This window comes from Streptomyces sp. NPDC000594 (assembly GCF_040299965.1).
In the GTDB taxonomy this organism is placed as follows: Bacteria; Actinomycetota; Actinomycetes; order Streptomycetales; family Streptomycetaceae; genus Streptomyces.
Genome location: NZ_JBEPCY010000003.1, coordinates 113,238 through 228,580 on the forward strand (window position 1 = coordinate 113,238; position 115,343 = coordinate 228,580).

The window sequence follows — 115,343 nt, forward strand, 5'->3', positions numbered from 1 at the left end:
CCCGTCAACCCCGCCGGAACTGCCCCCGGGCGCTGGGGAAGGGCCGGGCGCCGCCCGGACACCGCCCCGGTGACCACCACCCGCCGTATCCGCAAGCCCAAGGCCAGCTAACCCCCTGACAGGAGACCGGTATGGAGTCCCTGCCCGAACCCGTCCCCGCCACTGTGGTGCGGTTGCCGGACGGCACCTACGCCTACGCCGACCAGCTGCCCGCCCTTCACCAGCCCGCACCCCAGATGCCGCAGGTGGTCCACATCCACCAGGCGCCGCCCGACCGCACCGTGCAGCGGGTCGCGCTCGGCACCGGGATGGGCGCCGGCGCCGTCGTCGCCGGGGTCTACTTCGGCCCGCTGCTGGTCGCCGCGATGACCAGCATGGCCATCTCCCTCGCCGTCGCCGCCCTGGTCGTGGTCGCCATCACCTGGGGTCTCCACACCACGGTGAAGGCGATCGGCGGCCCGGACGGCACCGCCGCAGCGAAGAACATCGCCAAGGTCCGCAAGGGCTGACGCTCGGCCGGACGTGCGACCTCGGTACACCCACATCAAAGACGGGATCGATCATGACGACCACGGCACAGACCGCACAGACCGTTACCGCCGTCGAGACGACGGTGTCCTACCACTTCATCATCACCATCCAGTCCGGTAACGGCGGCATGGCCACCACCGACGGCACCGTTTCGATCACCCCCGGCGCCCACAGCCGGATGCAGGCCTACACCACCCTCCGTGAGCAGGCGCTCGCCCAGTACGGCATGCCCTCCGCCGTCGTCGTCTTCTTCGCCCTGGAACCCAACCGGCTCTGACGGCTGCCCGATCCGCCCACCCCCTCGACGCGGGGTGGGCGGTGAGGGGAGCTGGGACAGACCCGGCACGGACCAAAGGGGAGACACCGCATGGGCAAGGTCACGACCACGTGGCGGATCACGCTGCGGGTGGAGAAGGACGGCCTGTTCTCCGAGTACAACGACACGGCCGACATCACGGCCCCGGCCGTCCCGTCGCAGAAGGACGTCCTGATGATGACGTACGGCTGGATCACCGAGGCCGACCCGCGTCTGAGGGGCGGGCGCCCCGTCCACGGCACCGCGACCCGGCTGCGCTGAGGAGGCGACGACATGTTCCGTCCCGAGAACGAACCCCAGCTCACCGTCGGCGAGAAGACGCGCATCGGGTGGCTGATCGCCCGGATGGCCAAGCGCGGGATCGCCGCCCACAACAGCCCGACCGGCGACGTGTACCAGGCGGACCTTCAGAAGAAGCTCGACAAGGTCCTGGACGGTGCCCGCAAACGCGAGGAAGAGGCCACCCGGTCCGGGCGGGCCCGCCGCAGGTAGATACGCCCCGGGGACGGCCCTCATGCCGGCAAGCGATCCGGCCGTCCCCGGGCCCAGCACAACTCAACAGAGAGCAGAACTGGAGGCTCCAGCATGACGGAGAACGTTGTTCCCCTGTTCAGGGATCCGCCGATGGTGCCGGAAACAGCCGGTGCCGTGGCCGGGGACGATTGTCCGGCCACGGAACCGGTTCGGGTGCCGGTTCGGGTGCGGTGGGGCCGCGCGGTGGCCGGGGCGGTCCGGCACGACCGGACCCGTACGGCGGGCCGGGCGGTGGTCCGGCACACGGCCTATGTGGTGGGCGGGGGCCGGATCGTGGTCCGGCGGGCGTGGGACGGCCGTACCGGGGCCCGCTATGAGCGGATGCTCCGCGCGGCCGAGGTGACCGGGAATCCGGAGGTCGCCGCCGAGTGGGAGGAGCGGTTGCACCGGTTCCGTGCGGAGCGGCACCGTCGCCGGATGGATCTGCTGCGGTCCCCCGTGGACGCGGCCAAGGGCGCTGCCGTGGGCACGGGGATGGGGATCGGGACGCTGGTCGCCCTGGGGGTGGTCCTCGCCATCGCCAACGAGAACGTGGGCGACGTGGTCACCCCGCTGATGGCCGTCATCGAGTTCATCCGCCTGCTGATCACGATCGTTCAGGTGGTGTGGGGCCCGCTGTTGTCGGTGGCGCCGCTGCTGGCCCTGCTGGCGCTGTGGGCGGTCGGCGGCAAGCAGCAGGCGGCCCCCGCCTGGACCCTCCCCGCCGCCTCCCGCAGCGACGCCGGGGCCCCCATCACCCCCTCCATCGTCGTCACCGCCCTGCGGGATCTGGGGATCGCGCCGCTGCGGGCCGCGATCAAGGAGATGGGCGACGCGGGCGCCGGCATGCTGGGCCCCATCCGCATCGCCGGGTGCGGGGTGGAAGTCGATGCCACCCTCCCCTCCGGAGTCTCCACCGCAGAGATCCAGGGGCGGCGCCGCAAGCTCGCCGAAAACCTCTCCCGGCATGAGCACGAGGTGTTCATCACCATCCCCCAGGCGGCCCGCACGGTGCGGCTGTGGATCGCCGACTCCGGGGCGCTGGACGAGCCGATCGGCCCCTCCCCCCTGGTCACCGACGGCACACTGACGGCCGACTACAAGCGCGGCAAGGCCCCGTGGGGCCAGGACCTGCGCGGCGACGCGGCCGAGCTGGGCCTGTTCCAGCGGATGCTGTTGATCACCGGCATGTCGAACCAGGGCAAGACCGCCGCCCTGCGGGCACTGGCGCTGTGGCTCGCCCTCGACCCGAAGGTGGAGTTCCGGATCGCCGACCTGAAAGGGGTGGGGGACTGGGGCATGTTCGACGGGATCGCCACCACGCTGATCCAGGGCCCGACCGATGACCACGTCATCGACGCCACCGAGATGATCGAAGGCGGTGTCCAGGAGATGAACCGCCGGATCCAGGCCCCGCCCGGAACCGACTTCCCGCCCCTGGTGCTGCTGGTCGATGAGGCGCAGGTGGCATTCATGTGCCCCGCGCAGGACGACAAGAAGAACCCCTACGGCGGATCCAAGGCCACCAGCAGGTACTTCATGGCCTGCCGGAAGATCCACAACCAGGGCCGCGCGGTGAACGTCGTGCTGTGGCAGGGAACCCAGGACCCCACCAACGAGAACCTTCCCAAGCTGGTCCGTGAGGGCGCGCATACCCGGGCGTCGCTGGCGCTGGGGACGGAGTCCCAGGCCCGGATGGCCCTCGGGGACAAGGCCGTCGACGGCGGCGCCGCCCCCAACCTCCTGCGGCCCGGCCTGGACAAGGGAACCCTCGTGGTCGCCTCGGACGGGATCACCATCCCCGCCGGACAGGCATCGATCACCGTCCGCACCCACTACATCTCCACCGACCAGGCCGCCGAGATCGCCGACCGGATCCGCGCCCGCCGGGACGGCGTCACCACCCTCCACGTCATCGACCAGACTGAGGACCGCGACCCGCTCGCCGACATCGCCACCGTCATCGGCGACACCCCCCGGACCCTCACCCAGGAAGTCCTCAAGCGGCTCACCGCCCTGTCGGAGTCCGCGTACGGGAAGTGGTCGTTCACCGACCTCACGCAGGCCCTCGACGGCACCGGCGCGGAGCCCTACAAGTCCGACGGCCGCATGGTCATCAGCCGCGACCGGATCACCCGCGCCCTCACCAACCGCGACGACGACACCGGTTCCGCTTCCGCCACCGGATAGCCAGGGACCCCCACCCCACCCGCTCAGGGAGACAGGGAGAACTCCCTCACCCCCTCCCTGGACCACCTCCCTCCACCTGACCTGCGAAAACGATCAGCCAGGGAGTCAGGGAGGCACCCGCCGGACACCCACCCGGACCCCCTCCACACGGCACCCGGAGCGGGGCCCGCCCGTCTCCCTGAGCCACGGCCGGACACGGCCCTGATCAGATTCCGGATCCACCAGCGAAAGGCACCCGTGGACGACTGCGAACGGTGCGAGCCCACCGACGACACCGAGCCCTACCCCCACCCCCACTGCTGCGGCTGCGGAGCCGACGGCAGCGGCGAGTTCCCCGACTGCACCTGCGACTAGGAGAGAGATGACGTTCGACATCCGGATCATCTGCGACCACCACGACACCGAACGGGTCACCGCCGCACTCGCCGACGCGTTCACCACCGGCACACCGCGCACCTACCCGACCCGGGACGGGATGCGCACCCGCCTCTACCTCACCGCCGACCACAAGCCGACCCCGACCGGAGAAGAGCCCGCATGACTCACCGTGTGATCACCGCCGTCGCCACCCGCATGGGCACGGACGCGAACAACGCGGACGCGGTCGCCGTCTTCAGGAGCGAGACCGGGACGACGGCCGCGTGCGTGGTCGACATGGTCGGCCACGCGCCGACCGCACCGGCCGTCGGCAGGCTGTGCGCCGAGACCGCCGCACGGGTCGGGGCCCAGCGCGGGGCCCTCGCCGGTCTCGTCGCCGCCGGGGCCTTGGTCGCCGACCCCGGCGCGGGGGAGGAACCGGAGCCCACCGGGGTGGCCGTTCTCGCTCTCGCGTCTCCCGGTGAGGAGACCCGGCTGGCGTGGGTCGGGGACTGTGCCGCCTACGGCTGGGACGGGACCACGCTGCACCCGAGGACCACGCCCCAGTCCATGGGTGAGTTCCTTCGCTGGAACCAGGATCTGGACCTCGCGCCGGAGCACGACAACTGGGTGCGGGTGGACCTCGCCACCGTCGTCCCCACCAATGTCGCGGTCTCCTCCGTCCCCGCGTCGGAGCGGCTGGTGCTGCTGGTCTCGGACGGTGTGACCGACCAAGTGCCGCACCACCTCATGGAAGACCTCGTCCGCCAGCACGCGACCGACCCCCGGGCACTCGCCCAGGCGCTGGTCGATGCCGCCCGCGCCGAGCCGTCCGGCCGCCGTGACGACGCCACCGTCATCGTTCTGGACGTGCCCACCGCCTGACCCGCCCCCGCACACGCGCCGGGGCGCCCGCCCCGTCTCAGCAAAGATGTGCGGTCGCCCCGGCCTCCCCTGCACAACATGAGGAGGTCTTCAGCATGACCCATGACCATCGCTCCCTGCTACAGGTCGCCCTCGACCTGGCGCGGCGGGGTGTGCCGGTGCTGCCGCTGCGGGCGAAGCGCCCGCCGGCCAACTGCTCCGACTGCCAGCAAGGGGCCTGCGGGGGCCGTCCGAACATGAAGGTCCCCGGGCCGTGCGGGTGCCCGATGCCGTGCCACGGCTGGGCCGCCGCCACCACCGACCCCGGAGTTCTCACCTCACCGCAGTGGGCTGCCGACTGGCTTCACGCGACCGCCGTCGCCTACCACCCCGGCGGGGCCGGGGTGACCGTGGTGGACCTGGACGACCCCGCCGCCGTCACATGGGCCCGCGAGACCCTCCCGGCGACCCGAACGGTGGTCACCACCCGGGGCGAACACTGGATCTACCAGGGCCCGATGCGGTCCGCGAACGCGGTCCGCCCCGGCATCGACATCAAGAGCCTGATGGCCTACGCCCGCTGGCTCGGCCCCGGAACCGGCACCATGACCGCCCTCCCGGATACCGTCCGCGCCCTGGTGGAGCGGGAAGAGACCACCCCCGCCCGGCAGAGGAGTGGTCTCTTCACCACCACGACGCGAGGGTGGGAGCACGCTCCGGCTACCGGGTGCCGTCACACCGCCGGGTACGTCCGCACGGGCATCGACCGTGGCCTTGACCGGATCCGGGCCCATACCGACCACGGGGCCGGGTCCGCCGCGTACGGGGTCGCTTCGTTCATCGCAGCCCGCCACACCGGCTGCCCCGGGCCCTGCGGACTCAGCGCCATCGGCGACGAGATCGTGGCCGCAGCCGTGTCCGTGGGCGTCCCCGAGCCCTACGCCCGCCGCGCGGTCACCCGTGGACTCACCGCCGAGAGCGGATCATGACCACCCCGCCGCCTCCCCCCTTGAAAAGCCACACCCCCGCCATCACCGGCCCCCGGCCCGCCGAACCGGCCCCGACCCGTGCCGGTGGTGGCGCGCCGAAGGTCGCCGCCCGTCAGGGCGTCCCCTCTGCTGTTCGCCCTGACCCGCGCCCGGCCGACGGGCGCTGGATCGTCGCGACCCTCCACATCGTCGCCCCCGGACGCGGCACCATCCCCACCGCGACCTCCCGGTGCGCGTGCGGCCGGGATCGCTCCGCCGTCGGACAGCGCCGCGTCCTCGAACTGATCGCCGACCACACCACCCACCGCACCGCCTGCCCCCTGCGGGCCGATGACAGGAGTGCCGCCGCATGACCACCACCCGTACGCCCATCGACGGGGCGGCCCTGCTCAGCGAGGTGGAAGCGTTCCACCGGCGCTTCAACGTCTTCCCCCGGGAAGCGGCCTACGCGGCCGTCGTCCTGTGGGACGCGCACGCCCATCTGATCGACTGCTTCGAAACCACGCCCCGGATCGCGTTCCTCTCCCCGGAGCCGGGCTCCGGCAAGTCCCGGGCACTGGAGATCATCGAACTACTCACTCCCCGCCCGGTCGCCACGGTGTCCGCGTCCGCGAACGCTCTCTACCGGCTGGTCGGGAGCGGCGAGGGACTGCCCACAGTGCTGTTCGATGAGATCGACACGGTCTTCGGGCCGAAAGCCACCGCCGATGAGCAGCTTCGCGGGTTCCTGAACGCCGGGTGGCGCCACATCGGCGGCGCACTGCGCTGTGTCGGAGAGGGGTCCAACCAGAACGCGGCGGTCTTCGACTCGTTCTGCGCTGTCGCGCTGGCCGGACTCGGGCACCTCCCCGACACCATCCTGACCCGGTCGGTCATCGTGCGGATGCGGCGCAGGGCCCGGAACGAGAAGGTCGAGCCCTACCGTCAGCGTCTCCACATGCGGGAGGGCCACGCTCTGCGCGATCGACTCGCCGAGTGGGCCGACACCGTCCGCGACCAGGTCGCCGAAGCATGGCCCGAGATGCCCGAGGGCATCAGCGACCGGCCGGCGGACGTGTGGGAACCCCTGCTCGCCGTCGCGGACGCGGCCGGGGGAGAGTGGCCCGACCGTGCCCGCGCGGCGTGCGTCGAGCTGGTCGCCGCCTCCCAGGGAGATGACAAGGGCAGCATCGGGATCAGGCTCCTGACCGACCTGCGTGACCACGTCATGGTCGGTCTCGACCGTCTGCCGACCGTTGCCATCATCGACCGTCTCAACGCCCTGGACGACGCCCCCTGGGCGGACATGGGCGGGCGCCCCCTCGACTCCCGCAGCCTCTCCAAGATGCTCCGGGAGTACATGACTGCCGACAACACACCGGTCGCCGCCCGCAACATCCGCACCTCCGGCGGAGTCCTCAAGGGCTTCTACAGCGCAGACCTCGCCGACGCCTGGACCCGGTACTGCCCGCCCCCCGCCCCCCGGTAGGCGCTACATCCGCTACATCCGCTACATCCCAGCTCACACGGGGTGCGGATGTAGCGGAAGCACACCGATGTAGCGGCTACGGCCCGGCGCCCCCGCCCTGGGCCGTAGCCGCTACACACCCACCCATCCGCTACACAAAAACACCCGCTGACCTGCGATGTAGCGGATGTAGCGGATGTAGCGGACACCCCAGGAGGGGGCCAGAGAGGCCCCAGCACCCCGCCGAGGAGGCGCCCGCAGTGACGACCGCCCCTACGCCCATCCTGTTCACCGTCAAGGCCGCCGCCGAGTATCTGTCCCTCGGCCGCTCGACCCTCTACGAGCTGATGGCAGCCAACGAACTGCCCTACGTCAAGGTCGGCCGTGCGCGCCGACTCCGCCGGACCGAACTCGACGACTTCGCGTCCCGGTTGGAGACCCAGACCATCTGATCCGCGAACAGCCCGAGGCGGCCCCGTGCTTCACCGGGGCCGCCTCACCCGCGAAAGGCGAAGATGAGCCGCAAGCCGAATATGGAATCGTCCATCTACCTGGGGAGTGACGGGTGGTGGCACGGTCGCGTCACCATGGGAGTGAAGCCTGACGGGAGCCCCGACCGTCGGCATCGCCGTGCACGGACCGAACCGGAAGTCACCCGCAAGGTCCGGGCCCTGGAGAAGCTGCGCGACGAGAAGCGGGCACCTAAGGCCGGTCGTGTGCCTACCGTTGCCCAGTGGATGAACACCTACCTGACGACGATCGCGAGTCTGAAGCTCAAGCCGCGATCACTGGATGACTACTGGTCCAAGACGCGCAACGACATCGTTCCGGGCGTCGGCCAGCACCGGTTGAACAAGCTGGAGCCAGAGCATCTGGAGACGATGTACGCGGCCATGCTGAGCAAGGGCCACGCGCCCTCCCACGTGCTCAAGGTCCACCGCATCCTGTCGCGGGCGCTGAAGATCGCGCACCGCCGACGGATGATCGTGGAGAACGTGGCGGTGCTGGTCGACCCGCCGACCGTGGACGAGACCGAGACGAACCCCTTCACCCAGGAAGAGGCCCGCGCCTTCCTGGAAGCAGCGGTCAAACGGCCGACGTTCGTGCGCTGGCTGGTCGGCGTCGGCATGGGGTTCCGGCAGGGCGAGACACTCGGCATGCGGTGGAAGTACGTCGACCTGGAAGCAGGACTCTTCCACCCGCGCTGGCAGCTCCAGCGGCTCACGTGGAAGCACGGATGTGCCGACCCGCACGCCTGCGGCGAGCGGCTGCACCGGTTCGAACCGTGCCCTGCGGACTGCACCACGCACAAGGGCTACAAGCGCGGGTGCCCGAAGCCCTGCGGGAAGGAATGCACCAGGCATGCGAGCGTGTGCCCCGACCGGAAGGGCGGCGGTCTCGCGTTCACCCGGCCCAAGACGAAGAAGAGCTGGCAGCCGGTGCCCATCCCGCCGCCGTTCATCCCGCCGCTCCGGGATCTCCGTGAACTCCAGGAACAGCAGCGAGCGGCGGCGCCCGAGCTGTGGCAGAACTTCGATGTCGTGTTCGCCCGCCCGGACGGTCGGCCGCTCGACCCGCGCCAGGACTGGGAGGAGTTCAAGGAACTGCTGGAGGAGGCCGGGATCGATGACCGGCGTCTCTACGACGGAAGCCGCCACACCGCCGGCACCATCCTGAACGAGCTGGGCGTCCCGCTGGTGACCATCATGGAGATCCTGCGGCACACCCAGGTCACCCAGACCCGCCGGTACGTGAAGGGGCGGTCCGAGCAGTCACGGGACGCCATGCGCCGCATGGGCGACGCGTTCCTCCCCCAGGTGCCGTCGCAGACCGAGGCGCCCGCCCCGGCCCCGGTTGAGACCAGAACTGAGACCACGGGCACCAGGGCGGCCCGCGACAGGCGCCGCCGCCGCATCCGGTAAACGAAAAACCCCAGGTCACGGCGAGTGAGTCCTGGGGTAATTCAGAGCCGCCTTCGGGATTCGAACCCGAGACCTACGCATTACGAGTGCGTTGCTCTGGCCAGCTGAGCTAAGGCGGCATGCTGCGGATATACCCGTACGACCGATACCGCGTTCGGATCAGCAGCGGCGCTAAGTCTACAGGGTCGCGCCGGGTGCCCTGGACCATTACCGGGGCGGGGACGGGGGGCCGGGCGGGGGTCGGGCGGAAGGTGAGGCGGGGGCCGGGCAGAGGTCGGGGCGGGGGTTCGAGTTGCGGGGCGGAGAGTGAGGGAGGGGATACTGAGCGGCAGGATAAATCGGAGTATCAGGGCAATCCGACCCCTGAAGGGACGACGCTGTGGGCGGAGCCGGGAGTCGGGGGGCCGGGCGGTGGGCCATGCTCTCGGTGCTCTGCGCCAGCCTGTTGCTGGTGGCGATGGACGCCACCATCCTCAATGTGGCGCTGCCCTCGCTCATCGACGATCTGGAGCCCGGGGCGATCTCCCAGCTGTGGATCATCGATGTGTACGGGCTGGTCCTCGGGGGACTGCTGGTCACCACCGGGGCGGTCGGGGACCGGTACGGGCGGAAGCTGCTCTTCATCATCGGGATCGTCATCTTCGGTCTGGCGTCCGTCGTCGCGGCGACCTCCGCCACCACCTGGCAGCTGATCGCCGGGCGGGTGCTGCTGGGCATCGGCGGGGCCATGGTGATGCCGTCCACGCTGTCGCTGATCCGGAACATCTTCACCGACGCCCGGGAGCGGGCGCTGGCCATCGGGATCTGGGCCGCCGTGGCCGGGGCCGGGGCCGCCATCGGGCCGCTGGTGGGCGGGGTGCTCGTGGAGCAGTACGGCTGGTCGGCGGCGTTCTGGGTCAATGTGCCGATCGTCGTGGTCACCGTGCTCGCCGGGCTCTGGCTGCTGCCCGAGGTGAAGGACCTGGGCCATGACCCGCTCGACTACTTCGGCGCGGTGCTCTCCGTCATCGGAGTGATCGCGCTGGCCTGGGGCATCAAGCATGTCGCCAAGGGCAGCCCGGCCCCCGCGGACCTCCTGGTGCTGATCGGCGGGGTGCTGGCGCTGGTCCTCTTCACCCGCCGTCAGCTGCGGCTGAGGGACCCACTGCTGGATGTACGGCTCTTCCTGAACCGCGCCTTCACCGCCGCCGCGCTCGCGATCCTGATGGCGATGCTCGCGATCGGCGCGGCCCTCTTCCTGCTCTCGCTCTGGCTCCAGTACGTCCACGGCTACACGCCCTCCCAGGCCGGGCTGCGCACCCTGCCCGCCGCGCTCGCCATGCTGGCCGGGGCGTTGCTGGCGCCCCTGCTGATGGAGCGGATCACCGTCCGGACGATCATGGCGCTGGGCCTCGGCGGGGTGGTCACGGGCTTTCTGGTGCTGGCGCTGTCGCCGGAGCCGACCACCTACAGCTATGTCGCGGTCGTCCTGGTCACGCTGGGCCTCGGCGACGGTGTGGCGATCACCACCGCCTCCTCCGTCCTGGTCTCGGCGGTCCCCGCGGAGCGGGCCGGGCAGGCCGGGGCGGTCTCCGAGACCAGCTATGAACTGGGCGTCGGGCTCGGGGTCGCACTGCTCGGTTCGATCCATGGCGCGGTGTACGCGAGCCATATGACCGGGCGGCCCGAGCAGGCGCGCGAGTCGATCGGCGGCGCCTGGGAGCTGGCGGAGGGGATCGGCGGCAATACGGGCAGCGCACTGCTCCGGGCCGGCCGGGCCGCGTTCGACAGTGCGCTGACCACCACCGCGTTCGTCTCGGTCGGCATCGTGGCCGTGGTGACCCTGCTGGTCGTCGCCCTCGTACCGGCCGGCTTCCGGGCCACCGGCGGCCAGCACTGAGCACCGCGCCCGGGGGCGAACGGAGGGCTCAGCGGCAACGCGTCCCCTCGCGCGGAACCGTGCCCTCCAGGAGATAGCGGTTGATCGCCGTATCGACACAGTCGCTCCCCCGCCCGTACGCCGTATGCCCATCGCCCTCGTAGGTGAGCAGCCGCCCCGACGCCAGCTGGCCGGCCAGCGCGCGGGCCCAGCGGTACGGGGTCGCCGGGTCCCGGGTGGTGCCCACGACCAGGATCGGACGGGCGCCCTCGGCGGTGATCCGGTGCGGGGTGCCGGTGGCGGGGGCGGGCCAGTACGCGCAGTTCATCGCCGCCCAGGCGAAGCCGCGGCCGAAGACCGGGGAGACCTTCTCGAAGTCGGCGGACGCCCGTTCCACCTCGGCGGGGCCGGTGAAGGCGGGCGGCAGGTCCAGGCAGTTCACCGCCGCGTTGGCGAACATCAGATTGGAGTACGAGCCGTCGCCGGAACGCTCGTAGTAGCTGTCGGCGAGGGCGAGGAGCGGGGCCCCGTCCCCGCTCAGCGCCGCGTCGAGCGCCTCGCGCAGCTGCGGCCAGGCCCCTTCGTCGTACATCGCGGCCAGGACCCCGGTGGTCGCCAGCGCCTCACCCAGCCGCCGGGGCTCCCCCGTGGGCAGCGGCCGGGCGTCGAGCCGGGTGAACAGCCCCCGCAGCCGGGTGGCGGCCTCCGTTGTGGAACCGGTGCCGAGCGGGCAGTCCCGCCGGGTCACACAGTCGGCGGCGAAGGAGCGGAAGGCCGTCTCAAAACCGGCCGTCTGGTCCTGGTTGACCCGCCGGGCGGAGAGGGAGGGGTCCAGCGCGCCGTCCAGCACCAGCCGCCCGGCCCGGCGCGGGAAGAGTTCGGCGTAGGTCGCGCCGAGGAAGGTGCCGTAGGACGCCCCGACATAGGCCAGCCGCTCGTCGCCGAGGACCGCGCGCAGCACATCCATGTCCCGGGCCGTGTCCACGGTGGAGACATACGGCAGCAGCGCGGCGGACCGCTTGGCGCAGCCCTCGGCGAAGGACCGGTGGGCGGTGGCGAGCCGGCGCTCCTCCGCCGGGTCGTCGGGGGTCTGGTCGACCTGGGTGTACGTGTCCATCTCCGGCCCGCTCAGACAGGTGACGGGCTCGCTCCCGGCCACGCCCCGGGGGTCGACGGCGACCATGTCATAGCGGGCGCGGACCGGGGCGGGGTAGCCGGTGCCCGCGAACATCTGGAGGTACTCGACGGCGGAACCGCCCGGTCCACCCGGGTTGACCAGCAGCGAACCGAGCTTCTCGCCCGGTCCCGTGGCCCGGGTGCGCGCGACCGCCAGGGTGATCCGCCGGCCACCGGGGCGGGCGTGGTCGAGCGGCACGGTCAGCCGTGTGCACTGGAAACCGGGGCTCTCCGGACACTCCCGCCAGGCGGGACGCTGGGTGTAGTACGGCCGCAGGGCGGCGGAGTCCGGAGCGGGTACGGCGCCCGCCCGCGCCGGGTCCCGTGCCGTTCCGCCCGGTCCGGGGCCCGTGTCCGTACAGCCGGCGGCCAGCAGGACGGCGACCACCGACGACGCGAGAAGGAAACTGCGGAGCGAGCGCCTCGGATCCATTCCCGGAGCGTAGGGGAACGCGCCCGAAAGATTCCCCTACAGTCACGAAAGGGTGAATCGTCGCATCGGCGTGCACGTCAGAGGTCTCATGACCCGGCACCCGGCCGACCTCATGACCGACCCCATGAGCGGGTGCCGACCCATGACCGACCCCATGAGCGGGTATGGGGGTCAGCCCGCCCGCAGCGCCATCGTCATCGCCTCCACCGCCAGCAGCGGCGCCACATTCGCGTCCAGCGCCTCCCGGCAGGCGAGCACCGCCTCGATACGCCGCAGCGTGCGCTCCGGGGTCGAGGCGCGGGCGACCCGGTCCAGGGCGTCCCATACCTCACCATTGGCCAGGGCCAGACCGGAACCCAGCTGAAGAGCGAGGACATCCCGATAGAAACCGGTCAGCTCGCTGAGGGCCAGATCCAGGCTGTCCCGCTGGGTACGGGTACGCCGGCGCTTCTGGCGGTCCTCCAGATCCTTCATCACCCCGGCCGTGCCCCGGGGCATCCGGCCGCCCTGGACCGCGCCGAGCGCGGCCTTCAGCTCCTCGGTCTCCTTGGTGTCGATCTCCTCGGCGACCTGCTTGGCGTCCTCGGCCGCGGCGTCGACCAGCTCCTGCGCCGCCTTGAGCGCGGTACCGATGTCGTCCACCCGCAGCGGGAGCTTCAGCACGGCGGCGCGGCGCTCCCGCGCCCCCGGGTCGGTGGCGAGACGACGGGCGCGCTCCACATGGCCCTGGGTGGCACGGGCGGCGGCCTCGGCGGCCTGCGGCTCGATCCCGTCACGGCGGACGAGGAAGTCGGCGACGGCCGCGACCGGCGGGGTGCGCAGCGTCAGATGGCGGCACCGGGAGCGGATCGTCGGCAGGACGTCCTCCAGGGAGGGCGCGCAGAGCATCCAGACCGTGCGCGGCGCGGGCTCCTCGACCGCCTTCAGCACGGCGTTGGCCGACTTCTCGTTCAGCCGCTCGGCGTCCTCGACCAGGATGACCTGCCAGCGGCCGTTCGCGGGCGAGGTGAACGACTTGCGGACGGTGTCCCGCATGTCGTCGGCGAGGATCTGGGCGCCGATCGCGGCGACCGAGGTGATGTCCGCGTGGGTGCCGCCCAGCGCGGTGTGGCAGCCGTCGCAGAAGCCGCAGCCGGGCACCCCGCCCAGCGCCCGGTCGGGGCTGACGCACTGGAGGGCGGCGGCGAAGGCGTGCGCGGTGGTGACCCGCCCGGCCCCGGGCGGGCCGGTGAACAGCCAGGCGTGGGTCATCCGCGACGCCTCGGGCGGGGCCTCGCCCCGGCCGACGGCGGTGACAAAGGCGTCGGCGTCCCGGGCGGCCTCGATGAGCCGCTCCGCCACCCGTTCCTGGCCGACGAGATCGTCCCATACGGCCATCTGCCGTCACCTGTTCCTCTGGCTCGGTCGGCCCGGTCGAGCGAGCCCTTGTGCCTGGTCCCTGTCCACCGCCGCGCGCCCTGGCGGACCCGGCGGCTCCCTGCTCCCCACCGCCTCCGTCGCGACTCCCTCCATTGTGACGGAGGGGTACGACAGCCTGCGGCGGAGACGTACGACAGCCCGGCCCCTGGGCCAGGCGACAGCCCGGCTCCTGGGCCACGGCGCCGCACCCCGCCCCCGGACGGGCCGCACCCGCACGGGAACGGACCCCGCACGGGAACGGATCCGGGCCGCACGGGCCCGCGGGCCCACGGTGTCAGCGGCGCCGGCCCCCGTCGTCACCGGAACGGGAACCGGAGCCGGAGCCTGAACCGGAACCGGAGCCCCCGCGGCCGGACGCGTGCCCGGTGGGGTCGTCATAGCCCCCGAGCAGCTCGTCGGCGAGGGAGGGCAGATCGTCCAGCGGGGTCTCCTCCGCCCACGCCGGACGGCGGCGCGGACGCCCCGTCTCGGCGTCGACCTGCGGCAGCTCCTTCGTCCGGTCATCGGAACCGGCACCCCTGCCGCGCCCCTCCGCCGCCCCGGACGACCGGGACGCCCCGGACGGCCCGGACTCATCGCGGAAGTACCCCGGCGGAACCCGGTCCGCCGGGCCCTCGTCCCGTACCGGAGGGAGTACCGCCGTCTCGTCCGCGTCCCGTACGGGAGGCAGCACCGCGGTCTCCTCGACATCCCGCACCGGGGGCAGTACGGCCGTCTCGTCCATCGCCGAGGACCGGCCGCCCGGCGGGGTCGTCGGCACCTCCTGGGTCTCGTCGTCCGGCCGTACCACCGGCGTGACCACGGTGATCTCATCATCGGGACCGGTGGACCCGCCCGTCGGCAGCGGGGTCTCCACGGTCCGCTCCTGCGCCGCGATCTCGGCCTCACGAGCCGCCCTGAGCTCCGCCTCACGGGCCGCCACAGCCGCCACGGCCGCCGCCGCACGCCGCTCCTCCGCAGCGCGCCGCTCATCGGCGGCCCGCTGCTCCTCGGCGGCGCGGCGCGCCTCCTCGGCCCTGAGCAGGGCCTCCTCCGCCTTGCGCTGCTTCTCCCGGCGGCGCTCCTCCGCCTCCGCCCGCAGCCGGGCCTGCTCCTCCGCCAGCCTGCGGAGCCGCTCCTGCTCCTCCCGGCGGGCCCGCTCCTCGGCCTCCCGCTTGCGGCGCTCCTCCTCGGCGAGACGCCGGGCCTCCTCCGCGTGCTGCCGGGCCTCCTCGGCCAGCCGCTCGGCCTCGCGACGGCGGGCCTCCTCTTCCTCCGCCTCGCGGCGGGCCTCCTCCTCGGCGCGCAGCCGGGCGAGCTGCTCCTGGCGCTCCCGCTCCAGCCGCTCCTCCTCGGCCTTGCGGGCGGCCTCCTCCTCGGCCTTGCGGCGCGCCTCCTCGGCGATCCGCTCGGCCTCGCGGCGGCGGGCATCCTCGGCGGCCCGCACCTCGGCCTCCGAGAGCGGCAGCATCCGGTCGAGACGGTGGCGTACGACGGTGGTGACGGCCTCCGGCTCCTGCCCGGCGTCGACCACCAGATAGCGCGCCGGGTCGCTCGCGGCCAGGGTGAGAAAACCGGAGCGCACCCGCTGGTGGAACTCCACCGGCTCCGACTCCAGCCGGTCCGGGGCCTCCGTGAACCGCTCCCGGGCGGTCGCCGGCGAGACATCCAGCAGCACGGTCAGATGCGGTACGAGGCCGTCGGTGGCCCACCGCGAGATCCGGGCGATCTCCGTGGGAGAGAGATCACGGCCCGCGCCCTGGTAGGCGACGGAGGAGTCGATGTACCGGTCCGTGATGACCACCGCGCCCCGCTCCAGGGCGGGCCGGACCACCGAGTCGACATGCTCGGCGCGGTCCGCCGCGTACAGCAGCGCCTCGGCGCGGTTGGAGAGACCGGCGGAGGCCACATCGAGCAGGATCGACCGCAGCCGCTTGCCGACCGGGGTCGCGCCGGGCTCCCGGGTGACCACGACCTCATGGCCCTTGTTGCGGATCCACTCGGCGAGCGCCTGCACCTGGGTGGACTTCCCGGCTCCGTCGCCGCCCTCCAGGGCGATGAAGAAGCCGGTGGCGGCGGGGGCCTGGGCGGGGTCGGAACCCTTGCGCAGCGCCTCGCCCAGATCGCGGCGGAGCGGCACCCCCGCCCGGTCGTCGATCCGGGCCAGCACGACGGCGGCGACCGGCAGCAGCAGCGCGCCCGCGAGCATCAGGGTGAAGGCCGCGCCGCCATGGGCGAGCACGGTGTCCCCGACGACCAGCCGGTGCGGGCCGATCGCGGCGGCCAGCAGCGGTGCGCCGAGCGCGCCGAGACCGACCGCGACCCGGGCGACCGCCTGGAGGTGGTCGGTCATCCGGGCCTGCCGGGGGACCTCCGTCTCCTGGTCGATCAGAGCGTGGCCGACCTGGGCGGCGACCCCGGCGGACACCCCGGCGAGGGCCGCCAGCAGGACGACGGTGGTGGTGTCGGGGACGAGGCCCATCGCGAGCAGCGCGACCCCGGTGACGGTGAGCGCGAGGACGAGCAGCCGCCTGCGCGAGAGGGTGGGGAGGACGGAGCGCGCGCCCCGGATGCCCAGGGCCGTGCCGCCGGTCAGGACGAGGACGAGCAGGGCGAAGGCGGAGGGCCCGCCGCCGAGGTCGACGGCGTGCAGGACCGAGACGGAGACGGCCGCCGCGATGGCTCCGGCGACGGCGGCGCAGGCGAGGAGGGCGTACGGGATGGCGCCGGTACGGCCCTTGTCCACGGGCGCCTTGTCAGCAGGCGCCCTGTCCGCGGCTGGCTTCTTCCCGAAGGCGGGGACCTTCAGGGACTTCCCGAAGCCGGCCTTGCCCGGGCCCGACTGACCCGGCTGACCCGAGCCGGGCGTACCGGAACCGGATGCACCGGAGCCGGGCTTCCCGAGGTCGAGGGCCTTCCCCGCGCCGGGGCTCCGCTCGGCGGCCACCGCGGCGGTCCGCAGGACGGGGCGCCGCAGCCCCTCCAGCGGGGAGCGCGGCCGGGGCGCCTGCCCGCTGGACAGGGTCAGGAAGGCGAGTATCGAGACGGAGGCCGTGAAGAGCCCGGCGGCGATGTACGAGCCCAGCGCCGCCTGGTGCGACGAGAACCACTCGATCCCGAGGCCGAGGACCCGCCCGAGCAGGGTGGCCACGAGCAGCACGGCCGCACCGACCGGGACGGCGACGAAGGAGGTACGCAGCCACAGCCGCCGCACCACGGAGAGGTGGTCGGGGAGCGGGCGCACGGCGGCGCCCTCCAGCGGGGGCGCGGGCAGCAGTCCGGGCGCGGCGCCGTCCCGGGCCACCGTCCACAGCCGTTCGGCGGCTCCGGTGACAAAGACGGTGGCGAGCAGGATCACCGCGGCGTTCGCCGGGGTCCAGTCCAGCCAGAGCGGGGCGAGGAGGAGCAGAACGATCCGTACCCCATCCGCCCCGATCATGGTCCAGCGGCGGTCGAGCGGACCCTTCGCCCCGGTGAGATCGGCCAGCGGCCCCAGCAGCACCGCGCCGAACAGCACGGTCGACAGGGCGCGCGCACCGAGGACGGCGGCCACGGAGAGGGCGGCGCCCCGGTAGCCGTCGCCGAAGGTGCCCTCGGTGACCGCCACCTGAAGGGTGAGCAGCAGCAGGACGAGGACGGTGAGCACATCGCCGACGCCGCCGAGCGCCTGGGCGTTCCACAGCCTGCGGAGCCTGGGTACGCGCAACAGGGCGCGGAGCGCCCGCTCGCGGGAGTCCTCGGCGAGGGCGTCGGAGTCGTCGGGGCCGGGGGCGGTCGGGGAGACGGCGCCCACGGCCGCCTGCTGCTCGGCCGGCTGCTCGGATCGCGTCATCCGCCCAGCCTATCCGGACCGCGGGGATCCCTGCGGAGTCCCGTCGAACATGTGGACAACCCTGTGGACAACGGTGCGGACGCTCTGTGTCCGGTACGCGACAGGGGGCAGCTCGGGCGGGTCCCCCGGCTCCGTGGCCGCCCTTCGCCCCACTCCGCCGACCTGCGAAGACGCCCGCTCAGAGGCCGGCGGACCGGCCCGGCGCGACCCACGGAGGGGCGGCCGGACCGGAGGCGCACGGAGCTGAGCGGGCGGACCGGAGACGTACAGACGATCGAAGCACCGGCGAGGCGCGGACGACCGGAGCAGGGCGACCGACCGGAGGGGTCCGGCCAGAGGTACGGCCGGGAGCCGGAGCCGGCCGGGGATCAGTCCTCCGCGGTCCCCGCCGACGCCGCCGCCTTCTTCGCCACGGCCTTCTTCGCGGTCGTCGTCTTCTTGGCCGCCGTCTTGGTGGTGGCCGTCTTCTTCGCGGCGGTCTTCTTCGCCGCCGTGGTCTTCGCCGCCGTCGTCTTCGCCGCGGCGGTCTTCGCCGTGGCCTTCTTGGCGGGCGCCTTCTTGGCAGGGGCCTTCTTCGCCGTCTTCTTGGCGGGGGCCTTGGCGCGCTTCTCCGCGAGCAGCTCGTACCCGCGCTCCGGCGTGATCGTCTCCACGCTGTCCGCGGTCCGCAGGGTGGCGTTGGTCTCGCCGTCCGTCACATACGGGCCGAACCGCCCGTCCTTGACGACCACCGGACGCTCGCTGACCGGGTCGGTGCCCAGCTCCTTCAGCGGCGGCTTGGCCGCGGCCCGGCCACGCTGCTTGGGCTGGGCGTAGATCGCCAGCGCCTGTTCGAGGGTGATGGTGAAGAGCTGGTCCTCGCTCTCCAGGGAGCGCGAGTCGGTGCCCTTCTTCAGATACGGTCCGTACCGGCCGTTCTGGGCGGTGATCTCCACCCCTTCGGCGTCGGCGCCGACGACTCTCGGCAGCGACATCAGCCGGAGCGCGTCCTCCAGGGTGACGGTGTCCAGCGTCATCGACTTGAAGAGCGACGCGGTACGCGGCTTCACCGCGTTCTTGCCGGTCTTCGGGGTGCCCTCGGGGAGGATCTCGGTGACATACGGGCCGTAGCGGCCGTCCTTGGCGACGATCTCATGACCGCTGCCCGGGTCGGTGCCGAGCACGAAGTCACCGCTCGGCTTGGCCAGCAGCTCCTCCGCGTACGCCACGGTCAGCTCGTCGGGGGCGAGGTCGTCGGGGACGTCCGCCCGCTGGTGTCCCTCGGTGTCCTTCTCGCCGCGCTCGACATACGGGCCGTAACGGCCGACCCGGAGGACGATGCCCTCGCCGACCGGGAAGCTGGAGATCTCCCGTGCGTCGATCGCGCCGAGGTCCGTGACCAGCGCCTTGAGACCGCCGAGGTGGTCGCCCGCACCGCCGGTGCCGGTGGCCGTGGCGGTACTGCCCGCGGTCCCGTCCGTGGTCTCGCCGAAGTAGAAGCGCTTGAGCCACGGCACGGCCTGGGCCTCACCCCGGGCGATGCAGTCGAGGTCGTCCTCCATCTTCGCGGTGAAGTCGTAGTCCACCAGCTGGCCGAAGTGCTTCTCCAGCAGATTGACCACGGCGAAGCTCAGGAAGGAGGGCACCAGGGCCGTCCCCTTCTTGAAGACATAGCCCCGGTCGAGGATGGTGCCGATGATCGAGGCATACGTGGAGGGGCGGCCGATCTCCCGCTCCTCCAACTCCTTGACCAGGGACGCCTCGGTGTAACGGGCCGGCGGCTTGGTGGCATGACCGTCCGCCGAGATCTCGTCGGCGGCGAGCGTGTCACCCTCCGTGACCTGCGGCAGCCTGCGCTCGCGGTCGTCCAGCTCGGCGTTGGGGTCGTCGGCGCCCTCGACATACGCCTTCATGAAGCCATGGAAGGTGATCGTCTTGCCGGAGGCGCTGAACTCGGCGTCCCGGCCGTCGGCGGCGGTGCCGCCGATCCTCACGGTGACCGAGTTCCCGGTGGCGTCCTTCATCTGAGAGGCGACGGTCCGCTTCCAGATCAGCTCGTACAGCCGGAACTGGTCACCCGTGAGACCGGTCTCGGCGGGGGTGCGGAAACGATCACCCGAAGGCCGGATCGCCTCGTGCGCCTCCTGCGCGTTCTTCACCTTGCCCGCGTAGACCCGGGGCTTCTCCGGCAGATAGCCGGCCCCGTAGAGCTGGGTGACCTGCGCACGGGCCGCCGCCACGGCGGTCTCGGAGAGCGTGGTGGAGTCCGTACGCATATAGGTGATGAAGCCGTTCTCGTACAGCTTCTGCGCGACCTGCATGGTGGCCTTCGCCCCGAAGCCCAGCTTCCGGGAGGCCTCCTGCTGGAGCGTCGTGGTGCGGAACGGCGCGTACGGGGAGCGGCGGTACGGCTTGGACTCGACCGCGCGGACCGCGAAGGAGGTGTGCTCCAGCGCGGCGGCCAGGGCCCGGGCGTTCGCCTCGTCCAAGTGGAGCACCTGGGCCGACTGACCGGACTTGAGCCGGCCGTCGGAACCGAAGTCACGGCCCTGGGCGACCCGGCGGCCGTCCACCGCGTTCAGCCGGGCGACGAAGGAGGAGGGGTCCGAGGCGTCGCCGGAACGGCCGGTGGCGAAGGTGCCGGTCAGATCCCAGTACTCGGCGGAGGTGAAGGCACGGCGCTCCCGCTCGCGCTCCACCACGAGACGGGTCGCCACGGACTGGACCCGGCCGGCCGACAGCCGGGGCATGACCTTCTTCCAGAGGACCGGCGAGACCTCGTAACCGTAGAGCCGGTCGAGGATACGGCGGGTCTCCTGGGCGTCGACCATCCGCTGGTTCAGCTGGCGCGGATTGGCGACGGCGTCCCGGATCGCGTCCTTGGTGATCTCGTGGAAGACCATCCGGTGGACGGGGACCTTGGGCTTGAGGACTTCGAGCAGATGCCAGGCGATGGCCTCGCCCTCGCGGTCCTCATCGGTGGCGAGATAGAGCTCGTCGGATTCGGCGAGCTGCTCCTTGAGCTTCCTGACCTGCGCCTTCTTGTCCGCGTTGACGACATAGACCGGCTGGAAGTCATGCTCGACATCGACCCCGAGACGGCGCACCTCACCGGTGTACTTCTCGGGGACCTCGGCAGCGCCGTTCGGGAGGTCGCGGATGTGCCCGACGCTCGCCTCGACGACATACCCCGGGCCGAGGTAGCCCTTGATCGTCTTCGCCTTGGCGGGCGACTCGACGATCACGAGGCGTCGGCCGCCCTGTGCGGTCTCGCTGGTCGGGGACAACTTCGCTCTTCTCTCCGGTCGGCACTCGGTGGGCGGTCACTGCGGTAGGCCCGGGGACCGGCCGCTGTGGCGCTGTCGTGCTGCTGCGTGGTGCTGCTGCCGCTGCGGAGTGTGACGGTACAACCCGCCCCCGTGTCAAACGGCGAAAGCCCGCAACGGCCACTCGAACGGTAACCCGACTCCGGCCATTCCTGCCGCCCGGACCGGCACGACGGTGTTCTGCGGCCGTCTCAGAGCCGGGCGAAGCACCACACCCCGAGCAGGAGACAGACCGCGCCGACGGTGGTGGTGACGGCGACGGCCCGCCGTGTGGCCACCCCGTGGGCGACCGGCGCGCCCTGGCCGACCCGTACCCCGGTCCACAGCAGCAGCCCCGCCCCGAACAGCGCGAACGCCGTTCCGGCGAAAATCGCCGGTCCACTCTCCATCTTCCTACCCCGATTCCGTCCCGATGCCCGGGGCGCTGACCGGATGGTCCGGAAAACGTCCCCTCAGGGCAGCGGGGCCGAGGCTGGCACTTCCGGACGTCAGCGGCGCGAATTCAGGGTGAACGACGCGTGGGTTCACCCGGGCGGGGGCCGGTCCTTGGCCGATTCCACCCCCTGGTCCGGCACCCTGACCGCCCTCCGGTCCAGCACCCTGGTCCGGCCCCCCGGTCCGCCCGCAGGCGGGGCCAGGGCCGGGGATCGGAGGTGGGGATCGGAGGTGGGGATCGGGGGTGGGGATCGGGGGTGGGGGCTCAGCGGAACGCGCCCGCCGGCTCCAGGAACCCCTCCTCCACCAGCAGCCGCAGCGCCTGCGGGGTACGGTCCCGCAGCAGCACCGGGTCCTCGCCGATGAGCTGCGCGATGGCGTCCAGGATCCGCCCCGCGGGCAGGGTGCCGTCACAGGCCCCGGCGAACCCCGCGCCCACCGTGTCGACCTTGGTCGCCCGGCGCATCCCGCGGTTCTGCCGCAGCACCACATGCTCGGGGTGCTCCTCGCCGGGGAGCCCGACCTGTTCCTGACCGACCTCGGGCGCCAGCAGGAAGTGATCCGCGAGCAGCGCCGCGTCGTCATGGGTCCGCAGATAGTCCTGCCGGTCGAAGTGGGCCCGCACACTCGTGCCGAGCGGCTGCTCGACCGGGTGCGGCCACTCCTCGGCCACCACCGAGGGCCGCTCGGCGCCGGACTTGCGCAGGGTGATCCAGCCGAAGCCGACGGCCCTGGTGCCGCGCGCCTCGAACTCGTCCAGCCACTCCTCGTACCGGCGGCGGTAGCGCTCCGGGTCGCCCCGGTGGTCACCGCTGTCCCGCAGCCACAGCTCCGCGTACTGCGTGATGTCCTGCACCTCGCGCTGCACGATCCAGGCGTCGCAGCCGCGCGGCACCCAGGAGCGCAGCCGCTCCTGCCACGGCTCGCCGTCGACGTGCTGCCAGTTGGCGAGGAACTGCGCGTACCCGCCGTCGTTCAGCCGGTCCCCGGCCTGCTGGACGAGCGAGCGGCAGAGGTCGTCACCGCCCATGCCGCCGTCGCGGTAGGTCAGCCGGGCGCCCGGCGAGATCACGAACGGCGGGTTGGAGACGATCAGGTCGAAGGTGTCCTGGGCGACGGGCTCGAAGAGCGACCCCTCGCGCAGCTCCGCCCCGGGCGCCGCCGAGAGCGCGAGGGTGAGGCGGGTGATGTGCAGGGCCCGGGGGTTGAGATCGGTGGCGGTGACACGGGTGGCGTGCTGGGCGGCGTGGAGCGCCTGGATCCCGGAGCCGGTGCCCAGGTCGAGCGCGCTCGCCACGGGGGTGCGCACGGTGATACCGGCGAGGGTGGTGGAGGCGCCGCCGACACCGAGCACCACCTGCTCGTCCTGGTCCGCCGAGCCGCCCGCGCCGCCGACGGCACAGCCGAGGTCGGAGACGACGTACCAGTCCTCGCCGTCGGGGCCGCTGTAGGGGCGGATGTCCACGGTGGCGCGGACCCGGTCGCCGTCGCCGACGACCCAGCCGTCCGCCAGGCACTCCGCCAGCGGCAGCGCCGCCCGCGCGCTCTCCCGCGGTACGGGCGACTGGAGCAGGAAGAGCCGTATCAGCGCGTCCAGGACATCGCCGCCCCGGGTGGCGCGCAGGGCGGGGACGGTCTCACTGCGGGCGAGGGCGGCGTACGCGGGGGCGCCGAGCAGGTCGAGCAGCCCGTCGGCGGTGAACGCGCCGGTCAGCAGCGCGTCCCGCAGCCGCGGGGCGGAGGTGGGCGAGGGCAGGCCGGAAACGGCACGGGTGGTACTCACACCACCCATTGTGACCGCCGCCACCGACACCCGCCGACGCCCCGCCGTGTCTCCTCACCCGGGCGCCGGGCGGGGGGACGGGGTCAGCTGCCCGAGGGGGCACCGCCCGTGGCCGGCGCCACCGGCTTGCAGCCGGACTGCTTGGTCATCGCCTCGCCGGTCTCGCCCGCGCGCAGCCGGTCCCGGGCGGCCTGGTTCTGCTCGATCTTCCGCAGTCCGTCGGCGACGGGCCGCAGCCCATCGGCGAACTCCTGCTGGTCACCGGTGTCCAGGGCGTCGACCTGCTTCTTCAGGTCGAGGTACGACTTGGCGTTGGCGTCCAGTTCGGTGGCGGCGGCCTTCACCAGCTGCTCACCGTTCTCGACCGGCGGGGTGCCGGCCTCGCGGAAGGCGCCCGCGTACCCCTTGTAGACATCGGCGAGGTCCTGGAACGCCTGGGAGTCCGCGGTCTGGATGTCGCCCGGCTTGCCGTCGGAGGCGGTCGAGCGGATCAGTTCCTCGGCCGCGGCCTGCTTCTTGAGCTGCGGCTTGGCGGCGTCGCAGTACTTCTTGGCCCAGTCGTCGACCGTGAATTTGTCCTCTTCGCCGCTGCATCCCGACAGTGCCAGCACCAGGACCGCGCCACCGGACAGCGCGACCGCGAGCTTCTTGTTCACCTTCACCGGATCGGTCCCTTCCAAGGCTCCTCGGCCCCGGAACATACACGTCGGGCGGGCGACAGTCGGTCGCCTTTCATGAGGTTCGTACGGTATTGCAACCATTTGCACCACACGAGAGAAGGCTCACCACGGCCGCGATCCCGGCCGCGCACACGGGGACGGGACCGGGACGGACCCGGCGGAAACGGGGCCGGTACGGACGGGGCGGGCGGCCGGCGCGCCAACACGCGCCGTCCGCCCGCCCCTTGAGCTCCCGCGAGCCGGGACCACCCGGCCAGGGTGACGAGCCGGGGCTACGACACCACCGCGGGGTCGGGTGAGGCCGCGCCGTGCTCGGCCGGGGCCGGGCTGCCTCCTTCCACGGTGAGGGGCCGGCGCTTGGACACGTACACCGCGCCGACGATGATCGCGATGGCGAGTACGGCCACCAGCGCCCTGATCGCGGGGCTGGCGTCGTCCCCGTAGCTGAACTGGACGACCGCGGGCGCGATCAGCAGCGCCACCAGGTTCATCACCTTCAGCAGGGGGTTGATGGCCGGGCCCGCGGTGTCCTTGAACGGGTCGCCGACGGTGTCGCCGATGATGGTCGCCGCGTGGGCCTCGCTGCCCTTCCCGCCGTGATGGCCGTCCTCGACCAGCTTCTTGGCGTTGTCCCAGGCCCCGCCGGAGTTGGCGAGGAAGACGGCCATCAGCGTGCCGGTGCCGATCGCGCCCGCCAGGAACGCGCCGAGCGCCCCGACACCGAGCGAGAAGCCGACCGCGATCGGGGTGAGCACCGCGAGCAGCCCGGGGGTCGCCAGCTCCCGCAGGGCGTCCTTGGTGCAGATGTCGACAACCCGCCCGTACTCCGGCTTCTCGGTGTAGTCCATGATCCCGGGGTGCTCGCGGAACTGCCGCCGCACCTCGTAGACGACCGCTCCGGCGGACCGGGAGACCGCGTTGATCGCCAGCCCGGAGAAGAGGAAGACCACCGCCGCGCCGAGGATCAGCCCGACCAGGTTGTTGGGCTGGGAGATGTCCATGACCAGGTTCATGGGCGCGCCATCGCCGACCTTCTCGCCCACATCACGGGCGGCGGAGGCGATGGCGTCCCGGTACGAGCCGAAGAGCGCCGCCGCCGCCAGCACGGCCGTGGCGATGGCGATTCCCTTGGTGATGGCCTTGGTGGTGTTGCCGACCGCGTCCAGGTCGGTGAGGACCTGGGCGCCCGCGCCCTGGACATCACCGGACATCTCGGCGATTCCCTGGGCGTTGTCGGAGACGGGCCCGAAGGTGTCCATGGCGACGATCACCCCGACCGTGGTGAGCAGACCGGTACCGGCCAGCGCCACCGCGAAGAGGGCGAGCATGATCGAGGTGCCGCCGAGCAGGAACGCGCCGTAGACACTCAGGCCGATCAGGAGCGCCGTGTAGACGGCGGACTCCAGACCGAGCGAGATCCCGCCGAGGATGACGGTGGCGGGGCCGGTGAGCGAGGACTTGCCGATGTCCCGTACGGGACGGCGATTGGTCTCGGTGAAGTACCCGGTCAGCTGCTGGATCAGGGCCGCCAGCACAATGCCGATGGCGACGGCGACCACGGCGAGGACCCGCGGGTCGCCCCCGTGGTTCTGGATGGCGGCCTCGGTGACGCCCTCCAGCTCCGCGTAGCTGGACGGGAGGTAGAGATAGACCGCCGCGGCCACCAGGACGAGCGAGATCAGCGCGGAGATGAAGAAGCCGCGGTTGATGGCGGTCATTCCGCTGCGGTCGGCGCGCCGCGGGGCGACCGCGAAGATGCCGATCATCGCGGTGACCACGCCGATCGCCGGGACGATCAGCGGAAAGGCGAGTCCGGCGTCGCCGAAGGCCGCCTTGCCGAGGATGAGCGCCGCCACCAGGGTGACCGCGTACGACTCGAAGAGGTCGGCAGCCATGCCGGCGCAGTCCCCGACGTTGTCGCCCACATTGTCGGCGATGGTCGCCGCGTTACGGGGGTCGTCCTCGGGGATGCCCTGCTCGACCTTGCCGACGAGGTCGGCCCCGACATCGGCCGCCTTGGTGAAGATGCCGCCGCCGACCCGCATGAACATCGCGATCAGCGCGGCTCCGAGGCCGAAGCCCTCCAGCACCTTGGGGGCGTCGGCGGCGTAGACGAGGACGACACAGGAGGCACCCAGCAGACCGAGGCCCACCGTGAACATGCCGACCACGCCGCCCGTACGGAAAGCGATCTTCATCGCTTTGTGCGCGACCTCGGTCAGATCTTTTTCGGGTTCGCCTTCCGCGGGAGTCGCCTCACGGGCGGCTGCGGCCACACGAACATTCGCCCGTACGGCCAGCCGCATGCCGATGTATCCGGTGGCTGCCGAGAAAAGCGCACCCACCAGGAAGAACACTGATCGGCCGGCCCGTTCCGACCAGTCGTCGGCCGGGAGAAGCAACAGCAGGAAGAACACCACAACGGCGAAGATGCCGAGTGTGCGCAGCTGGCGGGCGAGATAGGCATTCGCGCCCTCCTGCACCGCCGCTGCGATCTTCTTCATGGAATCCGTGCCCTCGTCGGCGGAGAGCACTTGCCGGACCAGCACTTGGGCAACGACCAGTGCGGCCAGTGCCACAGCGGCGATGACCATGACGATCAGCCGATTGTCGTCCGTGAGTACCGCAGCCGCGAGGGAAGGGGAAAGATCGGTCGGTTCTGAGCTGAAGAGTCCCGCCATTCGTCCTCCTTGACGTCGTTCAGAGCGCAAGATGTGGACGGATTGTAGGGAGCCGGACGGGATCAAAACAGGGCGCTGCAAATGCAATTGACCTTCAGCGGCTACTCAGCAAATGATCGAGTTCCGAAAATGAGCCCGAAAGCAGTAATGGGGCGAACTCATTGACGCTTGATCGATGATCTCGATAAATGATCTAGCGGAAGGAAAAATGCCCCGGTGGCAGGGTGTGATGACCACAGAAGTGGTTTACGGAAACACCGGCATCGGAGTGATGATCGGCCTCCGGCGGGCCCCCGCGCGCGGGCTCCCGGGGCACAGTCCGGCCCGTACCAGGTGTGGCCGGGAGGCGACCCGCGCGGGCCCGCCCGGGCCCGCGCGAAGGGCGGGCGGGGGCAGGGCACGGGGTCGGCGGGTACGGCCGCGTCAGGGCGGGTACGCCGGACATGCCGGACCCAGGCGGGTACGCCGGACCGGGGCCGGTTCCTACGGGCCGGTACGGACCGGTGCGTACGGAACCGACGCCAGGGATTTTGGAGCGGGCCGTGAGGCCAGGGCGGGCATGCCGGACCGGGCCCGGACGGTGGGACCGGAGCGGGCCGGATGGTGGCTCAGGGCCGGGATCAGGGCAGGACGGTCACCGGGGACGCGGGCCAGCTCATACGGATGACACCGCCCCGCTCACCGGCGGCGACCTCCAGGTCGTCCACCAGGCCCCGGATGACGGCGAGACCCATTTCGTCCTCGCCCTCCGGGTCCTCGTCGGCAGCCGCCCCGGGAACGCCCTCGGCGCCCTCCGTGGACAGGGCGGGGACCTCGTCCCCGACCTCGATCGAGAAGATCTTGTCCTCGTCGGTCAGCACCACATGGACGGGCGCGGTGATCCCCTGGGAGCGGTGCAGCCCGACCGCTCTGCTGCATGCCTCACCGACAGCGAGCCGGACCTCGTCCAGCACCGCCTCGTCCACCCCCGCCCGGCGCGCCACGGCAGCGGCCACCAGGCGGGCGGTCCGGACATGCTCGGGCTGAGCGCTGAAGCGAAGTTCGACGGTGGCCATGCGATCCCCCTCGGACGTACGGGTGCATCTCGGGACCCCGACCGGTGTGCCGGAACCCCTTTCTCATCGGCGGTCTTCCCCCTGGCCCCCCGGCCGGAGCGATCCGGGGGCGGGCCAGGGCCGTGCGCGGTGGGAGACGGGCATGCCTGAGCCACGGGCCGACCCGTGGAGCCGCGGTCGGCGGCAGCGGCCCGGCCCAGGATGGCGCCCGTGGCGGCCCGGCTCATGGCGGACGCCCGGCCGTCAACGGCCGGACCCCGGCCACCAGCCGGTGACCGTCTCCTCCGGACGGGGCTCAGTCGGCGGCCGAGACCGCTTCCTCCACTGTGGTGTGGATCGGGAACACCTTGGTCAGACCGGTGATCCGGAAAATTTTCAGAATGCGCTCCTGGTTGCAGACAAGACGCAGCGAGCCCTCATGGGCACGCACCCTCTTCAGGCCACCCACCAGCACACCGAGCCCGGTGGAGTCGAGGAAGTCCACTCCCTCCATGTCGACAACCAGGTGGTAGCTGCCGTCATTCACCAGCTCGACCAACTGTTCGCGCAGCTTGGGCGCGGTATACACATCAATCTCGCCACCGACCTCGACGACCGTACGGTCGCCGGCAGGTCCGGACACATTGCGAGTCGACAGGGACAGGTCCACGGATCCTCCAGCACCTTGCTATCGGGCGCCCGCCCCCACAGGACTCCCCGGCGGAGCCGGAGGACGGTCGCCAGCCGCGATGGCATTCAATCACTTACCAGCAGCCATGCACGACGCCTTGGGACCATTGTCCGTCACACCAGTGACACACTCGGTGCCGATGGCCAAGAATCTGCGTCCCAGAAGACCTCCCGGGAGCGGGGCGGACCGCCCCTCCCCCGGTGAGATCCTCGACCGACTCGCCACGGGGGCGGGCCGTGCCGCGCGCATCACTCATACGGAGCACTTGCCCCCGAGGCCGGGTCGCCATGCCGTCTGGCCCCACCGCATCCGCCCAGAAGTGATCAACGCCATTCAGGAGGCCGGGGTCGAGCACCCCTGGACCCATCAGGCGACCGCCGCCGGGCACGCGCTGGACGGCGAGAGTGTGGTGATCGCCACGGGCACCGCATCGGGCAAGTCGCTGGCCTATCTGGCCCCCGTCCTCAGCACCCTGCTCGACGGCGCCGAGGCGCCCAACGGGCGGGGCGCGACCGCGCTCTATCTCGCCCCCACCAAGGCCCTCGCCGCCGACCAGTGCCGCGCGGTGAAGGAGCTGGCGGCCCCGCTCGGCCATCGGGTGCGGCCCGCCGTCTACGACGGCGACACCCCGGTCGAGGAACGCGAGTGGGTGCGGCAGTACGCCACCTATGTCCTGACCAATCCGGACATGCTGCACCGGGGCATCCTCCCCGCCCACCCCCGGTGGTCCTCCTTCCTGCGCGCCCTGCGCTATGTCGTCATCGACGAGTGCCACACCTACCGGGGGGTCTTCGGCTCCCATGTCGCGCAGGTGCTGCGGCGACTGCGGCGGATATGCGCCCGCTACGGCTCCGAACCGGTCTTCCTGCTCGCCTCCGCCACCGCCGCCGAGCCCGCCGTCGCCGCCCAGCGGCTCACCGGAGTGCCCGTGGTGGAGGTCGCCGACGACGCCTCGCCCCGCGGCGAGATGGTCTTCGCGCTCTGGGAGCCGCCGCTGACCGAACTCCGCGGCGAGAAGGGCGCCCCGGTGCGCCGCACCGCCACCGCGGAGACCGCCGACCTCCTCACCGATCTGACCGTGAGCGGCGTCCGCACGGTCGCCTTCGTCCGCTCCCGCCGGGGCGCCGAGCTGATCTCCGTGATCGCCAAGGAGCGGCTGGCGGAGGTCGACCGCTCGCTGCCCCAGCGGGTCGCCGCCTACCGGGGCGGCTATCTCCCCGAGGAGCGCCGCTCCCTGGAGAAGGCCCTGCACTCCGGGGAACTGCTCGGCCTCGCCGCCACCACCGCCCTGGAGCTGGGGATCGACGTCGCCGGCCTCGACGCGGTCCTGATCTCGGGCTACCCCGGGACCCGGGCCTCGCTGTGGCAGCAGGCGGGGCGGGCGGGACGCGGGGGCCAGGGCGCCCTGGCCGTCCTGGTCGCCCGGGACGACCCCCTGGACACCTTCCTGGTCCACCACCCCGAGGCGCTCTTCCGGCAGCCGGTCGAATCCACCGTGCTCGACCCGGACAACCCGTATGTCCTCGCCCCCCATCTGTGCGCCGCCGCGGCCGAGCTGCCGCTGACCGAGGACGACCTGAAGCTCTTCGGACCGGCGGCCCCCGGTCTGCTGCCCCAGCTGGAGGCGGCCCAGCTGCTGCGCCGGCGGCCCACCGGCTGGCACTGGACCCGCCGGGAGCGGGCCGCCGACCTGACCGACATCCGGGGCGGCGGCGGACGGCCCGTCCAGATCGTGGAGGAGTCCACCGGACGGCTCCTCGGCACGGTGGACGAGTCGGCCGCCCACACCACCGTCCACGAGGGCGCCGTCCATCTCCACCAGGGCCGCACCTATCTCGTCCGGCGACTGGACCTGGACGACGCGGTGGCCCTGGTGGAGGACGCCGTACCGCCGTACTCCACCACCGCGCGCGACACCACCTCCGTCTCGGTGCTCGACACCGACATCCAGGTCCCCTGGGGCGAGGGACGGCTCTGCTACGGCTCTGTCGAGGTCACCAACCAGGTCGTCTCCTTCCTCCGCCGCAAGCTGATCACCGGCGAGGTGCTGGGGGAGACCAAACTCGACCTGCCGCCGCGCACCCTGCGCACCCGGGCCGTGTGGTGGACGGTCACGGAATCCCAGCTGGACGCCGCCCGGGTCGGGCCGGAGCAGCTGGGCGGCGCCCTGCACGCCGCCGAGCACGCCTCCATCGGGATGCTGCCGCTCTTCGCCACCTGCGACCGCTGGGACATCGGTGGTGTCTCGGTGCCGCTGCATCCGGACACCGGGCTGCCCACCGTCTTCGTGTACGACGGCCAGCCGGGCGGCGCGGGCTTCGCCGAGCGGGCCTTCCACACGGCCCACGCCTGGCTGGAGGCGACCCGCGAGGCCATCGCCGTCTGTGAGTGCGAGGCGGGATGTCCGTCCTGCATCCAGTCCCCGAAGTGCGGCAACGGCAATGAACCGCTGCACAAACGGGGCGCGGTGCGCCTGCTGACGGAACTGCTCCGGAACGCCGGGGACACCTCCGCCCCCCACCCCCCGTCCTGACCCGGGACCCCGGCCCGCGCCACCCTGCGGCCCGGCGTCCCACTCCGCCGGACCCGCCCGGGCCCGGGCCTCCAGGGCGTACGGACCGAGGCGGACCCGGGCGGTGACCTCGGCCAGCTCGCCGTGGACGGCGCACCGGACCAGCTCCGCCCCCTGCTCCCGGACCACCCGCCCGGCGCTCCCGCAGGCGGCGGGCCGGCCGGACAGGGCGAGATCGGCGGCGGCGAGGGCGGCCAGGTCCGCCGCTGCCCCGGCCCGGTGCCGGGCCACCACGATCTGCCCCAGGGCCAGCACCGCGGCGAAGACCGCGCAGAGCAGCGCCGCCGCCATCGCCACCCAGACGCTCGCGGCCCCCCGGTCACCCCGGGCACCCCGGGCGGGGACGCGCCGCGCGCCGCTCACTGGGCCCACCCGCCGGTGCCCACGGTGCCCATGGCGTCCTCGGCCAGGGCCACCGCCTCCGCCCTGAGCGTCAGTGCCATCGCCCCGGCGCCGGGCGCGGGGGCCGACACCCGGACCCGCCACAGGTCACCCGTACGCTCCAGCGCCACCCGGGCGCCCTCCGGTGCCGCCGACCGGGCCACCGCCGTCACCACGTCGGACGGCTCGGAGCGCGCCGCCGCCCGTGCCCCGGCGCGGGCCGCGTCGACGCACTGGATCTGGGCCGAGGCCGCCATCAGGGCCCACACCAGCGCCATCGCGAAGACCACCAGGGCGGGCAGGGCGACCGCCGCCTCGGCGGTCACCATCCCCCGGTCCCCGGCCGCCGTGGACACACGGCCCCGGCCCCGGTGGCCCGGCCACCCGGGCCCCGGGCCCTCCCGCGCCGGCGGCCTCCTTCGGGTGCGCGCCGCGCCGCCCGCACCGGCCGCGCCAGCCGCGTCAGAACTGGGCATCGAGCGCCCTTCCGATCAGCGCCTCCAGCGCACCGGAGACCGCACCACTGGTGACGATCTTGTAGAGAACCGCCGCGAAGGCACAGGCGGCGATCGTGCCCATCGCGTACTCGGACGTGGTCATCCCCGCGTCCCCGCGCCACCGGCCCCGCCAGGCCCGGCGCGCCCGGCGCGAGCCGCCCCCGCGACGGGCGCGCCGGGCGCCTCCCGCGGGTCCCGCCCCTCCGCCCGGGGCCCATCGGCCCCCGCGCACCGGATACCCGAGGCGCACCGCGCGCGAAGACCCGCGCCGCCATCCGTTCCGAACCGTGCTCACCATCTCGTCGCCCCCCAAGGACATCGCCCGGTGTCGACTGACATCACCTGACATTGCTTCATTTACCGTTCAACAAGCCCTCGGCCAGCCCGATCACCACGGGGGTGACCCCCACGGCGAGGAAAGCGGGCAGAAAGCACAGCCCCACCGGAGCGGTGACCAGAACCTGCGCCCTGCGGGCCCGCGCCGTCGCGGCCCGGGTGCGGTCGGCCCGCAGCCGCTGCGCCAGCCGGGCGACCGGATCCGCCGCGGGAGCGCCGCTGATGTGCGCCCGCTCCAGGCAACGGGCCAGCTCACCCGCGCCGGGCACCTCGGCCAGGGCGGCCCAGGCGGCCCTCGGCTCCCCGCCCAGCCGCAGCGCGGCATGGCACCGGAGCAGCCGGTCACCGAGCGGACCGCCCAGACAGCCCCCGACGGCGTCCGCCGCCTCGTGCGGGGCAGCCCCGGCCGCCAGACAGGCGGCCAGCAGATCGGCCGCCAGCGGCAGCCGGGGATCGGCGGCGGGCGAGCCCGAGCGCTCCCGCACCGGCCCGGCACCACGCCGACGACGGATCCCCTGGGCCGCCAGCAGCCCCAGGGCGAACCCGGGCAGGCCCTCGACCAGCACCCACACCCCGAACAGCGCTCCCGCCGGGACCGCCCAGGGCCGGAAGGACGCCACCAGGTCCGGCCGACGGCGCCGCCGGGCGGCCACCCCCAGCAGGCTCTCGCCCCGCCCACGCACCCGGCGCCGGCCGCGCAGGGCGGCGGCGGTGAGGCCCAGCCAGGCCGCGGCGAGCAGCACACCCACCACCGTCCCGGCCCCGGTCATGGCCCCGCCGCCGTCCGGGCGGGCCCTCCGGCCGGGACGCCACCCGGGGCGCCCGGGCCGGGGCCGGCGACCGGGCGGACGATCCTCGCCGCCCACCAGAGTCCGGCCGCCTCCAGCGCCCCGCCGACGGCCAGACAGAGCAGGCCGGCGGGGGTGTGCAGCAGCACCCGCAGCGGCTCCGCGCCCAGCACGCTCCCCAGGGCGAGGGCGACCACCGGGAGCAGGGCGAGCAGCCCGACCGTGGAACGGGCCCCGGCCAGCTGGGCCCGCAGATCCTCGCGCTGGTCCCGCTCGGCCCGCAGCGCCTCCTCCAGCCGGTCCACAGCCGCGGCCAGGCCCGCTCCCCCGTCCACGGTCACCTGCCAGCAGGCGGCGAGACCGGCGAGGCCCTCGGCACCGGGCTCCCGCGCGGCCTCCCGCAGCGCGCCCGGGACATCACCCCCGAAGCGGGCGGCCGCCGTCACCGCCGGACCCGCCGCCCCGAGGGCGTCCCCGCCGCCGGTGGTCTCCCCGGCGGCGACCAGCAGCGCCCGGCCCGGCTGGAGCCCGGCCCGCAGCTCGGCCGTGACAGCGCCGCAGAGCGCGATCACCGCGTCGGCCCGGCGCTCCCTCGCTGCCGCCCCGCGCCGCGCCCGCAGCCACCGCCCGACCAGGGGGACCGCCCCCGCCCCCAGCAGCAGGGGCAGCGGCGATCCGCCCAGCACCGCCAGGGCCAGGGCGACCGGGAGACAGAGCCACTCCCGGCCAAAGCGCCCCAGCGTCGGCAGCGGGCGCACCCGCCACAGCGGCTCGGGCGGCAGCGCGCCGCCCGCCCCCGCCAGGAGCAGCCGGGCCCGGGTGGTGCCGGTGTCCCGGCCCATCAGCAGCCAGGCCGCCACAGCGAGGCACAGCGCTGCCGTGTAGAGCGGCTCGGGCGGGCTCATGAGACGCTCCCCAGCAGCCCGCTCAGCCGCGTCCAGCCCCGCTCCCGGGTGAACTCCCCGGAGCCCCAGCGCAGCGCGGGAACCGTGCGCACCCACCCCGCCCGGTCCCGCTCCAGGATGTGCACCTCGGCGACCCGCCGCCGGCCGTCCCGGTCCCGTACGAGATGGATCACGAGGGAGAGCGCGGCGGCGAGCTGGCTGTGGAGGGCGGCCCGGTCCAGCCCCGCAGCGGTCGCCAGGGCCTCCAGCCGGGCCGGGACATCCGCCGCGGCGTTGGCGTGGACCGTGCCGCAGCCGCCCTCATGGCCGGTGTTCAGCGCGGCGAGCAGCTCGGTGACCTCGGCGCCCCGGACCTCCCCGACGACCAGCCGGTCGGGCCGCATCCGCAGGGCTTGGCGGACCAGGTCGCGCAGGGTGACCCGGCCCGCGCCCTCCTGGTTGGCGGTGCGGGACTGGAGCCTCACCGTGTGGGGGTGGTCGGGCCGCAGCTCGGCCGAGTCCTCCGCGATGACGATCCGCTCCCGCTCGCCCACCAGGCCGAGCAGACCGGCGAGCAGGGTCGTCTTGCCGGTGCCGGTGCCGCCGCTGATCAGGAAGGAGAGCCGGGCCTCGACCACGGCCCGCAGCAGCAGGTCGCCGCCGGGTGGCAGGGTCCCGGCGGCCACCAGCTCCGCCGGGGAGAAGGCACGCGGGCGCACCACCCGCAGGGAGAGGCAGGTCGAGCCGATCGCGACCGGGGGGATGACGGCGTGCATCCGGGTCCCGTCCGGCAGCCGGGCGTCCACCCAGGGGCGGGCGTCGTCCAGCCGCCGCCCGGCGACGGCCGCCAGACGCTGTGCCAGACGGCGGACGGACGCGGCGTCCGTGAAGGTCACCCCGGTGCGCTCCAGCCCCTGTCCCCGGTCCACCCAGACCCGGTCGGGGGCGGACACCAGGACGTCGGTGACCGCGGGGTCGGCCAGCAGCGGCTCCAGCGGCCCGGTACCGACCAGCTCGCAGCGGAGTTCCTCGGTGCCGCCGAGGATCTCCGCGGTGCCCAGCAGCCGCCCCTGGGCCCGCAGCGCCGCCGCGACCCGGGCCGGTGTGGGTTCGTCGCCGCTCTGGGCGAGCCGCTGCCGTACGGCGTCGAGGAACGCGGCGGTCATGACGGTGCCCCCGGCATCAGCGCACGCTCCCAGAAGGTGGCGCAGAAACGGGCGAGCGGGGTGCCCGCGCGGCCCGGCGGGCAGTCGTCCGGGGTTTCGGAGGGGGCGCCGGGATCCCAGGGCATCTCCCCCGCCAGGGGCAGGCCCAGCGAGGCGGCCACCCAGCCGTCGTCCAGCCCCGAGGTGTAGGGCCCGCGGGCGACGACCCGCAGATCGCGCAGGACCATGTCCACGACGGACGCCACCCGGCTCGCGGCGGCGACCGGCCGGAGCCCGCCGGGCACCACCAGCAGTCCGAGGTCGAGCTGGGCCAGCGCCTCGACCACGGCCTCGTCGACCCGGCGGGGCAGGTCCACCACGACCACCCCGCCGCGCCTGCGGCCCGCCGCGAGCACCGCGCGCAGGGCCTCGGGCGGGACGGTCACCGTGTCGCCCCGGTCCCAGCTGAGCACCCGCAGCCGATGCAGCTCGGGCAGCGACTCCTCCAGCGCCCCACCCGCGACCCGACCCTTCGCAGAGGCGAAATCCGGCCACCTTCTGCCCTCGGCCCGCTCCCCGCCGAGCGCGACGTCGATCCCGCCGCCGAGCGGGTCCCCGTCGATGAGCAGGGTGCGGTGGCCCTCCCGGGCGGCGGTCACCGCGAGGGCGCAGGCGAGGGTGGAGGCACCGGCTCCGCCGCAGCCTCCGATGATCCCGACGGTCGTCGCCGGTGCTCCGACGCCTTCGACGGCGTCGGCGATCCGGTCGACGAGAAACCGCTCGGCGTCGGGAAGGCGCACCACTCCGTCGGCACCGATCTCCACGGCGAGCCGCCAGACCTCGGGGTCGTCCTGCTCCCGCCCCACCAGCAGCACCCCGTGCCTGCGGGAGACGCCCCGGCACCGCCCGGCGACATCGTCGCCGACGAGGATCAGCGGCGCCGCCTCCCAGACGCTTCTGCGCTCGGGCACCGTGTGATGGACCTCGGGCTCGGTCCCGGCGGCGGCGCACAGCCGCAGCAGATCGTCGAGCAGTTCCATGTCCTCGGTCAGGATCAGAGGCACGGGCCGCCGTTCTCCGGCGACCGGTGTCCCCTTCGACCTGAGGGATCCAGCCACGATCTCCACCCCCTGATTGCCGCGATCCCGCCGCGATACGGGATCGGTGATTCCTGGCATCCGCGAAGTTCGCGGGTGGAATCACGGTGCGGCACACCGGAAAATCGTGTGGATCTTGCTGAAAAGCTGTGGACAACCAGCCGGTTGTGAATATCCCCGTAGCCCATACCGGTGACTCCCAGCCGCACCTCTTCCGCTACGGACAGTGACCATGCACAGTGGAAGAGGTCCACTCGCGAGAGGTCCGACGGAAGGAGATACGGGCGTGAGGAATCCGGGACGAAAGCCAAAAACGCATCCGGACATGCGACGACCCCCGCCGGGGGGGAGAGCGGGGGTCGTCTCTCCGGTCGGCTCGGGGGGGGAGGAGCCGATCCGGGTTAGCACGGTCGCGAACGATCCGTGACTTCCATGGTGTACCCGAGAGCCCTCTCAGGCAAACCCACACGCCCTCGGGGTACGCCGAATGGCGGGCACCTATGCTCTGCTCGTGGAAAACCACTCGCTGCCTCGCACAGCTGCGTTCTTTGACCTGGACAAGACGGTCATTGCGAAGTCATCGGCGCTGACCTTCAGCAAGTCCTTCTACCACGGCGGCCTGATCAACCGGCGCGCCGTACTGCGCACCGCCTATGCGCAGTTCGTTTTTCTCGCGGGTGGCGCCGACCATGACCAGATGGAGCGGATGCGGGAGTACCTCTCCGCCCTCTGCAAAGGCTGGAACGTCCAGCAGGTGAAGGAGATCGTCGCCGAGACACTGCACGATCTGATCGATCCGATCATCTACGACGAGGCCGCTTCCCTCATCGAGGAGCACCACACCGCCGGACGCGATGTGGTCATTGTCTCCACCTCGGGCTCCGAGGTGGTCGAGCCCATCGGCGAGCTGCTGGGAGCCGACCGCGTGGTCGCCACCCGCATGGTGGTCGGCGAGGACGGCTGCTTCACCGGCGAGGTGGAGTACTACGCCTACGGCCCCACCAAGGCGGAGGCCATCCGTGAGCTGGCGGAGTCCGAGGGTTACGACCTCGCCCGCTGCTACGCGTACAGCGACTCCGTCACCGATATACCGATGCTGGAGTCCGTGGGTCACCCCTACGCGGTCAACCCGGATCGCGGACTCCGCCGGGAGGCCGCAGCCAGGGACTGGCCGGTTCTCGTCTTCAACCGTCCCGTACGACTGAAGCAGCGCCTCCCCGCGATCCCCATGCCGCCCCGCCCCGCCCTGGTGGCCGCCGCGGCGGTGGGAGCCGCCGCAGCCACCGCCGGGCTGGTCTGGTACGCCAGCCGCCGACGGGGCGCCACCGCACGGGCCGCCTCGGCGGCTCTCGCCGCAGGCGCGGCAGCGGTACGCACCCCGGAGGACCCGACCACCCGTTTCGCCCGAATTTGAACACAAAAGTAAAGAACTGGAGTCAGGGGTTCCGCTTCCTGGCGTGCTGGAGTACAAAGGAGTCAACGGCCCGCGAGACCATGGACATCCGAGAGGATCACCTGTAACGCATCAAGGCCCCACGGACCGAAGCATGGAAGCCGAGCACCCACGCGACGTCGACCCGTCGAATACGGGCCAGCCGCACCAGGCAACGGGCGAAGCTCCCGGCCTGATGGGCACAGCACATCGAGGACGCTTGGTAACCCGGTGGACATGCCGCGGCGGTACCGATCCGGTACCGCCGCAACCCCGTTCGGGACCGCCGTGCCGACCGTCCCCGCTCGGGACCGCCGCGCGGACCATGCGGACCGGGCCCGGCGGTCCGGATCGAACAGCCCGGACTCAGGCGGCTCCCCGCTGAAGCGCCTCACAGACCGCCGTCGACTCCCGGGCCCCCAGCTCGATCGAGCGCCCGCAGTACGCGATCCATGCGGCCATGCCCTGCGGAGACCCGGAGAGATAGCCGTCGAAGGCCGCCAGATAGGCCGCCCGCCCCTGTTCGGCGTGACCGGCCTCGGCCGGGCAGATCGCCTTGGGGTCGAGCCCGGCACCGATGAGGACGATCCGCTCGGCGGCCCGCGCGACCAGCCCGTTGCACGAGGAGAAGGGCCGCAGGGCCAGCAGCTCCCCGTGCACCACGGCAGCCGTCACCAGCGCGGGGGCGGAACCCCCCGCGACGATCAGCCCGGCCAGCCCCTCCAGCCGGCCGCTCATCTCCACCGCACCCGGCAGCGGGGCCTCGATCAGCGGCTCGTCCACCGGCTCACCGGCCAGCCGGGGGCGGCCCACCTCGCCGTCGTCACCCGTCCCGCCCGCCGCGAGCAGATGCAGCCGGGCCAGCACCCGCAGCGGCGACTGCCGCCAGACCGAGAGGAGTTGGCCCGCCTCGGCCGTCAGGCGGAGCGCCGCACCGACCGTACGGTCCTCGGACCCCTGACTGAAGTCACTGCGCCTGCGGACCTCCTCCAGGGCCCAGTCGGCCCCCGCGAGCGCGGCCGATCCCCGGGCTCCGCGCAGCGCGGCCTCCGCCGTGACCTCCATCGCCCGACGCCGCATGACCCGGTGCCCATAGATCCGGTCGACGGCCTTCCGGACCGCCTCCACGGAGTCCGGGACCCCCTCCAGCCCGGCCAGGGCGGCGAGCGGATCCCCCGGCGCGGGGGAGGAAGCGGCGGACGACACATGCGTACTCATAGGCAGCGAGGCTACGCGCCGACGCCCTCTGTCCCACCTTGGAGTGGTCTTCTTCACTTCACTTGACAACACCAGGCGATCAGAGCACTACTCTAGGTGAACATGAAGATCGCTTTCGTAGGCAAGGGCGGCAGCGGGAAGACGACGCTGTCCTCGCTTTTCATCCGCCATCTGGCCGCCCGGGGTACCCCTGTCGTCGCGGTGGACGCCGATATCAACCAGCATCTGGGGGCGGCGCTGGGCCTCGACGAGGAGCAGACGGGCGCACTGCCCGCGATGGGCGCCCAACTGCCACTGATCAAGGAGTATCTGCGCGGCTCCAACCCCCGTATCACCTCCGCCGACTCCATGATCAAGACCACTCCTCCCGGTGAGGGCTCACGGCTGCTCCGGGTCCGCGAGAACAATCCGGTCTATGCCGCCTGCGCGCGGAGCATGCCCCTGGAGGGCGCCGAGATCCGGCTGATGGCCACCGGCCCCTTCAGCGAGTCGGACCTCGGTGTGGCCTGCTACCACTCCAAGGTGGGCGCGGTGGAGCTGTGCCTGAACCACCTGGTGGACGGGCGGAGCGAGTATGTGGTGGTCGACATGACCGCCGGGTCGGACTCCTTCGCCTCGGGCATGTTCACCCGCTTCGACATGACGTTCCTCGTCGCCGAGCCGACCCGTAAGGGGGTATCGGTCTACCGCCAGTACACCGAGTACGCCCGGGACTTCGGGGTCGCGCTGCGGGTGGTCGGCAACAAGGTGCAGAGCGAGGACGACCTGGAGTTCCTCCGGGACGAGGTCGGTGACGACCTGCTGGTCGCCTTCGGGCAGTCGAACTGGGTACGGGGCATGGAGAAGGGCCGGTCCCTGCCGTTCGCCGGTCTGGAGGAGGAGAACCACCGGGCGCTGGAGAGCCTCCGCCGGGCGGCGGACGACGCGTACCCCCGGCGGGACTGGGAGCGCTACACCCGCCAGATGGTCCACTTCCATCTGAAGAACGCCGAGAGCTGGGGGAACGCCAAGACCGGGGTCGACCTGGCGGCCCAGGTCGACCCCGGCTTCGTCCTCGGGGAGGAGCTCGGGGAAAGGACCGAGGAACGGCCCGAGGAACGGTCCGAGGAGAGGACCGGGGAGAGGACCGGCGAAGCACTCGGGGAGCAGACGGCGGAGGTCAGCGCGGCATTGCCGGCGTGATCGTGTGCGGCAGTTCGGCCGTTACGGACCCGCCGCCCGAGTCGTCGTCCGGTTCCGGATCCTCCGGATCCTCAGGGTTCTCGCCGTCCCCGGTGCCCGGTTCCGCGTCCGCGCGGGACCCGGCGGGCCGGTCCGCCGCCGTGACGGGCCGGTCCTCCCGGGAGGTCCCGCCCGTCGGGGCCGTCGGCACCGTCCCGGCGGGGCGGGCGGCCAGGAACCGTTCCCAGCCGTCCGCCGGCCGCTCGCCCACTTCCAGGGTGCGCAGCTTCCGCAGCACCTCCGGGTCCTGGGCGTCGAGCCAGTCGGCGAGCTGCCGGAAGGAGACACAGCGCACCTCCTTCTTCACGCACACCGTGGCGATGGTGTCCTCGATGGCGCGCATATAGGTGCCGCCGTTCCAGGACTCGAAGTGGTTGCCGATGATCAGCGGCGCCCGGTTGCCCCGGTAGGCGCGGTCGAAGGCGTGGACCAGGCCGTCCCGCATCTGACCGCCCCACAGCCGGTGCCGATCCGGGTCGCCGTGGACCGTCCCGGACTGGTTGATCATGAAGTTGTAGTCCATCGACAGCGTCTCGTAGGAGTGCCCGGGGAACGGGACGAGCTGCATCGACAGATCCCACAGCCCATGGTCCTTCTCCGGCCAGACCTGGTCGTTGACCCCACTGGTGTCATAGCGGAAACCCATCTCGGACGCGGCCCGGACGAAGTTCTTCCGCCCCTCCAGGCAGGGGGTGCGCGCGCCGATCAGCTCCTTGTCGTAGTCGAAGGGCAGCGGGGGCTCGTTCCGCAGCCCCGTGTTGGTCCGCCAGCTCTTCACAAAGGACTTGGCCTGGCCGATCTCGCTCTTCCACTCGTCGACCGACCAGGTGCCCACACCGCCGTCCGCGCCGCAGAAGTGGCCGTTGAAGTGGGTGCCCACCTCGTTGCCCTCCTGCCAGGCGCCGCGTAGTTCGCGCACCGTGGCCCGGATGCCCTCGACATCGTTGAAACCGATGTCGGAGCGGCCCGCGTCGTGCTGCGGCGGCAGATACAGCTCCGCCTTCTCCTCCGGGAGCAGATAGACGCCGCTGAGGAAGTAGGTCATCGTCATGCCGTACTTCCGGCCCACCGACCGGAAGTGGGAGAAGAGCCGCTGACTGTCCTCACCCGCGCCGTCCCAGGAGAACACCACGAACTGCGGCGGCCGCTGACCCGGTTTCAGCCGCTCGGGCCTCGGCTGGCGGGGCTGGGCCCCGGTGAAGGCGGTGGATCCGTCACCGATCAGGCGCGGGGCCACCTTGGGTGCCGGAGCGGCCTTGCGCGCCCCCGGCGCCCCCTCCTTCCCCCCGTCACCGGAGCCTCCGCAGCCCGCGAGGCCCACGACCACCGCCGTGGCGACCACGCCGACGGCGACCTTCCGCGCGGTGCCCCTCATGCACCCGACCTCTTCATGTGCCCGACCTCTTCATGCGCTCCGCCTCTTTCGTCTCACGCTCATGATTTGTACGACTTTGTGGTTATCCGACCGGTGTTCAGGACGGCGACAAGGTCGCATCGAGCGCGCGAGGGAGAGGAGGAGACGGGCCGCGTTAACCGGATTAATCACCGGATCGAGTGAAATGATGACCCATTTGCCCAGAAAATCATGCCGGACTCTTTACTCTGCATTACGATCCATTTACTGAGAGTTGAATCCCGCTGCTGCACGCCGTGACCCACGGCCGCGTCCCCCACATTCCGCGACCGCGCTGCCCCGGAGGAGACGGGAACATGTCTGCCTGCGTCCCCACCCGCACCGAAGACCACCCATCCGACCCGTCCGCGTCCGGCCCGGGGAAACCCGGCACCCCATCCGGCCCCGGCGGCAAGGGCCTGCGGCGCTTCCGCGTCCAGGCATCCGACCTGTCCGCTTCCATCTCCGTCTTCCTGATCGCGCTGCCGCTCTCCCTCGGCATCGCGCTCGCCACCGGCGCACCACTCCAGGCCGGCCTGGTCGCCGCCGCCGTCGGCGGGCTGGTCGCCGGGCGGTTCGGCGGAGCGCCCCTTCAGGTCAGCGGCCCTGCGGCGGGCCTGACCGTCGTCACCGCCGACCTCATCCAGCAGTACGGATGGCGGGTCACCTGCGCCATCACCGTCCTCGCCGGATTCGCCCAGCTCGGCCTCGCCGCCGTCCGGGTGGCCCGGTCCGCCCTCGCCGTCAGCCCCGCCATCGTCCACGGCATGCTCGCCGGTATCGGCGTCACCATCGCCCTGGCCCAGCTGCACATCGTCCTCGGCGGCACCCCCCAGAGCTCCGCCCTCGCCAATGTCCGGGCGCTCCCCGCCCAGCTCGCCGCCCTCCACCCCGCGGCGATCTCCGTCAGCGTGCTGACCGTCGCCCTCCTGCTCGCCTGGCCACGCCTGCCCGGACGCGCCGGGCGGGTCCTGCGCACCGTCCCCGCCGCCCTCGCCGCCGTCGCCGGATCCACCGCCCTCGCCGTGGTGGCCGGACTCCGGCTCCCCCTGGTCGACCTGCCGTCCTGGTCCAGCCACGCACTGCCGGCCAGGCCGGAGGGGCCCGTCCTCGGGCTGATCGCCGCGGTGCTGACCATCACCCTGGTCGCCAGCGTCGAGTCCCTGCTCTCCGCCGTCGCCGTCGACAAGCTCGCCTCGGCGCGCAAGGTGCCCGACATCCGCGTCCCCCGCGCCGACCTCGACCGCGAACTCGCGGGACAGGGCGCGGCGAATGTGGTCTCCGGAGCGCTCGGCGGGCTCCCCATCACCGGGGTCGCCGTCCGCAGCTCGGCCAATGTCGCCGCCGGTGCCGTCAGCCGCAACTCCACGATGCTGCACGGGCTGTGGATCGTCCTCGCCGCCCTGCTCCTCGTCCCCATCCTCGATCTGATCCCGCTCGCCGCCCTCGCCGCCCTGGTCATGGTCGTCGGCGTGCAGATGGTCAACATCACCCATCTGCGCAGCGTCAAACGGAACCGCGAGACCCTGGTGTACGCGGTGACCATGGCCTCCGTCGTCCTCACCGGCGTCCTGGAGGGCGTGGCGATCGGGGTCGCGGTCGCCGTGGCCGTCGCCCTGCACCGGCTGACCCGGACCCGGATCACCCAGGAGGACAACGACGGGATCCACCGGGTGCGCGTGCGCGGGCAGCTGACCTTCCTCGCCGTGCCCCGGCTCAGCCGGGCCCTCGGCCAGGTGCCGCCGGGCAGCTCCTGCGTGGTGGAGCTGGACGGCTCCTTCATGGATCACGCGGCGTACGAGGCGCTCCAGGACTGGCAGAACTCCCATGTGGCCCAGGGCGGCACGGTGGAGTTCACCGGGCGCGCCGGAAGCAGGATCAGCGAGCCCGCCTCCGAGACCCATGGCTGCTGCCGCCCCTGGATCCCCTGGCGCAACCACCACTGCGGCACCCGCCCCGGCGCCGGCAGCGCCCATCCCCTGGCGAAGGGGGTCAGCTCCTTCCAGCGCGACACGGCGCCCCTGGTCCGCGATGAGCTGGCCCGGCTGGAGCGCGAGGGGCAGCGGCCCTCCCAGCTCTTCCTGACCTGCGCCGACTCCCGTGTGGTGACCAGCATGATCACCGCCAGCGGCCCCGGTGACCTGTTCACCGTGCGCAATATGGGCAATCTGGTGCCCCTGCCCGGAGCGGACGGCGATGAATCCGTCGCCGCGGCGATCGAGTACGCCGTGGATGTACTGCGGGTGGACTCCATCACCGTCTGCGGGCACTCCGGCTGCGCCGCCATGCAGGCACTGCTCTCCGCGCCGCCGGTCGGCGCCCACACCCCGCTGCGGCGCTGGCTGCGCCACGGCCAGCCGAGTCTGGAGCGGATGAGAAGCCCCCACCGGCCCTGGGCGCGGATCTCCGGACGGCTTCCCGCCGACGCGGTGGAGCAGCTCTGTCTGACCAATGTGGTGCAGCAGTTGGACCATCTGCGGTGCCATGAGTCGGTCGCCCGGCGCCTCGCCGACGGCACCCTGCGGCTCCAGGGCATGTACTTCCATGTCGGGGAGGCCCAGGCCTATCTGCTCGCGAACGACGACGACCGCGCCGACGACCGTACCGACGGCTCTGTCGACGGACGGTCCGACGGCCGGGGCGGCGGCTGGGAGGAGGGATGGGGCAGCGCCCCCGGCCACCAGCACAGAAGCCGCGGTCAGGGACCCTCCTGCGGCGGCGGCAGCCGTGAGCATGAGTGTGCCGCCGTCTTCGACCGTGTGGCCCCGGCGGCGTCCGCCCTGGTCAAGACGCGTGTCTAGCCCAGGGACCGGCGCCGGGAGCAGGTGAGGTGCCGGAAGCAGGTGAGGTGCGGCCCGGATCCGGGCCGGGGGTCCGTTGCGGGGGTACGGATCCCCGCCCCACCGGGCCGGGCCGCGCTCACCGACAAGGGGCACCCCAGGTCCCGTGCCCGGTGCCGAACAGTCCAGCGCCGAAAAGTTTTTCCCGAGGGTGAACCGGATCCCCGGCTCATCCGTATCAAAGGATGACGCCTCCTTCCCGCCGCCCGGGAAGGAGGCGTCACCTCACACCCCGGGCCCGGTACCGCGTGGAACAGCGACGCACCGGGAGAACCTCCGACACACTGGACGGTACGGGGACTTCCGCATCCTGGGGCCGGATCCTCGGGATGGGCACGACAGGTCTAAACCAATAGCCGGAAAGCCTTGTCACCCAGGCCCTTCGGCTGATGAGCTATGGCCTCGGACCCATCCCCACAGAGGACGCCCTGGGAAAGGGAGATGTCGTGAGCAACGAGAGCCTGGCCAACCTTCTGAAAGAGGAACGCCGCTTCGCGCCGCCGTCCGAGCTGGCGGCGAACGCCAATGTCACAGCGGAGGCGTATGAGCAGGCCTCGGCGGACCGGCTCGGCTTCTGGGCCGAGCAGGCCCGCAGGCTCACGTGGGCCACGGAGCCGACCGAGACCCTCGACTGGAGCAATCCGCCCTTCGCCAAGTGGTTCGCGGACGGCAAGCTGAACGTCGCGTACAACTGCGTCGACCGTCATGTCGAGGCCGGTCACGGCGACCGGGTCGCGATCCACTTCGAGGGCGAGCCCGGGGACAGCCGGGCGGTCACCTACGCCCAGCTCAAGGACGAGGTCTCCCGCGCCGCCAACGCCCTGACGGAGCTGGGTGTCCGCAAGGGCGACCGGGTCGCCGTCTATCTCCCGATGATCCCCGAGGCCGTGGTCGCGATGCTGGCCTGCGCCCGTATCGGCGCGGCCCACTCGGTCGTCTTCGGCGGCTTCTCCGCCGACGCCGTGGCCTCCCGGATCCAGGACGCCGACGCCAAGCTGGTCATCACCGCCGACGGCGGCTACCGCCGGGGCAAACCCAGCGCGCTCAAACCCGCCATCGACGAGGCACTCACCAAGTGTCCCCAGGTCGAGCATGTCCTCGTGGTGCGGCGGACCGGCGAGGACACCGCCGTCACCGAGGGCCGCGATGTCTGGTGGCACGACATCGTGGACCGCCAGTCCAGCGAGCACACCCCCGAGGCATTCGACGCGGAGCACCCGCTCTTCATCCTGTACACCTCCGGCACCACCGGTAAGCCCAAGGGCATCCTGCACACCTCCGGTGGCTATCTGACCCAGGCGTCCTACACCCACCACGCCGTCTTCGACCTGAAGCCGGAGTCGGACGTCTACTGGTGCACCGCCGACATCGGCTGGGTGACCGGCCACTCGTACATCGTCTACGGGCCGCTGGCCAACGGCGCCACGCAGGTGATCTACGAGGGCACCCCCGACACCCCCCACCAGGGGCGGTTCTGGGAGATCGTGCAGAAGTACGGCGTCACCATCCTCTACACCGCGCCGACCGCGATCCGGACCTTCATGAAGTGGGGAGACGACATCCCCGCCAAGTTCGATCTGTCCAGCCTGCGGGTGCTCGGCTCGGTCGGTGAGCCGATCAACCCCGAGGCGTGGATCTGGTACCGCAAGCACATGGGCGCCGACCGGACCCCGGTCGTGGACACCTGGTGGCAGACGGAGACCGGCGCGATGATGATCTCGCCGCTGCCGGGTGTCACCGAGACCAAGCCGGGTTCCGCACAGCGCCCGCTGCCCGGGATCGCCGCCACCGTCGTGGACGACGAGGGCAACGAGGTACCGAACGGCGGGGGCGGCTATCTGGTCCTCACCGAGCCGTGGCCGTCGATGCTGCGCACGATCTGGGGCGACGACCAGCGGTTCATCGACACCTACTGGTCGCGGTTCGAGGGCAAGTACTTCGCGGGCGACGGCGCCAAGAAGGACGACGACGGCGACATCTGGCTGCTGGGCCGGGTCGACGACGTGATGCTGGTGTCCGGCCACAACATCTCCACCACCGAGGTCGAGTCCGCCCTGGTCTCGCACCCCAAGGTCGCGGAGGCCGCCGTCGTGGGCGCGGCCGACGAGACCACCGGACAGGCCATCGTCGCCTTTGTGATCCTGCGCGGTTCGGCCCAGGCCTCCGCCGAGGACGCCGATCTCGTGGCCGAGCTGCGCAACCATGTCGGCGCCACCCTCGGCCCGATCGCCAAGCCCAAGCGGGTGCTCCCGGTGGCCGAACTGCCGAAGACCCGCTCCGGCAAGATCATGCGGCGACTGCTCCGCGATGTGGCCGAGAACCGCCAGCTGGGCGATGTCACCACGCTCACCGACTCGTCCGTGATGGACCTGATCCAGGCGAAGCTCCCGAGCGCCTCCTCGGAGGACTGAGCGAGCGGCGGAACGGAGGCGCCGGTACGCGGCAGACGTACCGGAGCAGCGGGCACCCGGCGGCACCACGCCACGGGTGCCCGTTCCCGTTCCGCCAGGCACACCAGGCGCACCAGCCGCACCAGGGGAGGGCGTCCGCGTACCGGGGGCGGACACCCGGGGCCCTCCCTAGGGTGGAGGGGAAGGCCGACTTCACTCACTGTGTACCGGCATGTCCCCCCTGACCCGCCGCACCGCCCCTCTTGTGCTCATGGGTAAAGTAAGGAAAGCGTCAAGGACGCGACAAGAATCGAAAGGTGCGCCGGGAAGTCTGGTCGGCATGTGATCTGCCCTGCCCGACCGACCGGAGGTTCACCCCGATGGCCCCCACCCGCACCCCCGCTCCCCGCCGCTTCCTCGGCCGGCTCTCCCTGCCCGAGCGCACCTTCGTCGCGGACGCCCTGCGCACCGAGACCGTCGGCGGCGTACTGCTGCTCCTGGCCGCGATAGCCGCGCTGATCTGGGCCAACACCCCCCTGAGCGACAGCTATGACGCCGTACGGGACTTCCATATAGGCCCGGCCTCGCTCGGCCTCGACCTCTCCCTCCAGCACTGGGCGGCCGACGGCCTCCTCGCCGTTTTCTTCTTCGTCGCCGGAATCGAACTGAAGCGGGAGCTGGTCGCCGGAGAGCTGCGCGACCCCCGGGCCGCCGCCCTCCCCGTGATCGCCGCGATCTGCGGCATGGCCGCACCCGCCCTCGTCTACACCGTGGTCAATGTGGTCGGCGACGGCTCCCTGGACGGCTGGGCGGTGCCCACCGCCACCGATATCGCCTTCGCCCTCGCGGTCCTCGCCGTCATCGGCACCTCGCTGCCCTCCGCGATCCGCGCCTTTCTGCTCACCCTCGCCGTGGTGGACGACCTCTTCGCGATCATGATCATCGCGATCTTCTTCACCAGCGAGCTGAACTTCGCCGCACTCGGCGGCGCCGTCGTCGGGCTCGCCGTCTTCTGGCTGCTGCTGCGCAAGGGCGTACGCGGCTGGTACATCTACGTCCCGCTGGCCCTGGCCGTCTGGGGGCTGATGTACAACAGCGGCGTCCACGCCACCATCGCCGGTGTCGCCATGGGCCTGATGCTGCGCTGCACCCGGCGCGAAGGCGAGAAGCACTCCCCCGGCGAGCACATCGAACATCTGGTGCGCCCGCTGTCGGCCGGGCTCGCCGTGCCGCTGTTCGCCTTCTTCTCGGCGGGTGTCGCCCTCTCCGGCGAGGCCATCGGCGGGGTCTTCACCCGTCCGGAGACCCTGGGTGTGGTCCTCGGTCTGGTGCTCGGCAAGGCGCTGGGCATCTTCGGCGGCACCTGGCTCGCCGCCCGCTTCACCAGGGCCGAGCTGAACGAGGATCTGGCCTGGCCGGATGTGTTCGCCGTCGCCACCCTCGCCGGTATCGGCTTCACGGTCTCCCTGCTGATCGGCGAACTCGCCTTCGCGGGCGACCCGGCGCTCACCGACGAGATCAAGGCGTCGGTGCTGATCGGCTCCCTGATCGCCGCGCTGCTCGCCACGGTCCTGCTCAAGCTGCGGGTACGGGTCCACCGCTCGCTCTACGAGGCCGAGGAGCGCGACGAGGACCAGGACGGCATCCCGGATGTCTATGAACAGGACAATCCCGAGTATCACCTGCGGATGGCCGAGATCTATGAGAAGAAGGCGGCCGAGCATCGCCGGCTTGCCGAAGTCTCGGGGGCGTCGCAGGGTGACGGAGGCCTTCGGGCATGATCTGATGACGGACCGGAGACACGGAACCCAGAACCCTTGAGCATTCGAGAAGAGGAGCGGAGATGAGCAGCGACCCCGGCATCGGCGTCGAGCGCAGCCTCGGCCAACTGGTCGCCTCGGCCACCGCCGAGATGTCCGCGCTGGTCCATGACGAGATCGCGCTGGCCAAGGCGGAGCTGCGGCAGGACGTCAAGCGCGGTGTCACCGGCTCGCTGGCCATAGGTATCGCGGGGGTCCTGGCCCTCTTCTCGCTGCCGGTGTTCAGCTTCGCGGCGGCGTACGGGATCCACAATCTGGGACTCGGCCTCGCCTGGTCGTTCCTGATCGTGGGTGGCGCCTTCGTCCTGATCGCCGTCCTGCTGGCGCTGCTGGCGATCTCCAAGTTCAAGAAGGTCAAGCCGCCGGAGCGGTCCATCGCCTCGGCGAAGGAGACGGCCGCCGTGCTCCAGAACGTGAAGCCGCACCCCCGGGCGCCCGAGGCGGAGACCAGGATCCCCGCCTGACCCGTCCCTGACCGGTCCCTCCGGACCCTGACCCGGCCCCGACCGGTCCCTCCGGATGCCGGCCATGCTGGCCAGATCCGGACCGGTCCGCAGTGGCCGGTTCCCGATCGGTCACCCCGGGGCTCCCCCGGCCGGTGACCGCCCGAGCCGGAGACCACATGGGCGTCCGGGTTGTGGCACGCTCATGAGCATGACCGCCCCTGACACCGGTAATGGAAGCCCCGTCCGCATCGAGGGTCCCTGGACCCACCGCGATGTGGCGGCGAACGGCGCCCGCTTCCATATCGCCGAGATGGGCGACGGCCCGCTGGTTCTGCTGCTGCACGGCTTCCCGCAGTTCTGGTGGGCCTGGCGGCATCAGCTGCCCGCGCTCGCCGAGGCGGGTTTCCGCGCGGTCGCCATGGATCTGCGCGGCGTGGGCGGCAGCGACCGTACGCCCCGGGGGTACGACCCCGCCAACCTCGCCCTCGACATCACCGGCGTGGTGCGCTCCCTCGGCGAGCCGGACGCCGCGATCGTCGGCCACGACCTGGGCGGATATCTGGCGTGGACGGCGGCGGTGATGCGGCCGAAGCTGGTGCGGAGGCTGGTCGTCTCCTCGATGCCGCACCCCCGCCGCTGGCGTTCGGCGATGCTCTCGGACTTCTCCCAGACCCGCGCCGGATCGTATGTCTGGGGCTTCCAGCGGCCCTGGCTGCCGGAGCGGCGGCTGGTCGCGGACGACGGGGCGCTGGTCGCCGAGCTGATCCGCGAGTGGTCCGGGCCGGGTGCCTGGGACGAGCCGGCGCTGGATGTCTACCGGCGCGCGATGTGCATCCCGTCAACGGCGCACTGCTCGATCGAGCCCTATCGGTGGATGGTGCGCTCACTGGCGCGGCCGGACGGCATCCAGTTCAACCGCCGGATGAAGCGGCCCCTGCGGGTGCCGACCCTGCATCTGCACGGCTCGATGGACCCGGTGATGCGGACCCGCAGCGCGGCCGGTTCCGGCGAGTATGTCGAGGCGCCCTACCGCTGGCGGCTCTTCGACGGCCTCGGTCACTTCCCTCATGAGGAGGACCCGGTGGCCTTCTCCACGGAGCTGATCAACTGGCTGAAGGACCCGGAGCCCGACCGCCGCTAGATCGTCTCTTATGGGTGTTGCCGGGCTCGCGTGAGATCACCCCGTGCGCCGGAGCCGGGCCCCACCTCCATCAGTCACCCGAACGGGGCAGTCCGGGCAGCATTTCTGAACATCTGTCCATCGAACCGCCAATTGCCCGGCGCATACGCCAATTGGGCGCCCCTGACACGGTTACGGACCTTGAGGCACGGGCACACGTCCCGGTATGGGCTGGACGTACGACTACGGTGACGCGGCACGCAACCGTCGCTCGGTCAATGGACCGAGCACCCACAGCGGTGACGGTCCCCAGGGCCGGAGCCATGACGACTCGGCACAGGGCATCGGCATTCCGCGCATTCTGCGGCGCCGCGCACGATGGATGTCCGCGAGACTGCGGCACACCCGCCACTGAGCGGCGCTCCGGTGGCATCCGCGCGGTGCGCCGGGGACCGGCCGGCCGGAGCGCGCCCCTCCGTCAGAGGGCGCACCCCTCCGTGTCCACCTGCTGGTTCGCCGCCAGCCCCGCGCGGATGTCCTCGGTGATCTCGTCCACGGTCAGGGCGTACCCCGTGTCGGGGTCGTCCAGCGAGCGGGCGAAGATCACGCCGTACACCTTGCCCTCCGGGGTGAGCAGCGGACCGCCGGAGTTGCCCTGGCGGACGGTGGTGTAGAGCGAGTAGACATCGCGGCGGACGGTGCCCCGGTGGTAGATGTCGGGGCCACTGGCGTTGATCCGGCCGCGCACACGGGCGGAGCGGACGTCGTACGCGCCGTTCTCCGGGAAGCCCGCGACGATGGCGCCGTCCCCGGAGTCCGCGTCGCCCCGGGCGAACTCCAGTGGTTCGGCGCGCAGATCGGGGACGTCCAGGACGGCGATGTCCCGCTCCCAGTCGTACAGCACGACCTTGGCGTCGTACCGCCGGCCCTCGCCGCCGATCTGCACGGTGGGCTCCTCGACACCGCCCACGACATGGGCGTTGGTCATGACCCGGCGGTCACCGAAGACGAAACCGGTGCCCTCCAGGGACTTGTTGCAGCTCTGGGCGGTGCCCATCACCTTGACGATGGACTGCTTGGCACGGGCCGCCACCGGGCTGCCGACCAGCGCCGGGTCGGGGGGCCGGACCTCGGTGATGGGCTCATTGGAGAACGGGCTGAAGACCTGGGGCAGTCCATTCTGGGCGAGGACCGAGGAGAAGTCGTCGAACCAGGTGAACGCCTGTTCCGGCATCACCCGGGAGACTCCGAGGAGCACCTTGGAGCTGCGGACCTCCCGGCCCAGGGTGGGCAGCGCCGTCCCGGCGAGGGCGGAGCCGATCAGCCAGGCGACGAGCAGCAGCGCCACCACATTGACCAGCGCGCCCCCGGTGGCGTCCAGCGCCCGGGCGGGGGTCCAGGTGATGTGCCGCCGGAGCTTGTTGCCGAGATGGGTGGTGAACGCCTGGCCCACGGAGGCACAGACGATCACGATGACGACGGCGACGACCGCGGCGGTGGTGGACACCTCGGACTTGTTCGTCAGCTGGTCCCAGATCAGCGGCAGCAGATAGACGGCGATGAGCCCACCGCCGAGGAAGCCGCTCACGGACAGGATGCCGACGACAAATCCCTGGCGGTATCCGATGACCGCGAACCACACGGCGGCGACCAGCAGCAGGATGTCCAGCACATTCACCGTCATTTGCCTCGCAGATTCATCGCCGTCGACGCCGGACGGTCCGTCCTCCCGGCCCGGTCCCCGCCGGGAGGTCCGGCACGGTGTCCCGCGCTGGGCCCCGCTCCGGCGCCTTTCCGGAGGTCAGCCTGTCATGCGTGCCACTCCAGCGGGAGTCGCCGATCGTGGTCCCAGGGCTGCTCCCAGCCCGCGTAGTGGAGCAGCCGGTCGATCAGACCTGCGGTGAAACCCCAGACCAGGGCCTCCTGCACGGCGAACGCGGGGCCGAGGCGGCCCTGTGGGTGGACGGCGGTACCGCGATGGGCGGGGTTGGTGAGATCCGCCACGGGGACGGTGAAGACCCGGGCGGTCTCGGCGAGGTCGACCGCGCCGACCGGGCTGGGCTCGCGCCACCAGCCCAGGACCGGGGTGACCACATAGCCGCTGACGGGGATGTAGAGCCGGGGAAGCACCCCGAAGAGCTGGACACCGGCGGGGTCGAGCCCGGTCTCCTCCTCGGCCTCGCGCAGGGCGGCCCGCAGCGGCCCGGTGGTGGCGGGGTCGCCGTCACCGGGGTCGAGCGCCCCGCCGGGGAAGGCGGGCTGGCCCGCGTGTGAGCGGAGGGTCCCGGCCCGCTCCATCAGCAGCAGCTCGGGGCCGTGGGCGCCCTCACCGAAGAGGATCAGGACGGCGGACTGACGGCCGCCGCCGTCCCTCGGCGGGAGGAAGGAGCTGAGCTGGCGGGGGCGGACCGTGTCGGCGAAGCGGGCGACGGGGTCGAGCCAGGCGGGCAGCCCGTCGGCCGTGACCGGTGGCGCGGCGGAATCCGCCGCGGCCGGGCGGCCACCACTGTCCGTACCGGCACCGCCGGACCTGCCGTATGTCTCTTCTCCCGCGCGCATGGGCACCCCCTCCGTCACAACGCCCCGGGAGTCCCGGATCGTTCCGCTCGCGCCGGCCGCGCTGTCGCGGGCAGCCCCGGCATCCGCGAGGTCCGGGTCCGCGAGGTCCGGGTCCGCGGGATCATCCGGCCTCCCCGGCGGCGGGGGCGAGCGGCGGGGCGGGGCTGCCCGGGTAGTCCGGCGGCGGGTTCAGCCGCTGGCCCGGCCGGCCGCCCTTCTCGTACTTCAGCAGCTTGGCCGCCTTCTCGGGGTCGGTCTCCCCTTCGCCGTACGAGGGGCAGAGCGGGGCGATCGGGCAGGCGCCGCAGGCGGGGTTCCGGGCGTGGCAGATCCGGCGGCCGTGAAAGATCACCCGATGGGAGAGCATCGTCCACTCGGACTTGGGGAAGATCGTCGCGATCTCCGCCTCGACCTTCTCCGGATCCTGCTGCTCGGTCCACTTCCAGCGGCGCACCAGCCGCCCGAAATGGGTGTCGACGGTGATCCCCGGGACGCCGAAGGCATTGCCCAGCACGACGAAGGCGGTCTTCCGCCCCACTCCGGGCAGCGAGACCAGGTCCTCCAGCCGGCCGGGCACCTCACCGCCGAAGTCGTCCCGCAGCGCCGTGGAGAGGCCGATCAGCGAGCGGGCCTTGGCTCGGAAGAAGCCGGTGGGCCGGATGATCTCCTCCAGCTCCTCGGGGACGGCGGCGGCCAGGTCCTCGGGGGTGGGGTACGCGGCGAAGAGCGCGGGCGTGGTCTGGTTGACCCGGAGATCGGTGGTCTGGGCCGACAGCACGGTGGCGACCAGCAGCTCGAAGGGGTCGCGGAAGTCCAGCTCGGGATGGGCGTAGGGGTAGACCTCGGCCAGCTCGCGATTGATCCGGCGGGCACGCCGGACCATGGCCAGCCGCGATTCGGGCTTGCTGGAGGAATTGGCGCGATATGCGGCTTTTCGCACACCGTTCGGCCGCTGTTCGCCCACAGCGGAATTCTGCTTGGCCGACACTCGTCCAGCCCCCTTGGCCTGCGCTCTCACCGGCGAATTGGACACCCGGCAAGCCTACGGCCCACCACTGACATCCGCCCCGGCCACCGGTAATACGGACCCAATCGGGCCCCTGCCGCACGAACAGACACTCCAGTGCGTCAGACTTGTTGTGATTGATCGCACGAATATTTACTTGCCATGGGTCCCCGGGGGACAAGCCGGTCCACACGGTGGCCCCCGATGATGCCGGAGCGGCGTCGTGCGGTCCGGCATCATGGGGGGCCACGGTCCCTGAGCAGGTCGACAAGGAGAGAACTCGTGGACGACGTTCTGCGGCGCGCCCCGCTCTTCGCGGCGCTCGATGACGAGCAGGCCGCGGAGCTTCGCGGCTCGATGAGTGAGGTGACGCTCGCCCGCGGCGACGCGCTCTTCCACGAGGGCGACCCCGGAGACCGCCTCTATGTGGTCACCGAGGGCAAGGTCAAGCTCCACCGCACCTCCCCCGACGGCCGCGAGAACATGCTGGCCGTCCTCGGTCCGGGTGAGCTGATCGGTGAGCTGTCCCTCTTCGACCCGGGCCCGCGCACCGCGACCGCCACCGCCCTCACCGAGGTCAAGCTGCTCGGACTGGGCCACGGCGACCTCCAGCCCTGGCTGAACGCCCGCCCCGAGGTCGCGACCGCGCTGCTGCGCGCCGTGGCCCGCCGGCTGCGGAAGACCAATGACCAGATGTCCGACCTGGTCTTCTCCGATGTGCCGGGCCGGGTGGCCCGTGCCCTGCTCGATCTGTCGCGCCGCTTCGGCGTCCAGTCCGAGGAAGGCATCCATGTCGTCCACGATCTGACCCAGGAGGAGCTGGCCCAGCTGGTCGGCGCCTCCCGCGAGACCGTGAACAAGGCGCTCGCCGACTTCGCCCAGCGCGGCTGGCTGCGGCTGGAGGCCCGTGCCGTGATCCTGCTGGACGTGGAGCGGCTCGCCAAGCGCTCCCGCTGAGCCTCGCCCACCACCGTTCGCCGCTGAGCCTCGCGCGGCGGGGGGCGGCCGGGTGAGCACATGACGCGTACGACTGAGGGCCACCCGGGCGTCCCGGGTGGCCCTCGGTCATGCGTACCGGCGTCCCCGGCCGCCCCCAGGAGGTACGGCACGGGCGGCGGGCTCAGATCAGCCCGTGCTCCGTCAGATACTCCAGCTGCGCCCGTACGGACAGCTCGGCGGCGGGCCAGAGCACCCGGTCCACCTCCGCGTAGACCAGGGCCACCACCTCCTCGGGCGTGCGATGCCCGTTCTCGACCGCCGTCTCCACCTGGGCGAGCCGATGGGCCCGGTGCGCCAGATAGAAGTCGATCGCGCCCTGTGCGTCCTCCAGCACGGGGCCGTGGCCCGGCAGCACCGTCCGTACCCCCTCGTCCACGGTGAGCGCCCGCAGCCGCCGCAGGGAGTCGAGATAGTCGCCGAGCCGCCCGTCCGGATGGGCGACGACCGTCGTCCCCCGGCCCAGGACGGTGTCACCGGTGAGCACGGCGCCATCGGCGGGGAGATGGAAGCAGAGCGAGTCCCCGGTGTGCCCGGGGGTGGCCACCACCCGCAGCTCCAGCCCTCCGACCCGGATCACCTCGCCCGCCCCGAGCCCTTCGCCGGTCGTCCCGGGGAGGGGATCGCGGGCCCGCACCGGCGCTCCGGTCAGCTCGGCGAAGCGCGCCACGCCGTCGGAGTGGTCGGCGTGGCCATGGGTGAGGAGCGTCAGGGCGATCCGCCTGCCCTGCTCCTCGGCGACGGCGATCACCTTCCGCAGATGCCCCTCGTAGAGCGGGCCGGGGTCCACGACCACGGCCAGTCCGGAGCCCGGCTCGGCGAGGACCCAGGTATTGGTGCCGTCGAGGGTCATCGCGGACGGGTTCGGCGCCAGGACGCCCACCGCCCGCTCGGTGGCCGGTCCCGATGCCACGGAATCCCGGGGCCGTCCGGGCAGCGCCGCCGCCTCGGTCATCAGGAGCCTCCCATCGGGATGTGCCGGGTGAACTCCTTGTGCCCCGGCCAGGTGAGCACCACCTCGTCCCCCTCCATCCTGGCCGTGGCCAGTACGGGCGTCAGATCCCGGTCACCGGCGGCGTCCAGTGCCTGGGAGGCCCGGGTGTACGGGGTGATCGCACGCAGGGTGGAGACCGTGGGCGGCATCATCAGCAGCTCCCCCCGGTCGTAGCCCGCGATGGCCTCGGCGGGGGTGATCCACACCGTACGGTCCGCCTCGGTGGAGACATCCCGGGTGCGCTGCCCCTCGGGGAGGGCGGCGACGAAGAACCAGGTGTCATAGCGGTGCGCCTCGAACTCGGGGGTGATCCAGCGCGCCCAGGCCCCCAGCAGATCCGAGCGGAGCACCAGCCCCCGGCGGTCCAGGAAGTCGGCGAAGGCCAGCTCACGGTCGACCAGGGCCCGGCGGTCGTCCTCCCACTCCTCGCCGGTGGTGTCCGCGATCACCGTGTCGGGGGTGAGGCCGGCGAGCAGGACGCCCGCCTCCTCGAAGGTCTCGCGGACCGCCGCGCACACGATGGCCTGGGCGGACCCCTCGTCCACCCCGAGCCGGCCGGCCCAGTCGGCGAGGGAGGGACCGGCCCAGCGGACGGGGCGGGCGTCCCGCGCGTCCACTCCGCCGCCGGGGTAGGCGTACATTCCACCGGCGAAGGCCATCGAGGCCCGGCGCCGCAGCATATGGACGACGGGGTGGCCGGCCGCCGTGTCACGCAGCAGCATCACCGTCGCCGCCCGCCGGGGCGGTACGGGGATGAGCTCGCCGCGTGCGTGCGCCCGGACCCGCTCCGGCCAATCCGTTGGGTACCACTGACCTTGGGACATGGCCGGATGCTAGACGTTCGGGCCCGGATGTTCGAGTGGTCACCGATGCGGTGCCCCATGGCCGTCATGGCGGACCCGGTCGGCCGATGTTTCACGTGGAACATATGAACGAGACGGGAGACCGCCCCGGGACGGGCCGAGAGGCGGCCGGGTACTCCGGGCCGCCCCTCTTCCCATCCATTCCTGCTGTTCCGTTCCTCCCGTTCCGGGTGCGGGGTTACGCGGCGGCGTTGGAGTTGCCGCGCAGTTTCACATTCGCGGTGCTCGCGCTCTTGATGGCCGTCTCGATCTGGGCCATCGAGGAGCCGGAACCGAGCCCGGGCACGGTGGCGGTGTTCAGCGCGTACAGCGTGAAGGTGTACGGGTGGGTCGAGCCACCGGGACAGGGGCCGAAGTACTTCTGGGAGTTGGCGCCGCTGCCCATGGCCTTCTGTTTCGCCCCGTCCTGGCCCGGGACGGCGAAGCCCGCGCCCAGCCCCTCGGGCAGGGAGAGCCTGGTCGGCGGGATGTCCCAGATCGCCCAGTGCAGCTTGTTGCCGTTGTTGGCGACATCCGCGAAGACGACGGCGTACCCCCGTGCTCCGGTGCTGCCCGCTCCCCAGGCCAGCGGCGGTGACGGGTCCTGGCCCGCCGAACCGTCCCCGGCGCAGGTGAAGCGGGCGGGGATGCTTCCGTTGTCATTGAAGGCGCCGCTGGTCAGCTTGAAGTCGGGGGCCGGGGGCCCACCGGAGTAGACGATGTCGATCAGCAGGACCCGGTCGTTGTTCGCGGTGCCGTCCTTGTCCGCCGAGGTGGTGAGCCAGATGTCGCCGTCGTGGTCGACCTCGACCGTACGGAGCCGGTCATAGGTCCCCTGGAAGTACGTCTTCTGCTCCACGAGGTTGCTGGAGGAGTCGATGCGCATCCGGTAGACGCGCTCACCCCGGGTGGTCGCGACGAAGACATGGTCATTGATGATCGTCAGGCCGCTGGGCGAGCCCGCCGAGGTCGGCCAGGTCTTCTTGGGGGCGATATAGCCGGAGCAGCTGCCACCGGTGCCCTCACAGCCGGGCCAGCCGTAGTTGCCGCCCTTCTGGATGAGGTTGACCTCGTCCATGGTCCCGTCGCCGAACTCGGCCTGCCAGAGCCGGCCCCTGGAGTCGAAGTCGATGCCCTGCGGGTTGCGGTGGCCCATCGACCAGACGGCGTTGCCGAAGGGGTTGTCCGACGGGATGCTGCCGTCCTGGTTGATCCGGAGGATCTTGCCGTTGAGCGAGTTGCGGTCCTGGGCCTTGCTGGGGCCCTGGGCGTCGCCCATGGAGGCGTACAGCTTGCCGTCGGGGCCGAAGCGCAGCCGTCCGCCGTTGTGGAACCGGCTCTTGTCCATGCCGCGCAGCAGCACGGTGTACCCGGTGAGGGTGTTGTTGGTCTCCAGCTTCATCCGGGCGATCCGGTTGCCCTCGGAGGAGGTGTGGAGGAAGTACAGATAGCGGTCGGTGGCGAAGTCGGGGCTGACCTCGACGCCCATCAGACCGCCCTCACCACCGGTGGTCTGGGAGTTGGGGACCTTGCCGAGCAGGGTCTTCTGGCCCGACTTGGTGAGCCGGTGGACATTAAAGGTGTTCCGCTCGGTGTAGACGCCCGTACCGTCGGGAAGGAAGGCCAGGCCCCAGGCGACATCGACACCGCTGGCCAGGGTGGAGACGGGACCGGGGTCGGGGACCCCGCCGGGCTGGGAGCCGCCGGTGGTGACGGTGATCTCCGGGGAGAAGGCGGAGCGGTTGCCCTTGAGGTCATAGGCGCGGACCTTGAAGGTGTACGCGGTGTTCGCGGTCAGCCCGGCGACCGTGGCGGTGGTGGCGTCGGCGTTCTCGGCGAGGGTGCCGTCGCGGAAGACCTCGTACCCGGTGACCCGCACATTGTCGGTGGAGGCGGTCCAGGCGAGATCGACACTGGTCGCGGTCTTCCCGGGGGAGCGCAGTCCGCTCGGTGCCGTCGGCGGCTCGGTGTCCGGCGGGGCGGGCAGGGTGGCGATGGTCACCGCGTTGCTGGCGACGGAGACGTTCCCGGCGGCGTCCCGGGCGAAGACGGTCCAGTCGTACGAGGTCTCCGGCTCCAGACCGGTGACGGTGGCGGCGAGGGTGTCCCCGTCGACCGCCTTCATGTGCTGGCCGTGCTGGTAGATGTCGTACGCGACGACCTTCACATTGTCACCGGCGGCGTCCCAGGCCAGGGAGACGGTGGAGACGGTCGGCTCCTTGTCCTTGCGGAGATTGCCCGGGGCGGTCGGCCGCTCGCTGTCGGCGGGGCCGGTCGCGGTGACGGTGAGCTTGTCGAGGTTGGGTCCGTCGCCCGAGGACGTGGTCGCGCGGATCTTGTTGATCCCCGCCTGGAGGGTGGCCTGGGGCACCGGGACGGTCTGCCAGGTGGTCCAGGCTCCCGTGGACGGGAAGGAGAGGTCGTCGGCGACCGTGTTCCCGTTCACGGTGATGTCCAGGGCCCGGGCGGCGGTGGCCCCGAGGGCGTAGCGGAGGTCCAGCTTCGCGTTGGACGCCTGGGGTGAGTTCACGGTGAACTCCACATAGGCGCCGGTCACGACCTGGAAGTTGACGAAGCCGCTGCCGGAGTAGCCGGCGTGGTTGGACTCCACGGCGCCCTGGGAGATGGTCGCGGTCTCGGCCTCGTGGTCCGTACCGACCGGCCCGTCGGACGCGGTGACATCGAGATAGTCGAGGTTGGGCCCGCCCTCGGCGGCGGTGGCGGCGGCCCGGACGGTGTTGCTGCCCGCCCGGAGGGTGAGGGTGGTGGTCCTGGTGGACCAGTTGGTCCAGCCGTTGGTGGGGGCGAAGACCAGGTTGGTCGCGGCGCCGCCGTTGACGGAGATGTCCAGGGGGCGGTCGCCGGTCGTGCCATTGGCGAAGCCCAGGACCAGGGTCGCCGGACCGGCGGCGGGGGCGTTCACCGTGAACTCGACATAGCTTCCGGCGACATTGGTGTAGTTGACGAAGCCGCTGCCGGAGTAGCCGGTGTGGTTGGACTCGACCGCGCCCTGCGAGATGGTCGCGGTCTCGGCCTCGTACCGGACCGGGGCCGCCCGGTCCCGGTCGGACACCGGCACCGGCTCGGCATGGCTGAGCGGCGGCAGGGCCATGGTGAGCAGTGCGGTGGCCGCGGCCAGAAGGGTGCCGATCGCTCTGCGCGAGCGACGGGGGTGGCGGCGGCGGGGGAATGATGCCACTGATCCCTCCACGATCGGGGACGACGTGCACGGGGTGCATGGGGCGCATGGATCGTTCGTCGGCGTCCGGTGGCGTCCGATGGCGTCCGTCACTGCCGGTGGAGCGGCGTTTCCCTGGGTCGGTGGCTCGGTGGGGGTGGCTGCCGCGGGAACGACGACGGGGTGCGCGCTGGGTGGAGCGGGTGGGGGGCCCGGCGAGAGCCCTTGGCCGTTCCGATGGACTGCTCGGATGGATCGTTCAGATCGATCGTTCAGATGGATAGGAAACGTTCCTAACCATGAACAGAGGACACCCGCTGACAGTGCCACGTCAAGAGAAGTGCAAGCGTTTGCCGTACAGCGGATCCGATGAGGCCGGGCCGGTGGAACCGATGGCACCGCTCCGGCCGCAGGGCAGCGGAAAGGCCCCGTACCCACCGGAGAAACGGCGGGTACGGGGCCTTTGACCCGGGGCGTCAGCCCTGGACCAGCTCGACCTGGATCTCGACCTCGACGGGCGCGTCCAGCGGAAGCACCGCGACACCCACGGCGCTGCGCGCGTGGACGCCCTTCTCACCGAGCACCTCGCCCAGCAGCTCACTGGCGCCATTGAGGACACCGGGCTGCCCGGTGAAGTCGGCCGCGGACGCCACAAAGCCGGTGACCTTCACCACCCGGGCGATCCGGTCCAGATCCCCGGCGACGGACTTCACCGCGGCCAGCGCGTTCAGCGCGCACACCCGGGCCAGCTCCCTGGCCTCCTCGGCGGTGACCTCCGCGCCCACCTTGCCGGTGACCGGAAGCTTGCCCTCCACCATCGGCAGCTGACCCGCGGTAAACACATACGGGCCCGAGACCACGGCCGGCTGGTACGCCGCCAGCGGAGGCACCACGTCCGGCAGGTTCAGCCCCAGCTCGGCGAGGCGTGCCTCGACGGCGCCGCTCATGACTCCTTCGCCCGCTTCAGGTAGGCCACGAGCTGCTCGGGGTTGGGGCCGGGTACGACCTGGACCAGCTCCCAGCCGTCGCTGCCCCAGTTGTCCAGAATCTGCTTGGTCGCGTGCACGAGAAGGGGCACGGTCGCGTATTCCCACTTGGTCATGGAGCCGACTGTAGCCGTAGCGGCGCGGCGCTTCGGCATGAGGCCGGGTCACGACGGCCCCCGCCGTACGTACCCCGTACGTACCCCGGGCTGCACCCCGACACGCTCCGGCACGCTCCGAGCGCACTCGGGGCGCACTCCGGCGTGACGCAGCCCGCACACCGCCTGTGCGTAGGGCGCCGCGCGACTGGTTAGGCTCGAATGTGTGAGCAGGCTCCAGGTCGTCAGCGGCAAGGGTGGCACCGGTAAGACCACGGTCGCCGCCGCCCTCGCGCTCGCCCTCGCGACCGAGGGAAAGCGGACTCTCCTCGTCGAGGTGGAGGGGAGGCAAGGCATCGCCCAGCTCTTCGAGACGGAGGCGCTGCCCTACGAGGAGCGGAAGATCGCCGTCTCCTCCGGGGGCGGTGAGGTCTTCGCGCTGGCCATCGACGCCGAGCGGGCACTCCTCGACTACCTCCAGATGTTCTACAAACTCGGCAGCGCCGGGCGGGCCCTCAAAAAGCTCGGCGCCATCGACTTCGCCACGACCATCGCCCCGGGCGTCCGGGATGTGCTCCTGACCGGCAAGGCGTGCGAGGCCGTGCGCCGCCGGACCAAGCAGGGCTCGTACACATACGACTACGTGATCATGGACGCCCCGCCCACCGGCCGGATCACCCGCTTCCTGAACGTGAACGACGAGGTCGCCGGGCTGGCGAAGTTCGGGCCCATATACAACCAGGCCCAGGCCGTGATGCGGGTGCTCAAGTCCCCGCAGACCGCCGTCCATCTGGTGACCCTGCTGGAGGAGATGCCGGTCCAGGAGACCGCGGACGGCGTCGCCGAGCTGCGCGCGGCCGATCTCCCGGTCGGCCAGGTGATCGTGAACATGGTCCGGCCGCAGCTGCTGGACGGGGACGCCCTGCGCGGCGCCTCGGGCGGCCGGCGCGACGAGATCGCCAAGGCCCTCACGGCCGCCGGGGTGACCGGCGCCGCCGGGCTGGTCGAGCCGCTGCTCGACGAGGCGGCGGAGCACGCCCAGCGGGTCGGTCTGGAGCGCGAGCAGCGCGCCGCCCTGAACCGCCTGGAGCTGCCGTCGTACGAACTGCCCCTGCTGAGCGAGGGGGTCGATCTGGCCGGGCTCTACCAGCTGGCGAAGGAACTGCGGAAGCAAGGGACCGGTTCATGACCCTGGACGCGTCGGCGACCCCGCTGGAGATCGACCCGCTCATCGACGACCCGGCGACACGCATCATCGTCTGCTGCGGTTCGGGAGGCGTCGGCAAGACCACGACGGCGGCGGCGCTCGGGCTGCGGGCGGCCGAGCGGGGCCGGCGGGTGGTGGTGCTGACCATCGACCCGGCGCGCCGGCTGGCGCAGTCGCTGGGGATCGACTCGCTGGACAACACGCCGCGCCGGGTGAAGGGGATAGCGAACGACGCCCCCGCCCCGGGGCGGTCCGGTGGCGAGCTGCACGCCATGATGCTCGACATGAAGCGGACCTTCGACGAGATCGTCGAGGCCCACGCGGACCCCGAGCGGGCCCGCGCCATCCTGGAGAACCCCTTCTACCAGTCCCTGTCGGCCGGCTTCGCGGGCACGCAGGAGTACATGGCGATGGAGAAGCTCGGCCAGCTCAGGGCCCGCGACGAGTGGGACCTGATCGTGGTCGACACTCCCCCGTCGCGCAGCGCCCTGGACTTCCTGGACGCCCCCAAACGGCTGGGCTCGTTCCTGGACGGCAAGCTGATCAAGGTGCTGGTGGCTCCGGCGCGCATGGGCGGCCGGGCCGGGATGAAGTTCCTGAATGTCGGTATGTCGATGATGACGGGGACGCTCGGCAAGCTGCTGGGCAGTCAGCTGCTCCGCGATGTGCAGACCTTTGTGACGGCCATGGACACCATGTTCGGCGGCTTCCGCACCCGCGCCGACGCCACCTTCCGGCTGCTCCAGGCGCCCGGTACCGCGTTCCTGGTGGTGGCGGCCCCGGAGCGGGACGCGCTGCGGGAGGCCGCGTACTTCGTGGAGCGACTGGCGGAGGAGGACATGCCCCTCGCCGGGCTGGTGCTGAACCGTGTCCATGGCAGCGATGCCGACCGGCTCTCGGCGGAGCGCGCACTGGCGGCGGCCGAAATCCTTGCCTCGGAAATTACGTCAGAAAATCTTGACGGAAACGGCATTGTCGATCAGGGGGTAGGGAAGACTGGTGTTCGTGAGACCGCGGGCGCCTCTCCCGAAGCCCCGCCCGTGGGTCACGCCCCGGCACGCACCCCCCAGCAGCCGACGCACACCCCCGAGCAGTGCGACACCCCCGAGATCCACGAGACCCACGAGACCTCTGACCACACGGCACCGTCTGACCACACGGCACCGTCCGGCCCAGGTTCCCCCACCGCGCCGGAGGGTCCCGCCCCTGAGCGGCCGTCCCCCGATGAGCTGTCCGTCGAGCAGCTCACGGCCGGGCTGCTGCGCCTGCACGCCGAAAGGATGCAGGTGCTCGTACGCGAGCAGCGGACCCGTGACCGCTTCACCGCTCTCCATCCCGAGGTGGCGGTGGCGCAGGTGGGCGCGCTGCCCGGCGATGTGCACGATCTGGCGGGGCTGCGGGCCATCGGCGACCGGCTCGCGGGTACGGACGCGGATGCGGACGCGGACGCGGACGGCGGTACGGGCAACTCCACGGAAAGCAGCGTGGAGCCGGGGTGATCCGATCCCCGGGCGGGCACGGACATGGAGGAGATGTCCATGGTGGATACGCTCCCGACCGCGCCGATCAGGCGGGGAAGCAGGGGGCACGGCCGGACGCCGGGTCACGGGATCGGCCGTATCCGAAGGGCGTGCGAGGGCTCACCCCACCGCGGCGTAGGTCTCATAGGTCTCGTCGTCGTCGAGCCCGACAGGCAGAATGCCCGCGCTGCGTTCGTACTCGGTACGCGCCGTCTCCAGAAGACGCCGCCACGAGGTGACGGTGGGGCGCCGGCGCAGCAGCGCACGGCGTTCCCGTTCGGTCATTCCGCCCCAGACGCCGAACTCCACGCGGTTGTCGAGAGCGTCGGCCAGGCATTCCGTCCGCACCGGACATCCGGTGCACACCGCCTTGGCCCTGTTCTGCGCTGCCCCTTGTACGAACAGCTCATCCGGATCGGTAGTGCGGCAGGCTGCCTGCGCACTCCAGTCGGTTACCCAGCCCATCCCGGCGCCGTCCTCTCCCGAATCGAGGCTCCCCCACGGCGGCAGCGGCATATTCACCGCTGCCAGTTGAGGACGTTACGGAAGGCGGACACAGCGCAACACCCCCTTCGGGCCCAATCTTGAATGGCCCGAACGGACTATGCGTACGCGTCAGATCACCCAGGGGAGTGACCTGAAGACATGGAGGACATAGGGCCCATATAGCGGCATACCGCCCCGCCACAGACGCCCGATCGACGGTGCATAGCTCAGGTTTATCTAGAATTCGGACACGGATTGCCGGATTCCGCTTACCTGGTCGCTCCTGCCGTTGTGACTATGCGGTGTGCGGCGACGCCCTCGGGCCGACACAGGAGACTTGCTACGAAATTGCTACAGACACCCTGTGACCTGGCCTGGATTCCAGGAATACCCTGATACAAAACCGCACTGCTGTGACTGTTGAGAGCAGCTTAGGCCACGGCCTATACATGTGTCCGGCGAACGAGAACGTAGGCTCCCTTACATGCCAAAGAAGCGCTCCGGTGGTGGTCTGACCGGGACCCAACAAGCCGCCAAGTTCCTCGGTGTCAGTGTGCTCGCGGGAGCGGTGCTGGCGGGTATCGCCATGCCCGCCGCGGGAGTGCTGGGCCTGGCGGCCAAGGGGACGGTCAAGGGATTCGACGAGATCCCCGCCAACCTCAAGCGGCCCCCGCTCAGCCAGCGCACCACCATCCTGGACGCCGACGGAGAGCTGATCGCCTCGGTGTACTCGCGCGACCGTACGGTCGTCCCCCTCAAGGACATCTCCCCGTACATGCAGAAGGCGATCATCGCGATCGAGGACTCGCGCTTCTACGAGCACGGCGCCATCGACCTCAAGGGTGTGCTGCGGGCGCTCAACAAGAACGCGACGAGCGGCGGTGTCGCCGAGGGCGCTTCCACACTGACCCAGCAGTATGTGAAGAACGTCTTCGTGGAGGAGGCGGGCGACGACCCGGCGAAGGTCGCCGAGGCGACCCAGCAGACCCTCGGCCGGAAGATCCAGGAGCTGAAGTACGCGATCCAGATCGAGGAGGAGCTGGGCAAGAAGAAGATTCTGGAGAACTATCTCAATATCACCTTCTTCGGTCAGCAGGCCTACGGCATCGAGGCCGCCTCACAGCGCTACTTCACCAAGTCGGCCAAGGATCTGAAGCTGGGCGAGGCGGCGATGCTGGCCGGTCTTGTCCAGTCCCCCAGCCGGTATGACCCGGTCAATGACTCGGAAGAGGCCAAGAAGCGCCGGAACCTCGTCCTCCAGCGCATGGCCGATGTCGGTGACATCACCCAGGCGGAGGCGGACAAGGCGAAGGCCGCCGACATCAAACTCAAGGTGAGCCGGCCGCGGAACGGCTGCATCACCGCGGTGAACGGCGCCGCGTTCTTCTGTGACTACGTCCAGAAGTCGTTCCTCTCCGACCCGGTCTTCGGCAAGACCAAGGAGGAGCGGGCCAAGATCTGGAATCGCGGCGGTCTGACCATCAAGACCACCCTGGACCCGCAGGCGCAGAAGTCCGCCCAGGAAGCGATCGAGGAGAAGGTCGACCAGGACGACTCGGTCGCCTCCGCGGTCTCCATGGTCGAGCCGGGCACCGGCAAGGTCATGGCCATGGCCCAGTCCCGCCCGTACGGCTTCAACAAGAACGAGACCCAGATCAACTACTCGGTCGACCAGGAGTACGGCGGCTCCGCCTTCGGCTTCCCGGTCGGCTCGACCTTCAAGCCCTTCGTCGCCGCGGCGGCCATAGAGGAGGGGAAGCCGGCGAGCCAGGAGTACCCCTCGCCGTACTCCATGCTCTACCCGGCCTCCATCCCGGCCTGCGACGGCAAGATGTGGGTGAACGACCAGGCGGCGCGGCTCCAGAACGAGAACACCTCGGAGAAGGGCCCGTACCGGCTCCAGAAGGCGATGGAGCTCTCCGTCAACACGTACTTCATCGAGATGATCGACGACATAGGGCTCTGCCCGGTGGTCGAGCTGGCCGACAAGATGGGCGTGATCCAGGGCAACGGCGACAAGCTGCCGGTCGCGCCCGCGCCGCTGACCCTCGGTTCGACGGGTATGTCCCCGCTGACCATGGCCAGCGCCTACGCCACCTTCGCCAACCGGGGTACGTACTGCACCCCGATCGCGATCTCCTCGATCCGCACGGCCGAGGGCGAGAGCCTGCGGGTGCCCAAGTCCACCTGTGACCGGGCGATGACCGAGCGGACCGCTGACACCATCAACACCCTGCTGGGCGGTGTGGTCTCCGACAACGGTACGGGCTCCAAGGCCGGGCTCTCGGGCCGGGACAACGCGGGCAAGACCGGTACGACGGACGGCCGGAAGAACGCCTGGTTCGTCGGGTACACCCCGAACCTCTCCGGCGCGGTCTGGGTCGGTTCGCCCACCCAGCAGGTGGAGATGTTCGGCGTCACCATCGGCGGTCAGTACTACCCGAAGGTCTTCGGCGGCGAGGTCCCCGGCCCGATCTGGAACCTCGCGATGACCGGGGCGCTGGAGGGCCGGGAGGCCCCGAACTTCACCACCGTGACCATCCCCCAGCCGGAGTCGACCACCCGTCCGGGCGAGGACGGCGACACCGGCGGCTTCGACCGTGACATCGACGAGGACGGCGACGGGGACGGCGACACCGACGCCAAGCCCGGCGACACCGAGATTCCGGGGATCACCGTTCCCGAGAACGGCATCGAGGGCACGGACGGCGGCAGCGGGGACAACACCTCGGGCGGCGACCCGGGCACCGGCGCCGGTCCGGGCACCGGGGTCCAGGGGCCCGACGGGGGCGAAGGCACTCCCGGCGGCGACGGGAACCCCGGCACGGGTGGCTCCGCCGGAGTCGGCGGGGGAGACGGCGAGAACGAGGGCGGCCGGAACGGCGGCTGGGACTGATCACGGACCGCCCCTGAACAGCGCGAGGGCCCGGTTCCCCCTGGGGGAGCCGGGCCCTCGGCGTATCCGTGGCCCTGCGGATGCGGCTGCGGATGCGGCTGCGGATGCGGCTGCCGGTACGGGTACGGATGCGGGTACGGGTCGGCCCGCGGGGAGCCGCTTGGCCGCGGCCGGTACGGGTCGACCCGTGAGCAGCCGCTTGACGACGGCCGGTACGGGTCAGCCCGCGAGCAGCCGCTTGACGACGGCGGCGACCCGGCCGCCCTCGGCGCGGCCCGCCACCTTCGGGTTCACGATCTTCATCACGGCGCCCATGGCCCGCGGACCCTCGGCCCCGCCGGCCTTCGCCTCGGCGACGGCGTCGGCCACGATCGCGGTCAGCTCGTCGTCGCTCAGCTGCTGCGGCAGATAGCCGTCGAGCAGCACGCCCTCGGCCCGCTCCCGCTCGGCCTGCTCGGCCCGGCCGCCCTGCTCGAAGGCGTCGGCGGCCTCGCGGCGCTTCTTCGCCTCGCGGGCGATCACCTTCTGCACCTCGTCGTCGGAGAGCTCACGGGCGGTCTTGCCCGACACCTCCTCCTTGCTGATGGCGGCAAGGGTCAGGCGGAGCGTGGAGGAGCGCAGCTCGTCCCGCGCCCTGATCGCGTCGATGAGGTCGTCGTGCAGCTTGGACTTGAGCGTGGTCATGTGAACAAGTGTGGCAGGTGAGCGCGGCGGGCCGCCCTGTATTAAGCCCGTTACGGCCCTTGGGGCCCCGGTACGGTCCCCCGCCCCGGAGTCCACCCCCGAGTCCGCCCCGGAGTCCGCCCCGCGACGAAGATCCAAAAGCCTGCCCCGGCCCGGAGGAGTACGACAGGGGTCTGCGACGATGGACCGTATGCGCGCACGTTACGGAGTACCCCTGGCCCTGACGGCGATCGGCGCGGCGGGCGTCGCCTACGCGGCCGGTATCGAGGTCCGCTCCTTCCGACTGCGGCGGATCACCGTCCCCGTGCTGCCGAAGGGCATGCGCCCGCTGCGGGTCCTCCAGGTCTCCGACATCCACATGGTCAGCGGCCAGCGCAAGAAGCGCGCCTGGCTCCAGTCGCTGGCGGGCCTCCGCCCCGATTTCGTGGTCAACACCGGGGACAACCTCTCCGACCCCGAGGGTGTCCCGGAGCTGCTGGACGCGCTCGGACCGCTGATGGAGTTCCCGGGCGTCTATGTCTTCGGCTCCAACGACTACTACGGCCCCACATTCCGTAACCCGGCCCGCTATCTCTTCGAGAAGGCCCAGGGCCGCTACGGCCTGAACGGGAACCCGCCCGCCACCGGGGTGATCCACAACCCCTGGGAAGACCTCCGGGACGCCTTCGACGACGCCGGCTGGGCGGGCCTCACCAACACCCGCGGCCGACTCAAGATCGACGGCCTGGAGCTGGCCTTCACCGGCCTGGACGACCCCCACATCAAGCGCGACCGCTACGACGAGGTCTCCGGCGGCCCGGACCAGGACGCCGACCTCTCCCTCGCCGTCGTCCACGCCCCCTACCTCCGTACCCTCGACGCCTTCGCCGCCGACGGCTACCCCCTGATCCTCGCGGGCCACACCCACGGCGGCCAGCTCTGCATCCCCTTCTACGGGGCCCTGGTCACCAACTGCGACCTGGACACCGACCGGGTGAAGGGCCTCTCCACCCACACCTCCGGCGGAAACACCTCCTACCTCCACGTCTCCGCGGGCTGCGGCACCAGCCGCTACACCCCGGTCCGCTTCGCCTGCCCCCCGGAGGCCACCCTCCTCACCCTGGTCGAACGCCCCTGACAACCCCACCCGCGCCCCGCCCGAATCGGATTTCGTCTGGGAGCGCGGGTGGGCTAAAGTAATCGATGTCGCCACGACAGTGGTGACGATCGGGGTGTAGCGCAGCTTGGCAGCGCGCTTCGTTCGGGACGAAGAGGTCGTGGGTTCAAATCCCGCCACCCCGACAGCTGAGTAGCAGATCAGGGCCGGTGACTCATTTGAGTCACCGGCCCTGATGCGTTGTGCGTGACTAACTGCGTGACTACCGTTTCGGGGGCGGTGGCGTGCCGAAGATCCCGTCCATGGCGACGGCCCCGGTCTGGATCACCGGGCGGATCTGCTTCCGGTAGACCTCCTCCGTGACGGCCGTACTGGAGTGCCCGACGAGCCGGGAGATCTCCTCCAGCGGGATGCCTCGATCGGACAAGATCGAGACGAAGGATGTCCGGGTCTCCCGCGTCGTCCACTCCTGTGGCTCGATCTCGATTCCGGGCATCCGGGCGACCCGCGCGAGGATCTTCCGAAGCTCGCGCCGGACGTTCGCCGCGTCCAGCTCCGTACCCACCGCCGAGGTGAAGACGAGACCGGTCTCCTGCCACTGATCACCGGCCGCGACACGCTGCCAGCCCTGACGCTCCCGCTGGACCTTCAGCGCATCGATCGCCCGGCCGGGCAGAGCCAGGGTGCGACGGGATTTCCGGGTCTTGGTGTCCCCCGTGCTCCGGACCGAGCGCCACACGGCGATGTGCGGCGGGATCTCGGGAACGGCCTCCGGGTCGCCCTCAAGGTCGACATGGTCCCAGCGGAGCGGGCGCATCTCCTCCGTACGTCCGCCGGTGAGCAGCGAGACCACGAAGTACGCGTAGAGCGGGGAGTCCTCGGCCGCGACGAGCACGGCTTCCGCCTGCCTGAGGGTGAGGGACTTCGATGGTCGGCCGGCGCGGCCGGTGGGCACCGCGCACAGTTCCACGACGTTCCGCTTCACCTTGTCCCGGGCCATGGCGCGCCTGACCGCCCGGTTCAGGCACGAGCGGATCGCTTCCAAGGAGCGGGTGCTGAGCACCTTGGCCTTGCTGGCGAGCCATCTGTCCACGTCGTCGGCGCTGAGGTCACGGAGCTTTCGGGCGCCCAGGGCCGGGATGACGTGGGTATGGCACAGGATGGTGTTCGTCTTGACCGTGGCGGGGTCCCGACCGGCCAGTCCGTACGCGAGCCAATCGCTCACGGCATCCTTGACCGTGTAGCCGGTCGGCGCGATGGCAAGGCCGTCCTCGTAGTCCCGAAGGATCTCCTTCAGCTTGTTCTTGGCCGCCGTCTTGGTGACCCCGCTCGCCCGCTTCACGATCCGCTTGCCGCTCGGGTCGAAGCCGAGGCTGGCCGTGGCGATCCAGCGTTGGCGCTTGTCGTCCCAGTGCAGACCGCCGTCGCCCCGGCTCCGTCGGGTGGCCATCAGGCGGCCTCCCTCAGCTCACCGGCGATGAACTCTCGGATGCACTGGGCGGGGATCCGGCGGGCCCGGCCGACACGGATGGAGGCGAGTCGGCGGGTGCGGATCAGGTCGTAGACGGTGGTCCGACTGAGCCGGAGCCGAGCCATGACTTCTCCGACTGTCAGCAGTTCGTCGTCACGCATGGGTCGGCTCACCCTCCGTGCCGGGGGCCGGAGCCAGGGAGGCGGCGAGCCATTCCTCTGCGCCGGTGAGGCCGGTTCCGGCGAAGACCCAGTGGGCGAGGACGTGGGTCGTGTCGGTCGGGTGCTCGGGGATGTTCTGTGCGCGGCGCCAGTCGGCGCGGGCGGTGCGGAGGGCGCCGAGGGTGGTGGAGTACGTGCGGGACTTGGTGGAGAAGTGGCCCCGGAAGCCGAGCATGTGGGCCCAGGCGCGGAGGCGGAGGTGGTCCAGGTCCTTGCGGGCGCCGAGGGTCCAGGCCGTGCGGATGAGGCGGCGGGCGTGGTCGGAGATATCGAGCCGGGCGAGTTCGGCGGCGAACTTCAGGGGGCGGTCGAGGGCGCCCGTCGCGGTTTCGGCGCCTTTGGTGGCGTACTTGGCGATGTAGGCGGCAACGGCCCGGTCCGTCAGCGCCTGATCGCCCGGGAAGTCGGTGCCCCGGATGGTGCGGACGTCGAGTTGGTGTCCGAAGGTGAAGGAGTGGGACCGGCCGTCCACCGTCGGGCCGTCGACCCGGGCCTTGGTGGCGGCGGCGCGGATCGCGTCGGTGAGGAGTTCGGCGGTGGCCCAGGCCGGGGGCGGGGTGTGGCCGCCGCCCGGGCCGTCGAGGCGGATCACGGCGTGGAAGTGGACCGCGCCGCGCCGCTGGTATTCGGCGACCTTGGCGAAGGCCACCCGGGCGTACTGCCGGAGGGCGCGTTGCGAGAGCCCGGCCCGTTTGGCGACCTCCCGGCGCAGGTAGATGGTGAACCGCCGCCAGAGTGCCCCGGTGTGGGCGTTCCAGAGGACAGCCGCTTTGTAGTCGTACCGGTCAGGGTCCAGCGGGGTGCCGAGGAGGGCGTCCTCCTGGTCGTGCCGGACGCCGCAGCGGCAGCGTTTGTCCGTGCGGTTGTGGACAGTGCCGAAGCCGGGCGCGGTGAAGGTGGCGAAGACCCGGGGGTGGGCGGCGACGGTGTCCGGGGTCCCCTTGCCGCCGCGCAGGCCGGTGGCGATGAGGTGGAAGGTGTCCCGGCGGTAGACCTCCGCGCAGGCCGGGCAGCGGGTCGTACGCCGGTTGTTGCAGCGGACGAGGAGGTGGCCGGTCGGGAGGCCGGCGGAGTCGAGGTGGTGGAGGACTGGGCCGATCTCACCGGTGCGGGTGTCGACGGCGTACTCCGTGCGGTGGCCGTCGAGCCGGATCGGGTGGGTGCAGCCGCCGAGGCCGGAGAGCTGGCGGAGGATGCCGGGCAAGGCGCCGCTGTTGGCCAGATTGAGGAGTTCGGGGAGCGGGGGCGGGGTGGCGCTGGTAAAGATGGCGTTCTCCTTCTGACTGTCTCGGTCGGGAGGGACGCCCCGGGGCGGTGGATTCTTGGCGGGATCAGACCGCCCCGGAGCTTAGCTGTCTACTCGTCTAGTCATGTGGGTCGTTAATGACGGACACTCCGGACTCCGTGCCGGACCTGATGGCGGGGGCGAGGAAGGTGTCCGAGAGCCAGAAGCCGAAGAGGGCGATCACGACGACGACCCAGGTCCGGACGCCGAGGAACTTGACCGCACCCCAGGCGAAGAGGCCGAGGACGAAGACGAGCGGCAGGTTCACGTTCACGGGACGGTCCTTTCAGCGGACGGCGCAGCAGTGGGTACGGGCCGCCAGTTCGGCGGCGGCGCGGCTGTCGTAGTCGGCGGAGAAGCCGCAGCGCGGGGCGGTGCAGGCGGCGGTGTGCTGCTCACGGCCCCGGTGGTCGTACGAGGTACCGACCTGGACGGGGCCGATGCGGATGAGGTCGCGGAAGTGGCGGCGGGGCATCGTGGTCTCTCCTGCTCAGAGGTGGGTGGCGATGGCGTCGGCCATGGGTGCGGGCACGCCGAGGCGGGCGCGGAGCGTCGCTGTGTCGATGGGTTGTCCGGTACGGGTGCGGTGGTCGGCGGCGACCTTGCGGGCGTGTTCGATCAGGGCGGCCGGGACCGGCGCGGGCGGGATTTCGGGAGTGGGCGGTTCGGGCACGTCCTCCAGGCGCTCCGTCTCATTCAGCGTCGGTACGGAGTGGACGAGGAGGGTTCCGCCGAGGAAGGCGACGGCGGGCCAGCCCGCGACGAGGATCCGGAGCCACGCGGGTACGTCGTCCAGGTCAAGGAGTCCGGCGGTGGCCACGTTCGCGCCGAGGGAGGCGGCGAGCGCGATGACGAACCAGCACCACCCCATGGCCTTGGACGGCCCGGTCCGCAGCCGCCGCCAGGCCGCGACGAGCAGCAGATCGACGCTGATCGGGTAGGCCCACGCCTTCCATCCGTCCTGTCCGGCGGCGAGGGCGATGTCGTGAATGTGGGCGAAGGAGAGAGCGGCGGCGATGACGGCCTGGACGAGTACCGCGTCGACCCGGGCGAGATGAGCGCGCACGGTGCGGCTCCTTCCGTGGTCAGGTGGTGGGTCGGAACGGCTCCAGCGCAGGCAGGTCCGGCACCAGGTGCGCGTACTCCTGGCAGGTCCGGGCCGCGTCGGCGAGGGAGAGGTACGGGGTACGGATCCGGGACCAGCCGCCGGAGGTGTCACCCGCCACGGCGAGGCCGGGCCGTTCGGGGGCGATGGCGCAGGCGGCCATGACCGCGTCGGGCGCGATGTCGCCGAGCGCCATCTTGGCGGAGGCTTCGTCGTTTACGCGGTGGCAGACACGGCCGGTGAGCTGGGCCCGGAGCATGGTCGCGCCCTTGCCGAGTTCGGCGCCGAAGCGCTGTCCGCAGACCTCCAGATGGATGCCGGCGGCGCGGCCGAGCTGGGCGAGCCGGATGAGCTGGGTGACCATCTCGTCCCGCCGTTCCTCGTCCTTCTTCGTTGCGACGAGGAAGAGTTCCGCGATCTCGTCCACGAACAGCACGACAGGTACGGGACGTTCGTGGTCCGGCAGTCCCCAGATGTCGGAGGTGATCTCCTCGTCCGGGGTGCTTGATGAGATGCCCTGACGGGCCTTGATCAGGTCGTATCGGTCCTCCATGTGCTTGATGAGTACGGCCAGGAGCGCGGCGGCCTGTTCCGGATCGGTCGCCAGCGCGGAGAGCCGGGGTGCGAACGGCGCCAGCTCCACACCCCGCTTGCAGTCGATCCCCACGAGAGCGACCGGCTGCCGGGCGAGCCCACTGATCAGATGCCGCAGGAACATGGACTTGCCGGATAGCGTCGCGCCGAGGATGAGCCCGTGGGGAACGGCGCGGTAGTCCCGCACGTAGGCGGTGGCGTCCTCGCGAAGTGCCACCGGAACCTTGAGAAGCCTGGTCTCGACCTTGCGGGGCATCCGGACCCGCCGCAGCACGTCGAAACCGACGAGCCGGAGTTCGACCATGCCCGGCTTGACCGTCGAGACATACACGGCGTGGACGCCCCAGGCGTGCCGGAGCCGTTCCGCCGAGGCGGCGACATCGGCGGGTTCCTGCCCCGGCGCGAGCCGAAGCCGGAGCCGTAAGCCGGTCGACGTCGGTCGGAGGAGTCCCCGGCGAGGTGGGACGGGCCGGATCTCCCGGTGGCTGGTGACCCTGGTCAGCAGGACCCGCAGCCGGGACGGCGGCACCGTGAGCCCGCATGCCTCCATGGCCGAGGCGTACGAGCCGAGCAGCCGCAGGGCGGAGACCGGCATTCCGAACGCCGCCCAGTGCGCGGAGGGGTGCCGGGCCCGGGTGTAGGCGGCCCCGCCAGCCAGTACGGCCAGGAGGCCACCTACCACCAGGATCATCGTCGGGTCGGTCATCAGGCGATGGCGCCGAGGGCCGACGGGAAGGCGCCCGGGGTGACGGCGGCGGCCCGGTAGGCGATGCCGTGCCGCTGCTGCCCGTTGAAGACACTCTCCCAGGGCCGGGCCAGCAGCCCGGGAAGCGCGACCGGCGACCCGAGAGCCAGCCCGTCCGCCACCCCGCTCTCCGGGACGGTGACCTTGATCAGCGACGATTCACCGTCCTCGATGTAGACGACGCCGAGCGTCATCAGGGACTCACCGCTGACGGCGTCCTTGGCGATCTCCCCCGTCTGCCGGTCCCGGATCTTGGGCTCCGGTGCCTCCGTGAGCAGGATCGTGGCGGCCGTGGTCTCCACACGGATGGTGCGCATAACCATCTCCCCATCTACTCGTCTAGACAAGATGCACTACGGGGGAGCACTCCCCCGAGGTCGTGACGATCACCCTGCCACACAACTTGCCCACTCGTCTATACGAGTAAGCCTGTTGGGGTGTACGAGTACGGAAGGACGGCCCCGCGCACCACTGTTGACCACGGCCTCAGCTCATCAGGTCGCCGGAAGCTGATAGTTGAGGACGTACGCGTCCGCCGCCATGACGGTGTCGCAGACCTCCACGGCCCGGCCCTCCGTATCGAAAGCGGTGCGGATCAGATGGATCACCGGCACGCCGGACGCCAGCCGGAGCGTCTTCACCTCGGAGGGCGAGGGCATCCGGGCCCGGATCTCCTCCTCGAAGTGGTCCAGGCGGTGGCCCAGCTCTTCCAGCCGGGCGTAGATGCCGCCGGGGCCGGGATTCGGTTCGGCGATCTGCGTCCCACGCGCGATGTCGAGCGGCAGGTACGAGGTGGCGAACTCCACCGGGCGCCCGTCCAGCAGATACCGGCGGCGACGTGCGAGGACCCGCCGAACTGAGCCGAGGCGGGTGGAGATGTCCTGACTCGCCTTCTCTTCCTTCACCTCGAGGCCGTCCACCTGGGGGTGGCTGCCGGCCGCGTCCGCCTCCACGATGAACGCCGACTTCCCCTGATCGCGATGGCGCCGGGCGAACCGGTCCGAAGCGAGCCGCCGCACCGGCGGCCGAGGCCGTACGAAGACACCCCTCCCGTGCTCCGCGTGCACCAGGCCCTCCCCCTGGAGGACGGAGAAGGAGTTCCGCACGGTCATCCGGGACACCCCGTAGTGCTCGACCAACTCGGCTTCCGAAGGCAGCTTGTCGCCCTCCCGGAATCGCCCCCGGTCGATGGCCTCACGCAGCTGATCGGCGATCTGCCGGAACACCGCTCGATCACTTGTCGGGTCGAGGTCCCCGAGCAGGCCGGAGGAGAGTGAAGGCACGTCTTACTCCTTTAGGTGTCTAGACGAGTGGGCGACTTTTGTTGCTACGGTGGAGAGCCTAGCCATCCGAGAGGTCCCGGCAATCGTGAACCCTGAACGCCCGCATTCCGTGAGCGTCGCCGGAGTGATCGTTGACGACCACGGCCGGGCCCTCTTGATCCAGCGCCGCGACAACGGGCACTGGGAGCCGCCGGGCGGGGTCCTCGAACGCGAGGAGACCATCCCCGAGGCCCTTCAGCGCGAAGTCCTCGAAGAGACCGGAATCAAGATCGCGCTTCCCGCGACTCTCACCGGGATCTACAAGAACATGAAGGGCTTGATCGTCTCGATGGTCTTCCGGTGCGAGGCCGCAGACGGCACCCCGACCACCGGAAGCGAGACCCGCGCACTGCGGTGGGTCACCCGCGACGAAGTCACCGAACTCGCCGACGAGGCGTACGCGATCCGCGTCCTGGACGCACTCGACGCGACGAACCCGCCGGCTATCCGCGCCCACGACGGCGTGAAACTCGTCTAGCCCGAACCCGCTGCACATGGCGGCCTACCAGCACGAAGGAACTTGTATGCACGAGTATACGAGCACAAATCGAGTCTGGGGCCTCACTTGCCCAGGTTTTCCGGAAGATCTCCGCCGAGCGGTCTACGGGGGCGCCGTCGCCCTCGTCCACCAGGGCGCCACCGAGCTTGCGGGGTGCTGCGTCGGATGAGCCAGGCGACGTTTCCGAAGGGCACCGTTCCGTACATCACACAGTGGTCCGGGGAGTCCCCGTCGAAGGTGCGGGTCGTGGTGCGGCGTGGGCGGCTGGCCTATGCCGACGAGCGTTCGTACGACCGGGACCCCCGGGGAGTGCTGTGGCGACGGATCCCCTCCATGCCGGGGAAGGGGAAGCCCGACTTCGGCGCGGTTCACTCCCTGCGTCAGCGGCTGGCTATGGCCAACCTGCTCTGCCAGGTGTGCGGAAAGCCCGCCGACCGGGACGACCGGGGAGTGCTCTGGCTCCTGGGCGAGGCATCCGACGACCCGAGCTCCTGGCCTCAAGGGCTGGAGACCGCACATCCTCCGGTCTGCCGGCCGTGCGCGACCCTGGCGACGAAGGCATGCCCTCATCTGAGGCGGCGGTACGTGACCCTACGAGTCCAGTCATGGACCCCGGCGGGAGTCCACGGCGCCTTCTACCGACCCAGCCACGACCCCGTGCCCGTCGACGCCAGAGGCATCCCCTTCGACAGCCCCGCAATCCGCTGGACCATCGCCGCCCAACTCATCGTCACACTCGACCGATTCACCCTCATCAACCCCACCGAGATGTGAGTTACAACTTTCTCTACTGGTTCAAGGCCCGCGCACGCGCGGGCTGGCCCCGGCGACCGGGCCCGCCCCTGCCTCCGGCGGGCGACCCGGCCACCAGGCCGCCAACGCCCCGGTCCGTTCAGGACAACCCCTCCGTGGCCGGGGCGGTCGGCTCCACGGCTTTAGGCAGCCACCATGGGGCGAGCCTCGAAGATCGGGGCCCACATCGGGCCATTGCGGGCAGGTCCACGGACTGCCCGAGTCGCCGGAAGCTTACGGGCCCCGATCTCTCACCCCACGGCAGCTCCCGCCCAAAGCCGTCTCACCGACGGTGCAATTCGTGTGCAACGTAACTGGGTAAGCAGCAAGCTGCCGAGTCCTTGAACGTGATACGGCTCGTTCAGCACAGCGCACGACTGTTCAGACGGGACCGAAACAGGGGGAAGGCCCGAGCCAGCCACCGTGAAACGGACCTGTACCCCCACCAGACAGCAGCAGAGTTGAAAGGCGTGTCGGACGAGCACACGCTCTGGCTCCTAGGGCACCTCCACAGCCTGCCGACTCCGGGAGCCAAGAACTCACCCGATCCTCGATGTCAGTGTCTGCCGATACTCTGAAGGGTTCATACCAGCGCACCCTGCAAAACCACATCTAGTGGCAGCACTGCATGGCACCCGCAAATTATGGGGTATTGCTTGCTGGCAGAGTGTCGAGAGTGCTCTACTGATGCCGGAAAGGACCAAAAGGCCCCACGCAGGGGCCTCGACTTTGGTGTCGAGCTCCGGCATGGGGCCTGGTGCGTTGGTGGCGCTCTCGGACCCTACAGCGGCAAGCGTCAGCTTCCAAGGACGACGTCTGGTTGGAGCTCGGCCACGTCTGAAAAGGGGCGTACATGGCTCAGAAGAGCTTCAGAAAGATCCCAGACTCAGTCCGCTCCCGGGTTGCCAATCTAGCGAGCAACGAGTACCAGGTTGGTGTTCTGCGGTCGTATCGCACCTCAGATCTTGAGTCCGATCTGCTGGCACACCTGGAGATTTCTGTTCAGGCTGGGAGCCCAGTTATTCCGCCGACGAGTCTTCCCCAAGCCGCGCGAGGGCGATTCTCAAGGTGGAACCTGGCAGGCAGAATCGTGCCGCGAACTGATCTTCCGAAGGTGCCTCGATCCTGGGGATTTGAAACCCCGAACTTCGGTGACTGGTCGAAGGGCAGTCACACCATCACGTTCACCCGGCAGGTCTATCAGGTGGAGCACCTGCACGGACAGCAGATCGTCATCGCTATGGAAGAGGTGTCAAACAGCGACGGGCAGGTGACCATCTCCTTCCGGGTCGACCGGGTACTCGACCGCACGGCCGCCAGCCACGACGCAGATCTACTCTTCGCGCTCTGCCTGCTTCAAGAGAACGTAGGAGCCGTAGATGTAGTGGCCTGCACTACTTCCACGGATGAGTGGGCACGGGCAATGGCACTTAGCTGGGAGTTCCTCCCCGTCGGTGCCCACGAAACAGAGGCTGTGATCGGTGAGTTGACTCAGCATCTGCGCCTGGGCAGGGACGACTCTCGCCGCGAGAGCGTAGAGGCCCGCCTGAAAGCGTTGCTTGCACTCCGTCCCGAAAGGATGCTCTACGGCACCAGCAGCTTCCAACGCTACGTAGGCGCGCAGTTCGCGTCTGATCTGGTCGTCTTCGAAAACGCGCGGTACGGGAACGCGATCTACGTGATGTTTGAGGAATGGGAGGAACTCAGCAAGAGATCTCGCGTAGATCTCTTGGCTGGCAGCGGTCGCGGCTTTGAACGAATCACTCATCGGCGAGGCTGGGAAGGTCGGCTGAGGCACGCTGTCCAAACTCGTCGACACGATGCCACGTAGTGCAAAGCAGAGGGGCACGGTGAGTGTCTAACTGCGTGACAACGCCGACGGACAGCAGCGGACAAGCGCGGACGTCTGCGGACCGTCAGCGCAGGTGAGAGCCACACCAGCCCAAGACAGCACCACCACCCAAGTTGCTTCGGGACGAAGAGGTCGTGGGTTCAAATCCCGCCACCCCGACAGCTGAAACACCAGGTCAGGGGCCTGATCCGCGAGAGCGGGTCGGGCCCCTGAGTGGTTTCTGGGGGCTTTGGGGAGCCATCGGGGAGCCGAGTTCCGGATGCGACTCCCGGGAGCGCGGAGCCGAATCTGGTTCAGGCAGCGATCATCAACCCCGGAGAGGGTTCAGCCACCACCCCCTGCACGGCTCCGCCAGCTGGGCCGCGGTCACGCGTCATTGCCCGACTCCTGCGCCCGGGCGCCATCATCCCAGCACCAACAATTCTTCGGATCGCCAAGCGCCCTCGGAACATCGCTGATGTCCCACGACGCGACGAAGTGATCATGAAGGAAGCACTCGGCCGCTCCCACAGCCTCCAACCGGACGGTATACACCTCTTCCGCTTCGTGACGGACTCCATCGCCGCCACGAGCAGCCCAGCCCCAAGCACATCGGTCCGGAAGATAGGTGATCTCGGCAACCCCGCCGTACCTTTCCACCGTGATTTTCCCGGGTTGGCCCGAGCCGTCATCGACTGCGCCAGGCCACTTCTTACGGGCCGCCTGCTTGGAGATCCCCCACGCGGATCCCAGATGGCCATAGGTGGCACCCATTCCTCCACCCATCAGCGCAGCCTCGACAGCAAGAGCCTCAGTGGCTTCACGTACCTGCCGCAAGGCGTACAGGTAGGCAAGCTGCCAGTCCGCGAATAGCTCCGCCGCAGCCGAGGGTTCGTGTCCGTTGGCCAGACACTCCTGGCCTCGTACCGAGGCCCAATACGCAGCATTGCGGGCAAGATCCCTCAACTGGTCGCGCATTTGCGCTACTTCGGCAGGGTTATGCGGATGCCATGGCGTCGCCATGGCATCCGGATCGAACCAGAACTCGTCACCACCCACTGAACGCATGGCGACAACCATAGTTGTCGTAGCAGTCCCGATGGGGACAACCCTGGTTGCCTCAACGGGCCTGCTGAAGAACGAGCTTCATAGGATTGATGCGCCCCGGGATTCGACTCGATCCTGCACAACGGAGAAAAACTGCAGGTCACAACCGCGTGACCCGATCCTCAGGAAGTGCCGGACCCATCAGCAAGAGTGGAAACCGAGCGAGGTCACTTGCGGGGCTAACTAGCAGCTGCTGCAAGGTAGGCGCACTCGAATCACCAAGCCATCCGCCTACTTACGGCCGACGTGTGCCGCAAACCTGAAACCCGGAGAAGCCATGGCCAAGCACCTCAACTCTGATGCCCCTCCTGCCACTCAAGCCACCTACCCGCCAGAGCTGCCCTCGCGCGCGCCAGCCTTCGAGCTTCGCTGCGGCCCCCTGCACGTGACCCTGGACCGCGCACCGCTCAAGTCGCTGGCGCTCGGGAGCACGATGACGGCCGTTGTCATGGGAGCAGCACACTGGCTGCGTTGAAAGCCGGTCAGGGTGTGCCCTAATGGGAGCGCGCCCTGACCGGATTCCCGTCGCTCGGGCACAAGGCCCGAGCGACGGATCCTCCTACTGACGTGCACGCAGCAGATCGTTAAGCACGCATACCGGCGACGTGGGGCACAGTTCAAACCGGGCGTCGAGCGCCGCCTCCCACTGCTCGGTGAGACCGAGCAGGAGGCGCTGACGCATGCCCGGGGTGACATGGGCGTAGCGGGCCGAGACGGAGCCGTCGATGTGGCCCATGCGCTCGTCCATGAGGACCTTCTCGGTGCCGAGGTCCTCCATCATCGTCCGGTGGGTGTGGCGGAGGCCGTGGGGTGTGAGGCCCTTGGCGATCGGTAGCCAGCAGGCGTCGGCCCGGTTGGTGGCGCCGCGTCCCCGTGCCGGGACGCCGGGCCACGGCTCGCCGAGCAGAGGGACGGGCCGGGCCTCCTGCGGGGCCTTCTTCGGGTACCAGCCGGAGACCGCGGGGGTGAACAGCCAGGTCGCAAAACCATTTCTGCGCCAGTGGGCGGCAGGTGCCGGCGCCGCGCCGCGTCGAACGAACCCGAGGTCCGCGACAGCATTCTCCACCCGTGCCCGCGTGGCTTCGGTGACACGGTCGGGGTGGTTGAGGACGTTGGAGACCGTCCCCGTGGAGACCCCGGCGAGACGGGCAACGTCGACGAGCTTCGCTCCCTGGTGCCCACCAGTGCGGGCCGCCCCCTGACCACGGAAGACATACGTCCGTCCGTGGCAGGGGCAGGGCGTCGGCTTCGTACGGGCGATGTGGTTGAGGACCAGGGCCGACAGCCAGTCCATCGAGTCGATGGTGCGGTAGCTGTCGTCCTTGGGTGGGCAGCGGACCAGCTCGCCGGTGTCCAGCTCGTACAGCTGCCACTCGACACGGAACGCGTGCGGCCGGACGAACTCCGTTTCCAGGCCGACGATCTCGCCCCAGCGTTTGCCCGTGTAGCCCTTGAGGACCACAGCGACGAACTCGTCGTCGCGACCGGACAGCAGGGCGGCCCGCTCGGCGGCCAGCAGGATGCCGAGTGCGTCGGTGACGACCTTCTCCGGGCCGCGGTCCCGGGACCGGCCGGCGCGCTTGCCGCGTCCGCGCCGCCGGGCGGCTGGGTTGGAGGTGATCAGCCCTTCATCGATCGCGTCCTCGAAGATCAAGTGGAGCGTCGAACGCCATGTCTTGACGCTGGAGGCCGCGTACACGGCCCGCTCCTTCTTCTCCCACAGCTCAACGTCCGTGCGGAGGACACCGCTCAGTGCCTTGCCCTCGAAGTCGGGGAGCAGGTGTTCCTCGATGTGGCGCTTGTAGTTCTGCATCGTCGAGGCGGCCAGGTCCTGGGCGGCGTACCAACGGCCCGCGTACTCGCCGAAGGTCTCCAGGCCGAGCGCCGGGTCACGCCAGTCGCCGCGCCGGTACTTGTTCTCGGCCTCGCTCGCGGCGCGCTGGGCTTCGCCCTTGGTCGCGAACTTGATCGTCTTGCCGTTCTCGTCGACGACCGTGAGGTGTCTGCCGGGATCGGTCTTGTACCGGCCGCGCCAGTAGTTTCCACGCTTCTCCGCGAAACCCACGTTCCTTCTCCCTCCCCTCGTCGAGCTAGGCGGCGGTCCCGAAGCGGCTCTGGCGGGCTCGGCGAGGCAGCCGGGCGCGGAGCCGGGACGTGGGCACAGCAGCGGGCGAGGAGGAAGCGGGAGGACTGAGCGGCGATGCGGCCGACACTCGCTGCTGCGGAACGGCGGGGCGAGCCTCGTGCATACGGATCATCTCCGCGAGGTGCTCAGCGGTGAAGCGGTAGGCGCGGCCGACGCGGGTGAAGGGAATGAGCCGTCGACGGGCGCGATCCTTGACCCACCAGGCGGAGCAGCCGAGGAAGGCGGCGACCTCCTCCGGGAGGTAGAGACGCGGCAGAGCGGCGTCAGAGTTCAGGGCAGGGGGTATCGCCTGTCGGCGCAAAGGGGGTGTCCTGTTCTGGCCAGGTGGTGTGGGGCGGCAACCCCGGCCTGGCCGGTCGATCGTTAGGGATGGCGTGGTGTGTTGCCCGCGCCTGGGGTTTGCGGAACCAGGCTGGGCGTTGAGGAGGGGCTACTCCTCGGGGGAACCGGCGTGGCCGGTGTCGGGCCTCGGGCCTCCGGGGGTGGGCCCGTGCGTGGCGAGGTTGGCCTGCATGAGCGCTTCGGCGATGGCGTTGGAGACCATGACTTCGGCCTCTTCGCTGATGTCGGGGTGTTCGGCGATGTAGGCGTCGAAGGCGTCGCGGGCCTGGGTGAAGGCGTGGTTGGCGCGCTGGGTCTCGCGGTGGGCGGCCACGACGTCGTCGATGAGTTCCATGGCGCGGGCCTTGGCCGCGAGCCTCGGAGGGCCGACGAGGTTGCGCAGGGAGACGCCGAAGACTTCGGCGAACCCGATGGCCTCGTCGAGGTTGATGCGGCGTTTGCGATTCTCGATCCGCCAGACCGCGGACGGGTTCATGTCGAAGCCGGCCTCGTTGAGGCGGTCGGACAGGGCGTTGGTGCTCCACCTGCGGGCCTCGCGCTCCAGCTTGATCCGGACCGCGACGTTCTCCTCCCCGCTGAGCAGAACGCCCTCCTGGCCGTCGTCCACCGTGAGCATCTCCTTCCATGCGTGCAGGGCTGATCGTTCCCGGCTACCCCACAACCGTAACATGAATTCTGCGAGATGCAGAACACTACTGCGATTCGCAATTTCTGTGGCATGCTTATAGGGCAGGACACGACCACGCCGACGAAGAAGCCCCCTGATGCCATCGGCACCAGGGGGCTCAAGCGCAAACCTCTCAACCGCCATCCCTAGCGATCGACCCGCGAGGCCGGGATTGCCGTCCCATATGGCCCGCGAGCAGAGGAGCTGAAGCCCAGTATGACCGACCCCCAGCCGAACACGCCATCCCCGACCGAGGACACCACCACAAGGTCCGTGCCCTGGCCTCCGACCGCCGTCCCCGGTCAGCCGGGCAACACCACTCCGGCCGAGCCCACCCGCAGTGAGAAGCCCGAGGCAAACGGCTATGTCGAGCCGCTGTCCGAGGGCGCGCGAATCCTGTCTGACCTGCGCGCGCAGGTCAAGCGGTTCGTCGTGCTTCCGAGCGAGGATGCGGTGACCGCGGTCACCCTGTGGGTGGCGGCCACCCACCTGCAAACCGCGTGGCAGCACGCTCCTCGCCTCGCGGTGGTCGGCCCGGCGAAGCGGTGCGGGAAGTCGCGGCTCCTGGACGTGGTGACCGAGACGGTGCACGCACCGCTGATCACGGTCAACGCCAGCCCGGCGGCCATCTTCCGGTCGATCACCGAGAACCCGCCGACCCTGCTGGTCGACGAGGCCGACACCCTCTTCGGCACCCTCAAGGCCGCCGAGCGCAACGAGGACCTGCGCGGCCTCCTCAACGCCGGTCACCAGCGCAACCGGCCCACCCTGCGAGTGACCGGCCCCGAACACAAGCCGGTCAAGTTCCCCACCTTCGCCATGGCCGCCCTCGCCGGCATCGGCGACCTCCCCGACACGATCATGGACAGGTCGGTCGTCGTCCGGATGCGCCGCCGGGCAGCCGGTGAGACCGTGGCCGCCTTCCGCACCGGCCGCGACACCCCCACCCTCAACGCGATACGCGACCGCCTCACCGCATGGCTCCACCCCCAGCACGCCGAAGCGATGGACATGGAACCGGTCATGCCGGTCGAAGACCGCGCCGCCGACACCTGGGAACCCCTGATCATCGTCGCCGACCTCGCCGGAGGCGAATGGCCCGCCCTCGCCCGTACGGCCTGCCGGACCATGACCGCCCACGAGGCCGGACAGGACGAGGACGGAGCCCTGCGGACCCGGATCCTGACCGACATCCGCCGCGTCTTCGCCGCCGAAGGCGACCCCGCCACCCTGCGCACCGGCCGCCTCATCGAACAGCTCAACGCCGACCCCGAAGCCCCCTGGGCCGAATACGGACCCCAAGGGCTCACCCCGCGCGGCCTGCAACTGCTCCTGAAGGACTACGGGATCAGCTCGGCCAACCACCGCTTCCCCGGCGGCACCCAGGCCAAGGGCTTCGCCCGCCACCAGTTCACCGACCCCTGGGACCGCTACTGCCCCACCCCGGCCCCGCAGCCGGAACCCGCCGGGCCCGGCGCGTAACCCGTATCGACCCGTCCCACCCGTCCCCGCGCAGGTCAGCACGGGGACGGGTCCCGGGCCCGCAACGGGTCAACCCGACATCACCACCCCACCCGTACCTGCCCTGACCAGCAACGGGACGACTGGGACGAGTCCAGCCAGCCCCAGCCCGGACCACAACCACACCCTTGGTCCGCCGGACCGGACCGCGGACCAGATGTGTACGTACAAAAGTGGTCCGCACGGACCGGACCGGTCTGCGGACCACACACCGGACCAAGACGACCAGCCACTGAGCCACCCACCTGCGGTCGTCCGCTCCGGCCAGCCCCCGAACCCGGTCTCCCCCTTCACCGACGCCGCCTCCAACCGACCCGAGCTTCGGCCCGCCCCAGCCCTCCAATGACCGCCGCACGGAGAAGACCCACATGCACGTCCATCACAGCGAGCGCACCATCGACCAGCAGGAGACGACCACACCCACAGCAACCAGCGCAGCAAGGTATGGCGTTGGACCGTCCAAGGGCCGGTCCAACGCGAACTCCTCCGCCCCGGGGGTGGCGGAGGTGCTCGGGCACCAGGGGGTACCCGAAGAGGAGAAGGCAGTCGACGACGGAGGTGCTGCCACCCTGCGGCGCGTCGCTCGACGACGTGACCGCGAGGAGGTCCAGCGCAAGGAACGGGTCGATGTCCGCTACAGCGCCGAGGAGAAAACCCGGATCGTCGGCAAGGCTCGCGAGCTGGAGATAGCCGGCGCGCACTTCGTCGGTGCCGTGGTCATGGCCTACCTCGACGGAGAACTCGCCAGCGGCCTGCCCGGGCAGCGCACCAGCCTCGACGACCGCCTCGACCGGCTCGACGCCCTGCGTACCGAGGTGGCCCGTATCGGAAACAACGTCAACCAGATCGCCCGCCGGCTGAACGCCGGAGGCGTTCCCCACCCTGGGGACACCGCCCTCCTCGACCGCTCCCAGCAGACACCCGGCACTGTGCGCGCCACTATCGCCGAGGTCGCCGGGGTCATGAACGAGACCGTCTCCGCGAAGGTGGCCGAATGATCGCGAGGGTCGGCAGCGGCAAGAGCACCGCTGGTCTCATCCGGTACCTGTTCGACACGAAGAACGCCAAGGACCACACCGACCCGCACCTGGTCGCCTCTTGGGACGGCTTCGCCCCCGACCCCGGCCGGGCCGATGACTTCGACGCCACCAAGAAGCTCCTCGTCGCCGACCTCGACCTGCGGGTCAAGCAGGCCAGGCGGCTCGGCCGGGGACCCAAGCAGCACGTCTGGCACTGCTCGATCCGGGCCGCACCCGAGGATCGGATCCTCAGCGACGACGAGTGGGCGGACATCGCCCGGCGAATCGTCGCGGCCACCGGCATCGCCCCCGAAGGCGACCCGGACGGATGCCGGTGGGTGGCTGTGCGCCACGCCCCCGACCACATCCACATCGCCGCCACCAAAGTCCGGGGCGACCTGAACCCCGCGCGCCACTGGCACGACTACCTCAATGCCGACCGCGAGCTCGCCTCCATCGAGAAGGAGACGGCATCCGGCAGCTCGTCCGCGGAGACCACACTGCCGCCCAGCGCCCCACCCGCGCCGAGAAGGAGAAGGCACTGCGGACCGGTCGGCGGACGACCAGTCGCGAGCACCTGCGTACCACCGTCCGTACCGTGGTCGCCGCCTCCACCAGTCCAGAGGAGTTCATCCGCGTCCTGACCGGGGTGGAGGGCGTCCTCGTCGATGTCCAGCGCTTCCCGTCCGGCGACATACGCGGCTACAAGATCGCACTCAGCGGCGACACCAACGCTCAGGGCGAGCCCATCTGGTTCTCCGGCTCCAAGCTCGCCCCCGACCTCTCCTATCCCCAGATCCGCCAACGCCTCGACGCCACCGAAGCACCGCCGACCGACCCGACCGGAACCCGCCGAAGGACCGACCCCTGGCACCAGGCCACCGCCGCGACCGAACGCGTCCCGCACCACCTCGACCGAGCCGACGACGAAGCCGCCCAGGCCCACATCGCCGCCTTCGGAGAAGCACTCGACGCCCTGCCGCTGGTCGCCCCCGCCGATCTCCGTCCTCAGCTCCGCCAAGCCGCCACGGCCTTCGAACGAGCAACCCGCTCCCGGGTCCGGGCCCGGCACGACCAGGCCCGAGCCCTGCGCGGAGCCGTCCGCGCCTTGCGGACCGCACCAGCCAGCGGTGACAGCAGTGGACTGGCGATGTTCCTCGACATGGCTCTCCTGGCTGTCATCGCCACCGTCCGATGGCACCGGCTCCGCCACCACAACCAGCAAGTCGCAGCCGCCCAACAGACCCTGCTCCATCTCCGGGCCGCCTACGGTCAAGCAGCCGCCGCGCCCTTGGCCGCCCTCGCCGACCGCAGGCCACCGACGGACAAGGCGGCACGGCTGGCCCAGCACATCCGAACGGTCATCCCCGATCACGGAGAGACGGTCCTCGCCGACCCCGCCTGGCCCGCCCTGGCCACCGCTCTCTCGGAGGCCGAAACCGAAGGGCATGACCCACGACGACTCCTCCAGGCCGCGACCCACCAGCGCACCCTGGATGACGCCGTTTCCCCTGCGGAGGTCCTCACCTGGCGGATCCGCCGCCTCGCCCACCGGCCACCGCCAAGCGACCGCGCCCTCGCAGCCCAGGCACGCTCGACCAGGGCCGCAAGGCCGATGGCCGTGCACCAGAACGAGCCCGTCGCCGCCACGCCGTTGAGTCCGACGCCACGGCCCAGTCCACGCCGATAGTCCGACCGCTGACGGCCTCCTTCGCTGCGTCCGAAGGAGGCCGTCGCTGTTCCCGAATAGCGCCGCAGGCATGAGGTATCCGCTCGCCCCTCTTGGCTCAGATGTCCCCGTGGCACCGTGGCCCGCTGCTACGGTCCCCGCATGACGCACTCGGTCTCCGCTGTCCGCTCTGTCGACCTCCGAGTCGAGCCGGTCGACAAGGTTCTTGACCGCGTCGAGCGGTCCCTTCAGACCCGGTTGGACCCGAGCACGGTGGTACGCAAACGCCGATCCGTCGGCGCACGGACCGACCGCGACACCTGGGTACGGGTGGAACGTCGGCCGCTCGACAGAATCACCGACCAGGGGTGGAACGGTACGGAGAGCGCAGCGCGCCTTGAGGGCGTCGCCCAGCCCGCGTGGCGGGGGTGTGTGGTCTGGCGGGACGCGGACGAGCCGGTGATGTGGCGGGCCGACGAGACCGACCTTCTTCCCGGCGTGCCGATCGGGACCGCCGTACTGGGCGAGGAGCCTGCCCTGTCGGATGAGTGGTGGCGGGCTTTCGGGGCTTCCCTGGACGCGCTCGCGCGGAACACGACCGGGCGCGTGGCCACTCCGGACACCGTCACGATCACGCAGGAGCTGGTCGGCGAGTCGATCCGGGGCGTGTTCCCCGAGGTGACCGACACGACCGTCGAGCGGTGGGTTCCGGCTCACGCCGACCTGAACTGGGCCAACATGAGCGCGCCGACCTTCTCCCTCTTCGACTGGGAGGACTGGGGAACCGCCCCCCGGGGCCTCGACTCCGCGACTCTCTGGGCCGCCTCGCTCGCCGTCCCGGCTCTGGCCGGCCGGGTACGGCGCGAGCGGAGGCACGACTTCGGGAGCCGGGACGGCAAGCTGATGACGCTCTTCGTGTGCGCGAAGATCCTTGGACCGGACGCGCACCCGGAGGACCCTCGGATCGAACCCGCCCGGCACAGGGCACGGCAGGTCATCGCGGAGCTTCAGGCCGGCTGACCCATCAACCGCTCCCAGAGGAGGGTGCGGTACTCGTGGATCGTCCGCTCATCGGGCTCGGCAGCCAGGGCGTCGAGCAGTTCTCCCAGATGAGCCGGATCGTCCGTGCCCACGGCCATGGTCCCGACACCGGGGAGGCAGTATGAGGCCCGAAAAGCCGCCTGGACACGGGAGAATCCGTCACCGCCCCGAAGGAAGATCCGGGGGTCGATCCGATCCCATACCGGGTCCCCCGTGCTGCCGCCGAAGGGGCTCATGCCCCACAACCGACTGCGGTCGAGTTCCCAGGCCGCCGCGAGGGCTTCGGCGGCTTCGAGCGTTCTGGCACCGACCAGCAGCCCAGCTCGCGCCATGAGGACCGATGGCTTCGGCGTCGTCGGATCGACCAGGCCGACCAGCGGGAACGGATCCCAAGAGGCCACGCCCCAGGCACCGCACAGTCCCTTCGATGCCGCGGCGTCCAGTGCGGCACACGCCTGTGCCAGCGTGTCCCGACCATGGGCGGAGGCGTCACCGAGGGAGTGCTCCGGGTTGTGCAAGAACACCAGGTCGGGCTCCCGCCCAAGATCCCGGGCGGCGTGTTCCACGGCCTCGTAAAGCCGCCCGGGGTCCAGGGAGTGCTCGGCCCGTTCCCGTCCGGGGAAGTAGCCCACCTTCGTGGAGACCATGAGCCTGGGCAGGAGGTCGCCGGCCGTCCGCGCCAGGACGGTGTGGGAGCGGAAACCGAGGTAGTTGGCGCTCGTGTCGATCGAGGTGACGCCGAGATCCAGCGCTCCGGTCAGGAGGCGGCGCTCGTGACGAGACCGGTGTAGCCCGAGGACAACTCGGGGGTGAGCACCGCGCACAGCTCCTCCTTCACCAGGATCTCGGCGACCTCCACCGCTTCGGACCCGACGACGGAGACCGCCCGGTCCAGCGGCACGGGCCTCCCGCTCAACAGCAGCCGCAGCGAGGGCAGTGCCTTGGCCAGGAGGGTCAGCTTCTTCCCCGAGGCCAGGACGTCGACGGTCTCGCCGTTCTCCTCGATGCGCGGAGGGAAGTGGGTGGTGCAGACCACGGCGTCGAGTGATCCGAAGACGTCCAGGAAGGGGACCTGCCGGGGAAGCGGCATCGCCTGCTCGTACGCAGCCAGGAAGTCGGCCGGCGAGCGCTCGGCGACCAGCTGGGTGGCGACCTCCGTCAGGGCGTGGAACGCCTCTCCGTCACGACGGTCCAGGTCGTGACGGAAGATCTCCTTCTCGCGGCACCAGTCGCCCAACCACGCCAGCCAGCTCGCGCCGGTGCGCTTGGTAATCCCGAACGTGACGTGGAGGCTCTTCCCCGACCCGTGGCCGTTACGGGTCGCCTGGTGCCAGTGACCACGGGGGATGTGCATCACGTCGCCAGCTTTCAGCACCCCTGACCAGATGATCTCTTCGCTCGGGGTGTCGTTGGGATCGGCGTCCCGGTACAGGGGAACAGACCGGGAGGTGCCGCGAACTTCCCAGCCCTTCTCGCCCGCCAGCTGGACGATCACCACGTCGTGGTCGTCCCAGTGCAGCGGGAAGCCCGACGCCTCGTTCGTCGTCAGATACGCATTGACCTGGACGCGCTCGTGCGACCACCACTGGAGCGCCCGGCAGGCGACCTCCATCGTCGGATCGAAGACGTTCGCCTGGTCGAGGATCACCGTGGCCCCCTCCCCCAGCAGCCGGCCGAGGCTGTGCATGTTCACCATGGGGATGCTCTGACCCCGAGGGCTGACACTGTCGGTGAAGTAGACGGCCGGGTGCACTTCCTTGCTCTCCTGGAAGACCCGGAACTGCGGACGGTTCATGCTCCGGCGCATGACCATGTCGAGCAGGCGGTTCGGGGTGAGTACGCGCGAGATGAGGCCCGGGTCGTCGATGCTTCCCCGCGCGAAGTCCTTGCCGAGTTCGCCCGCACCGTTCCATTCGAGTGCCGTCTCGATGGCGCTGATCAACCGGTGTTCCATCAATTCCTCCTCATGAGATCGGCTGATGGGGAACGGTGGGGTCCGCAGGCAGAACCACGGACCCCACCGCCGCCCGCTACTCGCTGTCGTGCAGGTTGCCGTCGCCTCCGGGCCACGGGGAGTCGCCGGAGCTGCCGGCGTTGTCCGACCGGAGGCTGTCGTACCGGTCGTGGACGGAGGTCAGCTCCTCGACCGCCACCAGGAGGCCGTTCCGGGCCGGCGACGGTGTCGTGTTCTCTGCCACCTCGTTGTTCTCCTTCCTCTTGGGTTCCTCCCGCCGGCATTCCGGTGGAGGTTGGGGGCCGCACCCCTGTTGGTGCTGGGTGCGGATGACGTAGGGCACGGGTAGCCGGAGGTTCGGAGACCTCGTCACGGCGTCAGCGTGCGGTGCGGGCGTCCCAGCGGATGTTGGCGTCCAGGACCCGCTGATCAAGCTCGTACAGACAGGCCCGGCAGGCGTATAGGGACGCGTGCATTCCGCTGGACCGGACCGGGCCGATCCACGTCACCTCGACGTTCTGCCGTCCGCACCACAGCCAGCACTCGCCGTACGGCTGCCACTCGTGGCGGTCCCACAGGGCGTGGGCGGTGGGCTCCCCCGTGCTCGGGTCAATGTCTCGGCGCGTGGGCCGGAAGACGACGTCCGGGTCGGGAAGAGGCGACGGGCGAAGCGGATACATCAGACGGCCGGGCGAAGTGGTTGCTCACACGGCGTCCGAGAACCGACCGATCTCACCCTTGGGAGTGCGACCTCGGCCCAGACCCGCTTGCCACGCCCGAGCGGCTCCCATCCCGACTGCGTCGCAAGGGCGTCCACCAGGGCCAGGCCCCGGCCATGCTCGTTCTCAGTACCGAAGCTCCCTGTCCGGGGAGCCTCGCGGTTGCCGTCCCGCACGTCGATCAGCAGGCCGCTGGGGCGCCCGAGAACGGTGATCGTGACAAGTCCCTCACCATGGACCACGGCGTTGCTGACCAGTTCAGAGATGATGAGGCGGATCGTCTCGGCCGTCTCTTCGTCCATGAAGCCCCACGCGCGGACCCGCTCCACGACCGAGCGCCGGGCCATGGAGACCTCCTCTTCCCTGCCCACGAGGACGAGACGGGTGACGAGCGAGGACATGATGGGATGCCTCCACAGAGTTGGAAGGCGACTCCGCCAGGACAGGAACGCGAACGAAGCCGTCGATCTGATGTCCGTCCAGGGGCGAAGGCGCGAGCCCGGCCCGAGGACAACTGAGGTCCAGTCAACGGCCGGGCCCCACGGGTGCGGAACGTTTCTGGGGGGTTTCTCCAGGGGACGCCACCCTCGTACGTAGGGGTGGAATGCAGTGCCCGGCCGCCCTGTTGGGATACGACAGGAGTGATGACGTGCCCGGTGAGCCCTTAGCTGTCCACCCTTTGACCTTCGTCCGTCAGTCGCGGGGATGGGGTAAGGCCGAGTTCGCCCGCCTCATGCAGGCGCGTGGGAAGCTGCTCGGCATCCCCCTGGCGACGAATCGCACCACCGTCTGGAAGTGGGAGCAGGGCCAGGAACCGGATGCGGACGCTCAGCGCGTGCTCAGCGACCTGCTGTCCGTTCCGTACGAACGGGCGCGGGCGGAGGGCTGGCCTCGCTGGCTTCCCGTCTGGGAGGTGACGGGACTCACCGCGCCGTGGACCGAGGCCGGCACCGTCGAGGCGCTGGCCGATCTCGTGGGGAGTGGACGGTTGGATCGACGAGGCTTTCTCACCATCACCGGCGCCACCCTGACCGGACTGGCGTCGAGCTGGGTCGAGGCACCGTCCGCGTTCGCCTCGGCGATCAACGGCGACCGTGTCACCGACGTGATGGTCTCGACGATCGAGCAGCGCGTCAGCACACTTCGCACCCTCGATGATCAGTTGGGAGGTGCCCGGCTCCTGGAACAGGCCCGAGGCGATCTTTCCCTGGTCACGGGCCTGCTCAGCGGCGGCCGGTACACGGACGACATCCGGTTCCGCCTGTACGCGCTGGCCGCCCGGACCTCGCATCTGACAGGCTGGATGGCGTACGACGCGGGGCTGCGGTCCGCGGGCCAGCGGTATTACGTCGGGGCGCTTCGCAGCGCCCGTACCGGCGGGGACGACGCCTTCGGTGCCTTCATCCTGGCGGAGATGGGCGTCCACGTCTCCGAAGCCGGACGCACGGCTGAGCGGGTCGACCTGATTTCGACCGGCATCGACAACGCTCCCCGCACCCTGTCACCCTCCGCGCAGTGCTTTCTCTACCTGCACAAGGCCGAGGCGCTGTCACGCGACGGCGATCACCAGAGGGCTGGCACAGCCCTCAACCGCGCCGCTGCCCTCTGGGAGCGCCAGACGGCGGGGGACGCGCCGGACTGGCTCGACTGGTTCGGCGAGGCGCAGGTGAAGTCGACAGAGGGCAAGGTGCTGCTCCGCGCGGGGCATGTGGAGCGAGCGACGCGTTCGCTGGTGACCTCTGTCGAGCGGGCGGCGCCCCGGGACAAGGCCGTCCGTTCCAGCCGACTGGCCGAGGCCCGGCTGGCGGGTGGCGATCTGGACGGGGCACTGGACGCCGCGAACTACGGTGCCGCGCTTCTGGAGGACAAGGTCAGCTCGGTGCGGGCATTGGACCGGTTGAAGGAGTTCTCCTTGCAGCTCGAACCCCATCGGGCCGTCTCGTCCGTACGGGAATTCCGCGAGCGCCTCCAGGCGGTACCCGTGGCGGCCTGATCGTCGCTGCTCAAAAACTGACCCTCGGAGTGAGCGTCCGAGAGTGCCAGGATGGGCGGCATGACGGTGATCAACGGTGAGGTCGCGGAAGGGTTCGAGCCAGTACGGGAGGCGTTCGCGGAGAACTTCGCCCGGCGCGAGGACATCGGCGCGGCGGTCTGCGTCTACCAGGATGGCCGCCCCGTGGTGGACCTGTGGGCCGGGGTCGCCGATCCGGACACCGGCCGCCCGTGGGAACGGGGCACCCTTCAACTCGTCTACTCGGCGACCAAGGGAGCGACCGCCACGGTGGCGCATCTGCTCGCCCAGCGCGGCGCGCTGGACCTGGACGCCCCGGTGGCCGAGTACTGGCCGGAGTTCGCCGCGAACGGCAAGGCGGAGATCCCGGTGCGCTGGCTGCTGTCCCACCAGGCCGGTCTGGTCGCCCTTGACCAGCCGGTACCGCTGGACGAGGCACTGGCCTGGCACCCCATGACGGCAGCTCTGGCTGCCCAGCACCCGCAGTGGACTCCGGGAACGGCGCACGGGTACCACGGCCGGACCTGGGGCTGGCTGGTCGGCGAAGTGATCCGCCGTGTGTCCGGCCGTACGCCGGGCCGCTTCTTCGCCGAGGAGATCGCCGCACCACTCGGGCTCGACTTCTTCATCGGACTGCCAGCCGGTGAACGCGACCGGGTCAGCCGCATGGTGTACCGGAAGCCGGACGTCGACCTCACCACCGTGCCCGAGGAGTCGGTCCCCGAGGACCTCCGTGACCTCGTCGCCGCCTGGCGCGACCCGAACTCGCTCAGCAACAGGGCGTTCGCGGTCACCGACCCGGCGAACATCGACTTCGACTCCCCCGAGGTTCAGGCCGCGGAACTCCCCTCGTCCAACGGAATCGGCACCGCGCACGCGCTGGCACGCATGTACGCCGCGCTGATCGGTGAGGTGGACGGGGTACGCCTGCTCACCCCAGAGACGCTGGCTTCGGCAACCGAGGAGCAGGCCAGCGGGCAGGACCGGGTGATGCTGGCGCCCAGTCGGTTCAGCACCGGATACATGCTGCCCACCACGACCATCCCCATGACCGGGCCGAGTGCCTTCGGCCACACGGGGCGCGGTGGCTCACTCGGCTTCGCCGACCCGAAGCGCGGCATCGCGTTCGGCTACGTCATGAACCACATCATCGGGGGCCCCGACGACATACGAGCGACCACGTTGGCCGAGGCAGTAAGAAGGTCGCTGGCCTGATTTCTCCGTGTATTCGGACTGGCATCGGGCGGCCTGCAGGAACGACATTGCATTCTCCGCAGGATGGCCAGTTGCCATCGCCATGCCTTTCCACGTCTTAACCTACCGTGCCAGACCGGGGGTTCTCAGACGTCATCACCAACGCCCTCACCGCAGAAAACTTGTATGCCATCAGGCAACGATGATGCACAGAAAAAGAAGCGACAGCCCGTAGAGGACGATGGCAAGATGTAGGTACACCCAGAGCCGGTGAAGCCGAACACGATGCATCCGTGGAAATCTTCGGTAATGCTCCACGCGTGCCCGAATGAGTTCTTCGTCGGAGCCCAACACTCCCTGCTCCACCAAGGTTCTGGTCAAGGCCCGAGCCTGGAAGAGGTGATAGGAAGCCCGCTCATAGTACTTGGAAACGGCCACAGCGCCGTACGCGCCAGCCAGAACGACAAAGAAGCACAGAGGCATGACGTTCAGTGTGAACTTTTGCTGGACGATCAGCGCACTCAAGGCCGCCGTGACAACGATCAGTAGATTCGTCAGCGTGGAGCGCTGAGTTTCGCATTGCCGTAACTGCTCCCGGTGTTCCTTCCAATAGGAACGTATCGCCTCTTCCGACATCTCGGCCATGCAAAAACTCCCCATCTCCGCCCACTATGTCAACCGTCCAGTTCGCCCAAGAAGCGAACGTCAGCACTGGAGACACCGTAGCGTGAGGATCTTCATCAGTAGTGTCCGCAGAGGACTCGACGAGGAGCGCGACTCCCTACCTGGCCTGATCAGCGCATTGGGGCATACGCCTGTGCGATTCGAGGACTTCTCCGCACAGACCACACCCAGTCGGGAGGCCTGCCTGGAAGCGTTGGCATCTGCGGATGTCTGCCTCTTCCTGCTAGGCCCGAAGTACGGCCACATCTTTCACGAAACAGGACAGTCCGCAACTCACGACGAATGGGTGGCCGCTCAAGCAGCAGGCATACCTCGGCTGGTCTACCGCAAGCTGCAGGTAGAATTCGAGCCCGCTCAGGTCGATTTCACACGGATCGTACAAGCCTACGCCACTGGGGTGTTCCGCGATTCCTTCGAGACCACCTCGGAGCTTCAGACCAAGGTCGTACAGAAGATCAAAGAGCTGGAGGCTGGCACATCTCCTCTGTCCTTTGCCAGGCTGGCGGAGCCTCCTGAACTGCGCTGGACCATCGACGACACGAGTATGAATCCGTTGGCCGGCAACGATGTTCCCCTGCTGGAGCTTCACGTCCTGCCCCTGAACTTCGTCGGCCACTCGGATCGCGAGCTGGAACAGCTCAGCACATCGCTGGTGGACCGGATCCGAACCGCCGGACTGGTCCGGGGCGACGTTGCCCTGTCGCCCTCCAGGTCCCGAGATCACGTAGCAGTAAGCGTCCCGTCCGGGCGGCCCCGATCATGGGATGCGCCACAACCTGGCGAACTCGCGGAAGTACGTCTCTACAAGACAGGCCAAATCTCCACCCGAGCCACGCTCCCCAAGGACGGCTTGGGCTCGATTCTGGACCCCGAGGCCCTGCCTCAGCAGATCACTGACCTGTTGAAGTTCATCGGTGCGTTGAACATCGTCCAGCAAGATCGGATCGTCGTCGCGGCGGGCGTGTCGTGCAGCGCACTGACCAGTGTCGACAGGTTCGATCCCCACCAGTCGCGGCGTAGTGCCCGGCTGTCCCACCCCTCGAACTTCGCCCTTCGAACCGAAGCCGATGAGTCCGTCACACTGGCTGCTCTGAGCACCGGGGCCAAGGAAGTCGCAGGACCTCTCTCACGAGCCCTGGTCAGACAGCACCCGACTGCGCGCTAGCACTCCAGGAGCGGGAGCCGCTTGGGAGCCGATACGCTCTCTCAACCCACCGCAGGCCCCGCGAAACCAACGGGCACAGTGGACCTGACCTGCACAAATGCAATCCTCGCAGGCCAGGCCAGCGCCCGAACCTCATTCGGGACGAAGAGGTCGTGGGTTCAAATCCCGCCACCCCGACAGCTGAGTAGTAGATCAGGGCCGGTGACTCATTTGAGTCACCGGCCCTGATGCGTTGTGCGTGACCGCCTGCGGGACACACCGCGTCGGTCTCCTGGCGGAACCGCGTGTGGTTGGCTCGGTCAGCCATGTCGCCCAGCAGCGAAGCCGGCGGGGACCGAGCCGGCGGTCGGCCTTCCGGGGAGGGAAATCGGTGGAACGGTTGCCCAGCGTCCACATATGCGCTAACGAAATTGAGCCGGGAGCCAGGAGCCGGGAGCCGGGAGCCGGGAGCCGGGAGCCGGGAGCCGGGAGCCGGGAGCCGGGGAGTCGTCCGGGCGGGTTGTGTGCGATCCTGCCCTCGGGCGGAGGTACGTGATGGAGCCCGACGAGCGCATTCTCGTTCCCGTAGGACCCGACGCCGCGCGCTGGCGGACCTTCGGCGGTGAGCGGACGCTGGTGGTCGCCGCGCGGACGGTGACCTCGCTGGTGCGGGTGCTGGATGTGGTGCCCGAGATCGTGCACGACGATCCGCGGATCACCGTGGTGTTCGCGTACGACCCGACATCCGCCTTCAACGACGGGGTGCTCGATCTGCTCCGGTCGCTGGGCTGCCGTACGCTGCCGTGGCCCCAGCTCCCGGAGATCTCGCCCGACCTGCTGATCTCGGCCTCGGAGAATGTCACGGTGCCGCCCGGCGACTACCCGGTGGTGGTGCTTCCGCACGGGGTCGGGTTCCAGAAGCAGGTCCCCGACTCCGCCGGGGCCGGCACACGGCTCTCCGGGCTGGTCCACGGCGATCTGCTGGCGGCCGGGCGCGCCTGGCTGGCGGTGTCCCATCCCGACCAGGAGGCCCAGCTGGCGGCCGCCCATCCCGGTACGGCCGGGAGGACCGTACTGGTCGGGGATCCCTGCCTCGACCGGCTTCGGGCCAGTGCCCGGTGGCGGGAGCGCTACCGGGCGGCCCTGGGGTTGCTTCCCGGTCAGCGGCTGGTCCTGGTCAGCTCGACATGGGGTCAGGAGTCGCTGGCCGGATCGTGGCCGGGGCTTCCGGCGGAGCTGCTGGCCCAGCTCCCGGCCGATGAGTTCCGGGTGGCTCTGGTCCTGCACCCGAACGTCTGGTCCGGGCACGGTGCCTGGCAGATCCGGGTCATGCAGCGAAGCGCCCTGGAGGCCGGGCTGATCGCCGTCGACCCCACGGACGGCTGGCAACAGGCCCTGGTCGCCTCGGACCTGGTCATCGGCGATCACGGGTCGGTGACGCTCTACGGCGCGGCACTCGGGCGCCCCCTCCTGCTCGGCGCGTTCGGGTCGGAGGCCGTTCCCGGTACGGCCGGGTACGCACTGCGCACGGCGGCGGGGCGGCTGGAGGCGGGCCGGCCGCTGCCGGAGCAGCTGGCGGCGGCGATGGCGGGGCACCGGGCGGACCGGTTCGCCGAGGTCACCGCGGGTGCCTTCGCGGAGCCCGGGGAAGCCCTGCCCCGGCTGCGCGAACTGGTCTACGGTCTGCTCGGCCTCGCTCCGTCCCACCACCCGGGCCGTGGTCCGCGTGCCTTCCCGATCCCGCTCCCCCGCACCACCGGGGCCCGGTCGCTGATGGTGCGCACCTCCGTCGTGCGGGGCGCCGAGGGCGTGCTCCAGGTGGCGGTCGAACGCTTCCCGGCGGCGCTGGCCGGGGAGAGGGCCGAGGACGACACCTCGTTCTGGCATCTGGCCTGCGACCTCGACGAGCCGGACACCCGTCTCACCGAGAGCGCCACCGTCATCAGCTCGGCGTCGGAGATCTTCACTCCCGCGGCGGGACGCCGCAGGGTGGGATCCCTGCTGACCGACTTCCCCGGAGCCCGGATCGCCGCGCTGGCCGGGGAGGACGGCTGTGTCGTCGGGCTGCGTGACGGCCGCCGGCTGCACATCCGCGCCGTCGACGGTCCGGGCCCCGACCCCGGCACCGCCGCGGCGGCGGTCTATGTGTGTCTGCGCCTCGGCATACCGCTGGACGGCACGATGGTCCTGGTCCTGGTCCAGGGCGCGCGTCGGCAGCGGCTGCGGATCGGTCCCGTATCGCCGGTCGGGGATCAGCCGGCGGCGAGCCGGGCCAGGACCGCCGCCGCCCGGGGGCTGCCGCCCTCCTCGTAGATCGTGAGGGCACGGCGCAGACAGCCGCGGACGGCCTCGGGGTCGTCCAGCAGGTCCGCCAGGTCCTCCAGGGCACGGGCCTCGTAGTGCGAGGCGCCGCCGCGGTGCAGGTCGTCGGCGGCCCGGGTGAGGGCGGCGGCTGCCTCCGCGCGAGCGCCGCGCCGGGCCAGGATCCTGCCGGTGTCGGCGAGGGCCCGTGCCGCCATCCGCTCGTCGCCCAGGGCGCGGAAGGCCTCCCCGGCCCGGTCGAGGGCGGCCAGGCCGGTGGCGTGGTCGCCGGCCGAACTCTGCGCGCAGCCCAGGAAGTAGCGGGCCAGGGCCTCGCCCCGGGCCTCCCCGGCCTCGGCGTTGAGGGCGAGTGACATGCGGTAGGCGTCCACCGCGCGGGCCGGGTCGTGCCGGTCCCAGTAGCGGCCGAGGAACTCCTGGACCGAGGCCTGGAGGACCGGATGTCCCGACTCCACGGCGAGCTGCTCGGCCCGGTCCAGTTCCTCCTTCGCCCGCTCGTCCTGTCCCAGATCGAGCAGCGGCCGGGACAACAGGCTGCGCAGCCGTGCCTCGGCGGCCGGGTCGCCGTCGCGCCGTGCCGCCTCGGCGCCCAGTTCGAGCGACTCGCGCCAGTCGGCGAGGTGCCGGTGGTGGAGGAAGAGAACGGTGAACGCCTCGGCCGTCCGCCACACCGCGCCGTCGAGGCCGAAGCCGGACGCGGCGCGGAGCACGGCGAGGATATTGGCCCGCTCGGCCTCCAGCCAGCTGATCGCGGAGCGGCCGGGGTCGGACGTACCGGCGAACGGCCCGGCGGCGTCCGGTCCGGCCGGTACGGCGGCGGGGTCCGCTACGGCCGGTACGGCGATACGGAGCCGGTCGGCCCGGACCGCGAGGTCCGCCGCCGACGTCAGCGCGAGGTAGTGCCCGGTGACCCTGCCGACCGTCTCCCGCTCCGCCTCGGGCGGGTCGAGGCTCCGGGCGGTGTCCCGGGCGTGGAGCCGGACCAGGCCGTGCAGGGTGTATCTGCGGTCCTCGGTGACGGACAGCAGGCTGGCGGCTTCCAGGACGTCCAGCGCCGCCTGGGCCTCGTCGGCCGAACGGAGCCCGGCGGCCACCCCGGCGACGGCGGTGTCGAAGCAGAGGCCGGGCAGCCGGCCGAGGATCCGGTACATACGGGCGGCGGCGTCGGGGAGGTCGCGGTAGGCCAGTTCAAGGGCTGCGGACACGGTGCGCTCCTCGTGGGCTGAGGACACGGCGATACGGCTGAGGCGGCTCTGTTCGTCGGACAGCTCGGCGACCAGCGCGCCGATCGTCAGGCGGCGTTGGGTCAGCAGCCGGGCACCACAGATCCGCAGGGCCACCGGCAGACCGCCGCAGAGTTCGACCAGCCGGGCCGCGTCCGCCGCCTCGTCCTCGATCCGCCGATGCCCGCAGAGGGCCGACAGCAGCTCCAGCGCGCTCTCGGTGTCCAGGGCGCCGAGCGGGAGCAGGGCGGCGCCGTCCAGGACCAGCTCGCCCAGCCGCCAGGTGCTGGTCGCCAGGACGGCACTGCCAAGACCTTGCGGAAGGAGGGCGGTGACCTGGGCCGGGCGGGTCACATCGTCCAGGACGACCAGCATCCGGCGCCGGGCCGACAGGTCGCGGTAGAGGGCCGTACGGTCGGCGAGGCCCGGGGGAAGGTACTGGTCCCGCACGCCCAGGGCACGCAGGCAGATGGCGAGCGCCTCCGAGACGTCCCCGCCGGCCCCCGCACGGAGAGCGGCGAAGTCGACAAAGATCTGCCCGCCGGGGAAGCGCCGCTGGTTGGTGTGGGCCCATTGGCAGACGGCGGCCGTCTTGCCGATTCCGGGGAGCCCGCTGAAGACACCGATCGGGCAGCCGGCGGCATCGCCGTACCCGAATAAGCCGTCCAGCTCGGCCAGTACCCGGTCGCGGTTGACGAAGCCGCGCGGTGGTCTCGGGACCTGGTCCGGGCGGCGGTCTCCGGACCCCTTCGGCCCCTCGTGGTAGTTGAAGGTGATACCGCCGTGGACGATGCCGGCCTGGACCAGCTGGCCTTCCACATGGCCGGGAAGGCTGTTCGCGATCCCTGTCGGCACCGGGTCTTCCCGCCCGTCGCGCGCGCTCATCGACCACCGCCTCCCGGGCGCTCCGGCCCATGGTCACCGTACTGGAACACCCGGCGGGAGGGGGTGTTTCCCGGGCCGTCGCCGGGTCGGGCCCGTAAGGAACCGAAACCCCGGAGACCGGATGCCGGATACCCGGGAACGGCTTCGTGGCGCCGGGCAGCGCGCCTAGGGTGGGACGATCCGATACTGATCGAGATCGAGGGAGCACCGGCATGGACCCGATCACCGCAGCGGCTCTCGCCGCACTGGCCGGCGGTCTCAGCGGCGAGGCCGGGCGTCAGGCGTGGCAGGGGCTCACCACGCTGGTGCGGCGCCCCTTCGGGGGAAGCCCGGCGCAGGGAGCGGAAGAGGGCGGGACGCCCCAGGTCAGCTCCGGTGAGCAGGAGATCGCCGCGCTGGAGCACGACCCCGTCGACCCGGTGCGCGCCCAGGCGCTGGCCACGGCGCTCGGTGTACGGGCCGCCCTGGACGGGGAGTTCCGCGTCCTGCTCGACGAGTGGTGGCAGCGGACACAGGCCGGATCGGCGACTGTCACGGTGAACAACAGCGTCGGCACCCAGACGGGCACGATGGTCCAGGGCCAGGAGTTCTCCGGCCTCACCTTCACCATGAACTTCGGCGCGGCCACCCCCGACAGGGAGTAACAGGTAGTGACACGCGCCGGTTGCCCCTGCCCGGTACAGGGCAGGGGCAACCGGCAGATCAGTCCTCGCCCTCCAGATTGCCCTCGGTCTCCAGGTAGACCTCGCGGAGGGCGGCCAGGACCGCCGGGTCCGGCTTGGACCACAGGCCGCGGGACTCGGCCTCCAGGAGGCGTTCGGCGATGCCGTGGAGGGCCCAGGGGTTGGCCTGTTCCAGGAAGGCGCGGTTCTCCGGGTCCAGGACGTAGGCCTCGGTCAGCTTGTCGTACATCCAGTCGGCGACGACACCGGTGGTGGCGTCGTACCCGAAGAGGTAGTCCACGGTGGCGGCCAGCTCGAAGGCGCCCTTGTAGCCGTGGCGGCGCATCGCCTCGATCCACTTGGGGTTGACGACACGGGCGCGGAAGACCCGGGAGGTCTCCTCGACCAGGGTGCGGGTGCGGACGGTCTCCGGGCGGGTGGAGTCGCCGATGTACGCCTCCGGGGCGGTGCCGCGCAGGGCGCGGACGGTGGCCACCATGCCGCCGTGGTACTGGAAGTAGTCGTCCGAGTCGGCGATGTCGTGCTCACGGGTGTCGGTGTTCTTCGCCGCCACCGCGATCCGCTTGTACGCCGTCTCCATCTCATCGCGCGCGGGCCGGCCGTCCAGTTCACGGCCGTACGCGTAGCCGCCCCAGACCGTGTAGACCTCGGCGAGGTCCGCGTCGGTGCGCCAGTCGCGGGAGTCGATCAGCTGGAGCAGTCCGGCGCCGTAGGTGCCGGGGCGGGAGCCGAAGATACGGGTGGTGGCGCGGCGTTCGTCGCCGTGCACGGCCAGGTCGGCCTGGGTGTGGGCGCGTACGTGGTTGTCCTCGGCGGGCTCGTCCAGGGAGGCGGCGAGGCGTACGGCGTCGTCCAGCAGGCCGATGGTGTGCGGGAAGGCGTCGCGGAAGAAGCCGGAGATCCGCAGGGTCACATCGACCCGGGGGCGGCCCAGTTCGGCGAGGGGCACCGGCTCCAGGCCGGTGACCCGGCGGGAGGCGTCGTCCCATACCGGACGGACGCCCAGCAGCGCCAGTGCCTCGGCCACATCGTCGCCCGCCGTGCGCATCGCGCTCGTACCCCAGAGGGAGAGCCCGACCGAGGTGGGCCAGGAGCCGTTGTCCTCGCGGTAGCGGGTGAGCAGGGACTCGGCGAGGGCCTGGCCGGTCTCCCAGGCGAGCCGGGAGGGCACGGCCTTGGGGTCGACCGAGTAGAAGTTGCGGCCGGTCGGCAGGACGTTGACCAGTCCGCGCAGCGGTGAGCCGGAGGGGCCGGCCGGGACGAAGCCGCCGTTCAGGGCGTGGACCGTATGGTCCAGCTCGGCGGTGGTGGCGGCGAGGCGCGGGACGACCTCCCGGGCGGCGAACTCCAGGACCGCCCGGACCTCGTCGTTCACCTCGGCGGGGATCGCCGTCAGCTCCCAGCCGGCGTCGTCCATCGTCTGCACCAGGGCGCGCGCCCGCTCCTCGGCCTCGTCCGCCGTGGTCCGGGTGGCGGCGGACTCGTCCAGGCCCAGCGCCTCGCGCAGCCCCGGGAGTGCGGTCGTACCGCCCCAGATCTGGCGGGCGCGCAGGATCGCCAGGATCAGATTGACCCGGTCCCCGCCCTGCGGGGCGCCGCCCAGCACATGGAGGCCGTCGCGGATCTGGGCGTCCTTGATCTCGCAGAGCCAGCCGTCGACATGGAGGAGGAAGTCGTCGAAGCCGTCGTCCTCGGGCCGGTTCTCCAGACCGAGGTCGTGGTCGAGCCTGGCCGCCTGGATGAGGGTCCAGATCTGCGCCCGGATCGCGGGCAGCTTCGCCGGGTCCATGGAGGAGATCTGGGCGTACTCGTCCAGAAGCTGTTCCAGACGGGCGATGTCCCCGTACGAGTCGGCGCGCGCCATTGGCGGCACCAGATGGTCCACGAGCGTGGCGTGCGTCCGGCGCTTGGCCTGGGTGCCCTCGCCCGGGTCGTTCACCAGGAACGGGTAGACCAGGGGGAGGTCGCCGAGGGCGGCGTCGGGGCCGCAGGCGGCGGAGAGCCCGGCGTTCTTCCCCGGCAGCCACTCCAGATTGCCGTGCTTGCCAAGGTGGATCATGGCGTCGGCGCCGAAGCCGCCGTCCTCGCGCGCCGCCGCTATCCAGCGGTAGGCGGCCAGATAGTGGTGCGAGGGCGGCAGATCGGGGTCGTGGTAGATCGCGATCGGGTTCTCGCCGAAGCCGCGCGGCGGCTGGATGAGGATCAGCAGATTGCCCCGGCGCAGCGCGGCGAGGACGATATCGCCCTCGGGGTTGGCGCTGCGGTCCACGAACATCTCGCCGGGCGGCGGGCCCCAGTGCTCCTCGACCTGTTCCCGCAGCTGCGCGGGGAGTTCCCCGTACCAGCGCCGGTAGTCGGCGGCGGGGATCCGGACCGGGTTGGCCGCGAGCTGCTCCTCGGTCAGCCACTCCTGGTCATGGCCGCCGGCGTCGATCAGGGCGCGGATCAGTTCGTCGCCGTCGCCGGAGACCAGGCCGGGGATCTCCTCGCCGGGCCCGAAGTCGTATCCCTCCGCCAGCAGTCGGCGCAGCAGGGCGACGGCGCTGGCGGGGGTGTCGAGGCCGACCGCGTTGCCGATACGGGAGTGCTTGGTGGGGTACGCGGAGAGCACCAGGGCGAGGCGCTTCTCGGCGGCGGGGACATGGCGCAGCCGGGCGTGGCGGACGGCGATCCCGGCGACCCGGGCGGCCCGCTCGGGGTCGGCGACATAGGCGGGCAGCCCGTCCCGGTCGATCTCCTTGAAGGAGAACGGGACGGTGATCAGCCGGCCGTCGAACTCCGGTACCGCGATCTGGCTGGCGGCGTCGAGCGGGGAGACGCCCTCGTCGTTCTCCTCCCAGGTGGAACGCGAGCCGGTGAGGCAGAGCGCCTGGAGGACGGGGACATCGAGGCCGGTGAGGGCGCCCGCGTCCCAGGAGTCGTCGTCGCCGCCGGCGGAGGCGTCGGCGGGGCGGGTGCCGCCCGCCGCGAGGACCGTGGTGACGATGGCGTCGGCGGGGCGCAGGGCGTCGATCAGCTCCGGCTCGGGGGCGCGGAGGGAGGCGACATAGAGCGGAAGGGCCGTGGCTCCCTTGCGCTCGATCTCGTCGCACAGGGTGTGGATGAAGGCGGTGTTCCCGCTCATGTGGTGGGCGCGGTAGTAGAGCACCGCGATCACGGGGGTGCCCTCGGGCGCGGGAGCGGCCTCGGGGCGCTCCAGCGGTCCCCAGGTCGGCGCCGGGGCCGGGGGTTCGAAGCCATGGCCGGTGAGCAGCACCGTGTCGGAGAGGAAGCGGGCGAGCTGCTCCAGATTGGCCGGTCCGCCGTGGGCGAGATAGGCGTGTGCCTCGGCGGCGATGCCGACGGGGACGGTGGACGCCTCCATCAGCTGGGCGTCGGGGGCCTGTTCCCCGGTGAGCACCACCACGGGCCGCCCGCTCCCGATCAGCAGGTCCAGCCCCTCCTGCCAGGCCCTGACCCCGCCGAGGAGGCGGACGACGACCAGGACGGCACCGTCCAGCAGTCCGGGGAGGTCGTCGAGGGAGAGCCGCGAGGGGTTGGCGAAGCGGTAGGCGACCGGGCCGTCGGCGGCGCGGGCGCTCAGCAGATCGGTGTCGGAGGTCGAGAGGAGCAGGATCTCGTGGGGACGGGGGGCGTCCGCGGACGACTGATGCATGCGGCGTCTGGCCTTCCTCGGGGTTTCCGCGCCCCGGGCGGTGTCGGACGGCGGGAGTTCCTGACTCGCCGGGCCCGGGGGCCAAGCTCACAGTGGCGGGACCGCGCCGGAGTCACACCGGGCTTCCTCCCCTTGTGCCGTCGCCGGCGATGGCGGACCGGGTGATCCGCCGGGCCCCATCGTAAGGGCCGTATCCCTTCTGCGGGATATGTCATTTGGGCTGCTATGCGGGCGGGTGCCGGAATGGCCATGGGTATGCTCGCCGCCATGTCCACGACCGGGGCCACGCCTTTCACCAGCCCAGACGCGCCGCTTTTGGACCGGGGTGCGGGCGATGACCCGGTCCGGGACGGCGGTGACGCCTGCCCCGGGGCGCTGCGGCTGCACCGGGCGGACGACGGGGCGCTGGCCCGGATCCGGCTGCCCGGCGGGGTGCTGGACGCGGCCGGGGCGGATGCCCTGGCCCGGGCGGCCGGGGAGCTGGGCGACGGAGTGCTGCATCTCACCTCCCGGGGCAATGTCCAGCTGCGCGGGATGCGCGACGGCTGCGGCGCCACGCTGGCGCGGCTCCTCGACGGGGCGGGGCTGTTGCCGTCGCCCCGTCATGAGCGGATCCGCAATGTGGTCGCCTCGCCGCTGTCGGGGCTGGACGGCCGGGGCCGGGCGGATGTCGGGCCCTGGCTGCGGGAGCTGGACGGGCTGCTCTGCGCCGGGGGCGCGGTGGGCGCCCTCTCCGGCCGCTTCCTCTTCGCGCTGGACGACGGGCGGGGCGATGTGGGGGCGCTCGGCGCGGATGTGACGGTCACGGCGGCGGTGGAGGACGGCTGGGCGCTGCTGCGGCTGGGGGGCGGGGGCGGTGCGCTGCGGATCCGGGGGGAGCGGGCCGCGCGGGCGGCGGTGACGGCGGCGGAGGTCTTCCTGGCGGCGGTACGGGAGGTCGCGCTCCCGGGTGCTCCGGTACAGGGTGCTGCGCTCCCGGGTGCTCCGGTACGGGACGCCGCGCTCCCGGGTGCTCCGGTACGGGAGGTTCCGGTACGGGGTGCTGCGGTACGGGATGCCGCGGCACGCGGTCTCTGGCGCGTCGCCGACCTGGGCGGCCAGGAGGACGCGCTGCTCCGGGAGGTCGCCCTGCGGCTGGCGGCCCTGGGCGCGGAGGCGCACGAGGTGCCCGCGCCCGCTGTCGTCCCCGATCCCGCCGACGGTCCGCCGCCCGGCGTGGTGCCCGGTCCCGACCCCGGCCGGGTCGCGCTCTCCGTACGGGCCCCGCTGGGCCTGCTCACCGGCGCGCAGTGGCGGGCGCTGACCGACTGCGCCCGTGCCGACGGCCGGGGCGAGCTGCGGCTCACGCCCTGGCGCGGCATCGTCGTCCCCGCCGTCGCCGCCGGCCGGGCGGCGGACCGGCTCGCCGCGCTCGCCGCCACCGGGCTGGTCACCGGAGCCGATTCGCCCTGGTGGGGCGTGGGTGCCTGTGCCGGACGGCCGGGCTGTGCGAAGTCGCTCGCGGATGTACGGGCCGACGCGACCGCGCTGGTGGCCCTCACGCCCACCGGTGACCGGGGCCGGGGCGCGCTTCCGGTGTACTGGTCCGGCTGTGGGCGCGGCTGCGGCCGTCCCCCCGGGGACCGGATCGATGTCGTCGCCGAGAGCACCGGCTACCGCGTCGACGAGGTCCGCGCGGGCCGCCCCCGTACCCGTAGCAGAGTGGACCACTCCGCCGGACCCGGGGAACTGGCCGCCGCCGTAAGGTCCGCACGGGCCCCGGAGACCCCGCAGGGGCCCGCCGGGGCCGACCCGGCACCATGCCCGCCCCCGACGACCCCTGCCGACCCCTGACGACCCCTGACCACCGGGCACCACACCACCAGGCGCGCCCGGCGCCGCCCGCGTCCGACCGGACGCGGTGACCCGATGAGCGAGAGCAGCGAGAAGAGCGTGTTCGACTACGAGAAGGACGGCGCGGCCATCTACCGCCAGTCCTTTGCCACCATCCGCGCGGAAGCCGACCTCGCGGGTCTGCCCGCCGATGTCAGCCAGGTCGCGGTCCGGATGATCCACGCCTGCGGGATGGTCGATCTCGTACGCGATCTCTCGTACAGCCCCCAGGTGGTGGCGCGGGCACGGGCGGCGCTGCGGGCCGGGGCGCCGATCCTGACCGACGCGCGGATGGTCGCCAGCGGGGTCACCCGCAAGCGGCTGCCCGCCGACAACGAGGTGATCTGCACCCTCAACGACCCCTCCGTGCCCGATCTCGCGGCCCGGCTCGGGACGACGCGCAGCGCCGCCGCGCTGGAGCTGTGGCGGGACCGGCTCGACGGTGCGGTCGTCGCCATAGGCAACGCGCCCACCGCGCTCTTCCGGCTGCTGGAGATGGTCGAGGAGGGGGCCCCTCGCCCGGCGGCCGTCATCGGCGTACCCGTAGGCTTCATCGGCGCCGCCGAGTCGAAGGAAGCCCTGGCCGGGCATGGCTCGGGCCTCGACCACCTGGTCGTGCGCGGCCGGCGCGGTGGCAGTGCCATGGCGGCCGCCGCCCTGAACGCGATCGCGAGCGAGGAAGAATGAGCGGCACCAGCACCGGCCGGCTGTACGGCGTGGGGCTCGGCCCCGGCGATCCGTCGCTGATGACCGTACGCGCCGTGGAGGTCATCGCCGAGGCGGATGTGATCGCGTACCACAGCGCGCGGCACGGGCGGTCCATCGCGCGGTCGATCGCGGCCCGGCACATCCGGCCGGACCACATCGAGGAGGCGCTGGTCTACCCCGTCACCACGGAGACCACCGACCACCCGGGGGGCTACCGGGGCGCGTTGGAGGAGTTCTACGAGGAGGCGGCGGCCCGGCTGGCCGTCCATCTGGACGCGGGGCGCACGGTCGCGGTGCTCGCGGAGGGCGATCCGCTCTTCTACGGCTCGTACATGCATATGCACAAGCGGCTCGCCGACCGGTATCCGACGGAGGTCGTCCCCGGGGTCACCTCGGTGAGCGGGGCGGCGGCCCGGCTGGGGGTGCCGCTGGTCGAGGCCGAGGAGGTGCTGACGATCCTGCCGGGCACACTGCCGGAGGAGGAGCTGACGGCCCGGCTGGCGTCGACGGACGCGGCGGTGGTGATGAAGCTGGGGCGTACGTTCCCCAAGGTGCGCCGGGCGCTGGAGCGTTCGGGGCGGCTGAACGAGGCCCGCTATGTGGAACGGGCCACCATGGAGGGCGAGCGCACGGGTGCGCTGGCCGAGGTGGCGGCGGATTCCGTGCCGTACTTCTCGGTGGCGGTGCTGCCGAGCCGGATCGGCGCGACGGCGCCGGAGCCTCCGGTGGACGCGGTTCCCGGGCGGGGCGAGGTCGTCGTGGTCGGCACCGGGCCCGCCGGGCCGCTGTGGCTGACACCCGAGTCGAAGGGGGCGCTCGCCGGGGCGGACGATCTCGTCGGCTATACGACCTATCTGGACCGGGTTCCGGTACGGGCCGGTCAGCGGCGGCACGGCTCCGACAACCGGGTCGAGTCCGAGCGGGCGGAGTTCGCGCTGGAGCTGGCCCGGCGGGGGCGGCGGGTCGCGGTCGTCTCCGGGGGCGACCCGGGGGTCTTCGCGATGGCGACGGCGGTCCTGGAGGCGGCGGCGCTGCCGGAGTACGCGGAGGTGCCGGTACGGGTCCTGCCGGGGGTGACCGCGGCGAACGCGGCGGCGGCCGCCGCGGGGGCGCCGCTCGGGCACGACTACGCCACGATCTCCCTCTCCGACCGGCTCAAGCCCTGGGAGGTCGTCGCGGAGCGCCTGCGGGCGGCGGCCGGCGCGGATCTGGTCCTCGCGCTCTACAACCCCGGCTCGCGGAGCCGGACCTGGCAGGTGGGCAAGGCGCGGGAGCTCCTCCTGGAGCACCGGGCGCCGGACACACCGGTGGTCGTCGCGCGCGATGTCGGCGGGCCGGAGCAGTCCGTCCGCGTCGTCCGCCTCGCGGAGCTGGAGCCCGGGGAGGTCGACATGCGGACCCTGCTGCTGGTCGGGTCCTCGCAGACCCGGACGGTGCGGCGCGGCGACGGCACGACGGTGGCCTGGACGCCGCGTCGCTATCCGGAGGCGCCGTAGCCGTCCCGGCCCCTCCGGCGCTTGAGGAGCGGGGTTCGGGGCTGGCCCCGACGTCCGCCCGAGGCCACTCGGAGCCGAGCGTCCGTCCTCAATCGCCGGACAGGCTGAAATTGAGGCCCCCGTCCACCGGAAAGCCATCCAGGAGCCGCCCGGGGCAGAAATCAGCCCCATGGGGGGCAGCTCCCGGACGGAGTCCGGGGGAGATTGAGGAGCGGGGTTCGGGGCTGGCCCCGGCGTCCGCCCGAGGGCACCCGGGGCCGAGCGTCCGTCCTCAATCGCCGGACGGGCTTAAATTGAGGCCACCGCGCCCACGGACAGTAGAGTCGCGCACGGCCCCCCGACCCCCCAAAAAACCGAGGTACCGGCGTGACCCCCGCACCCCCCACCGTCACCGTCATCGGTATCGGGGCCGACGGCTGGGCCGGGCTCCCCGAGGGGGCGCGGGACGCCCTGAGGGCCGCCGGGGTCGTCCTCGGCGGCGGGCGGCAGCTCGGCCTGCTGCCGCCGGAGTGCACCGCCGAGCGCGTGCCGTGGCCCACCCCGCTGCGGCCCGCCGTGGCCCGGCTGGTCGATGCGTACCGGGGCCGCCGGCTCGCCGTCCTGGCCAGCGGGGACCCCATGCACTACGGCATCGGCCGCGCCCTCGCCGAGATCCTGGGGCCGGACGCGCTGCGGGTCCTTCCCCACCCCTCGTCCGTCTCGCTCGCCGCCGCCCGGCTGGGCTGGCCGGTGGAGGAGACCGAGGTGGTCACCCTGGTCGGCCGGCCCACCGGCCGGCTCGCCGCCGCCCTGCACCACGGGCGCCGGGTCCTGGTGCTCAGCGCCGGTGCCGCGACGCCGGGCGAGGTCGCCGCGCTCCTGCGCGACCGGGGGTTCGGGCCCAGCCGGATGCTCGTCCTCGAACAGCTCGGCGCCCCCGCCGAGACCCGCCGCGAGGGCACCGCCGAGGAGTGGCCGCACCCGCCCGGCGACCCGCTGAACGTCATCGCCGTGGAGTGCCGCCGCGCCCCCGGCGCACCCCGGCTGGGGGCCGTTCCCGGACTTCCCGACTCCGCCTATGACCACGACGGTCAGCTGACCAAGCGCCATGTCCGCGCCGCTACCCTGGCCGCCCTCGCGCCCGCCCCCGGGGAGCTGCTGTGGGACGTGGGCGGCGGCTCCGGCTCGATCGCCATCGAGTGGATGCGTACCCACCCGTCCTGCCTGGCGGTCTGTGTCGAGCGCGACCCCGTACGGGCCGACCGCGCCGCCGGCAACGCCGACCGTCTCGGCGTCCCCGGGCTGCGGGTCCTGACCGGCGCCGCGCCCGCCGCGCTCGGCGGGCTGCCCGCCCCGGACGCGGTCTTCATCGGCGGCGGGCTGACCGTCCCCGGGCTCCTCGACGCCTGCTGGGAGGCGCTGCCGGAGGGCGGGCGGCTGGTCGCCAACACCGTCACGCTGGAGTCCGAGGCGGTGCTCGCCGGGTACCACCGGCGGTACGGCGGTGAGCTGGTACGGCTGGCGGTGGCGCACGCCGTCCCCGTCGGCGGCTTCACGGGCTGGCGGCAGGCGATGCCGGTGACCCAGTGGGCGGTACGCAAGGAGCCCGGGGAGCCGGCCGAGGGCCCTGTGAAGGACCCCGTGGAATCAGGAGACAGCACATGACCGTGTACTTCATCGGAGCCGGTCCCGGCGCGGCCGATCTGATCACCGTGCGGGGCGCCCGCACCCTCGCGTCCTGCCGGGTCTGTCTGTACGCGGGCAGTCTGGTCCCGCGCGAGCTGCTGGAGAGCTGCCCCGAGGGCGCCCGGCTCGTCGACACCGCCCGGCTCACCCTGGACGAGATCACCGAGGAGCTGGTGCGCGCCCACACGGAGGGCCATGATGTGGCCCGGCTGCACTCGGGCGACCCGTCCGTCTTCAGTGCCATGGCCGAGCAGATGCGCCGCCTGGACGCGGCGGGGGTGCCGTACGAGGTGGTCCCGGGCGTGCCCGCGTTCGCCGCCGCGGCCGCCGCCCTCAAGCGCGAGCTGACCGTGCCCACCGTGGGCCAGACCGTGATCCTCACCCGGATCGCCCGGCGCGCCACCGCCATGCCCGAGGGGGAGGATCTCGCCACGCTCGGCCGCAGTGGCGCCCTCATCGTGCTGCATCTGGCCGCCGGACACACGGACAGCGTGGTGGAGGAGCTGCTGCCGCACTATGGCGCCGACTGTCCGGCCGCCGTGGTCGCCTTCGCCAGCAGGGCCGACGAGATCGTGCTGCGCGGCACCCTCGGCGACATCGCCGAGCAGGTACGGGCGGCCGGGGTCGTCCGTACCGCCGTCATCCTGGTGGGACGGACGCTGGGCGCGGAGGGCTTCCGGGACAGCTTCCTGTACTCGGCGGGGCGCGAGCGGGACGAGTGCGGCGCGACCGTCGGGTGACACCGTGGACCGCAGGGGTGGAGCTGTGAACCGCAGGGGTGGGGGCATGGACCGCCGCGTCAGCACGGTAACGCCGCACGCCCGGTACGCGGCCCCGGCGTCAGTTCGCTGACGCCGGCCCCCGACACTCCCGCGTCACACCCCGCGCGGCAGCCGCTCCCGTACCCACTGTGCCGCCGTCTCGGGGTCCGGTACGGTCTCGACCCCCGGCGGGGGCGCGGGGCGGCGGACCACCACCACCGGGAGCCCCGCCGCCCGCGCCGCCGCCAGCTTCGGCGCGGTCGCCGCGCCCCCGCTGTCCTTGGTCACCAGGACATCGATCCGATGGCGGGCCAGCAGCGCGCGCTCCCCTTCGAGGGTGAAGGGCCCCCGGTCGAGCAGAACCTCCAGCCGGTCCGGAACGACCCCCTCCGGCGGGTCGACGGAGCGGACGAGAAACCACAGCCCGTCCCCGGGCGCGAAGGCGGCGAGCCCCATGCGCCCGGTGGTCAGAAAGACCCGCCGCCCCAGCGAGGGCAGCACCGCGGCCGCCGCCACCAGCGATTCCACCGGATGCCAGTCGTCGCCCGGCTGCCGGACCCACCCGGGACGGCGCAGCGCGAGCAGGGGAACATGGGCACAGGAGGCGGCCTCGGCCGCCGAGTGGCTGATGGTCCTGGCGAAGGGATGGGTGGCGTCGATGAGCAGATCGGCCCGGTGTGCGCGCAGCCATGCCGCCAGCCCCTCGGCCCCGCCGAAGCCGCCCACCCGGACCTCGCCCGGGGGCAGCCGGGGTGCGGCGACCCGCCCGGCGAGCGAGCTGGTCAGCCGCAGGCCGGGGGTGCCATGGAGGAGTTCCGCCAGGCGGCGGCCCTCCGTCGTACCCCCGAGAATCACGATGTGCACGGAGCGCGGACCCTTTCCTGAGGTCTCTGAGGTCTACGAGGTTCCTGAAGCTTCCGAGGTTCCCGGGGGACGGGGCTCGATGGGTGGGACAGGGCATATGAGCGGGGCAGGCGGGGTACGGGGCGATGAGTGAGGCATCGGGCGGACGCGTCGCCCAACTCAAGCACACCGGTCTCCGCTCCGGCTGGACCACCGGTGCCTGTGCGACGGCGGCGACCACCGCCGCGTACACCGCCCTGCTCACCGGCCACTTCCCCGACCCGGTGACGATCACCCTCCCCAAGGGGCAGACCCCCTCCTTCGCGCTGGCCCGGGAGGAGCTGGCGGCGGGCCGGGCGACGGCCGCCGTGGTCAAGGACGCGGGCGACGACCCGGATGTCACCCATGGCGCGCTGGTCCGGTCGACGGTACGGGTGCTGCCTGCCGGTTCCGGGGTGGTCTTCCGGGCCGGTCCGGGCGTCGGCACGGTCACCCGGCCGGGGCTGCCGCTGGCGGTGGGGGAGCCCGCGATCAACCCCGTACCCCGGCAGATGATGCGCGACCATGTGGAGCGGGTGGCACGGCTGCACGGCGGGACCGGCGATGTGGAGATCACCGTCTCGGTGGACCACGGGGAGGAGATCGCCCGTTCCACCTGGAACCCCCGGCTGGGGATCCTCGGCGGGCTCTCCATCCTGGGCACCACGGGTGTGGTGGTGCCGTACTCCTGCTCGGCGTGGATCGACTCCATCCGGCGCGGTGTGGATGTGGCGCGGGCCGCCGGGCGCCGCCATGTGGCCGCCTGCACCGGCTCGACCTCGGAGCGGACGGTGGTCGCCGCCTACGGTCTGCCGGAGGACGCCCTGCTGGACATGGGCGACTTCGCGGGCGCGGTGCTGAAGTATCTGCGCCGCCACCCGGTGGACCGGCTGACCGTCTGCGGCGGCTTCGCCAAGCTCTCCAAGCTGGCCGCCGGGCATCTGGATCTGCACTCGGCCCGTTCCCAGGTCGACAAGGGGTTCCTCGCCTCGCTGGCCCGGCGGGGCGGGGCGGACGCGGCGCTGGTACGGGAGGTGGAGACGGCCAACACCGGTCTCGCCGCGCTCCAGTCGTGCGCGGCGGCGGGGGTCCCGCTCGGTGATCTGGTCGCCGTAGCGGCGCGTACCGAGGCACTGGCGGTGCTGCGGGGCGCCCCGGTGGAGGTCGATGTGATCTGCGTCGACCGGGCGGGGACGGTCGTCGGCCGCTGCGGCCCGGCGAGCTGAGCCCCGCCCGCGGCTCCGGCACCGACCCCACCGACCCGCGCCCCGCCGACCCCGCCGGCCCGCCCACTGGTCAGCCCGTCCACAGTCGTCAACAGGCCGTCAAGGGCCTTCCGGCGAACGGACGGACGGGTAGCGGGGCGCGCGGCGGGGTACGGGCAGGCCCGTGAGGACCACGGCGGAGCAGCCGCGGGGGGACGCACGGCGACTCTCCACAAGACCTTCAACCGCGTTTGTCCACAGGGCACTTCACGTGACGTAGCCACTCGGTGATGATGTGCACGTATGAACATGCACGACCACTTCGCCCTGACGCGCCGGGCGGTGCCGCCCGCGCCCTCCCCCGATGTCCGTGTGTCCCGCCAGACCGGCGGCGACCGCGGCCGGGGTATCGGTCACGCCCGCCGTCACGGCTTCCGAATACGCGCCGGCGCGCCCCGGTAGCACCGCGCCCGCCCGGCCGCCGCCGGCCCGGGGTCACGCTCCCGTGCCACGCGCCCCGCGACCCGCGTCCTCCCGGGTGTCGCGTCCTCCCGGGTGCCGCCGGCGTACCGGTGCACACCGTCCGTTCCCGCGTGCCCGCGCCCGCGTCGTCACACGATCGCCCTCACCCGTCCGTTCCGCCCGCCCCGGGCCCGGACCCGCGTCCGCGCCCCCGGCCCGATCCTCCGGTCCCTGCCGCCCGGCACCCCACGTCTCCGGGCGAGCTGCCGCGTACCTCCCGACCCTGGAGCCTCTGTGACCTCACCGCGTCGCCATCGGTCCCCCTCCCACGAGGAGACCGCAGCGCCCTGTCCCGCCAGTGAAGCGGAGGCCGAACATCCGCCACCGGTCCGGGCCGCGCTCGCCGACTTCTCCCGGGTGCTCTCCGTGCTCGCGCCCCAGCTCGCCCTCGCGGTCCGCGACATCGGACAGGCCGATGTGGAGCACGCCCTGCACTCGATGCCCGTACAGCGGCGGCGGCATGTGCTGGGGGCGCTGCGCATACCGGTCGTGGGCACCAGGGTCAGCCCGGCGCTCTGCCGGGATCTGCTGGCGCGGATGCGGCGGGAGCCGGACTCGGCGCGGACCCGGCACGCGGCGGGCCATCTCACCCAGCCGCTCCTGAGCGATCTGGTCTTCGCCACCGTCCAGTCGGCCGCCCGTCCCGAGGTGCCGCCCGCGCCGCTGACCCGGCGGTGGAGCCCGGCCCTGCTGCGGCTGACGGTCTGGTCGGTGCTCCGGGCCACCGCCGGGGACGCCCGGATCTGGCTCTGGGCCGTCGACCAGCCCTGGCTGGCGGAGACCGCGGACGCGGCGGAGCTGGCGGAGGTACGGGAGGTGGCGCTGCGGCTGGTGGGACTGACCCCCGAGCTGGACGCGCTGACCGGGCGGTCCGCGGCGGCCGGGACACCGGCGGCGCCGGACGCGGCCCTGCTCGAAGCCGCCGTGGAGCGGGTGGAGTCGGCCCTCGCGGAGGTCGCGGAGCCATTACGCCGGATCGCCACGGCGGTCACGGACCGGGCCCGCCCCGACGACGGGGACCTGGCCGCGCTGACCGCGCTGACCGAGGCGTTCGACCGGGCCGTCACCGGTCTGGAGGCCCATGGCGCCCAGGGGGTGCGGCCCTGCCTCGACGCGGTACGGGAGCACACCGCGGGGGTACGGGACCGGCTCGCCCATGGGGAGCTGCGGGAGCGGCTGGCGGCCGTCGCCCGGCTGGAGCGGACCCAGGGGTCGGCGGTGACCGGCGCCGCCCTGGCGGAGGCGCGGGAGCGGGCCCGTGCCCTGATCGCCCGCCCCGAGTGGGGGGAGCGGGAGCTGGCCGACGCGGGCGCCCTGGACACCCTGCTGACCATGGTCGACCTCGCCCGGGACCAGGAGCGGGCGGGGGAGATCCTGCGGTTGCTGGCGGCCATGGCGCACCGGGCGCCCTGGCTGCTGGGGCTCGCGGCGCAGCACGCGGGGCTTGAGCTGGGCCCCGGGGCGGCGCCGGAGGCCGTTCCGGCGACGGAGACGGGCACGGGTACGGGTACGGGGACGGAGTCCGGGCCGAGGACGGGGACGGAGTCCGGGCCGAGGACGGGGACGGAGTCCGGGTCGGGGGCCGACAGCGGTCCGGACGCGGACGACACCCCGGGGGGAGCGGACGCCCCGGGATCGCACGGCGACGGCACGGGTCACGGTGACGGTCCGGAGCGCGGTGACGGTCCGGAGCGCGGTGACGGTCCGGAGCGCGGTGACGGGGTCCGGGCCGAGCCCGGGAGCGACGACCGGGGCACCGGGGGCGACCGGGACGAAGACGACGGGAGCGACGGGGACGACGAGGGCGGCGGGGACGACCCC

At 71.4% G+C, this 115,343-nt stretch carries 93 protein-coding genes, 2 tRNA genes, 4 pseudogenes and 1 riboswitch (1 of these 100 only partly in view); of the genes and pseudogenes, 48 read left to right on the forward strand and 51 right to left on the reverse strand.

The features are described from left to right. The first annotated feature begins 131 nt into the window (after nt 1–131). The 12 genes from ABT354_RS05565 to ABT354_RS05620 all read left to right on the forward strand — a co-directional run bounded on the left by ABT354_RS05565 (nt 132) and on the right by ABT354_RS05620 (nt 9,129). Complete coding sequence (locus tag ABT354_RS05565) at nt 132–509, forward strand: DUF6251 family protein (protein ID WP_351489447.1); 378 nt, start codon at nt 132–134, stop codon at nt 507–509. A gap of 53 nt (nt 510–562) precedes the next feature. Then, nucleotides 563–808, forward strand: coding sequence for a hypothetical protein (locus ABT354_RS05570; RefSeq protein WP_351489449.1), 246 nt, complete (start codon nt 563–565; stop codon nt 806–808). A gap of 90 nt (nt 809–898) precedes the next feature. Continuing rightward, the gene (locus ABT354_RS05575) at nt 899–1,108 is read left to right on the forward strand and encodes a hypothetical protein (RefSeq protein ID WP_351489451.1); all 210 of its coding nucleotides are present in this window, start codon (nt 899–901) and stop codon (nt 1,106–1,108) included. Nucleotides 1,109–1,120: 12 nt separating this feature from the next. Beyond that, nucleotides 1,121–1,339, forward strand: a complete 219-nt coding sequence (locus tag ABT354_RS05580; protein ID WP_351489453.1) for a DUF6257 family protein — start codon at nt 1,121–1,123, stop codon at nt 1,337–1,339. A gap of 93 nt (nt 1,340–1,432) precedes the next feature. Then, nucleotides 1,433–3,550, forward strand: coding sequence for an ATP-binding protein (locus ABT354_RS05585; protein WP_351489455.1), 2,118 nt, complete (start codon nt 1,433–1,435; stop codon nt 3,548–3,550). A gap of 361 nt (nt 3,551–3,911) precedes the next feature. Next, nucleotides 3,912–4,091: a hypothetical protein gene (locus ABT354_RS05590; RefSeq protein ID WP_351489458.1), complete on the forward strand. Its 180-nt coding sequence runs from the start codon at nt 3,912–3,914 to the stop codon at nt 4,089–4,091. Next, nucleotides 4,088–4,792, forward strand: coding sequence for a hypothetical protein (locus tag ABT354_RS05595; protein WP_351489460.1), 705 nt, complete (start codon nt 4,088–4,090; stop codon nt 4,790–4,792). The genes ABT354_RS05590 and ABT354_RS05595 overlap by 4 nt, the downstream gene beginning before the upstream one ends. A 95-nt stretch (nt 4,793–4,887) precedes the next feature. Continuing rightward, nucleotides 4,888–5,760 carry a bifunctional DNA primase/polymerase gene (locus ABT354_RS05600; protein WP_351489463.1) on the forward strand — a complete coding sequence of 291 codons (873 nt, stop codon included), beginning with the start codon at nt 4,888–4,890 and terminating at the stop codon, nt 5,758–5,760. Between the two features lie 20 nt (nt 5,761–5,780). After that, nucleotides 5,781–6,113, forward strand: coding sequence for a hypothetical protein (locus ABT354_RS05605; protein WP_351489465.1), 333 nt, complete (start codon nt 5,781–5,783; stop codon nt 6,111–6,113). Continuing rightward, the gene (locus ABT354_RS05610; protein ID WP_351489468.1) at nt 6,110–7,228 is read left to right on the forward strand and encodes a DUF3631 domain-containing protein; all 1,119 of its coding nucleotides are present in this window, start codon (nt 6,110–6,112) and stop codon (nt 7,226–7,228) included. The genes ABT354_RS05605 and ABT354_RS05610 overlap by 4 nt, the downstream gene beginning before the upstream one ends. Nucleotides 7,229–7,467: 239 nt before the next feature. Beyond that, on the forward strand, nt 7,468–7,659 hold the full coding sequence (locus ABT354_RS05615) for a helix-turn-helix domain-containing protein (protein ID WP_351489470.1): 192 nt from the start codon (nt 7,468–7,470) through the stop codon (nt 7,657–7,659). 63 nt (nt 7,660–7,722) lie between these two features. Then, nucleotides 7,723–9,129 (forward strand): tyrosine-type recombinase/integrase, encoded by a 1,407-nt coding sequence (locus ABT354_RS05620; RefSeq protein ID WP_351489472.1) that lies wholly within the window; start codon nt 7,723–7,725, stop codon nt 9,127–9,129. 45 nt (nt 9,130–9,174) lie between these two features. On the opposite strand, the gene ABT354_RS05625 is transcribed toward ABT354_RS05620, so the two are convergent. After that, nucleotides 9,175–9,248 (reverse strand) — tRNA-Thr (locus tag ABT354_RS05625). A gap of 299 nt (nt 9,249–9,547) precedes the next feature. Here ABT354_RS05625 and ABT354_RS05630 point away from each other — a divergent pair. Further along, nucleotides 9,548–11,008, forward strand: a complete 1,461-nt coding sequence (locus ABT354_RS05630) for an MFS transporter (RefSeq protein ID WP_351489475.1) — start codon at nt 9,548–9,550, stop codon at nt 11,006–11,008. 28 nt (nt 11,009–11,036) lie between these two features. On the opposite strand, the gene ABT354_RS05635 is transcribed toward ABT354_RS05630, so the two are convergent. The 10 genes from ABT354_RS05635 to ABT354_RS05680 all read right to left on the reverse strand — a co-directional run bounded on the left by ABT354_RS05635 (nt 11,037) and on the right by ABT354_RS05680 (nt 28,414). Beyond that, entirely contained in the window at nt 11,037–12,596 is a 1,560-nt protein-coding gene (locus ABT354_RS05635; RefSeq protein WP_351489477.1) for an alpha/beta hydrolase, read from the reverse strand. A gap of 171 nt (nt 12,597–12,767) precedes the next feature. Next, nucleotides 12,768–13,973 carry a DNA polymerase III subunit delta' gene (locus ABT354_RS05640; RefSeq protein ID WP_351489480.1) on the reverse strand — a complete coding sequence of 402 codons (1,206 nt, stop codon included), beginning with the start codon at nt 13,971–13,973 and terminating at the stop codon, nt 12,768–12,770. 316 nt (nt 13,974–14,289) lie between these two features. Then, nucleotides 14,290–17,826, reverse strand: coding sequence for a dTMP kinase (gene tmk / locus ABT354_RS05645; RefSeq protein ID WP_351489482.1), 3,537 nt, complete (start codon nt 17,824–17,826; stop codon nt 14,290–14,292). A gap of 368 nt (nt 17,827–18,194) precedes the next feature. Then, entirely contained in the window at nt 18,195–21,092 is a 2,898-nt protein-coding gene (gene topA / locus ABT354_RS05650; protein ID WP_351489484.1) for a type I DNA topoisomerase, read from the reverse strand. 230 nt (nt 21,093–21,322) lie between these two features. Beyond that, nucleotides 21,323–21,520 carry a hypothetical protein gene (locus ABT354_RS05655; RefSeq protein ID WP_351489486.1) on the reverse strand — a complete coding sequence of 66 codons (198 nt, stop codon included), beginning with the start codon at nt 21,518–21,520 and terminating at the stop codon, nt 21,323–21,325. Nucleotides 21,521–21,831: 311 nt separating this feature from the next. Next, nucleotides 21,832–23,358, reverse strand: a complete 1,527-nt coding sequence (locus ABT354_RS05660; protein ID WP_351489489.1) for a DUF7059 domain-containing protein — start codon at nt 23,356–23,358, stop codon at nt 21,832–21,834. Between the two features lie 74 nt (nt 23,359–23,432). Beyond that, on the reverse strand, nt 23,433–24,029 hold the full coding sequence (locus tag ABT354_RS05665; RefSeq protein ID WP_351489492.1) for a small secreted protein: 597 nt from the start codon (nt 24,027–24,029) through the stop codon (nt 23,433–23,435). A gap of 272 nt (nt 24,030–24,301) precedes the next feature. After that, complete coding sequence (locus ABT354_RS05670; RefSeq protein ID WP_351489494.1) at nt 24,302–26,710, reverse strand: sodium-translocating pyrophosphatase; 2,409 nt, start codon at nt 26,708–26,710, stop codon at nt 24,302–24,304. Nucleotides 26,711–27,330: 620 nt separating this feature from the next. Beyond that, nucleotides 27,331–27,765 carry an ATP-binding protein gene (locus ABT354_RS05675; protein WP_351489497.1) on the reverse strand — a complete coding sequence of 145 codons (435 nt, stop codon included), beginning with the start codon at nt 27,763–27,765 and terminating at the stop codon, nt 27,331–27,333. A gap of 295 nt (nt 27,766–28,060) precedes the next feature. Further along, nucleotides 28,061–28,414: an STAS domain-containing protein gene (locus ABT354_RS05680; protein WP_351489500.1), complete on the reverse strand. Its 354-nt coding sequence runs from the start codon at nt 28,412–28,414 to the stop codon at nt 28,061–28,063. A gap of 79 nt (nt 28,415–28,493) precedes the next feature. On the opposite strand from ABT354_RS05680, the gene ABT354_RS05685 reads away from it, so the two are divergent. Next, entirely contained in the window at nt 28,494–30,968 is a 2,475-nt protein-coding gene (locus ABT354_RS05685) for a DEAD/DEAH box helicase (RefSeq protein ID WP_351489503.1), read from the forward strand. Between the two features lie 108 nt (nt 30,969–31,076). On the opposite strand, the pseudogene ABT354_RS38025 reads toward ABT354_RS05685, so the two are convergent. From ABT354_RS38025 to ssd, 7 genes and pseudogenes are all read right to left on the reverse strand, one after another. Next, nucleotides 31,077–31,298 (reverse strand): annotated as a pseudogene (locus tag ABT354_RS38025) (Rv3654c family TadE-like protein); the annotation flags it as partial. A gap of 68 nt (nt 31,299–31,366) precedes the next feature. Then, nucleotides 31,367–31,717 carry a TadE family type IV pilus minor pilin gene (locus tag ABT354_RS05695; RefSeq protein ID WP_351489506.1) on the reverse strand — a complete coding sequence of 117 codons (351 nt, stop codon included), beginning with the start codon at nt 31,715–31,717 and terminating at the stop codon, nt 31,367–31,369. Between the two features lie 133 nt (nt 31,718–31,850). Next, on the reverse strand, nt 31,851–32,117 hold the full coding sequence (locus ABT354_RS38030) for a DUF4244 domain-containing protein (protein WP_502983332.1): 267 nt from the start codon (nt 32,115–32,117) through the stop codon (nt 31,851–31,853). 121 nt (nt 32,118–32,238) lie between these two features. Beyond that, entirely contained in the window at nt 32,239–32,991 is a 753-nt protein-coding gene (locus ABT354_RS05705) for a type II secretion system F family protein (RefSeq protein WP_351489509.1), read from the reverse strand. Next, nucleotides 32,988–33,914 carry a type II secretion system F family protein gene (locus ABT354_RS05710; protein WP_351489511.1) on the reverse strand — a complete coding sequence of 309 codons (927 nt, stop codon included), beginning with the start codon at nt 33,912–33,914 and terminating at the stop codon, nt 32,988–32,990. Before ABT354_RS05710 ends, ABT354_RS05705 begins: the two co-directional genes overlap by 4 nt. Continuing rightward, a complete protein-coding gene (locus ABT354_RS05715) occupies nt 33,911–35,059 on the reverse strand; it encodes a TadA family conjugal transfer-associated ATPase (protein ID WP_351489514.1) in 1,149 nt (382 codons plus the stop codon). Before ABT354_RS05715 ends, ABT354_RS05710 begins: the two co-directional genes overlap by 4 nt. Further along, the gene (ssd, locus tag ABT354_RS05720) at nt 35,056–36,156 is read right to left on the reverse strand and encodes a septum site-determining protein Ssd (RefSeq protein WP_351489516.1); all 1,101 of its coding nucleotides are present in this window, start codon (nt 36,154–36,156) and stop codon (nt 35,056–35,058) included. Before ssd ends, ABT354_RS05715 begins: the two co-directional genes overlap by 4 nt. 466 nt (nt 36,157–36,622) lie before the next feature. Between ssd and ABT354_RS05725 the strand changes: the two genes are divergently transcribed. Further along, nucleotides 36,623–37,549 carry an HAD family hydrolase gene (locus ABT354_RS05725; RefSeq protein ID WP_351489518.1) on the forward strand — a complete coding sequence of 309 codons (927 nt, stop codon included), beginning with the start codon at nt 36,623–36,625 and terminating at the stop codon, nt 37,547–37,549. Nucleotides 37,550–37,933: 384 nt separating this feature from the next. Here ABT354_RS05725 and ABT354_RS05730 read toward each other — a convergent pair whose 3' ends face one another. Then, on the reverse strand, nt 37,934–38,785 hold the full coding sequence (locus ABT354_RS05730; protein WP_351489520.1) for a Fic family protein: 852 nt from the start codon (nt 38,783–38,785) through the stop codon (nt 37,934–37,936). Between the two features lie 102 nt (nt 38,786–38,887). On the opposite strand from ABT354_RS05730, the pseudogene ABT354_RS05735 reads away from it, so the two are divergent. Then, nucleotides 38,888–39,877, forward strand: a pseudogene (locus ABT354_RS05735) (ATP-binding protein); the annotation flags it as partial. Nucleotides 39,878–39,944: 67 nt separating this feature from the next. Here the strand turns inward: ABT354_RS05735 and ABT354_RS05740 are convergent. Further along, on the reverse strand, nt 39,945–41,381 hold the full coding sequence (locus ABT354_RS05740; RefSeq protein WP_351489523.1) for a polysaccharide deacetylase family protein: 1,437 nt from the start codon (nt 41,379–41,381) through the stop codon (nt 39,945–39,947). 335 nt (nt 41,382–41,716) lie between these two features. Here ABT354_RS05740 and ABT354_RS05745 point away from each other — a divergent pair, with 335 nt between their 5' ends. The 6 genes from ABT354_RS05745 (at nt 41,717) to ABT354_RS05770 (ending at nt 50,430) form a co-directional block, all read left to right on the forward strand. Then, nucleotides 41,717–44,200, forward strand: a complete 2,484-nt coding sequence (locus ABT354_RS05745; RefSeq protein ID WP_351489525.1) for a SulP family inorganic anion transporter — start codon at nt 41,717–41,719, stop codon at nt 44,198–44,200. A gap of 485 nt (nt 44,201–44,685) precedes the next feature. Beyond that, nucleotides 44,686–46,650: an acetate--CoA ligase gene (gene acs, locus ABT354_RS05750; RefSeq protein ID WP_351489527.1), complete on the forward strand. Its 1,965-nt coding sequence runs from the start codon at nt 44,686–44,688 to the stop codon at nt 46,648–46,650. Between the two features lie 359 nt (nt 46,651–47,009). Continuing rightward, nucleotides 47,010–48,410, forward strand: a complete 1,401-nt coding sequence (gene nhaA / locus ABT354_RS05755; protein ID WP_351489529.1) for a Na+/H+ antiporter NhaA — start codon at nt 47,010–47,012, stop codon at nt 48,408–48,410. A 62-nt stretch (nt 48,411–48,472) separates the two neighbouring features. Further along, entirely contained in the window at nt 48,473–48,913 is a 441-nt protein-coding gene (locus tag ABT354_RS05760) for a phage holin family protein (protein ID WP_351489531.1), read from the forward strand. Nucleotides 48,914–49,103: 190 nt separating this feature from the next. Then, nucleotides 49,104–50,036 carry an alpha/beta fold hydrolase gene (locus tag ABT354_RS05765; protein WP_502983333.1) on the forward strand — a complete coding sequence of 311 codons (933 nt, stop codon included), beginning with the start codon at nt 49,104–49,106 and terminating at the stop codon, nt 50,034–50,036. A gap of 205 nt (nt 50,037–50,241) precedes the next feature. Continuing rightward, entirely contained in the window at nt 50,242–50,430 is a 189-nt protein-coding gene (locus tag ABT354_RS05770) for a hypothetical protein (RefSeq protein ID WP_351489535.1), read from the forward strand. A 63-nt stretch (nt 50,431–50,493) separates the two neighbouring features. On the opposite strand, the gene ABT354_RS05775 is transcribed toward ABT354_RS05770, so the two are convergent. From ABT354_RS05775 to nth, 3 genes are all read right to left on the reverse strand, one after another. Then, nucleotides 50,494–51,693, reverse strand: a complete 1,200-nt coding sequence (locus ABT354_RS05775) for a MarP family serine protease (protein WP_351490150.1) — start codon at nt 51,691–51,693, stop codon at nt 50,494–50,496. A gap of 131 nt (nt 51,694–51,824) precedes the next feature. Beyond that, complete coding sequence (locus ABT354_RS05780) at nt 51,825–52,574, reverse strand: NUDIX hydrolase (protein ID WP_351489538.1); 750 nt, start codon at nt 52,572–52,574, stop codon at nt 51,825–51,827. Between the two features lie 121 nt (nt 52,575–52,695). After that, nucleotides 52,696–53,457, reverse strand: coding sequence for an endonuclease III (gene nth, locus ABT354_RS05785; protein ID WP_351490151.1), 762 nt, complete (start codon nt 53,455–53,457; stop codon nt 52,696–52,698). Nucleotides 53,458–53,862: 405 nt separating this feature from the next. On the opposite strand from nth, the gene ABT354_RS05790 reads away from it, so the two are divergent. Further along, nucleotides 53,863–54,537, forward strand: a complete 675-nt coding sequence (locus ABT354_RS05790; protein WP_003956804.1) for a Crp/Fnr family transcriptional regulator — start codon at nt 53,863–53,865, stop codon at nt 54,535–54,537. Nucleotides 54,538–54,700: 163 nt separating this feature from the next. Here ABT354_RS05790 and ABT354_RS05795 read toward each other — a convergent pair whose 3' ends face one another. The 5 genes from ABT354_RS05795 to sp36 form a co-directional block, all read right to left on the reverse strand. Further along, nucleotides 54,701–55,531, reverse strand: coding sequence for an MBL fold metallo-hydrolase (locus ABT354_RS05795; RefSeq protein ID WP_351489541.1), 831 nt, complete (start codon nt 55,529–55,531; stop codon nt 54,701–54,703). Beyond that, nucleotides 55,531–56,394, reverse strand: coding sequence for an NUDIX hydrolase (locus ABT354_RS05800; RefSeq protein ID WP_351489544.1), 864 nt, complete (start codon nt 56,392–56,394; stop codon nt 55,531–55,533). The genes ABT354_RS05795 and ABT354_RS05800 overlap by 1 nt, the downstream gene beginning before the upstream one ends. Before the next feature lie 217 nt (nt 56,395–56,611). Then, nucleotides 56,612–59,524: a PQQ-dependent sugar dehydrogenase gene (locus ABT354_RS05805; protein WP_502983347.1), complete on the reverse strand. Its 2,913-nt coding sequence runs from the start codon at nt 59,522–59,524 to the stop codon at nt 56,612–56,614. A gap of 542 nt (nt 59,525–60,066) precedes the next feature. Then, nucleotides 60,067–60,537, reverse strand: a complete 471-nt coding sequence (locus tag ABT354_RS05810) for a RidA family protein (protein ID WP_351489548.1) — start codon at nt 60,535–60,537, stop codon at nt 60,067–60,069. Continuing rightward, nucleotides 60,534–60,692: a Sp36 family protein gene (gene sp36 / locus ABT354_RS05815; protein ID WP_351489551.1), complete on the reverse strand. Its 159-nt coding sequence runs from the start codon at nt 60,690–60,692 to the stop codon at nt 60,534–60,536. The genes ABT354_RS05810 and sp36 overlap by 4 nt, the downstream gene beginning before the upstream one ends. A 205-nt stretch (nt 60,693–60,897) precedes the next feature. Here sp36 and bagA point away from each other — a divergent pair, with 205 nt between their 5' ends. Together bagA and bagB are read left to right on the forward strand one after the other, a co-directional pair. After that, nucleotides 60,898–61,860, forward strand: coding sequence for an ATPase BagA (gene bagA, locus ABT354_RS05820; protein WP_351489554.1), 963 nt, complete (start codon nt 60,898–60,900; stop codon nt 61,858–61,860). Beyond that, a complete protein-coding gene (gene bagB, locus ABT354_RS05825; RefSeq protein ID WP_351489556.1) occupies nt 61,857–63,377 on the forward strand; it encodes an ATPase BagB in 1,521 nt (506 codons plus the stop codon). Before bagA ends, bagB begins: the two co-directional genes overlap by 4 nt. Before the next feature lie 141 nt (nt 63,378–63,518). Here the strand turns inward: bagB and ABT354_RS05830 are convergent, their stop codons facing one another. Further along, entirely contained in the window at nt 63,519–63,863 is a 345-nt protein-coding gene (locus ABT354_RS05830) for a WhiB family transcriptional regulator (RefSeq protein WP_177149633.1), read from the reverse strand. 505 nt (nt 63,864–64,368) lie between these two features. Between ABT354_RS05830 and ABT354_RS05835 the strand changes: the two genes are divergently transcribed. Continuing rightward, entirely contained in the window at nt 64,369–66,780 is a 2,412-nt protein-coding gene (locus ABT354_RS05835; protein ID WP_351489559.1) for a transglycosylase domain-containing protein, read from the forward strand. A 219-nt stretch (nt 66,781–66,999) separates the two neighbouring features. Here the strand turns inward: ABT354_RS05835 and ABT354_RS05840 are convergent, their stop codons facing one another. Then, complete coding sequence (locus tag ABT354_RS05840; RefSeq protein WP_351489562.1) at nt 67,000–67,464, reverse strand: GatB/YqeY domain-containing protein; 465 nt, start codon at nt 67,462–67,464, stop codon at nt 67,000–67,002. Nucleotides 67,465–67,654: 190 nt separating this feature from the next. On the opposite strand from ABT354_RS05840, the gene ABT354_RS05845 reads away from it, so the two are divergent. After that, entirely contained in the window at nt 67,655–68,581 is a 927-nt protein-coding gene (locus ABT354_RS05845) for a metallophosphoesterase (RefSeq protein ID WP_351489565.1), read from the forward strand. 90 nt (nt 68,582–68,671) lie between these two features. Then, nucleotides 68,672–68,745: transfer RNA gene (locus ABT354_RS05850), tRNA-Pro, on the forward strand. A 77-nt stretch (nt 68,746–68,822) separates the two neighbouring features. Here ABT354_RS05850 and ABT354_RS05855 read toward each other — a convergent pair. From ABT354_RS05855 to ABT354_RS05895, 9 genes are all read right to left on the reverse strand, one after another. Then, a complete protein-coding gene (locus ABT354_RS05855) occupies nt 68,823–70,010 on the reverse strand; it encodes a site-specific integrase (protein WP_351489568.1) in 1,188 nt (395 codons plus the stop codon). After that, on the reverse strand, nt 70,010–70,192 hold the full coding sequence (locus tag ABT354_RS05860) for a helix-turn-helix domain-containing protein (protein ID WP_351489570.1): 183 nt from the start codon (nt 70,190–70,192) through the stop codon (nt 70,010–70,012). Before ABT354_RS05860 ends, ABT354_RS05855 begins: the two co-directional genes overlap by 1 nt. Continuing rightward, entirely contained in the window at nt 70,185–71,456 is a 1,272-nt protein-coding gene (locus ABT354_RS05865; protein ID WP_351489572.1) for a replication initiator, read from the reverse strand. Before ABT354_RS05865 ends, ABT354_RS05860 begins: the two co-directional genes overlap by 8 nt. A gap of 160 nt (nt 71,457–71,616) precedes the next feature. Beyond that, complete coding sequence (locus ABT354_RS05870; protein ID WP_323448024.1) at nt 71,617–71,811, reverse strand: hypothetical protein; 195 nt, start codon at nt 71,809–71,811, stop codon at nt 71,617–71,619. A 12-nt stretch (nt 71,812–71,823) separates the two neighbouring features. Further along, entirely contained in the window at nt 71,824–72,012 is a 189-nt protein-coding gene (locus ABT354_RS05875; protein WP_351489576.1) for a mobile element transfer protein, read from the reverse strand. A gap of 15 nt (nt 72,013–72,027) precedes the next feature. Then, on the reverse strand, nt 72,028–72,603 hold the full coding sequence (locus tag ABT354_RS05880; protein ID WP_351489579.1) for a DUF2637 domain-containing protein: 576 nt from the start codon (nt 72,601–72,603) through the stop codon (nt 72,028–72,030). Nucleotides 72,604–72,622: 19 nt separating this feature from the next. Beyond that, complete coding sequence (locus ABT354_RS05885; protein ID WP_351489582.1) at nt 72,623–73,942, reverse strand: FtsK/SpoIIIE domain-containing protein; 1,320 nt, start codon at nt 73,940–73,942, stop codon at nt 72,623–72,625. Further along, on the reverse strand, nt 73,942–74,298 hold the full coding sequence (locus tag ABT354_RS05890) for an SCO3933 family regulatory protein (RefSeq protein WP_351489585.1): 357 nt from the start codon (nt 74,296–74,298) through the stop codon (nt 73,942–73,944). The genes ABT354_RS05885 and ABT354_RS05890 overlap by 1 nt, the downstream gene beginning before the upstream one ends. 177 nt (nt 74,299–74,475) lie before the next feature. Then, complete coding sequence (locus ABT354_RS05895; RefSeq protein WP_351489587.1) at nt 74,476–75,264, reverse strand: GntR family transcriptional regulator; 789 nt, start codon at nt 75,262–75,264, stop codon at nt 74,476–74,478. Between the two features lie 109 nt (nt 75,265–75,373). Between ABT354_RS05895 and ABT354_RS05900 the strand changes: the two genes are divergently transcribed. The 4 genes and pseudogenes from ABT354_RS05900 (at nt 75,374) to ABT354_RS05915 (ending at nt 78,425) form a co-directional block, all read left to right on the forward strand. Beyond that, complete coding sequence (locus ABT354_RS05900) at nt 75,374–75,781, forward strand: NUDIX hydrolase (RefSeq protein WP_351490154.1); 408 nt, start codon at nt 75,374–75,376, stop codon at nt 75,779–75,781. Between the two features lie 46 nt (nt 75,782–75,827). Further along, nucleotides 75,828–75,902, forward strand: a pseudogene (locus tag ABT354_RS05905) (ATP-binding protein); the annotation flags it as partial. A 65-nt stretch (nt 75,903–75,967) separates the two neighbouring features. Beyond that, the gene (locus tag ABT354_RS05910; protein WP_351489590.1) at nt 75,968–76,576 is read left to right on the forward strand and encodes a hypothetical protein; all 609 of its coding nucleotides are present in this window, start codon (nt 75,968–75,970) and stop codon (nt 76,574–76,576) included. A gap of 871 nt (nt 76,577–77,447) precedes the next feature. Beyond that, nucleotides 77,448–78,425: a hypothetical protein gene (locus ABT354_RS05915; RefSeq protein WP_351489593.1), complete on the forward strand. Its 978-nt coding sequence runs from the start codon at nt 77,448–77,450 to the stop codon at nt 78,423–78,425. A gap of 387 nt (nt 78,426–78,812) precedes the next feature. Here ABT354_RS05915 and ABT354_RS05920 read toward each other — a convergent pair whose 3' ends face one another. From ABT354_RS05920 to ABT354_RS05935, 4 genes are all read right to left on the reverse strand, one after another. Beyond that, on the reverse strand, nt 78,813–79,493 hold the full coding sequence (locus tag ABT354_RS05920) for a hypothetical protein (protein ID WP_351489595.1): 681 nt from the start codon (nt 79,491–79,493) through the stop codon (nt 78,813–78,815). 598 nt (nt 79,494–80,091) lie between these two features. Further along, nucleotides 80,092–81,597: a LacI family DNA-binding transcriptional regulator gene (locus ABT354_RS05925; RefSeq protein WP_351489597.1), complete on the reverse strand. Its 1,506-nt coding sequence runs from the start codon at nt 81,595–81,597 to the stop codon at nt 80,092–80,094. 25 nt (nt 81,598–81,622) lie between these two features. Next, nucleotides 81,623–81,979 (reverse strand): helix-turn-helix domain-containing protein, encoded by a 357-nt coding sequence (locus ABT354_RS05930; protein WP_351489599.1) that lies wholly within the window; start codon nt 81,977–81,979, stop codon nt 81,623–81,625. 129 nt (nt 81,980–82,108) lie between these two features. Then, nucleotides 82,109–82,636 carry a helix-turn-helix domain-containing protein gene (locus ABT354_RS05935; RefSeq protein ID WP_351489601.1) on the reverse strand — a complete coding sequence of 176 codons (528 nt, stop codon included), beginning with the start codon at nt 82,634–82,636 and terminating at the stop codon, nt 82,109–82,111. A gap of 267 nt (nt 82,637–82,903) precedes the next feature. Here ABT354_RS05935 and ABT354_RS05940 point away from each other — a divergent pair, with 267 nt between their 5' ends. The 4 genes and pseudogenes from ABT354_RS05940 (at nt 82,904) to ABT354_RS05955 (ending at nt 87,916) form a co-directional block, all read left to right on the forward strand. After that, nucleotides 82,904–84,169, forward strand: coding sequence for a DUF3631 domain-containing protein (locus ABT354_RS05940; RefSeq protein WP_351489603.1), 1,266 nt, complete (start codon nt 82,904–82,906; stop codon nt 84,167–84,169). Nucleotides 84,170–84,576: 407 nt separating this feature from the next. Continuing rightward, complete coding sequence (locus ABT354_RS05945; protein ID WP_351489606.1) at nt 84,577–85,206, forward strand: MobC family plasmid mobilization relaxosome protein; 630 nt, start codon at nt 84,577–84,579, stop codon at nt 85,204–85,206. Then, a pseudogene (locus ABT354_RS05950) lies at nt 85,203–86,917 on the forward strand (relaxase/mobilization nuclease domain-containing protein). The gene ABT354_RS05945 and the pseudogene ABT354_RS05950 overlap by 4 nt, the downstream one beginning before the upstream one ends. A 141-nt stretch (nt 86,918–87,058) precedes the next feature. Beyond that, the gene (locus ABT354_RS05955; protein ID WP_351489609.1) at nt 87,059–87,916 is read left to right on the forward strand and encodes a hypothetical protein; all 858 of its coding nucleotides are present in this window, start codon (nt 87,059–87,061) and stop codon (nt 87,914–87,916) included. Here ABT354_RS05955 and ABT354_RS05960 read toward each other — a convergent pair. The 4 genes from ABT354_RS05960 to ABT354_RS05975 all read right to left on the reverse strand — a co-directional run bounded on the left by ABT354_RS05960 (nt 87,904) and on the right by ABT354_RS05975 (nt 91,011). Beyond that, nucleotides 87,904–88,761 (reverse strand): aldo/keto reductase, encoded by an 858-nt coding sequence (locus tag ABT354_RS05960; protein WP_351489611.1) that lies wholly within the window; start codon nt 88,759–88,761, stop codon nt 87,904–87,906. The genes ABT354_RS05955 and ABT354_RS05960 overlap by 13 nt on opposite strands. Continuing rightward, on the reverse strand, nt 88,695–89,891 hold the full coding sequence (locus ABT354_RS05965; RefSeq protein WP_351489613.1) for a JmjC domain-containing protein: 1,197 nt from the start codon (nt 89,889–89,891) through the stop codon (nt 88,695–88,697). Before ABT354_RS05965 ends, ABT354_RS05960 begins: the two co-directional genes overlap by 67 nt. Nucleotides 89,892–89,967: 76 nt before the next feature. Beyond that, nucleotides 89,968–90,135 carry a hypothetical protein gene (locus ABT354_RS05970; RefSeq protein ID WP_351489615.1) on the reverse strand — a complete coding sequence of 56 codons (168 nt, stop codon included), beginning with the start codon at nt 90,133–90,135 and terminating at the stop codon, nt 89,968–89,970. Between the two features lie 435 nt (nt 90,136–90,570). Further along, nucleotides 90,571–91,011 (reverse strand): ATP-binding protein, encoded by a 441-nt coding sequence (locus ABT354_RS05975; RefSeq protein ID WP_351489617.1) that lies wholly within the window; start codon nt 91,009–91,011, stop codon nt 90,571–90,573. Between the two features lie 248 nt (nt 91,012–91,259). Here ABT354_RS05975 and ABT354_RS05980 point away from each other — a divergent pair, with 248 nt between their 5' ends. Then, entirely contained in the window at nt 91,260–92,603 is a 1,344-nt protein-coding gene (locus ABT354_RS05980) for an NsdA family TPR-like regulatory protein (protein ID WP_502983334.1), read from the forward strand. A gap of 60 nt (nt 92,604–92,663) precedes the next feature. Next, a complete protein-coding gene (locus ABT354_RS05985; protein WP_351489623.1) occupies nt 92,664–93,836 on the forward strand; it encodes a serine hydrolase domain-containing protein in 1,173 nt (390 codons plus the stop codon). Nucleotides 93,837–94,007: 171 nt separating this feature from the next. Here the strand turns inward: ABT354_RS05985 and ABT354_RS05990 are convergent, their stop codons facing one another. Beyond that, the gene (locus tag ABT354_RS05990; RefSeq protein ID WP_351489625.1) at nt 94,008–94,460 is read right to left on the reverse strand and encodes a hypothetical protein; all 453 of its coding nucleotides are present in this window, start codon (nt 94,458–94,460) and stop codon (nt 94,008–94,010) included. An 82-nt stretch (nt 94,461–94,542) separates the two neighbouring features. Between ABT354_RS05990 and ABT354_RS05995 the strand changes: the two genes are divergently transcribed. Both ABT354_RS05995 and ABT354_RS06000 read left to right on the forward strand, forming a co-directional pair. After that, entirely contained in the window at nt 94,543–95,664 is a 1,122-nt protein-coding gene (locus ABT354_RS05995; RefSeq protein WP_351489627.1) for a DUF4062 domain-containing protein, read from the forward strand. A gap of 534 nt (nt 95,665–96,198) precedes the next feature. Further along, nucleotides 96,199–97,956 carry a CDP-glycerol glycerophosphotransferase family protein gene (locus ABT354_RS06000; RefSeq protein ID WP_351489629.1) on the forward strand — a complete coding sequence of 586 codons (1,758 nt, stop codon included), beginning with the start codon at nt 96,199–96,201 and terminating at the stop codon, nt 97,954–97,956. On the opposite strand, the gene ABT354_RS06005 is transcribed toward ABT354_RS06000, so the two are convergent. Then, nucleotides 97,896–100,073, reverse strand: coding sequence for an NB-ARC domain-containing protein (locus tag ABT354_RS06005; RefSeq protein WP_351489632.1), 2,178 nt, complete (start codon nt 100,071–100,073; stop codon nt 97,896–97,898). The two genes, ABT354_RS06000 and ABT354_RS06005, sit on opposite strands and share 61 nt — an antisense overlap. A 212-nt stretch (nt 100,074–100,285) precedes the next feature. On the opposite strand from ABT354_RS06005, the gene ABT354_RS06010 reads away from it, so the two are divergent. Further along, nucleotides 100,286–100,717, forward strand: a complete 432-nt coding sequence (locus ABT354_RS06010; RefSeq protein WP_351489635.1) for a hypothetical protein — start codon at nt 100,286–100,288, stop codon at nt 100,715–100,717. Between the two features lie 58 nt (nt 100,718–100,775). Here the strand turns inward: ABT354_RS06010 and cobN are convergent, their stop codons facing one another. After that, the gene (gene cobN, locus ABT354_RS06015) at nt 100,776–104,411 is read right to left on the reverse strand and encodes a cobaltochelatase subunit CobN (RefSeq protein WP_351489637.1); all 3,636 of its coding nucleotides are present in this window, start codon (nt 104,409–104,411) and stop codon (nt 100,776–100,778) included. Between the two features lie 48 nt (nt 104,412–104,459). After that, nucleotides 104,460–104,571: riboswitch (cobalamin riboswitch) on the reverse strand. A gap of 95 nt (nt 104,572–104,666) precedes the next feature. Here cobN and cobG point away from each other — a divergent pair. The 5 genes from cobG to cobM all read left to right on the forward strand — a co-directional run bounded on the left by cobG (nt 104,667) and on the right by cobM (nt 110,892). Further along, nucleotides 104,667–106,244: a precorrin-3B synthase gene (gene cobG, locus ABT354_RS06020; protein ID WP_502983348.1), complete on the forward strand. Its 1,578-nt coding sequence runs from the start codon at nt 104,667–104,669 to the stop codon at nt 106,242–106,244. Nucleotides 106,245–106,319: 75 nt separating this feature from the next. Continuing rightward, on the forward strand, nt 106,320–106,970 hold the full coding sequence (locus ABT354_RS06025) for a precorrin-8X methylmutase (protein ID WP_351489642.1): 651 nt from the start codon (nt 106,320–106,322) through the stop codon (nt 106,968–106,970). Next, a complete protein-coding gene (locus tag ABT354_RS06030) occupies nt 106,967–108,487 on the forward strand; it encodes a precorrin-2 C(20)-methyltransferase (RefSeq protein WP_351489645.1) in 1,521 nt (506 codons plus the stop codon). Before ABT354_RS06025 ends, ABT354_RS06030 begins: the two co-directional genes overlap by 4 nt. Before the next feature lie 366 nt (nt 108,488–108,853). Continuing rightward, on the forward strand, nt 108,854–110,131 hold the full coding sequence (gene cbiE / locus ABT354_RS06035) for a precorrin-6y C5,15-methyltransferase (decarboxylating) subunit CbiE (RefSeq protein ID WP_351489648.1): 1,278 nt from the start codon (nt 108,854–108,856) through the stop codon (nt 110,129–110,131). Further along, complete coding sequence (gene cobM, locus ABT354_RS06040; RefSeq protein ID WP_351489651.1) at nt 110,128–110,892, forward strand: precorrin-4 C(11)-methyltransferase; 765 nt, start codon at nt 110,128–110,130, stop codon at nt 110,890–110,892. The genes cbiE and cobM overlap by 4 nt, the downstream gene beginning before the upstream one ends. A gap of 135 nt (nt 110,893–111,027) precedes the next feature. On the opposite strand, the gene ABT354_RS06045 is transcribed toward cobM, so the two are convergent. Further along, entirely contained in the window at nt 111,028–111,777 is a 750-nt protein-coding gene (locus ABT354_RS06045) for a cobalt-precorrin-6A reductase (protein WP_351489653.1), read from the reverse strand. A 125-nt stretch (nt 111,778–111,902) separates the two neighbouring features. Here ABT354_RS06045 and ABT354_RS06050 point away from each other — a divergent pair, with 125 nt between their 5' ends. Together ABT354_RS06050 and ABT354_RS06055 are read left to right on the forward strand one after the other, a co-directional pair. Continuing rightward, on the forward strand, nt 111,903–113,021 hold the full coding sequence (locus ABT354_RS06050) for a cobalt-precorrin-5B (C(1))-methyltransferase (protein WP_351489656.1): 1,119 nt from the start codon (nt 111,903–111,905) through the stop codon (nt 113,019–113,021). Between the two features lie 735 nt (nt 113,022–113,756). Further along, on the forward strand, nt 113,757–115,343 hold the start of the coding sequence (locus ABT354_RS06055; protein ID WP_351489659.1) for a hypothetical protein. Its footprint extends 5,103 nt past the window's final position; only the first 1,587 of its 6,690 coding nucleotides appear in the window; the start codon lies at nt 113,757–113,759; the stop codon falls past the right edge of the window.

Bases quoted from the DNA above. Each gene is read 5' to 3' on its own strand.
- ABT354_RS05695 (WP_351489506.1), bottom strand. From the start codon at position 31,717: ATGGTGACCGCCGAGGCGGCGGTCGCCCTGCCCGCCCTGGTGGTCTTC.
- ABT354_RS05945 (WP_351489606.1), top strand. From the start codon at position 84,577: ATGCACGTCCATCACAGCGAGCGCACCATCGACCAGCAGGAGACGACC.
- ABT354_RS05575 (WP_351489451.1), top strand. From the start codon at position 899: ATGGGCAAGGTCACGACCACGTGGCGGATCACGCTGCGGGTGGAGAAG.
- ABT354_RS05765 (WP_502983333.1), top strand. From the start codon at position 49,104: ATGACCGCCCCTGACACCGGTAATGGAAGCCCCGTCCGCATCGAGGGT.
- ABT354_RS05810 (WP_351489548.1), bottom strand. From the start codon at position 60,537: ATGAGCGGCGCCGTCGAGGCACGCCTCGCCGAGCTGGGGCTGAACCTG.
- ABT354_RS06000 (WP_351489629.1), top strand. From the start codon at position 96,199: ATGGAGCCCGACGAGCGCATTCTCGTTCCCGTAGGACCCGACGCCGCG.
- ABT354_RS05940 (WP_351489603.1), top strand. From the start codon at position 82,904: ATGACCGACCCCCAGCCGAACACGCCATCCCCGACCGAGGACACCACC.
- ABT354_RS05705 (WP_351489509.1), bottom strand. From the start codon at position 32,991: ATGACCGGGGCCGGGACGGTGGTGGGTGTGCTGCTCGCCGCGGCCTGG.
- ABT354_RS05855 (WP_351489568.1), bottom strand. From the start codon at position 70,010: ATGGCCACCCGACGGAGCCGGGGCGACGGCGGTCTGCACTGGGACGAC.
- ABT354_RS05965 (WP_351489613.1), bottom strand. From the start codon at position 89,891: ATGGAACACCGGTTGATCAGCGCCATCGAGACGGCACTCGAATGGAAC.
- ABT354_RS06010 (WP_351489635.1), top strand. From the start codon at position 100,286: ATGGACCCGATCACCGCAGCGGCTCTCGCCGCACTGGCCGGCGGTCTC.
- ABT354_RS05830 (WP_177149633.1), bottom strand. From the start codon at position 63,863: ATGGGCTGGGTAACCGACTGGAGTGCGCAGGCAGCCTGCCGCACTACC.
- ABT354_RS05685 (WP_351489503.1), top strand. From the start codon at position 28,494: ATGGCATTCAATCACTTACCAGCAGCCATGCACGACGCCTTGGGACCA.
- bagB (WP_351489556.1), top strand. From the start codon at position 61,857: ATGACCCTGGACGCGTCGGCGACCCCGCTGGAGATCGACCCGCTCATC.
- cobN (WP_351489637.1), bottom strand. From the start codon at position 104,411: ATGCATCAGTCGTCCGCGGACGCCCCCCGTCCCCACGAGATCCTGCTC.
- ABT354_RS05675 (WP_351489497.1), bottom strand. From the start codon at position 27,765: ATGGCCACCGTCGAACTTCGCTTCAGCGCTCAGCCCGAGCATGTCCGG.
- ABT354_RS05620 (WP_351489472.1), top strand. From the start codon at position 7,723: ATGAGCCGCAAGCCGAATATGGAATCGTCCATCTACCTGGGGAGTGAC.
- tmk (WP_351489482.1), bottom strand. From the start codon at position 17,826: ATGACGCGATCCGAGCAGCCGGCCGAGCAGCAGGCGGCCGTGGGCGCC.
- ABT354_RS05985 (WP_351489623.1), top strand. From the start codon at position 92,664: ATGACGGTGATCAACGGTGAGGTCGCGGAAGGGTTCGAGCCAGTACGG.
- ABT354_RS05990 (WP_351489625.1), bottom strand. From the start codon at position 94,460: ATGGCCGAGATGTCGGAAGAGGCGATACGTTCCTATTGGAAGGAACAC.
- ABT354_RS05670 (WP_351489494.1), bottom strand. From the start codon at position 26,710: ATGGCGGGACTCTTCAGCTCAGAACCGACCGATCTTTCCCCTTCCCTC.
- sp36 (WP_351489551.1), bottom strand. From the start codon at position 60,692: ATGACCAAGTGGGAATACGCGACCGTGCCCCTTCTCGTGCACGCGACC.
- ABT354_RS05760 (WP_351489531.1), top strand. From the start codon at position 48,473: ATGAGCAGCGACCCCGGCATCGGCGTCGAGCGCAGCCTCGGCCAACTG.
- ABT354_RS05975 (WP_351489617.1), bottom strand. From the start codon at position 91,011: ATGTCCTCGCTCGTCACCCGTCTCGTCCTCGTGGGCAGGGAAGAGGAG.
- ABT354_RS05635 (WP_351489477.1), bottom strand. From the start codon at position 12,596: ATGGATCCGAGGCGCTCGCTCCGCAGTTTCCTTCTCGCGTCGTCGGTG.
- ABT354_RS05600 (WP_351489463.1), top strand. From the start codon at position 4,888: ATGACCCATGACCATCGCTCCCTGCTACAGGTCGCCCTCGACCTGGCG.
- ABT354_RS05730 (WP_351489520.1), bottom strand. From the start codon at position 38,785: ATGAGTACGCATGTGTCGTCCGCCGCTTCCTCCCCCGCGCCGGGGGAT.
- ABT354_RS05580 (WP_351489453.1), top strand. From the start codon at position 1,121: ATGTTCCGTCCCGAGAACGAACCCCAGCTCACCGTCGGCGAGAAGACG.
- ABT354_RS05780 (WP_351489538.1), bottom strand. From the start codon at position 52,574: ATGCGCGCGGGAGAAGAGACATACGGCAGGTCCGGCGGTGCCGGTACG.
- ABT354_RS05875 (WP_351489576.1), bottom strand. From the start codon at position 72,012: ATGCCCCGCCGCCACTTCCGCGACCTCATCCGCATCGGCCCCGTCCAG.
- ABT354_RS05800 (WP_351489544.1), bottom strand. From the start codon at position 56,394: ATGTCCCAAGGTCAGTGGTACCCAACGGATTGGCCGGAGCGGGTCCGG.
- cobM (WP_351489651.1), top strand. From the start codon at position 110,128: ATGACCGTGTACTTCATCGGAGCCGGTCCCGGCGCGGCCGATCTGATC.
- ABT354_RS05640 (WP_351489480.1), bottom strand. From the start codon at position 13,973: ATGGCCGTATGGGACGATCTCGTCGGCCAGGAACGGGTGGCGGAGCGG.
- ABT354_RS05590 (WP_351489458.1), top strand. From the start codon at position 3,912: ATGACGTTCGACATCCGGATCATCTGCGACCACCACGACACCGAACGG.
- ABT354_RS05570 (WP_351489449.1), top strand. From the start codon at position 563: ATGACGACCACGGCACAGACCGCACAGACCGTTACCGCCGTCGAGACG.
- ABT354_RS05935 (WP_351489601.1), bottom strand. From the start codon at position 82,636: ATGCTCACGGTGGACGACGGCCAGGAGGGCGTTCTGCTCAGCGGGGAG.
- nth (WP_351490151.1), bottom strand. From the start codon at position 53,457: ATGGTCCGGCGTGCCCGCCGGATCAATCGCGAGCTGGCCGAGGTCTAC.
- ABT354_RS06050 (WP_351489656.1), top strand. From the start codon at position 111,903: ATGAGTGAGGCATCGGGCGGACGCGTCGCCCAACTCAAGCACACCGGT.
- ABT354_RS05955 (WP_351489609.1), top strand. From the start codon at position 87,059: ATGACGCACTCGGTCTCCGCTGTCCGCTCTGTCGACCTCCGAGTCGAG.
- ABT354_RS05565 (WP_351489447.1), top strand. From the start codon at position 132: ATGGAGTCCCTGCCCGAACCCGTCCCCGCCACTGTGGTGCGGTTGCCG.
- ABT354_RS05920 (WP_351489595.1), bottom strand. From the start codon at position 79,493: ATGCGTTCAGTGGGTGGTGACGAGTTCTGGTTCGATCCGGATGCCATG.
- cobG (WP_502983348.1), top strand. From the start codon at position 104,667: ATGCTCGCCGCCATGTCCACGACCGGGGCCACGCCTTTCACCAGCCCA.
- ABT354_RS05585 (WP_351489455.1), top strand. From the start codon at position 1,433: ATGACGGAGAACGTTGTTCCCCTGTTCAGGGATCCGCCGATGGTGCCG.
- ABT354_RS05835 (WP_351489559.1), top strand. From the start codon at position 64,369: ATGCCAAAGAAGCGCTCCGGTGGTGGTCTGACCGGGACCCAACAAGCC.
- ABT354_RS06025 (WP_351489642.1), top strand. From the start codon at position 106,320: ATGAGCGAGAGCAGCGAGAAGAGCGTGTTCGACTACGAGAAGGACGGC.
- ABT354_RS05860 (WP_351489570.1), bottom strand. From the start codon at position 70,192: ATGCGTGACGACGAACTGCTGACAGTCGGAGAAGTCATGGCTCGGCTC.
- ABT354_RS05715 (WP_351489514.1), bottom strand. From the start codon at position 35,059: ATGACCGCCGCGTTCCTCGACGCCGTACGGCAGCGGCTCGCCCAGAGC.
- ABT354_RS05915 (WP_351489593.1), top strand. From the start codon at position 77,448: ATGGCTCAGAAGAGCTTCAGAAAGATCCCAGACTCAGTCCGCTCCCGG.
- ABT354_RS05845 (WP_351489565.1), top strand. From the start codon at position 67,655: ATGCGCGCACGTTACGGAGTACCCCTGGCCCTGACGGCGATCGGCGCG.
- ABT354_RS06030 (WP_351489645.1), top strand. From the start codon at position 106,967: ATGAGCGGCACCAGCACCGGCCGGCTGTACGGCGTGGGGCTCGGCCCC.
- ABT354_RS05595 (WP_351489460.1), top strand. From the start codon at position 4,088: ATGACTCACCGTGTGATCACCGCCGTCGCCACCCGCATGGGCACGGAC.
- ABT354_RS05740 (WP_351489523.1), bottom strand. From the start codon at position 41,381: ATGAGGGGCACCGCGCGGAAGGTCGCCGTCGGCGTGGTCGCCACGGCG.
- ABT354_RS05725 (WP_351489518.1), top strand. From the start codon at position 36,623: ATGGCGGGCACCTATGCTCTGCTCGTGGAAAACCACTCGCTGCCTCGC.
- ABT354_RS05710 (WP_351489511.1), bottom strand. From the start codon at position 33,914: ATGAGCCCGCCCGAGCCGCTCTACACGGCAGCGCTGTGCCTCGCTGTG.
- nhaA (WP_351489529.1), top strand. From the start codon at position 47,010: ATGGCCCCCACCCGCACCCCCGCTCCCCGCCGCTTCCTCGGCCGGCTC.
- ABT354_RS05890 (WP_351489585.1), bottom strand. From the start codon at position 74,298: ATGCGCACCATCCGTGTGGAGACCACGGCCGCCACGATCCTGCTCACG.
- ABT354_RS05655 (WP_351489486.1), bottom strand. From the start codon at position 21,520: ATGGAGAGTGGACCGGCGATTTTCGCCGGAACGGCGTTCGCGCTGTTC.
- ABT354_RS05885 (WP_351489582.1), bottom strand. From the start codon at position 73,942: ATGACCGACCCGACGATGATCCTGGTGGTAGGTGGCCTCCTGGCCGTA.
- ABT354_RS05910 (WP_351489590.1), top strand. From the start codon at position 75,968: ATGAGCCAGGCGACGTTTCCGAAGGGCACCGTTCCGTACATCACACAG.
- ABT354_RS05770 (WP_351489535.1), top strand. From the start codon at position 50,242: ATGGGCTGGACGTACGACTACGGTGACGCGGCACGCAACCGTCGCTCG.
- ABT354_RS05840 (WP_351489562.1), bottom strand. From the start codon at position 67,464: ATGACCACGCTCAAGTCCAAGCTGCACGACGACCTCATCGACGCGATC.
- ABT354_RS05610 (WP_351489468.1), top strand. From the start codon at position 6,110: ATGACCACCACCCGTACGCCCATCGACGGGGCGGCCCTGCTCAGCGAG.
- ABT354_RS05805 (WP_502983347.1), bottom strand. From the start codon at position 59,524: ATGGCCCTGCCGCCGCTCAGCCATGCCGAGCCGGTGCCGGTGTCCGAC.
- ABT354_RS05660 (WP_351489489.1), bottom strand. From the start codon at position 23,358: ATGGGTGGTGTGAGTACCACCCGTGCCGTTTCCGGCCTGCCCTCGCCC.
- ABT354_RS05745 (WP_351489525.1), top strand. From the start codon at position 41,717: ATGTCTGCCTGCGTCCCCACCCGCACCGAAGACCACCCATCCGACCCG.
- ABT354_RS05630 (WP_351489475.1), top strand. From the start codon at position 9,548: ATGCTCTCGGTGCTCTGCGCCAGCCTGTTGCTGGTGGCGATGGACGCC.
- ABT354_RS06005 (WP_351489632.1), bottom strand. From the start codon at position 100,073: ATGAGCGCGCGCGACGGGCGGGAAGACCCGGTGCCGACAGGGATCGCG.
- ABT354_RS05795 (WP_351489541.1), bottom strand. From the start codon at position 55,531: ATGACCGAGGCGGCGGCGCTGCCCGGACGGCCCCGGGATTCCGTGGCA.